This is a genomic window from Micromonospora sonchi (assembly GCF_014646235.1).
GTDB classification, from domain to species: Bacteria; Actinomycetota; Actinomycetes; order Mycobacteriales; family Micromonosporaceae; genus Micromonospora; species Micromonospora sonchi.
This window is the reverse complement of record NZ_BMNB01000015.1, coordinates 56,739-169,395: the sequence shown is the minus strand read 5'-3', so window position 1 is coordinate 169,395 and position 112,657 is coordinate 56,739. Positions and strand designations below refer to the sequence as shown.

General features: G+C 71.6%; 79 protein-coding genes and 1 pseudogene (1 of these 80 running past the window's edge). 47 read left to right on the top strand and 33 right to left on the bottom strand.

Annotated elements, in window-relative coordinates; all coding sequences use genetic code 11:
* The first annotated feature begins 223 nt into the window (after positions 1-223).
* The 5 genes and pseudogenes from IEY61_RS17680 (at position 224) to IEY61_RS17660 (ending at position 4,250) form a co-directional block, all read left to right on the top strand.
* A complete protein-coding gene (locus IEY61_RS17680; RefSeq protein WP_189045677.1) occupies positions 224-1,141 on the top strand; it encodes a hypothetical protein in 918 nt (305 codons plus the stop codon).
* Between the two features lie 83 nt (positions 1,142-1,224).
* A pseudogene (locus IEY61_RS17675) lies at positions 1,225-1,599 on the top strand (IS5 family transposase); the annotation flags it as partial.
* 129 nt (positions 1,600-1,728) lie between these two features.
* The gene (locus IEY61_RS17670; protein ID WP_229706003.1) at positions 1,729-2,421 is read left to right on the top strand and encodes a response regulator transcription factor; all 693 of its coding nucleotides are present in this window, start codon (positions 1,729-1,731) and stop codon (positions 2,419-2,421) included.
* A gap of 207 nt (positions 2,422-2,628) precedes the next feature.
* Positions 2,629-3,624, top strand: a complete 996-nt coding sequence (locus IEY61_RS17665; RefSeq protein ID WP_189045675.1) for a sigma-70 family RNA polymerase sigma factor — start codon at positions 2,629-2,631, stop codon at positions 3,622-3,624.
* 62 nt (positions 3,625-3,686) lie between these two features.
* Complete coding sequence (locus IEY61_RS17660) at positions 3,687-4,250, top strand: dihydrofolate reductase family protein (RefSeq protein WP_189045673.1); 564 nt, start codon at positions 3,687-3,689, stop codon at positions 4,248-4,250.
* 45 nt (positions 4,251-4,295) lie between these two features.
* Here the strand turns inward: IEY61_RS17660 and IEY61_RS17655 are convergent, their stop codons facing one another.
* On the bottom strand, positions 4,296-5,441 hold the full coding sequence (locus IEY61_RS17655; protein ID WP_189045671.1) for a serine hydrolase domain-containing protein: 1,146 nt from the start codon (positions 5,439-5,441) through the stop codon (positions 4,296-4,298).
* A 53-nt stretch (positions 5,442-5,494) separates the two neighbouring features.
* Between IEY61_RS17655 and IEY61_RS17650 the strand changes: the two genes are divergently transcribed.
* The 4 genes from IEY61_RS17650 to IEY61_RS17635 all read left to right on the top strand — a co-directional run bounded on the left by IEY61_RS17650 (position 5,495) and on the right by IEY61_RS17635 (position 11,567).
* Positions 5,495-6,034 carry a PadR family transcriptional regulator gene (locus IEY61_RS17650; protein WP_189045669.1) on the top strand — a complete coding sequence of 180 codons (540 nt, stop codon included), beginning with the start codon at positions 5,495-5,497 and terminating at the stop codon, positions 6,032-6,034.
* A 338-nt stretch (positions 6,035-6,372) separates the two neighbouring features.
* Positions 6,373-6,714, top strand: a complete 342-nt coding sequence (locus IEY61_RS17645) for a dihydrofolate reductase family protein (RefSeq protein ID WP_229706002.1) — start codon at positions 6,373-6,375, stop codon at positions 6,712-6,714.
* Between the two features lie 135 nt (positions 6,715-6,849).
* A complete protein-coding gene (locus IEY61_RS17640) occupies positions 6,850-9,393 on the top strand; it encodes a GmrSD restriction endonuclease domain-containing protein (protein WP_189045667.1) in 2,544 nt (847 codons plus the stop codon).
* A gap of 26 nt (positions 9,394-9,419) precedes the next feature.
* A complete protein-coding gene (locus IEY61_RS17635; protein WP_189045665.1) occupies positions 9,420-11,567 on the top strand; it encodes a UvrD-helicase domain-containing protein in 2,148 nt (715 codons plus the stop codon).
* A gap of 92 nt (positions 11,568-11,659) precedes the next feature.
* On the opposite strand, the gene IEY61_RS17630 is transcribed toward IEY61_RS17635, so the two are convergent.
* The 4 genes from IEY61_RS17630 to IEY61_RS17615 all read right to left on the bottom strand — a co-directional run bounded on the left by IEY61_RS17630 (position 11,660) and on the right by IEY61_RS17615 (position 15,334).
* A complete protein-coding gene (locus IEY61_RS17630) occupies positions 11,660-12,070 on the bottom strand; it encodes a hypothetical protein (protein ID WP_189045663.1) in 411 nt (136 codons plus the stop codon).
* Between the two features lie 425 nt (positions 12,071-12,495).
* The gene (locus IEY61_RS17625; RefSeq protein WP_189045661.1) at positions 12,496-13,692 is read right to left on the bottom strand and encodes an NAD(P)/FAD-dependent oxidoreductase; all 1,197 of its coding nucleotides are present in this window, start codon (positions 13,690-13,692) and stop codon (positions 12,496-12,498) included.
* Positions 13,693-13,786: 94 nt separating this feature from the next.
* Positions 13,787-14,731, bottom strand: a complete 945-nt coding sequence (locus tag IEY61_RS17620) for an RNA polymerase sigma-70 factor (RefSeq protein ID WP_189045658.1) — start codon at positions 14,729-14,731, stop codon at positions 13,787-13,789.
* 162 nt (positions 14,732-14,893) lie between these two features.
* The gene (locus tag IEY61_RS17615; RefSeq protein ID WP_189045656.1) at positions 14,894-15,334 is read right to left on the bottom strand and encodes a MarR family winged helix-turn-helix transcriptional regulator; all 441 of its coding nucleotides are present in this window, start codon (positions 15,332-15,334) and stop codon (positions 14,894-14,896) included.
* Between the two features lie 110 nt (positions 15,335-15,444).
* Here IEY61_RS17615 and IEY61_RS17610 point away from each other — a divergent pair, with 110 nt between their 5' ends.
* The gene (locus IEY61_RS17610) at positions 15,445-15,948 is read left to right on the top strand and encodes a MarR family winged helix-turn-helix transcriptional regulator (RefSeq protein WP_189045654.1); all 504 of its coding nucleotides are present in this window, start codon (positions 15,445-15,447) and stop codon (positions 15,946-15,948) included.
* Positions 15,949-15,979: 31 nt separating this feature from the next.
* Here IEY61_RS17610 and IEY61_RS17605 read toward each other — a convergent pair whose 3' ends face one another.
* Genes IEY61_RS17605 through IEY61_RS17580 form a run of 6 tightly spaced genes read right to left on the bottom strand, consistent with a single transcriptional unit; the run spans position 15,980 to position 20,537 of the window.
* Positions 15,980-16,708: an ABC transporter gene (locus IEY61_RS17605; RefSeq protein ID WP_189045652.1), complete on the bottom strand. Its 729-nt coding sequence runs from the start codon at positions 16,706-16,708 to the stop codon at positions 15,980-15,982.
* A complete protein-coding gene (locus IEY61_RS17600) occupies positions 16,705-17,508 on the bottom strand; it encodes an ABC transporter permease (protein WP_189045650.1) in 804 nt (267 codons plus the stop codon). Before IEY61_RS17600 ends, IEY61_RS17605 begins: the two co-directional genes overlap by 4 nt.
* Positions 17,505-18,218: an ABC transporter ATP-binding protein gene (locus IEY61_RS17595; RefSeq protein ID WP_189045648.1), complete on the bottom strand. Its 714-nt coding sequence runs from the start codon at positions 18,216-18,218 to the stop codon at positions 17,505-17,507. Before IEY61_RS17595 ends, IEY61_RS17600 begins: the two co-directional genes overlap by 4 nt.
* Before the next feature lie 53 nt (positions 18,219-18,271).
* Complete coding sequence (locus IEY61_RS17590) at positions 18,272-18,931, bottom strand: response regulator (protein ID WP_189045645.1); 660 nt, start codon at positions 18,929-18,931, stop codon at positions 18,272-18,274.
* Positions 18,928-20,055, bottom strand: coding sequence for a sensor histidine kinase (locus IEY61_RS17585; RefSeq protein ID WP_189045643.1), 1,128 nt, complete (start codon positions 20,053-20,055; stop codon positions 18,928-18,930). The genes IEY61_RS17590 and IEY61_RS17585 overlap by 4 nt, the downstream gene beginning before the upstream one ends.
* Positions 20,056-20,084: 29 nt before the next feature.
* A complete protein-coding gene (locus IEY61_RS17580) occupies positions 20,085-20,537 on the bottom strand; it encodes a hypothetical protein (RefSeq protein WP_189045641.1) in 453 nt (150 codons plus the stop codon).
* A 790-nt stretch (positions 20,538-21,327) separates the two neighbouring features.
* On the opposite strand from IEY61_RS17580, the gene IEY61_RS17575 reads away from it, so the two are divergent.
* The 6 genes from IEY61_RS17575 to IEY61_RS17550 all read left to right on the top strand — a co-directional run bounded on the left by IEY61_RS17575 (position 21,328) and on the right by IEY61_RS17550 (position 29,004).
* Positions 21,328-23,562: an MMPL family transporter gene (locus IEY61_RS17575; protein WP_189045639.1), complete on the top strand. Its 2,235-nt coding sequence runs from the start codon at positions 21,328-21,330 to the stop codon at positions 23,560-23,562.
* Between the two features lie 388 nt (positions 23,563-23,950).
* On the top strand, positions 23,951-25,003 hold the full coding sequence (gene hppD / locus IEY61_RS17570; RefSeq protein WP_189045637.1) for a 4-hydroxyphenylpyruvate dioxygenase: 1,053 nt from the start codon (positions 23,951-23,953) through the stop codon (positions 25,001-25,003).
* 8 nt (positions 25,004-25,011) lie between these two features.
* Complete coding sequence (locus IEY61_RS17565; RefSeq protein ID WP_373293169.1) at positions 25,012-26,106, top strand: alpha-hydroxy acid oxidase; 1,095 nt, start codon at positions 25,012-25,014, stop codon at positions 26,104-26,106.
* 1 nt (position 26,107) lies between these two features.
* Positions 26,108-27,430: an aminotransferase-like domain-containing protein gene (locus IEY61_RS17560; RefSeq protein WP_189045633.1), complete on the top strand. Its 1,323-nt coding sequence runs from the start codon at positions 26,108-26,110 to the stop codon at positions 27,428-27,430.
* Between the two features lie 39 nt (positions 27,431-27,469).
* A complete protein-coding gene (locus tag IEY61_RS17555) occupies positions 27,470-28,360 on the top strand; it encodes an ATP-binding cassette domain-containing protein (RefSeq protein WP_308424578.1) in 891 nt (296 codons plus the stop codon).
* A complete protein-coding gene (locus IEY61_RS17550) occupies positions 28,348-29,004 on the top strand; it encodes a hypothetical protein (protein WP_189045628.1) in 657 nt (218 codons plus the stop codon). The genes IEY61_RS17555 and IEY61_RS17550 overlap by 13 nt, the downstream gene beginning before the upstream one ends.
* Positions 29,005-29,023: 19 nt before the next feature.
* On the opposite strand, the gene IEY61_RS17545 is transcribed toward IEY61_RS17550, so the two are convergent.
* The 4 genes from IEY61_RS17545 to IEY61_RS17530 all read right to left on the bottom strand — a co-directional run bounded on the left by IEY61_RS17545 (position 29,024) and on the right by IEY61_RS17530 (position 43,055).
* The gene (locus tag IEY61_RS17545) at positions 29,024-29,626 is read right to left on the bottom strand and encodes a hypothetical protein (protein ID WP_189045626.1); all 603 of its coding nucleotides are present in this window, start codon (positions 29,624-29,626) and stop codon (positions 29,024-29,026) included.
* 123 nt (positions 29,627-29,749) lie between these two features.
* Positions 29,750-31,036 (bottom strand): MFS transporter, encoded by a 1,287-nt coding sequence (locus IEY61_RS17540; RefSeq protein WP_189045625.1) that lies wholly within the window; start codon positions 31,034-31,036, stop codon positions 29,750-29,752.
* Positions 31,033-32,793: a condensation domain-containing protein gene (locus tag IEY61_RS17535; protein ID WP_189045623.1), complete on the bottom strand. Its 1,761-nt coding sequence runs from the start codon at positions 32,791-32,793 to the stop codon at positions 31,033-31,035. Before IEY61_RS17535 ends, IEY61_RS17540 begins: the two co-directional genes overlap by 4 nt.
* Entirely contained in the window at positions 32,793-43,055 is a 10,263-nt protein-coding gene (locus IEY61_RS17530) for a non-ribosomal peptide synthetase (protein ID WP_189045621.1), read from the bottom strand. Before IEY61_RS17530 ends, IEY61_RS17535 begins: the two co-directional genes overlap by 1 nt.
* A gap of 216 nt (positions 43,056-43,271) precedes the next feature.
* On the opposite strand from IEY61_RS17530, the gene IEY61_RS17525 reads away from it, so the two are divergent.
* From IEY61_RS17525 to IEY61_RS17510, 4 genes are read left to right on the top strand one after another with little or no spacing between them, the layout of a single operon-like run.
* A complete protein-coding gene (locus IEY61_RS17525) occupies positions 43,272-44,495 on the top strand; it encodes a cytochrome P450 (protein ID WP_229706001.1) in 1,224 nt (407 codons plus the stop codon).
* The gene (locus tag IEY61_RS17520; RefSeq protein WP_189045619.1) at positions 44,492-57,103 is read left to right on the top strand and encodes a non-ribosomal peptide synthetase; all 12,612 of its coding nucleotides are present in this window, start codon (positions 44,492-44,494) and stop codon (positions 57,101-57,103) included. The genes IEY61_RS17525 and IEY61_RS17520 overlap by 4 nt, the downstream gene beginning before the upstream one ends.
* Positions 57,100-57,324, top strand: coding sequence for an MbtH family protein (locus IEY61_RS17515; protein WP_189045617.1), 225 nt, complete (start codon positions 57,100-57,102; stop codon positions 57,322-57,324). Before IEY61_RS17520 ends, IEY61_RS17515 begins: the two co-directional genes overlap by 4 nt.
* Complete coding sequence (locus IEY61_RS17510) at positions 57,321-58,460, top strand: nucleotide disphospho-sugar-binding domain-containing protein (protein WP_189045615.1); 1,140 nt, start codon at positions 57,321-57,323, stop codon at positions 58,458-58,460. The genes IEY61_RS17515 and IEY61_RS17510 overlap by 4 nt, the downstream gene beginning before the upstream one ends.
* Positions 58,461-58,516: 56 nt before the next feature.
* Here the strand turns inward: IEY61_RS17510 and IEY61_RS17505 are convergent, their stop codons facing one another.
* The 5 genes from IEY61_RS17505 to IEY61_RS17480 all read right to left on the bottom strand — a co-directional run bounded on the left by IEY61_RS17505 (position 58,517) and on the right by IEY61_RS17480 (position 63,982).
* The gene (locus IEY61_RS17505) at positions 58,517-60,325 is read right to left on the bottom strand and encodes an ABC transporter ATP-binding protein (protein WP_189045613.1); all 1,809 of its coding nucleotides are present in this window, start codon (positions 60,323-60,325) and stop codon (positions 58,517-58,519) included.
* A gap of 19 nt (positions 60,326-60,344) precedes the next feature.
* Complete coding sequence (locus IEY61_RS17500) at positions 60,345-60,761, bottom strand: lasso peptide biosynthesis B2 protein (protein WP_229706000.1); 417 nt, start codon at positions 60,759-60,761, stop codon at positions 60,345-60,347.
* On the bottom strand, positions 60,758-61,021 hold the full coding sequence (locus tag IEY61_RS17495) for a lasso peptide biosynthesis PqqD family chaperone (protein ID WP_189045611.1): 264 nt from the start codon (positions 61,019-61,021) through the stop codon (positions 60,758-60,760). The genes IEY61_RS17500 and IEY61_RS17495 overlap by 4 nt, the downstream gene beginning before the upstream one ends.
* Before the next feature lie 19 nt (positions 61,022-61,040).
* Positions 61,041-62,849 (bottom strand): asparagine synthase-related protein, encoded by a 1,809-nt coding sequence (locus IEY61_RS17490; RefSeq protein WP_189045609.1) that lies wholly within the window; start codon positions 62,847-62,849, stop codon positions 61,041-61,043.
* 866 nt (positions 62,850-63,715) lie between these two features.
* Complete coding sequence (locus tag IEY61_RS17480) at positions 63,716-63,982, bottom strand: hypothetical protein (protein ID WP_189045605.1); 267 nt, start codon at positions 63,980-63,982, stop codon at positions 63,716-63,718.
* Positions 63,983-64,420: 438 nt separating this feature from the next.
* Between IEY61_RS17480 and IEY61_RS17475 the strand changes: the two genes are divergently transcribed.
* Positions 64,421-65,629: an RNA polymerase sigma factor gene (locus IEY61_RS17475; RefSeq protein WP_229705999.1), complete on the top strand. Its 1,209-nt coding sequence runs from the start codon at positions 64,421-64,423 to the stop codon at positions 65,627-65,629.
* A gap of 22 nt (positions 65,630-65,651) precedes the next feature.
* Here the strand turns inward: IEY61_RS17475 and IEY61_RS17470 are convergent, their stop codons facing one another.
* Positions 65,652-66,011, bottom strand: coding sequence for a YciI family protein (locus tag IEY61_RS17470; RefSeq protein WP_189045601.1), 360 nt, complete (start codon positions 66,009-66,011; stop codon positions 65,652-65,654).
* Positions 66,012-66,283: 272 nt separating this feature from the next.
* Between IEY61_RS17470 and IEY61_RS17465 the strand changes: the two genes are divergently transcribed.
* The 5 genes from IEY61_RS17465 (at position 66,284) to IEY61_RS17445 (ending at position 72,284) form a co-directional block, all read left to right on the top strand.
* A complete protein-coding gene (locus tag IEY61_RS17465) occupies positions 66,284-67,309 on the top strand; it encodes an ETX/MTX2 family pore-forming toxin (protein WP_229705998.1) in 1,026 nt (341 codons plus the stop codon).
* 152 nt (positions 67,310-67,461) lie between these two features.
* Positions 67,462-67,920 (top strand): hypothetical protein, encoded by a 459-nt coding sequence (locus IEY61_RS17460; RefSeq protein WP_189045597.1) that lies wholly within the window; start codon positions 67,462-67,464, stop codon positions 67,918-67,920.
* A 27-nt stretch (positions 67,921-67,947) separates the two neighbouring features.
* Positions 67,948-69,930, top strand: coding sequence for a sensor histidine kinase (locus tag IEY61_RS17455; RefSeq protein WP_229705997.1), 1,983 nt, complete (start codon positions 67,948-67,950; stop codon positions 69,928-69,930).
* Positions 69,931-69,965: 35 nt separating this feature from the next.
* A complete protein-coding gene (locus tag IEY61_RS17450; RefSeq protein WP_189045595.1) occupies positions 69,966-70,637 on the top strand; it encodes a response regulator in 672 nt (223 codons plus the stop codon).
* 93 nt (positions 70,638-70,730) lie between these two features.
* Positions 70,731-72,284: an arabinofuranosidase catalytic domain-containing protein gene (locus IEY61_RS17445; protein ID WP_229705996.1), complete on the top strand. Its 1,554-nt coding sequence runs from the start codon at positions 70,731-70,733 to the stop codon at positions 72,282-72,284.
* Positions 72,285-72,435: 151 nt separating this feature from the next.
* On the opposite strand, the gene IEY61_RS17440 is transcribed toward IEY61_RS17445, so the two are convergent.
* Entirely contained in the window at positions 72,436-73,269 is an 834-nt protein-coding gene (locus IEY61_RS17440) for an NmrA family NAD(P)-binding protein (protein ID WP_189045592.1), read from the bottom strand.
* Between the two features lie 88 nt (positions 73,270-73,357).
* On the opposite strand from IEY61_RS17440, the gene IEY61_RS17435 reads away from it, so the two are divergent.
* The 3 genes from IEY61_RS17435 to IEY61_RS17425 all read left to right on the top strand — a co-directional run bounded on the left by IEY61_RS17435 (position 73,358) and on the right by IEY61_RS17425 (position 75,701).
* On the top strand, positions 73,358-74,287 hold the full coding sequence (locus tag IEY61_RS17435) for an AraC family transcriptional regulator (protein WP_189045590.1): 930 nt from the start codon (positions 73,358-73,360) through the stop codon (positions 74,285-74,287).
* 113 nt (positions 74,288-74,400) lie between these two features.
* A complete protein-coding gene (locus IEY61_RS17430; RefSeq protein WP_189045588.1) occupies positions 74,401-74,739 on the top strand; it encodes a PadR family transcriptional regulator in 339 nt (112 codons plus the stop codon).
* Positions 74,736-75,701 carry an HAAS signaling domain-containing protein gene (locus IEY61_RS17425; RefSeq protein WP_189045586.1) on the top strand — a complete coding sequence of 322 codons (966 nt, stop codon included), beginning with the start codon at positions 74,736-74,738 and terminating at the stop codon, positions 75,699-75,701. Before IEY61_RS17430 ends, IEY61_RS17425 begins: the two co-directional genes overlap by 4 nt.
* Here the strand turns inward: IEY61_RS17425 and IEY61_RS17420 are convergent.
* On the bottom strand, positions 75,677-76,882 hold the full coding sequence (locus tag IEY61_RS17420) for a hypothetical protein (protein ID WP_229705995.1): 1,206 nt from the start codon (positions 76,880-76,882) through the stop codon (positions 75,677-75,679). The genes IEY61_RS17425 and IEY61_RS17420 overlap by 25 nt on opposite strands.
* A 167-nt stretch (positions 76,883-77,049) precedes the next feature.
* On the opposite strand from IEY61_RS17420, the gene IEY61_RS17415 reads away from it, so the two are divergent.
* The 6 genes from IEY61_RS17415 (at position 77,050) to IEY61_RS17390 (ending at position 87,705) form a co-directional block, all read left to right on the top strand.
* Entirely contained in the window at positions 77,050-78,570 is a 1,521-nt protein-coding gene (locus IEY61_RS17415) for an NAD(P)/FAD-dependent oxidoreductase (protein ID WP_189045582.1), read from the top strand.
* Positions 78,571-78,616: 46 nt separating this feature from the next.
* The gene (locus IEY61_RS17410; protein ID WP_189045580.1) at positions 78,617-79,237 is read left to right on the top strand and encodes an L-threonylcarbamoyladenylate synthase; all 621 of its coding nucleotides are present in this window, start codon (positions 78,617-78,619) and stop codon (positions 79,235-79,237) included.
* Positions 79,238-79,373: 136 nt separating this feature from the next.
* Entirely contained in the window at positions 79,374-80,942 is a 1,569-nt protein-coding gene (locus IEY61_RS17405) for a TIGR02677 family protein (RefSeq protein WP_189045578.1), read from the top strand.
* A complete protein-coding gene (locus IEY61_RS17400; RefSeq protein ID WP_189045575.1) occupies positions 80,939-82,306 on the top strand; it encodes a TIGR02678 family protein in 1,368 nt (455 codons plus the stop codon). The genes IEY61_RS17405 and IEY61_RS17400 overlap by 4 nt, the downstream gene beginning before the upstream one ends.
* Before the next feature lie 15 nt (positions 82,307-82,321).
* Positions 82,322-86,473, top strand: coding sequence for a TIGR02680 family protein (locus tag IEY61_RS17395; protein WP_189045573.1), 4,152 nt, complete (start codon positions 82,322-82,324; stop codon positions 86,471-86,473).
* Positions 86,470-87,705 (top strand): TIGR02679 family protein, encoded by a 1,236-nt coding sequence (locus tag IEY61_RS17390; RefSeq protein ID WP_189045571.1) that lies wholly within the window; start codon positions 86,470-86,472, stop codon positions 87,703-87,705. The genes IEY61_RS17395 and IEY61_RS17390 overlap by 4 nt, the downstream gene beginning before the upstream one ends.
* A gap of 3 nt (positions 87,706-87,708) precedes the next feature.
* Here the strand turns inward: IEY61_RS17390 and IEY61_RS17385 are convergent, their stop codons facing one another.
* From IEY61_RS17385 to IEY61_RS17375, 3 genes are read right to left on the bottom strand one after another with little or no spacing between them, the layout of a single operon-like run.
* Entirely contained in the window at positions 87,709-88,509 is an 801-nt protein-coding gene (locus tag IEY61_RS17385; RefSeq protein WP_189045569.1) for a hypothetical protein, read from the bottom strand.
* Positions 88,510-88,532: 23 nt separating this feature from the next.
* On the bottom strand, positions 88,533-89,879 hold the full coding sequence (locus IEY61_RS17380) for an HEXXH motif domain-containing protein (protein WP_189045567.1): 1,347 nt from the start codon (positions 89,877-89,879) through the stop codon (positions 88,533-88,535).
* Positions 89,858-91,063 (bottom strand): FxsB family cyclophane-forming radical SAM/SPASM peptide maturase, encoded by a 1,206-nt coding sequence (locus IEY61_RS17375; RefSeq protein ID WP_189045565.1) that lies wholly within the window; start codon positions 91,061-91,063, stop codon positions 89,858-89,860. The genes IEY61_RS17380 and IEY61_RS17375 overlap by 22 nt, the downstream gene beginning before the upstream one ends.
* A gap of 293 nt (positions 91,064-91,356) precedes the next feature.
* Between IEY61_RS17375 and fxsA the strand changes: the two genes are divergently transcribed.
* From fxsA to IEY61_RS17360, 3 genes are read left to right on the top strand one after another with little or no spacing between them, the layout of a single operon-like run.
* On the top strand, positions 91,357-91,539 hold the full coding sequence (gene fxsA, locus IEY61_RS17370) for an FxSxx-COOH cyclophane-containing RiPP peptide (RefSeq protein WP_189045563.1): 183 nt from the start codon (positions 91,357-91,359) through the stop codon (positions 91,537-91,539).
* Positions 91,526-95,437, top strand: a complete 3,912-nt coding sequence (gene fxsT, locus IEY61_RS17365; protein WP_189045561.1) for an FxSxx-COOH system tetratricopeptide repeat protein — start codon at positions 91,526-91,528, stop codon at positions 95,435-95,437. The genes fxsA and fxsT overlap by 14 nt, the downstream gene beginning before the upstream one ends.
* Before the next feature lie 10 nt (positions 95,438-95,447).
* A complete protein-coding gene (locus IEY61_RS17360; protein WP_189045559.1) occupies positions 95,448-96,449 on the top strand; it encodes a hypothetical protein in 1,002 nt (333 codons plus the stop codon).
* A 12-nt stretch (positions 96,450-96,461) separates the two neighbouring features.
* Here IEY61_RS17360 and IEY61_RS17355 read toward each other — a convergent pair whose 3' ends face one another.
* Positions 96,462-98,642, bottom strand: coding sequence for an AAA family ATPase (locus IEY61_RS17355; RefSeq protein ID WP_189045557.1), 2,181 nt, complete (start codon positions 98,640-98,642; stop codon positions 96,462-96,464).
* 302 nt (positions 98,643-98,944) lie between these two features.
* Between IEY61_RS17355 and IEY61_RS17350 the strand changes: the two genes are divergently transcribed.
* The 4 genes from IEY61_RS17350 (at position 98,945) to IEY61_RS17335 (ending at position 102,927) form a co-directional block, all read left to right on the top strand.
* Positions 98,945-100,747: a RyR domain-containing protein gene (locus tag IEY61_RS17350; RefSeq protein WP_189045555.1), complete on the top strand. Its 1,803-nt coding sequence runs from the start codon at positions 98,945-98,947 to the stop codon at positions 100,745-100,747.
* The gene (locus IEY61_RS17345) at positions 100,737-101,246 is read left to right on the top strand and encodes a hypothetical protein (protein ID WP_189045553.1); all 510 of its coding nucleotides are present in this window, start codon (positions 100,737-100,739) and stop codon (positions 101,244-101,246) included. Before IEY61_RS17350 ends, IEY61_RS17345 begins: the two co-directional genes overlap by 11 nt.
* A 266-nt stretch (positions 101,247-101,512) precedes the next feature.
* On the top strand, positions 101,513-102,628 hold the full coding sequence (locus tag IEY61_RS17340; RefSeq protein ID WP_189045551.1) for a WD40/YVTN/BNR-like repeat-containing protein: 1,116 nt from the start codon (positions 101,513-101,515) through the stop codon (positions 102,626-102,628).
* A complete protein-coding gene (locus IEY61_RS17335) occupies positions 102,625-102,927 on the top strand; it encodes a MoaD/ThiS family protein (protein WP_189045549.1) in 303 nt (100 codons plus the stop codon). The genes IEY61_RS17340 and IEY61_RS17335 overlap by 4 nt, the downstream gene beginning before the upstream one ends.
* A 17-nt stretch (positions 102,928-102,944) precedes the next feature.
* Here the strand turns inward: IEY61_RS17335 and IEY61_RS17330 are convergent, their stop codons facing one another.
* From IEY61_RS17330 to IEY61_RS17315, 4 genes are read right to left on the bottom strand one after another with little or no spacing between them, the layout of a single operon-like run.
* Complete coding sequence (locus IEY61_RS17330; protein WP_189045547.1) at positions 102,945-103,571, bottom strand: response regulator transcription factor; 627 nt, start codon at positions 103,569-103,571, stop codon at positions 102,945-102,947.
* Positions 103,568-104,761 (bottom strand): sensor histidine kinase, encoded by a 1,194-nt coding sequence (locus IEY61_RS17325; RefSeq protein WP_189045545.1) that lies wholly within the window; start codon positions 104,759-104,761, stop codon positions 103,568-103,570. Before IEY61_RS17325 ends, IEY61_RS17330 begins: the two co-directional genes overlap by 4 nt.
* A gap of 10 nt (positions 104,762-104,771) precedes the next feature.
* On the bottom strand, positions 104,772-105,218 hold the full coding sequence (locus IEY61_RS17320; protein ID WP_189045543.1) for an ABA4-like family protein: 447 nt from the start codon (positions 105,216-105,218) through the stop codon (positions 104,772-104,774).
* A 31-nt stretch (positions 105,219-105,249) separates the two neighbouring features.
* Positions 105,250-106,179, bottom strand: coding sequence for a hypothetical protein (locus tag IEY61_RS17315; RefSeq protein ID WP_189045541.1), 930 nt, complete (start codon positions 106,177-106,179; stop codon positions 105,250-105,252).
* Between the two features lie 387 nt (positions 106,180-106,566).
* Here IEY61_RS17315 and IEY61_RS17310 point away from each other — a divergent pair, with 387 nt between their 5' ends.
* Positions 106,567-106,944, top strand: a complete 378-nt coding sequence (locus IEY61_RS17310; protein ID WP_229705994.1) for a hypothetical protein — start codon at positions 106,567-106,569, stop codon at positions 106,942-106,944.
* 560 nt (positions 106,945-107,504) lie between these two features.
* On the opposite strand, the gene IEY61_RS17305 is transcribed toward IEY61_RS17310, so the two are convergent.
* Together IEY61_RS17305 and IEY61_RS17300 are read right to left on the bottom strand one after the other, a co-directional pair.
* Positions 107,505-108,134, bottom strand: coding sequence for a CG0192-related protein (locus tag IEY61_RS17305; protein WP_189045537.1), 630 nt, complete (start codon positions 108,132-108,134; stop codon positions 107,505-107,507).
* Positions 108,135-108,180: 46 nt separating this feature from the next.
* Positions 108,181-108,945: a FadR/GntR family transcriptional regulator gene (locus IEY61_RS17300; protein WP_229705993.1), complete on the bottom strand. Its 765-nt coding sequence runs from the start codon at positions 108,943-108,945 to the stop codon at positions 108,181-108,183.
* A 188-nt stretch (positions 108,946-109,133) separates the two neighbouring features.
* Between IEY61_RS17300 and IEY61_RS17295 the strand changes: the two genes are divergently transcribed.
* From IEY61_RS17295 to dgoD, 4 genes are all read left to right on the top strand, one after another.
* Positions 109,134-110,375: an ABC transporter substrate-binding protein gene (locus IEY61_RS17295; RefSeq protein ID WP_189045533.1), complete on the top strand. Its 1,242-nt coding sequence runs from the start codon at positions 109,134-109,136 to the stop codon at positions 110,373-110,375.
* Between the two features lie 70 nt (positions 110,376-110,445).
* Entirely contained in the window at positions 110,446-111,393 is a 948-nt protein-coding gene (locus IEY61_RS17290) for a carbohydrate ABC transporter permease (protein WP_229705992.1), read from the top strand.
* On the top strand, positions 111,390-112,205 hold the full coding sequence (locus tag IEY61_RS17285; protein ID WP_189045531.1) for a carbohydrate ABC transporter permease: 816 nt from the start codon (positions 111,390-111,392) through the stop codon (positions 112,203-112,205). The genes IEY61_RS17290 and IEY61_RS17285 overlap by 4 nt, the downstream gene beginning before the upstream one ends.
* A gap of 6 nt (positions 112,206-112,211) precedes the next feature.
* Positions 112,212-112,657 carry the 5' end (the start) of a galactonate dehydratase gene (dgoD, locus tag IEY61_RS17280; protein ID WP_189045529.1) on the top strand. 703 nt of this gene lie beyond the right edge of the window, so 446 of the gene's 1,149 nt are visible here — the first part of the coding sequence; the start codon lies at positions 112,212-112,214; the stop codon falls past the right edge of the window.

Here is a 112,657-nt window from a genome sequence, read left to right as displayed (position 1 = left end):
ACAGCCCCGGACGCGGAGAACCGGCGCACCCGCAGCGACACGCGACCAACCCACACCCACCACAGGCAGACAAAACGGTCAAGCCGAAACCGTCAAGCAGGGATCAAAACTCTCTGACGAATCGAGGTCAGCCGAAGGACACGATGTCGAGACCGCGCGCGCCAAATGCGGGTTCATCGACTTCGCCAGCCCTGCCATACCTGGGATGCACACAATGCTCCCGTTGGGACTATCCGTCGCCGGAAACGACTACTTTGGCACGGTCACCTGTGGATCGAACGTCGGCGACCCCCGCATCGCCGGCGGCCACGGCGGTCACTACACCTATGGCCAGGGCGGCTACTACGACCGGAACGAGGCACCGGGGCGCGATGCGGCCCGCGAGGGTGACGCGAGGTATCGGGATCTCGCCGATAAGGCCGATCAAAAGTGGAAGGAGTACGTCGACGCCATCGAGGAGGGAGCGAGAAACCACACGTTCGGCGACGACCCGGAGAAAGACGCGGAGTTGGACCGGAACTGGAAGAGAAAAGAGTTTGAGGCGAACGACGCGATCAAGGAGCGGGACGCTGAGGGTCCCCCGTTGGTGGCCGATGGCGGCGGCGGTGGTGATGCTGGTACCGCCCGGCCCAGCGGCGAGGACGCGTGCGCCGAGGCCATGGCGCTTGTGGCGCAGTGCAACGCGATCAACTGGCTGGCGCCGAACTGCCAGGAGGTGCTGGCCAAGATGAGGAACTGTGACGCCTCCATCATCACGCCGCACCCCGACGACAACGAGCCCTGCGCGAAATCCGAGGAGCCCAACCTCGAGACGGTGAAGAAGATCCAGACGCTGGTCTGCAGCATGCGGATCAAGCCTGCGCCCGACCAGGACCCGTGCGCCGGGGCCACTGTGGAAGCCCACCAGTTCCGCGGCTACGTGCCGACCAACAAGGGCGGCCCGGCCTGCGGCAGCGAAATTGCGCTGACCACGCCCGACGCTTGCCAGCCTACGATCACCGTGCTCAGCCCGCAGCAGCAGTGGCTCAATTCCGTCGCCGAAAAGTCCAAGCGCGTCGGGAACAGGGTATTCATCATTCCCTTGCCCGAGCCGTTCCCTAACGACCCGAACGGTCCCCGGACCTGCCACCCGCACTGCTGATCGTGTGCAGAAGGCCACCCGCGATCGGGTGGCCTTCTGCGTAAAGCGAATACGCCCTGGTCAACTAGTTTTTTGTCTCGCAAATAGGTCAGCGTCGCTACCCCTCGGACCTGACCGATGCCCAGTGGGCGCTGGTCGAGCCGCTGCTGCCACCGCTGAGGACCGGCGGCAGGCCGGAGAAGCATCCACGCCGTGACGTGGTGGACGCGATCTTGTACGTGGTGCGGACCGGTTGCTCGTGGCGGCAACTGCCGGTCGACTTCCCGCCGTGGCAGACGGTGTACTGGTACTTCATCCGCTGGGAGGAAGACCAGGTCACCGAGCGGATCCTCGTCGTGTTGCGCCGCAGGGTCCGCGCCGCCCAGGGCCGCGCCGCGGAGCCCACAGCCGGGATCATCGACTCCCAGAGCGTCAAGGGCGCTGAGACGGTCGGTCAGGACGGCCGAGGGTGGTCGGCACGTGTCAACTCTGGGCTGATGTCTTCGGCTTTCCCGTCCCCTACGGTTGACCCCCATGGACGTGTGGTGGCGCCGGACCGTTGATGCCGGCCTGTGTCTGGCCGTGCTGGTCACGGGCCTCGCCGAGGTGTGATCGTCGACGACCAGGCGCTGCTGCGGGAGGGCTTCCGCCTCATCCTCGAGCGGGCCGGCATGGAGGTGGTCGCCGAGGCCAGAGACGGGATCGAAGCCGTCGCCGTCTGCGCTGAGCACCGGCCCGACGTCGTCCTCATGGACGTACGGATGCCTCGGCTGGACGGCATCGAAGCGACCCGTCGGATCGTGGTGCAGCAGCCCGGCGTCCGCGTGATGGCGCTGACCACCTTCGATCTCGACGAGTATGTGTACGGCGCGGTGCTGGCTGGCGCCAGCGGCTTCCTCCTCAAAGACGCTCCTCCCGATGACCTGGTGCACGCGGTGCGCGTCGTGGCCCGGGGCGAGGCGATGCTCGCTCCCGAACTCACCCGCCGGCTACTCGACCGGTTCGCCACCGCGCCTTCCACCAGCCCAGCTCCGCTGCCCAACGTGACCGAACGAGAAGCGGCCGTGCTGCGACAGGTCGCACGAGGCCGATCGAACACCGAGATCGCCAGCGCACTGTTCCTCAGCGAGGCCACGGTCAAGACCTGTGTCTCCCGTCTGCTCACCAAGCTGAACCTCCGCGACCGGGTGCAACTCGCGGTCCTCGCCTACGAGTCAGGCCTCGTCCAAGCCGGCGATGAGGCCTGGGGGCATAATCCGCCGGAATGGACCACTCATCCGGGACCCCGCCTGTCGAGCTGAACCGTTGGTGCTATCACGCCGTTGGGGCCTCGCTTCCACGAAGAGCTGCCAGTCGCCCGATTCGTTTGTGCTGTCAGATCGACAGGACCAGCGCGCCTTCGGCGGCAGCGGTCACCGGCGTACCGCTGTTCCTCGGCCGGGTCCACGACCCGCTGGTCACCGGGCCGTAGCAGTTCCTGGCTGCCACCGGCTCGGTACGGTCGCCGGATGAGCGACGACGACTTCGCCCGGCGGATCGAGCAGCACCGGCGTGAGCTGCGCGTCCACTGCTACCGGATGCTCGGCTCCTATGACGAGGCGGAAGACCTCGTGCAGGAGGTCTTCCTGAAAGCATGGCGGGCGCGGGCCGGGTTCGAGGGTCGGTCGTCCCTGCGCAGCTGGCTCTACCGCATCGCCACCAACGTCTGCCTCGACGCGCTCGACGGGCGCAAGCGGCGGCTGCTGCCCGATCAGGCCAACCCGAACTACGTACCCGGGCAGTCGGCGACGGCGCTGTACACCGGCCCGTGGCTGCAGCCGTTCCCCGACGTGCTGCGGGAGCCGGTCGCGCCGCGCACGGACGAGCCGGAGGCGGCGGTCGTGGCGCGGGAAACCCTGGAACTGGCGTTCCTGGCGGCGATGCAGCACCTGCCGCCCCGGCAGCGCGCCGCGGTGATCCTGTGCGACGTGCTCGGCTGGCCGGCACGGCAGACGGCCGAAGTGCTCGACGGCAGCGTCGCGTCCGTCAACAGCGCCCTGCAGCGGGCCCGCGCGACGTTGCGGGAGCACCTCCCGCCGGGCCGGTCGGACTGGGCGCCGGCCGCGCCGCCGACCGAGGAGGACCGGAAGGTGCTGCGGCTCTACCTGGACGCGGTGGAGCGCGGCGACCTCGACGCGGTGGCCAGACTGCTGGCGAAGGACGTGCGGTCGACGATGCCGCCGTTCCCGGAGTGGTTCGCCGACCGCGAGTCGGTCCTCGCGGCGCTGGCGGCGACCTGGGACGCGAGCTCCCCCGAGTACATCGGCGCGTTGCGCATGATTCCCACGAGCGCCAACGGGCAGCTCGCCGCGGCGAGCTACCGGCGGCCGCCGGGGCAGCAGATCTTCGAGCCGTTCGGGATCGGGGTGCTTCGGGTGCGCGACGGCCTGATCATCGAGGTCGTCGCGTTCCACGAGCCGGCGCTCTTTCCGGCGTTCGGGCTCCCGCCGATCCTCGACCGATGAGTTTTCGTCGCGGTCGCCGTCTTTTCTTCGGTACGAGCAAATCAGCGCACCGGGAGGACGGCATGAGCGACATCGAACCACACACCGCGAACGGGAAGGTCCTGTGGCACTTCACCATGTCACTGGACGGGTTCGTGGCGGGGCCGGACCACGACATGGCGTGGATGGAGACCGGCATCTCCGAGCGTCCCGGCTTCATCCAGCAGTACGTCGAGACGACCGGTGCCATCCTCGGCGGCCGGCGCGGCTGGGACCAGTTCCCCGACGCCGGCAATATCTACGGCGGCGCCTGGACCGGGCCGGTCTTCGTGCTGACCCACCACCCCGAGGACGCGAAGCCCGCCGATCGGGTGACATTCCTCGACTGCGACGTGGCGGAGGCGGTGCGGATCGCGCTGGCGGCAGCCGACGGCAAGAACGTGGAGGTGCTGTCGGCGGACATTGGCCGTCAACTTCTCGAACGTGGTCTGATCGACGAGATCGACCTGCACATCGCGCCGGTGTTGCTGGGTGACGGCATCCGGCTCTACGAGCACCTCGGCGGCCGCCCGATCTACCTCCACCGCGTCGGCGCCGACGATCCGACGGCCGAGTTGGACGTACGCTACCGACCTGCGGCCGCGTAGGGCAGCGTTCTCCGGTCTGAACCGGACGGTCGCGGACCGTCCGGTTCAGCCGGCCCAGATCCGCAGGCAGGCGGCCATGATGCGGAACGGCAGGCTCCGAGCCTCGGTCTGGTCGACGGTGCCGGTCAGGTGCAGGTCGAGTTCCGGGCAGGTGAACAGCCAGGTGCCGGTCGACCCCGAGTGCCCCACCAGGGTTACCGGCCCGCGCAGTGGCGACATCAGCCGGTTGACCTTGAAGAACATGGTGCCGAGGCCGTAGCTGAGGACCGGGGCGTTGCGCAGCCGGTTGCGGCGCTCGGTCAGCAGGTGCCGGGTGTTCGGGTCCTCGAAGGGCTGACCGGCCACGAGCGCCCGCTCGAAAGCGAGGAGATCATCGGTGGTGCTGAACAGGTCGTTGGTCGATGCGATGACCCGGCCAACGTCCACGCGCCGCCGCCGGGCGTGCAGGGGTAGGGGTGCGGGCAGATCAGGCTCGGCGGGCTCGGCGGCGGGGTGCCAGGTGTGGGTGAGGCCGAGCGGGCCGGTGATGCGTCCGGTGAGGAGCTCGGGGAACGTACTGGAGGTGGCGTTCTCCAGGATCCGGATCAGCAACTGGAACCCGGTGTCGGAGTAGCGTGCCCGCTGCGTCGCGGCGGTGAGGTCCTGCGGGGCGAAGTGGGGGCGTTGCTGCTCGCGGGTGATGGTGAGGACGTCCTCGAAGGTCCAGGATGTGTCGTGCCCGGCACGCAACTGCCGGTACAGGCTGGCGGCGCCGCGGCGTCGTTCGAAGAAGTCCGGCAGGCCGGAGGTGTGGCTGGCCAGGTGGCGTACGGTGATCTGCGGTGTCCGGTCCAGCCCGCGCCGCACGTGCAGCCCGGTGGTGACGGACGCGGGCAGGTAGGTGGAGATCGGGGCGTCGAGGTCGAGTTCGCCGCGCTCATGGGCCTGCAGGACGAGCGTGATGATGAACCGCTTCGTGATCGAGGCGATGAAGAAGGGTGCTTCGGGGCGTACCTCCGGCTCGTCGGTGCCCTCCGGCCCGGACCCGCCCGCCCAGTGGCGCTGCCCGTCGGCGCTGGACAGGGCGAGGCTGACGTGGTGCAGACCGGGTTTGGCGCTCAAGCTCTGCACGAGTTTGCTCAGGCCGGCGTTGACCTCGTCGGTCACGCGATTGCCGGGTGTCGCGAACGTACGCACGGGTCTTTCTCGCATGACAACATACCTACTAGACATGTCTAAGAGAGTCAACCGAGTAGGATCAAGATGTGGCACACGTGATCCTGGGCCTGCTGCTGCTCGCCCCGCAGAGCCTGTACGGCCTGATCAAAAGCTTCGAGGCGGGCGTCGCGCTGTTCTACAGCGCCAGCTCAGGCAGCATCAAACGAGCCCTCGACACGCTGCTCGACAAGAATCTGATCGAGGTGGCGAGCACCGAACCGGGCGGACGCGGCAAGAAGGTCTACCGCACCACGGAGGCGGGCCGACAGGAGTTCCACCGTTGGATGACGGGCGAACTCAGCGGGGCGGACCTGGAGACAGCGGCGCTTGCCCGACTGTTCTTCCTGGGCCTGCTCGACCCCGCGGATCGCCCACCGGTGCTGCGACGAATCCAGGAGCGGGCCGCAGCCGACCTCGCCCAGCTCACCGCCCTCAAGAAGCACCTCGACACGATGGAGGTGCCGGCCGAGTTCCGCGATGTGGCCGCGTACCAGCGAGCGACTCTGGACTACGGCATCGCCTCCGGACGGCACGCCCTCACCTGGTTCGGCAACCTCGCCGATCGCGGTGGACCGCAGACCGGGTGACGCCTGCGGCCGCGAGGCCGAGCCAGCCAGGCACCTCCGCAGAGGAGTTCGGAGAGAGACCGACAACAGGGCAGTGGCGGGGAGGCGGGCCCTGGCCCGTGCTGCATGTCGAAGTCGGGCGGCTGGCTCCGTCCTAGCCGGTGACAGAGCTGCTCCGCCCTGCAGGTGGAGCGGCGGACGACGACCGGTAGGAGGCTGCGGGTGCGGAAGGTGATCGCAAACGAGTTCGTGACCCTGGACGGGGTGGTGCAGGCGCCGAGTTATGCCGATGAGGATTCATCCGGTGGCTTCCGGCACGGTGGTTGGCATACCGGCTACCTCGATGACCTGTCAACACGTTGCCCAAGTTTGTCGCCTCGGCGACCCTCGCCGAGCCGCTGGGCTGGCCGAACTCGACGCTGCTGGCAGGCGACATCGGTGCGGCGGTGCGCAGGCTGAAGGCGGAGCCGGGGCGGGACCTGCATGTCATTGGCAGCCCCGGGCTCGTCCAGACCCTGCTGGGTCTGGATCTGGTGGACGAGCTCCGGCTGATGATCGACCCGGTGCTGGTGGGAGGCGGCAAGCGCCTCTTCCGCGAGGACAACGCACACCGACCGCTGCGGCTGGTCGACAGCAAGGTGACCAGCACGGGCGCGATCATTGCGACGTACGCCGCCGATGGGGCATTGAAGTCGGCCTGACCGCCGTTTGTCGGGAAGCCGACACGCGGTCAGGTCGACATCTTACCGTTTACCCCTTTCGTGGGTTGCCCTGCCCGCTGTTGCTCTGGTTGTCTTGCCGGACTCAAGGTCAGATCACAGCGAGGAGTCGACTGCATGGTTGCGGCGCGCGAGACGATTCTGCGGGAGCTGCTGGAAGGCGCGAAGCAGTATCAGGTGCCGCTCTACCAGCGCACGTACTCGTGGTCGAAGACCCAGCTCACGCGGCTGTGGGACGACATCCGCAAGCTTGCCGACGACCAGATCGAGGATCCGACGGCGACGCACTTCATCGGCTCGCTCGTGCTGGCGCCCAGCCCGAACATCGGACCCGCCGGGGTCGCGGAGTACCTGGTGGTGGACGGGCAGCAGCGGCTCACCACCCTGACCATCCTGCTCTGCGCGATCCGCGATCACCGTGCCAGGCACGAGGGCCCCGAGCACCACCAGCGCATCCACATGCAGTATCTGGTCAACCCGTTCAAGGCGGAGCCGCAGCGGCTGAAGCTCGTCCCGACCCAGGCCAACCGGGCCGCCTATCTGGCGTGTGTGGACTCGACGCCGCAGGCCGGCGGCGCCGACCCGATCGGCGAGGCGTACCGCTTCTTCGGCGCGCAACTGGCCGCCGCCGATGACCCCGACGACCCGCTCGACATCGAGCGCATCGAGAACGCCGTCATCTCCGGCCTGGCACTGGTGTCGGTCACCGCGCAGGCCGGCGACAACGTCTACCGGATCTTCGAGTCGCTCAACAACACCGGCCTGCGCCTGTCCCAGGCCGACCTGCTGCGCAACTACCTCTTCATGCGCCTGCCGACCCGGGGCGAGGCCGTCTACCAGACCCTCTGGCTGCCATTGCAGGAGCATCTGGCGCCCGACGACCTGGTGCTGCTGTTCTGGCTCGATCTGGTACACCGTGACCCGCGTGTCAAGCAGACCGACGTCTACGCCGCCCAGCAAACCCGGCTGAACCGGCTGCGCTCCGAAGAGGAGATCGAGGCGGAGGTCCGACGGTTCAGCCAGCTCGGTGCGCTACTACGGATCATCCTCAACCCCGCCGAGGAGAAGGACGCGGGTGTACGGCAGCGGCTGGAGCGGCTGCGCGCCTGGGGCACGACCACCGTCTACCCGCTGCTGCTGCACCTGCTCGACCGCCGTGAGCAGGGCACGGCGACCTCGGAGCAGGTCGCCTCGGCCATGCGGTATGTGGAGAGCTTCTTCGTCCGGCGCCTGCTGATCGGCCGCGCCACCGCCAACATCAACCGGATTCTGCTCAGCATCGTCACCGAGATGAGCCCCGAGGTGCCGGTGGACGAGGCGGTTCGGGCGTACCTGTCGACCGGCCGCAAGCACTATGCCAGCGACGCCAGTGTTGGGGCTGCGGTGCGATCGATTCCGTTCTACCTCAACGGACGGGCGCACCAGCGCAAGCTGATCCTCCAGTGGCTGGAGGAGTCGTTTGGCAGCAAGGAGCCGGTGCAGCCGGATGCCCTGGCCATCGAGCATGTCCTGCCGCAAACCCCGACGGCCGAGTGGCGGCAGATGCTGGCCGCCGACCTCGGCCCGGACGAGAACTTCGCCGAGGCGCACGAAGCCCTGGTGCACACGCTGGGGAATCTGACCCTCACCGGCTACAACTCGGAACTCGGCAACAAGTCGTTCGCGCTCAAGCAGGCGGACCTGGCGAGGAGCGGCATCAAGCTGAACCAGAAGATCGCCCGACAGGAAAACTGGGGTCGTACCGAGATCCACGCCAGGGCCGACGCCCTCGCCGCACGCATCGTCACCCTCTGGCCTGGCCCCACCGAGCAGGCGGCCGAGCAGTCGGATGCCCTGTGGGGCCTGATGAACAAGGCGCTTGCCGAGCTGCCCGCCGGGTCCTGGACGACGTACGGCGACATCGCCGCACTCATCGGCACGGCACCGCTACCGGTGGGCACCCGGCTGGCCAAACACCCGGCCCCGAACGCTCACCGGGTTCTGCAGGCCGATGGCCTCGTGGCGGCCAACTTCCGTTGGCCTGATCCGGGCCGTACCGACGACCCGCGTGAGCTGCTGGGCGCGGAGGGCGTCAAGTTCGACGAACATGGCCGGGCCGACCAGTCCCAGCGCATCGGCACCGAGGAACTGGCGCAACTGGCTGGCGTGACGCCGGACGACCTGCCCGAGCGGCTGCCGCGACAGCGGCCGGTCGGAAACGTCGACTACCCAGCCCGGTTCATCGAGCAGTTGACCAGCCTGCAAGGCCCCTCGGTCGCCACCGCCATCCACGTCGTACTCGACGCATGGACCACGCTGGGCGGCACCCTGCTCTACGGCAGCGGCGGGGAAACGTCCTGCTTCCTCATGGCGCGCGGCAAGGAACACGAACTCGGCAACATCTGGCCGGCGACGATCTACCCGAGCGGCAAGTTCGAGATCGTGTTTCAGCACTTGAACGTGCGTACGCCGTTCGACGACATCACCCTGCGGGAAGAGCTGCGCCAGCGGCTGAACGACCTACCGGGTGTGGACATCCCCGCCGCGAAGATCGCTCTGCGCCCGGGCTTTCCCCTCACCGTCCTCACCGACGCCGGTGCCCGCGAGGCGCTGCTCGATCACCTGAGCTGGTTCTACGACCAGGCGCAAACGCCCACCCCGGCCTCGCTCTTCACCGAGTAGGTTCCCACCACCCGGAGGGTTCGCCCGTGCCGCAGCTCGCCTTCGCCAACAGTTTCTGGCAGAGCTATGACGTGCTGGAGAAGCCGGTCAAGGCCGGCGTACGCAAGGCGATGGAGAAGTTCCAACGGCTCACCGTCGCCGAGCTGCACGCCGACAAGGGACTGCACCTGGAGTCGGTGAACAACGCGCGGGACCCGCGGATGCGGACCATCCGGATCACCGACTTCTGGCGTGGCGTGGTGCTCGCGCCCGACGACGGCAGCGACACGTTCCTGCTGCTCAACGTGGTGCCGCACGATGACGCGTACGGGTGGGCCGCGAAGCGGCTCTACACGGTGAACAGCGCGACCCGGGCCCTGGAGGTCCGCAACGTCGTCGCCATCGAGCAGCTCACCCCGGCGCTGGAGAAGGCCGCCGCGCAGGCGCCGCGCCTGCTGTTCGCCAAACACTCCGACACCGTGCTGCGCGACCTCGGCATCGACGACCAGGTGCTGCGGGCGGTACGCACGATCGTCGACAAACCACAGCTGGAGGCGTTCGGCACGCTGCTGCCGGAGGACCAGTTCGAGGTGTTGCAGTACCTCGCCGAGGGCTTCACCCCGGACGAGGTCCACCGCGACGTGGTGACCGTGCGTCGGCCGGCCGCCGCGACGCCGGAGGCGAGCGACAGCCTGGAGATCGCGATCGCGAACACAACCAGCCGGATCACCCTGGTCACCAGCCCAGACGAACTGGCCGAGGTCCTCGACAAACCGTTCGCCGCCTGGCGGGTGTTCCTGCACCCGTCGCAGCGGCGGGTCGCGTACCGGATCTCGTACCACGGTCCGGCGCAGGTGACCGGCGGGCCGGGCACCGGGAAGACGGTGGCGGCGCTGCACCGGGTCAAGCACCTGCTTTCCCGTACGCCGAACAGTCGGGTGCTGCTCACCACGTACACCAACGCCCTGGCCGCCAGCCTGCAGGAGAACCTGGCGCTGCTGCTCGCCGACGAGAAACAGTTGGCGCGGGTGGAGGTGACCACGGTGAACGCCTTCGCCAACCGCACCATGCGGGCCCTCGCCGGCCGGGTGCCGAGCCCGATCGGGGACGTCGACGAGCGGCAGGTCTGGCGCCGGGTGTGCCGCAGGCTAACGCTGCCCTGGACCGAGCAGTTCCTGGCCCAGGAGTTCCGGCACGTCATCCTCGGCCACGACGTACGCGACCGCGAGGCGTACCGTGCCGCGAGTCGGCGTGGCCGCGGCTCCGCGCTGGGCCCCCGGCAGCGCGACCGGGTGTGGGAGGCCGTGGAGATGTTCACCGCCGAGCTGTCGGCCGCCGGCACCGCCACCCACCTCCAGATCTGCGCGCGGGCGGCGGACCTGCTCGGCGACGCCGACCTCACCGAGCACGGGTACGACCACGTGGTGGTCGACGAGGCGCAGGACCTGCATCCGGCACAGTGGCGGGTGCTGCGCGCCGCTGTGCCACCCGGCCCCGACGACCTGTTCATCACCGGCGACCCGCACCAGCGAATCTACGACTCCCGGGTTTCGCTGGCCGCGCTCGGCATCTCGGTCACCGGGCGCAGCAGCCGGCTGCGCGTCAACTACCGCAGCACCGAGGAGATCCTCTCCTGGTCCACCAGGGTGCTCGTCGGATCGCGGGTCGAGGAACTCGGCGGCGAGGGCGAGGACAGCCTCACCGGCTACCGGTCGCTGCTGCACGGCAAGCAACCCCATGCCGCCGGGTATCCGACGAGCCAGGCCGAGATCGTCGCGCTGGTGGACCGGGTGGGGGAGTGGCTCAAGCAGGGTGTGGCGGCGAGCGAGATCGCGGTGTGCGCCCGGTTCAACACCACGCTGAGCAGCGTGCAGGAGGAGTTGGCCGCCGCCGGGATCCCGGCGATCCGGGTTCGGGACCAGCCTGGAACGGATGTCGACGGGGTCCGGCTGGCCACCATGCACGCGATGAAAGGGCTGGAGTTCCGCTGTGTGGCGGTCGTCGGCGTGACGGCGCGGGCGGTGCCGTTCGCCAAGGAGGTCACGCCGGCCGACGTGGACCCGATGCAGCACGCGAGCGACCTGCTTCGGGAGCGGTGCCTGCTGTTCGTGGCGAGCACCCGGGCGCGGGAGGCGCTGCACGTGTCCTGGAGCGGGCAGCCCAGCCCGTTCCTGGCGTTCGCCGCCGCGCGTTGACGCAGGTGCCCTCAGGGCACAGTTCGCGCTCCTTCTGCCACAGCACCTCGTCGTGGAAGAGCCCGTCTCGCAGGTGCTCGCGTTGCCGACGGTCAAACGGTCCGATCTGGCCGGAAACGTCCCGGCCGATGCAGCCAGGGCGAAGCCCTCGGCGCCGCCGCGATAAGGGCGACCGCGAGAGCCGTGATGATCGCTTGCCCGATCCGGCCGAGCGTGACCCCCGGAGCGCTGTCCAGCACGTAGTTGGCATACCCGTTCGCCACCGCGTCGCTGGCGAGCACGACACAGCCGAGCAGCAGCCCTTCGATCCGACGCAGCGCCAGCAACAGCGCCGCGAGCGGATCGAAGACGGTCAGCGAGGCGAAATACCACATCAGCCAGATGGGCATGGACAGGTTAGGACCACCCGGCCGGACCCCGAGCAGGTCGCCCAGGTGAACGATCCCGCCGTACGCGAAGACACCGACAGCGGCGAACACCACAACCCGAACCCATCTGGGCACGCCGGCCCACCGCCGGAGCGATATCCGTGTCGCCGCCACTGGCCTCCCCTTCAGGCGGGCAGTGGCCCGCTCGCGCCGCATCGATGCTAACGCGGCGTCCAAGGAAGTTTGCCTCGCCGGGTGGCCACGAGCCGGATGAGCAGAGCGCTGAAAATGGACTCACGGTTGAGGTCCATCGCAGCGCTCTGGAACGGGTCGGTCTCGGTGTCCTGCCTACACCGGCCCCGGTCCAGCGTGACTCTTCCGCTTCGCCTCTTGACGAGGGACTTGACGACTCCGAGGACTGACCCTCGATGAGGTGGCTTCCGGTCAGTCGAGGTTCTGCTCCGTTGGGCTGGTGTTGAGGAGCCAGGCGAGCGGCATGGTCGCGCGGGCGGTGCACCCCGGCAACGGCAGCATCGAGGGCGCCCGCTCCGCTTTGTGCGCTACGCCAGCGTCTTGACGGCTGAGCCCGCCGCAGCCCGTTTCTGCATAATGTGGCGGCGCCGGGTCGGCAGCCCGACCGTCGGGTGGGCGACTGCCCAGGCGGCGCCCTTGCAGACCAGTTCCTTGTAGATGGCGGCGAGGCGTCCGGTCAGGACCGACCGCACGGCGCGATCGTCGGCGGTGACGTACTGGATCAGACCTTCCTTGCGGCCCAGTGAGATGCACTGATTGAAGTAGCGGATCGGCACGTTCGGGAGCTTCCCGCCGGTCAGGCGCGCTGCGATTCCGTCGGCGGCCTGCCACGCGGTCGGACCTCCTGAGGCACACGCCATCCGCAGCGGCTTGTCCCCGGGGCCCATCACCATGGCGGCGTCGCCGACGGCGTACACCTCCGGGTGGGAGACCGAGCGCATGGTCCCGTCGACGACGATCTGGCCGTTGTCGCTGACCTCCAGGGCGGTCGCCTTCGCGATCGGGTGGACCGCGAAGCCGGTGGTCCACACGGTGACCGCGGCCGGGATGGCCTTGCCGTCGGCGGTGGTGACGCGATCGGCCTCGACACCGGTGACGGCGGCCCGCTCGTGCACGGTGATCCCGAGCTTGTCGAAGACCTTCCGCAGGTGCTCGCGGCCCTTGGGCGAGAGCCAATCGCCGAGGCCGCCGCGGGCGGCGAGGGCGACGTCGAGGTCCGGGCGGGCCTCGGCGATCTCGGTCGCGGCCTCCAGGCCGGTGAGACCGCCGCCGACGACGAGCACGGTCTGCCCGGCGTCGAGGCGGGCCAGGCGTTCCTGCAGCCGGAGTGCTCCGGGACGGCTGGCGATCTCGTAGGCGTGCTCGGCGGCCCCGGGGACGCCTCTGGTGTTCCAACCACTGCCGAGGGCGTAGACGAGCGTGTCATAGGCGAGTTCTCGGGCACCGATCGCGTCGATGATGGCGACGGTCTTGCGGTCGACGTCAACGCCGGTGGCCTTTGCGAGCCTCAGTTCGACGCCGGTGCCCGCGAACATTTCGCTGAGTGGCCGGGCCTCGAGGTCCTGGCCGGCCGCCAGCTGGTGCATGCGGACGCGTTCGACGAAGTCGGGCTCGGCGTTGACGAGGGTGATGGCGACGTCCTTGCGGTGGAGCCGCTTGGCGAGGCGACCGGCGGCGATGGCTCCGGCGTATCCGGCTCCGAGGACGATGATGCGGTGCTGCATTTCTTTGCTCCTGTCATGCCGCGGGTTTGCCACCTGAACCGGACGGCCCGCCGTTTCCTGACAGGAACGCGATATGAAGCACCTCACATAGCGATCAGAAGGCGTTGATCAGGGGCTTTCCGTGGTCGGCGGCCGCCCAGCGCGCGGTCGCGCGTTCGAGTTTGTCGGGGTTGACCTGGTTGCGGATCGCGGCGATGCCCTCGGCGGTGACCTGCAGGCACATGACGCTGATGACCCGGCCGCCCACGACGGCCACGACAGCGGGTTCCCCGTTGGCGGTCCAGGCGTAGACCTCGACCGCGCCGCCGAGGAGGGCGCGCTTGGCCTCGCTCGGATTGAACAGCCCTCGCAGGAACTTCGCGACCGCGACGGCGCCCTCGAACGCCTTGGCGCGGGCCGGGACCTTCCCGCCGCCGTCGCCGACCGAGATGGCGTCCTCGGTGAGCAGACGCACGAGCCGCTCGATCTTGCCGCCGGTGGCGGCCGCCAGGAACTCCTCGACGATCCGCCGGGCGGCCGTTTCGTCGATTTCGGTACGGGCCTTGCCGTCTGCGACGTGCTTCTTGGCGCGGTGGAAGATCTGCTGGCTGGCGGACTCGGTGATGTCGAGGATCTCGGCGATCTCGCGGTGCTGGTAGTCGAAGGCCTCCCGCAACACGTACACCGCCCGCTCGTTGGGAGACAGGCGCTCCAGGAGGGTGAGGACCGCGTACGAGACCGATTCGCGCTGCTCGGCGGTGTCCGCCGGGTCGAGCATCGGGTCCCCGGAGAGCAGCGGCTCGGGAAGCCATTGGCCCACATAGGTCTCGCGGCGGGCCCGCGCGGAGGTGAGCTGGTTGAGGCACAGATTGGTGAGGACCTTCGTCAGCCAGGCCTCGGGGACTTCGATCCGGTCGACGTCGGCGGCCTGCCAGCGCAGGAACGTTTCCTGCACGGCATCCTCGGCCTCGCCGGCGGAACCGAGGAGGCGGTAGGCGATGGCCTCCAGGCGCGGTCTGGAGGCCTCGAATCGGTCGAGGTCGCTCGCGGTCCAGGGCATGGCCCGATCCTAGGCCGCGCGGCGTTCTTCGATGCCTTTCTCACCACGCCGGGGAGTTCGGCGATCTCGCCGATCGCGGCGGCCCGCAGACCGGGTGAGGCCTGCGGGCCGCGAGGTCACGGACGCGATGGTTCCTTCCGGGCGCCCTGCCTACGTGGGGGTTCAGGGGGCGACCAGCACCGCGTTCGCCCTGTCCAGGACGATGCCCAGGACACGGCCCGCAGTGGCCAGATCCTCGGCCGGCAGGTCGCCCCACAGCCGCTGGGTGATCGGGCGGATCGCGGTGCGGACGTGCGTCCAGCGCTCCTGCCCTTCGTCGGTGACCTGGACGCGGCCGTCGCCTCCGTCGCGCAGGAACCCTGCGGCGGTCAACTCGGTGATGCGTTCGGCCACCGCCGCCGGGCTGAACTGGGTGGCAGCGCCGACGCGGCGGATGAGCTCGGCCCGGTCGATGTTTTCGCCGCTGACCACGGTCAGCGTGAGGGTCACCCACTGGGGTTCGGTGAGGCCGGTCCCGGCGAGCTGCCGGTCCAGGATCGCGTTGAGCGCCTTCTCGGTCTGGCCGATGAGGGCGGCACCGAAGGCAGGGGTCGCGGTCGTCACGATGATCTCCAAATCCGTTCACTAGCCTAACGTTCGTGCCTCTAACGTTTATGGCAAGAACGAACGTATGTCGTTAGTCCGACTAACGCAACGGGGGTATGATCAGCGTCATGACCGGCAGGGACGAAGCCGCGCACATGCCCGACCATGGCGGGATGAAGACGCCGGACAGGCTGCGTCGACGCGCCAGCCGCCTGCTGTCACATTTGACGGCCCAGTCGGACCGGCTGGTGACCGAAGGGCTGGCCAAGGCCGACGCCCGCAGGTGGCACTACGCCGTGCTCGCCTCGTTGCAGGCGTACGGCCCGGGCAGCCAGGCGACGTTGAGCCGACGCGCCGGCATCTACCGCAGCGACATGGTCGGCGTCCTCAACGAACTGGCGGAGCGCGGCCTCGTCGAGCGGGCGCCGGATCCCGGCGACCGCCGCCGCAACGTCATCACGATCACCACCCAGGGCCGCCGGCATCTGCGCCGCCTCGACAAGGTCCTGGACGACCTCCACGAAGAGCTGCTCGCCCCGCTGCTCCCCGCCGAACGCGACCAGTTCGTGCAACTACTCACCCGCCTGCTGGACCACCACTCGCAGCAGGCACGCCAGCCGCCGGCCCCCTGACCCGGCACCACGCGGGCCATCGGTCACTGGGTCAGACGTCGCGCCGGATCACCAGAATCCAGGCGGCCGCCACGGACCCGGCCGCCCACGCCGCGAGGACCAGCAGGCCAGCGCCCGGGCTGAGCGTGGTGGCCGGGTCCGCCGGCATGCCCAGCAGGCTCAGCGCCGCCTCGTGTGGCAGCAGCCGGACGGCCTCCGGCCAGAGACCGCCCAGGGTGGTCGAGATCAGGATCGGAAAGGCGGAGAGGACCGCGATCGGAGTGACCACTGTGCGGACGGTGAACGCGAGGCCGTACCCGATCAGCGCCAGCAGCAGGTACGCCACCAGGTAGCGACCCAGGTCGCCGAGCGCTTCCCGCAGCACCAGGCTCGGAAGCACCACCAGAACCGCCGCGACCAGGCTCGCCGCCAGGGTGGCCAGCAGTTTCGCGGTGAGGAAGCGGCCGCGGCCGGGTACGGCGGCGAGGCTCAGGCGCAACTGCCCGCCCCGGTACTCGGTGCCGGCCGCGAACACCGCGATCGCCAGGAACGCGTAGACCGGCGCCAGCATCAGGGTGCCGATCTGGGCGATGCTGGTCGGGCCGCTGTCACCGGCGAGACGGACAACGTCGGTGGCCGCGATGAAGCCGAGCGCGCCGTTGGCGACCACCGCGACGGCCAGGGCGATCCACGTCGCTGGCAGACTGCGGATCTTGGTGAGTTCCGCCGCCACGAGATCGGTCATCCGGATCGCCGGCCGGGCGGTGTCCGCGGCGGTCATCGGGCGTCCCGGCGGCTGAGGAGGAGACCGGCGGCCAGGGTGGACAGCAGCGCCCACGCCACCAGGACGATGGCGGCGTACCCCGCGCTCGACGACAGGTCGGCATCGGCGGGTTCGAGCAGCAGGTTGCGCCCGGCGCTGACCGGCAGCAGGGCGTCCACCGCCGGAACCGTCCGCGCCAGCACCTGTGTCATCGCCAGTGCCATCAGCAGCACCGATACCACGATTCCGATCAGGGTGCTGCGCGCCAGCGTGGTGATCGCGAAGCTGACCAGCGAGACCAGCACCGCGAGGGCGAGCAGCTTGCCGTGATCGGCGAGAGTGTCAGTGCCGAGCAGCAGACCAGGATCCCAGTCCTTGACGGCCAGGAACATGTAAGCGTTGCTGATCAGCTCGACCAGGATCGCGACCCCCGCCATGAACACCACCAGCGCGATCGCCTTCGCGGCCATCAGCAGGCCCCGCCGCGGCACCGCAAGGACGGACTGGGCCAGGTGCCCTTCCCGGAACTCCTGGCCGGCGATCACCGCCGCGATGATCGGCAGGAACATCACCACGATCTGCAGCGAGAAGGAGACGAGCAGGTCGATCAGCGCCTCTCCGGCGGGCTGGTGTTCACCGGCGAAGATCTCGATCAGACCGTCCGGGGTGATGCCCTCGACAGCGGTCGAGGTGTTGCGCAGGTTCGCCAGGCCGATCAGCAGGTGCAGCGCGATGACCGCGCCGGTGATCAGCCAGACGATCCGCGATGATCTGATTTTGGAGAGCTCCGCCCCGGCGGCGGCGAACAGCACGCTCATGCCCACACCTGCTTCTGCTCGCCGGTGAGGGCGAAGAACGCCGCCTCCAGGGACGCATGGCCCCGGGTGATCTCCGGCAGCGAGCCGTCCGCGACGATCCGGCCGTTCGCGATCACCACCACGTCGTCGGCGGTGCCGGCCATCTCGGTCATCAGGTGGCTGGAGAGCAGCACGGTCCGGCCCTGGGTGGCGTAATCGCGCAGGAAGTTGCGGATCCAGCGGATGCCGTCCGGGTCCAGGCCGTTCACCGGTTCGTCGAGGATCAGCACGGCAGGGTCACCGAGCAGGGCGGCGGCGATGCCGAGCCGCTGCCGCATACCCAGCGAGTACTTGCTCACTCGCTGCTTGGCGGCGTCGGTGAGACCGACCGCGTCGAGAACCTCCCCGACCCGGGAGCGCGGGATCCGGTTGGACCGGGCGATCCAGATCAGGTGATCGACGCCACGGCGGTCCGGGGCCGGCTGGGCGCCGTCGAGCAGCGCCCCAACCGTACGCAGCGGGTATCGCAGATCCCGGTAGCGTTTGCCGTCGATCAGTGCGGTGCCGGACGTCGCGTGGTCCAGGCCCAGCAACACGCGCAGTGAGGTGGATTTGCCGGCGCCGTTGGGCCCGAGGAACCCGGTGACCTTACCGGGCCGCACCGAGAAGGTGACCTCGGCGACGGCGACCTTCCTCCCGTACCGCTTGGTTACGCCTTTGAATTCGATCACGACGAAAGCATGCGACATCGCGGCCGCCGCCCGCGTCACCCGGAAGTAGACACCTACCGCGGATCGCGCAGCAGGCCCGCCTCATAGGCGAGCACGGCCAGGTGGGTCCGGTCGTTGACGCCCAGCTTGGCGAACATCCGCCGCAGGTAGGTCCGCACCGTCTCCAGGCTCAGGAACAGCTCGTCAGCGATCTGCTGATTGGAGTAGCCTCGCGCCACGCAACGGACCACCTGCAGTTCACGTTCGGAAAGCACCTGCCCAGCGAAGGCGTGGGCGCGTTCCGGCGGGGGCGGGGCCAGTCGTTCCAGCAGCCGTCCGGTCACCTCCGGCGCGAGCATGGCGTGACCGGCGTGCACCGTACGCACCGCCTGCAACATTTCCTGCGGCGCCGCGTTCTTCAGCAGGAATCCAGAGACACCCAGCGACAGCGCCGTGTGCACGTACTCATCCAGGTCGAAGGTGGTCAGCATGATCACCTTCGTGGACGTGGTAGCCAGGACGTCCCGCGCCACCTCGAGACCGTCCATTCCCGGCATCTGTACGTCGAGCAGCGCCACGGCCGGCCGCCGGGCCGCGATCAGCCGGGCCGCCTCGGCACCGTCGGCGGCCTCCCCGGCGACCCGGAAGCCGTCGGTCCGGTCGAACAGCCTCCGGTACGCCTGCCGGAACCCCGCGTCGTCGTCGGCGAGGAAGACGGTGACCTCGGTCGTCATCGTCGCCCCGCCACCGGCAGCCGGGCGCTGACCTCGAAGCCGCCGCCCGGCGGCCGCCGCCAGGACGCGGTCCCACCCGCCAGCGCCGCACGCTCACGCATACCCTGCAGCCCGAGCCCGGACCCGGTGCCCGCGCCGGGGACGGACGAGCCGTGGTCGCGGACCCACACCTGGATCTCCTCGTCGGCGTGGCTGACCCGGACCGAGCATCGGGCACCGGGGGCATGACGGATAACGTTGTTCAGAGCCTCCTGGACGATGCGGAACACCACCAACCGGGTGCCGTCGCCCGCGTCCGGGACGGCGTCGAGGTGGGCGTCGATGGTGAGCCCGGCCGCACGGGCGTCGTCGATCATCGGCGAGAGTTCGGCGATGCTCGGGACGCGACCGGTCGGGCCGGGCCCGCCCTGGGTGGTCCCGGAATTCCGCAGGCCCCGCACCAGGGCCTGTATCTCGTGCAGTGCCTCCCGGGCGTGGGTCTCGATGTCCCCCAGCGTGCCGCGCAGTTCCCGTTCGTCGGCGTCGGGCAGGCTGCGGGTGACACTGGCCTGCGCGGAGATCACCCCGAGGGCGTGGCCGACCACGTCGTGCACCTCCCGCGCCACGTCCAGCTGTACCCGGGCGCGCTCGGCCTCCCGCGCGGACTCCATCTCTCGGCCGACCGCCGTGCCGAGCAGCCAGGCGGCGGTCAGCGCGGCGGCGGCGAGCACCACCCGGCTGCCGGGGTGGTCCGGACTGCCGGTGTCCACCCCGGTCACCGCCAGCAGCAGTGCGAACAGACAGACCAGGGCGACGACGCTGTTTCGGATTCGCGCGGACCGCTTGCGCGCCAGGGCGTAGAGGCACCAGGCGGTGGCGAGCATCGGATCCGCACAGACGCCGAGCAGGCCGGCGGCGACGGTGGCGGCTCCCGCTCCCGCGGTCGCCGCCGCAGGGGACCGGTGCCGGAGCATCACGCACGCGGCGGTGACCAGCGCCAGTGCGGCGCCGAGGGCGGCTCGCCACCAGGTGTCCGCCGCGAACAGCGGGGACAGCCAGAACACCGCGATCACCACCAGGGCTGCCGCACCGTCAGCCAGCGGCCATCGGGGCCCTGCACGGCCGGGTGGGAAGCGCCGTTGCATCACCACACCGTACTCGGCGGACTGTGGCGTCAGGAGTGCAGACTCACCAGGCTGGACCGAATCGCGAACGCGACCAGGGCGTCCCGGTTGGCGCCCCTGGGGAGGCGCAGCTTGTCGCTCACATATTTGATGTGCGCGTCGACGGCCCGGCTGGTCATGCTGCCGTGGGTGGGGCTGAGTCGTTCGGCGATCTCGGCGGACGTGGGCAGGCTGGTCTCCATGATGCCGTTCAGCCGGTCCTTGCTGAGCTCCTTGAGCACGGTGTAGTAAGTGGCCTCCCGGTCCAGCAGCGGGCGCCGGGTCGTGGTCGCGCAGGTGGTCGGCGGGCGGACCTGGGCCGCGTAGTACTGCGGTTCGTGACCGAAGACGGCCAGTTTCGGCCCGTCGGGCAGCGCCGTCAGCTCGATCTGCGCCACCTCGAACGGCACCGGCATGGACATCCGCCGCGGCTCGACCAGCACGTACTGATACCAGTCGTCCATGTTCATGACGGTGATCGATGCGGCGGAGCTGAGATTGCTCAGCGTCCAAAAATCCGGGTTCGCGGAGATCCGTGCGTTGAAAGAGGTTGCCCCGCCGATTTTGATACGAAGGTCTACTTCGCAACGACCGCAGTCGCACGCGCCGATGGTCGCCGATTGTCCGGATTCGACGGTGAGTTGCCGCGGCGTCTCGCCGACGGTGGCTGGAGCCTGGATGATGATTGAATTGTTCACACTTCCCCCGTTGTCACTGTCCGTTTCGTGTTGCACGAGCAGTGCCCGGCCCGGGGTGCACCCGCGGGTCGGACGGCCCCACCATAATGAGGTACCGAGGTCAATATAGCGCTAGATGATTGCCGCGGGAGCCTCGCGGTTGATTTCGGGCATATTTCCGGGCCGTCCAGGACTCGCCGATCGGGCGCAGAATTGTCGTGCTTGACCGTCGCCCGCCAATGAAGTATGTCCCACGTGGAGAGAAGCTCTGCGAGTGCGGTGTCCACGCGTCCAGGCCCGCAGGGCCCTCGTGTTGCCGGTAGTCGCTGGTCATCGCGGCGATCAGATGGTGGCTGCCGCGCCACGGAACCCCCGACCGGATCACCCGCGGCCATCGATCTCTCGGATCGGCTCCCACGCCCAGCGGGAAACGCAATATGCGTACCAATGGTAGTCCGACATTTCGGATGTGGCTGCGGTACTGTGTCGGCGCAAGCCGGTCCGGGGGTGATTGCGGTCGTGAATGAATCTGTGCCCGTGGCGCCGCAGGACCCGTGAGTAGAAGGAGATCGCGGGCATGGCATCTGGCTTCGTGGCGGCGGTGGGAAGTTGGTGTTTCCGGCATCGCTGGCTGGTGGTGAGCCTGTGGCTCGTGGCGGTGCTGGGCGGCGCCCTGGCTTCCGGGCCGGTGTTCAGCCGGCTCGCGGACGCCACCGCCTCCGGCTCGACCGAATCGGCCGAGGGGTTGCGGCGGATCGCCGCCGGCACGGCTGATGGTGGCCAGATCCTCGCCCTGGTCGACGGTGTCGACGTCCCGTCCAGCGGGGTGCGCGACGTGGTGAACCGGCTGGTGGACGACCTCGGGCAGAACCCGGCGGTGCTGCGGGTGGACCCGCCGTACGCCCAGACGCCGCAGGCCGCCCGCCAGATCGCCGCCGACCGGCGGGCGCTGATCGTGACGATCGTCCTGAAATCCGCCGATCCGGCGGCGAAGAGCGCCGTGATCGACGACCTGACTGTGCAATTGCACAGTGTCGAGCAGAAGTTGCGCGCTGCCGGTCAGCAGTCGGCCGTCGTCAAGGTAGGTGGCAACGCCGCGCTCAACCGGGAGACGAACCGGGCCGTCCAGTCCGACGTGCAGCGGGCTGAGCTCATCTCGCTGCCGATCACCCTGCTGGTGCTGATCGTGGTCTTCGGCGGCATCGTCGCCGCGTCAATGCCGGTGCTCGCGGCAGTGGTCTCGATGGCCGGGTCGATGCTGCTCCTGCTCGGGTTCAGCACTTTCGTCGACCTCGACCAGAACGTGGTCACGGTGACCACCCTGCTCGGCCTGGGCCTCTCCATCGACTACGGGCTGCTGCTGGTGGCGCGAGTCCGCGAGGAACTGTTGTCCGGGGTGCCGGTGGAGAGTGCGGTCTCGCGCGCCTGGGCCACCGCCGGGCGGACCATCATGTTCAGTGCGCTGACCGTCGCCGGAGCGCTGACCGGGCTGCTCGCGTTCGAGGTGACCCAGTTGCGGGCGCTCGCCGCCGCCGGCATCTCGATCGCGGTCGTCGCCATGCTGACGGCGCTGACGTTCACCGCCGCCTTGCTGGGGCTGGTCGGCCGGTGGATCAAGCCGTCGCGCCACAGGCAGCGCCGGGTTGCGGCCGGTGCGGCGTCCGACGAACGCGGGTTCTTCGCCGCGCTGTCCCGGTTGGTACAGCGGCGTGCCGGTGTGGTGGCGGCGCTGACCGTTGCGTTGCTGCTGCTCGCCGGCTCGCCCCTGCTCGGTGCGGTGATCAAGTTCCCGCAGCTCGAGAACCTGCCGGACAGCATCGAGGCCAAGCAGGTCGCCACCGCGCTGCAGGACCGCTTCAACGTCGCGCAGCGGCCCGCCGTGCGGGTAGTGGCCACGGGTGATGCCGCCGGCCTGCAGCGATGGGCGACCGGCTGGGCCGCGGATCCGGCCGTCGCCGCGGTCGGCGTCGCCCAGCCCATCAGCGACACGCTGGCCAGCGTCCAGTTCGAGGTTAAGGGCGAGCCGCAGGGGGCCGAGGCGCAGGGCCTGGTGCACCGGCTGCGGTCCGACCGGCCGGACAGCGGCCAGTCCTGGGTCATCGGGGATACCGCGGTGCTGGTCGACACGCTGTCGGTGATCCGCAAGGCGCTCCCGCTCGGCATCGCCATCACGGTGCTGGCCATGCTCGTCCTGCTGTTCGCGATGACCGGCTCGGTGATCGTGCCGATCAAGGCGGTGCTCGCAAACGCGGTCTCGCTGGGCGCCACCTTCGGCGTCATGGTGGCGGTATTCGAGCACGGATACCTGGCCGGACCGTTGAACATGCTGGTGGTAGGCGGTCTCGACCCGTTCGTCATCGTCATCGTGGTGGCGTTCGCCTTCGGCCTGTCGATGGACTACGAGGTGTTTCTGCTCGGCCGAATCAAGGAGTACGTGGAAGCTGGGCATGACAGTGACACCGCCGTGCGCCGTGGGCTACAGCAGACCGGCCGGATCATCACCTCGGCCGCGCTGCTGATGGTCATCGTGTTCGTGTGCTTCGCGAGTGGGCGGACCGGCAGTGTGCAGCAACTCGGCCTGGGCCTGACCCTGTCGGTGCTGGTCGACGCCACGATCGTGCGTTGCCTGCTGGTCCCCGCGACGATGACGCTGCTGGGCGGCGCCAACTGGTGGGCGCCGCAGCCGCTGCGCCGGCTGCACGAGCGGTTCGGCCTGCGCGAGCGCACCCTGCCGCCAGTGTCGCCGGCGGCGTCGCAGACCATTGAGAATCGGGCGCCCGCGGACGCGGTGCGCCGCCACGGGGACGGCTGACCCCGGGCTCCGGACCCTGGGGAGCCCCCCTTGTCGACGCCGGGATTCTGTGTCTATGGTTGGCCCCGAAGGCGAGAAAGGTCAATGTGATATCGCGGGTTTGACATTCCGGTGATTGGCGACTGATCGGGCCGTTCGCCGCGTTTCAACATGGGGTGCGCTCACGCGATTTATGAGGTGCCTTGTATTGGCGCGGCACATTTTTCAGAACATGCCTGGGCGTGGGGAAGTCGGCGCTGAACAGCCGCATTTCCATTCCTCCGCGGTCCGGCAACCGAATTCGTAATGCCCAGTGTGTCGACAGCCGTTCAGCGTGGCGCGGCGGGTCAGCCACGTATCGATTCACCGGCCGTGTCCGGCCGTCTCCGGCTGAGGAGGAGATCCGACCATGAGCTCGTTCCAAAACCTCACTGTCGATCATGTCCGGTTCTACACTCCGGACATAGACTCGATGATCAACGAGTTCCGTGGTTACGGGTTCGGCGTGTCCGCCGAATACGACTGCCCGGGGACGGAGTACTCGATCCTGCTCGGGTCCGGCACGGTCCGGCTCGTGCTGACCCGGCCCGACGCCAGCGACCACCCCGGCAGCATGTACGTCAGCCAGCACGGGTTCGGTGTCGCCGACATCGCGCTGGAAACGCCGGACGCGGCGGCCGCCTTTTTCGAGGCTGTGCGTCGGGGCGCGCGGCCGGTGGTCGAGCCGGTGGCCACCCACGGCGTGGTCACCGCCTCGATCGCGGCCTTCGGCGACGTGCTGCACACGTTCGTCCAGCGTGTAGCAGGCGCGGACGAGTTCCTGCCCGGTTTCACGCCTGCGGTCGGCGAGGCGGCCGGCGGTATCGGGCTGCGCTCAGTGGACCACTTCGCGATCTGCGTCGAGCCCGACGAGTTCGACCATGTCATCGAGTTCTACGAGCGGGTGCTCGACTTCGAGACGATCTTCACGGAGCGGATCGTCGTCGGTAACCAGGCGATGAACTCCCGGGTCGTGCAGAGCCGGTCCGGTGCGGTCACCTTCACCGTGATCACGCCGGACACCAGCAGGGACCCGGGCCAGATCGACACGTTCCTGAAGAGCCACGGCGGCGCGGGCGTGCAGCACGTTGCGTTCGACACCGATGACGTGGTCCGCTCGGTCGGCGGGATGCAGGCGGCGGGTGTCGAGTTCCTGCGCGCGCCCGGCGCCTACTACACGCTGATGCGTAAGCGGCTGGAGCCGGCCGGTTACTCGGTCGCTGACCTGCGCGCCCTGAACGTGCTCGCCGACGAGGATCACGACGGCCAGCTCTACCAGATCTTCACGAGGTCCACCCACCCGCGTGGCACGCTCTTCTTCGAGGTGATCGAACGGGTCGGGGCGACGACGTTCGGCAGCGGCAACATCAAATCACTCTACGAGGCCGTCGAGGTCGAGCAGAAGACGTCCGGGCTCGCCTAGTGTCCGGCGTGCTGAGCACGGTGGCGGAGGCGCACTCGGTCGACGATCTCCGCCGGTGGGCCGAGACCGTGCTGCCGTCGGAGTTGAGTGACTTCATCGCCGGCGGCAGCGGCACCGAGTCCACGATGGCGGCGAATCGGGCGGCGCTGGATCGCCTGACGGTCGTCCCGCGGGTGCTGCGCGGTGGGCCGGACGCCGACCCGGCAACGACGCTGTTCGGCTCACGGTCACGGCTGCCGTTCGCCGTGGCGCCGATGGCCTACCAGCGGCTGTTCCATCCCGACGGGGAACTGGCGACAGCCCGTGCCGCCGCGGCCGCTGGCGTCCCGTTCGTCATCAGCACGCTGAGCAGCGTCACTCTGGAGGAACTGGCGGAGATCGGCGGCGAGCGGTGGTTCCAACTCTACTGGCTGCGCGACGACGCCGAGACGCTGGACCTGGTCCGCCGGGCCGAGCAGTCCGGCTGCAGGGCGCTGATGGTGACGGCCGACGTGCCGGTGATGGGGCGGCGGCTGCGGGACGTACGCAACGGATTCGCACTTCCGCCGCACGTCCGGGCGGCCAACCTGCGTTTCGGGGCGCGTAGCTCGGCCCATGAGACGACCGGGGCCGGCTCGGCGGTGGCGGCGCACACTCGGGCCGAGTTCCACCCGGCGCTCACCTGGGACCACCTGGACCGGCTGCGCTCGTGTACCGGCCTGCCGATCGTCGTGAAGGGTGTCCTGGACCCGGCCGACGCCCAGGAGGCGGCTGCCCGCGGCATGGACGGCGTGGTGGTCTCCAACCATGGCGGTCGGCAACTGGACGGCGCGGTTGCGAGCCTGACCGTCCTGCCGCAGATCGTGGAAGCGGTCGGGGGTCGCTGCCGGGTGTTGATGGACAGCGGCATCCGCAGCGGCGCCGACGTGCTGCGGGCGGTCGCCGTGGGCGCGGCCGGTGTCCTGGTGGGCCGCCCGATGCTCTGGGGCCTCGCGGCGGATGGTGAGGCGGGCGCGGCGCTGGTGCTGTCGCTGCTCGGCGACGAGTTGCGGGAGGCGATGCGCCTCTCGGGCTGCGCGGACCTCGCCGCAGTGCGGGACCTGACCACGAGGGTGGTGTGCTGACATGCCAGACAGCAGTGCGCCGATGATCGAACTGGACCCGGCGTCGCTGCATCCGGCGCTGACCGATCCGGCCCTGACCGCGATGAACTTCCTGAACGAGGTGGCGTCGTGTTACCCGGACGCGGTCTCGTTCGCGCCGGGCCGACCCTTCGAGGAGTTCTGGGACGTCGCGCAGATCCCACGCTACCTGGAGCGGTTCTGCGAACACCTGCGCAAGGACCGGGGGATGGACGAGGCCGCGGTCGTGCGGACCCTGCATCAGTACGGCCGGACCAAGGGCGTGATCGCTGACATCGTGGCCCGGCATCTGGGCGCCGACGAGGGCATCACCGCCGCCCCGGACGCCGTCGTCGTCACCGTCGGCTGCCAGGAGGCGATGGTGCTGGTGCTGCGGGCGCTGCGGGCGACCGACCGGGACGTGGTGCTGGCGGTGGATCCGACGTACGTCGGCCTGACCGGCGCGGCGCGGCTGGTGGACATGCCGGTGTTGCCGGTCGCGAGCGGCGCGGAAGGGGTGGACCGGGAAGACCTGGCCAGGTGCGTCGCCGAGGCGCGCGCGGCCGGCCTGCGACCCCGCGCGCTCTACGTGATGCCGGACTTCGCCAACCCGACCGGCCTGAGCATGCCGGAGGAGGGCCGGCGCGCCCTGCTGGAGACGGCCGAGCGGGAGGACATCCTGTTGCTGGAGGACAACCCGTACGGGCTGTTCTGCGGTGCCGCGGAGCGGCCGCCGACGCTGAAGGCGCTGGACACCACCGGTCGGGTCGTCTACCTCGGATCGTTCGCCAAGACCGTCCTGCCGGGCGCCCGGGTCGGCTACGTCGTGGCAGACCAGCGGGTACGCGGATCGGCCGGCATCTTCGCCGACGAGCTCGCGAAGATCAAGAGCATGATAACGGTGAACACGTCACCGATCTCCCAAGCGATCGTGGCCGGCCGGCTGCTCGAGAACGACGGCAGCCTGGATCTGGCCAACACCGCGGAGCGCCACCAGTACCAGCGCAATCTGAGCCAGCTCATCGATGGCCTTGGGCGCAGGCTGGGGTCGGTGCCGGGCGTGAGCTGGAACCAGCCTCGGGGCGGATTCTTCGTCGTGGTCACGGTTCCGGTCGCTGTCGGGGACGCCGAGCTCGAGTACTCTGGGCGGGCGCACGGCGTCTTGTGGACACCCATGCGGCACTTCTACGGTGGGGCGGGCGGCGAGCATCAGCTTCGGCTGTCGTGCAGTTCGCTGGACGGTGACCGGATCGAGCAGGGTCTCGACCGGCTCGCGGCGTTCCTGATCGAGGCGATCACTTCGGCGGGCGGCATATGCGAGCGGTAGCGGTATGGGGTATTTTATGGTGATCGCTGTCCTCGTGGAGTGGTTTTGCTTCGGTTAGCAGACGTCAGCAAGCGATACGGGCCCGGTCACTGGGTGCTCGACCGTGTCGACATGCAGATCCCGCCCGCCCAGTCGGTCGCCGTCCTGGGCACCAACGGGTCGGGCAAATCCACACTGCTCAGGATTCTCGCCGGAGTCACCCGACCAACCCGGGGTCGAGTCAGCGGCGCACCACCGGTCATCGGGTACGTGCCGGACCGGTTTCCCGCCTTCGACGCGATGGGCTCGCTGGCCTACCTCGTCCACATCGGCCGGATGCGTGGCCTCCGCACCGCCGAGGCCCGGCGGCGCGGCCAGCAGTTGCTGGAGCGACTGCAATTGGTCGGCGGGATCCGCACCCCGATCCGGGCGCTCTCCAAAGGGAACGCGCAGAAGGTCGCCCTTTCCCAGGCGATCATGGTGCTGCCGCAGTTGCTGATTCTGGACGAGCCGTGGTCCGGCTTGGACGCCAATGCCCACGACGTGCTGGCCGAGATCCTGGACGAGGTGGTCCGCGTCGGCGGCAGCGTGGTCTTCACCGATCACCGCGAGTCGATCAGCGGCGCCTACTCCACCCTGGCCTACCGAATCGAGGAGGGTCGAGTCCTAGCAGTGGAACGGGTGGCGCCCCGGCCCCGGGGGGTGCCGATGGCGCACGTGGTGCTGGCCGACCCCGGTGCCGAGTGCCCCCCTCCGAGCCGCATCGACTGGCGGGAGGTGGCCGGGGTGGCCGGGGTTCGGAGCATCGACGAGGCCATTCACGTACAGGTGCATCCGGCGGCGTGCGACGGCCTGCTCATGACCGCTCTGCGCGGCGGCTGGTCGGTCGCCGAAGTCCGCCGTGACCGGGAGGCCGGCCGGCTCGGGGGAGGAGACTCATGGGCGCACTGATCAGGTACAATCTCGCCGCCGTCGTGCACGGCCAGCGGTATGTGGCACCCCTGCTGTTCTTCGGCATCGTGCTCACCGTCTTCACCGTCAACGACAGCGGCCCGCTTGCCAACATCTATGTGGTGTCGGCGAGCACCCTGCTCGTCTCGATGTGCTGGCTCACCGTGACGATCCTGAACCACGAGGACCCGGTCCGCCGGTCGATCCAGAGCGTGACCGCCGGCGGTTCAAGCCGGGTGCTGGTCGCCGAGGTGGTGCTCGCGCTGCTGATCGGCGTGGGCCTCACCGTGGTGGGCCTGATCTTCCCGATCCTGTCCGGCAGTCACCATTGGGACGGCTCCGGCCTCGCGGCCGGCGTACTGGCTCTGGCGACCTGCCTCTTCACCGGCATCGCGATCGGGGTCCTCTGCTCCCGGCTGGTGGTGCCGCGCACCGGGTACAGCCTCCTGCTGGCACTCGTGGTGGTCATCGCCGTGCCGCTCACGCCGGGGCTGCCGCCCGTCAACCCGGCTCTGAGGTTGATGTCCGGCAACCGGCCGGCCGGGGAGCTGCTCTATCCGCTGAGCGGCTACCTCGTCGTGTCGATCGTCGTGGCCGCCGGCTGTATCGCGCTGACCAGGTACATCTCCGTTCGCCGCGAGTGATGCCGGGCACCTGCGGCGCTCATCCAAGCTGGTCGCGGGTGCGTGGCGGCCAGGCGCCGGACACCAGGATGCCGGCGGCGTAGGTCGACGCCACCAAGCCGGTGAGCGTGAGTGACGACTCGCCGAGGTTGCGGCGCAGGCGGGCGACCCGATGGTCGAGACCCCGCCGTGTCAGTCGCAGCGAACTGGCAATGCTCAACTGGGTCTTGCCCGCCGCGAGTTCGGTGAGGACCTCGCGGTCGCCATCGTCGAGGTGGGCGCCACGGTCGCGGACCGGCCCGTGGCCACTGTCGGCGGTGGAATCCTCGTGCACCATGACGAGTAGGTGTGTCGCCGTGCTGCCGGTGACGGACATCGGCTCGGCCATGCAACGCACCCGACGGCCGTTCAACACGGTGCTGAAGGTGACCCGGATGCCGCGCAGCGCCTTGCCGATCTCGCGCCGCCGATGCTGTGCGTCCGGCCCGCTCGCGTTGACGAGCCGCTCCGCGGTGTCGCGGTCGTGGGCGGGCTCCGGCATTTGATCCGGCCGGCCCACCGCCGCGACGACTTTCAGATGCTCGTCGAGCACGACCGCCAGGACTGCGGGCGCGCGCGTTTCCGCGTGACCAAACATAGTCATCCCCCGATTTCCGACCGTTGATCCGCCTTATCGTTGCCGACCCCGCGACGGGCTCGCAAGGCTCAGGATCTCTAGGGAGCCACGGTTGACAACGTGATCGATAGGTGGGTGACCGTGGTGGTCTCAGTCGGTGGCCGGGACCACCACGCCGGGACGGTCCGGCATCAGCCGCAACGTGCGGACCGGCGACGCGGCCACCACAGCAGCGGCGGCCAGGGCCACCGCGCCGCCGGTGCAGAGGGCGACGGTCAGCCCGAGATCGGTGCCCAGTGCCCGGGTCAGTGCCTCCGAGCCGGTGCCACCGACGAGAGCGCCGAGCGGAACGGCGGAGAAGGTGAAGGTACGCGCTGTCGCGTGCACCCGGCCCAACAGCGCCTCCGGTGTGACGGCCTGGCGCAGGGAGGTGATCGCGGTGTTCCAGACCGGGACGAAGGCCGAGACCGTGAGGGCCACGGCGAGATACACCGGGATCGCGGGGAGCCGGAGGGCCAACGGCAGCAGGGCCCACACCACCCCGGAGAGGCAGCAGGCGATGACCGTACGCCCGACGCCGTAGCGAACGGTGAGCCGGGGAGCGAACCAGGCCCCCAGCACGCCCGCCGCCCCGCCGAGGGTGGTGAGCAGTCCGACGGTCGCGGCGTCGAGTCGCAGCGCCCGCAGCGCGAAGACCAGCGCGATCGTCGCGGTGGCCGCGCTGGCGAAGCTCCGCAGCGTGCCGGCGATCAGGGTGGGCCGCAGCAGTGGATGCCGCAACAGCGTGCGGACGCCCTCCCGGATCTCCGCGCCGACACCAGCCGGCCGCAGCCGTTCGCCGGTCCGCCGCGGCGCACCGTGGGGGATGCGCAGGACCGCCAGCACCGACGCGGCGAGCAGGGCGGCGGCGACGCCCGGAGCCTCGTCACCGCCGAGCCATGCGATGAGCACCCCGCCGATGGCCGGTCCGGCCAGGGCGGCCAACGCCGTGGATGTCTCCAACCGCCCGTTCGCCACCGGTAACCGGTCGGGCGACGCCACCAGGGCCGGCAGGTGAGACTGCGCGGCCACGTCGAAGACCAGCCCGGCCGCCCCGACCACGAGGGCCACCCCGATCAGGTCGGCGATGTCGAGCACACCGAGCCAGGCGGCGACCGGCAGCCAGGCGAATGCCGCAGCCCGGACCGCCTCGCCGAACAGCATCAGGTGGCGACGCGGAACCCGATCGGCGAGCACCCCGGCGAAGAGGCCGAGCGCCGGGTACGCGGCGGTGGCCGCCGCGTTCACCGCGCCGACCTGCCCGGCCGAGGCCCCGAACAGCAGGACCGCCGCGGTGGGCAGGACGAAGGCGCCGATCTGTGCGGCCACCGAGCCGGCGGTCAGGCTGATCCAGAGCCATCCGAAGCCACGGTCGCGGCCCGCCCCGCGCGGCGTCACGCCCCCGCGGTGGCCAGGGCGGGAAGTGGAACGCGCGGAGTCCCGTCCTCCGGCAGCCGTCCCCGGGCGGCATCGGTGGTCAGGATCATCACCGGCCGGCCGTCAGCCAGCAGATAGCCGAGCCGATCCTCCGGATACCTGGGGTCCAGCGGCAGATACGCGGCCCCCACCTGGAGAACGGCCAGCATCGCCGCCACCACCTCCGGCCCGCGTTCGGCGCAGATCGCCACCAGGTCCTCCGGGCCCACGCCGTGCTCCCGCAGCGTGCCGGCCACCTCGTCGACGAGCGACCCGAACTCGGCGTAGGTGAGGTGGACGTCGCCGCTGACCACGGCGATCTCGCCGGGCCGGATCGCGACCTGGTGAGCGAACGCCTCCGGGACCGGCCGGGACCCGGCGGTGACCACCTGGCCCGAGGCCACGGCGAGGGCCCGGTCGCGTTCCTCCGGGCCGAGTAGATCGAGGCGTCCGAGCGGGGCTGCGGGGTTCGCCCCGGCGAGGACGCTGAGCAGGTGGGTCAGGCGGTCGGCAAGCCGTGTCACCCGCTCCTGCCCGAACAGGCCGGGCCGGTAACCGAGCCGTAGCGTGAGTTCCCGGCCGGGTTCGGCGATGAGGCTGAGTGGATAGTGCATCGGACTGCGACCGGAAACGTCCGCGACGCGCAGGCCGTCCGGCAGGTCCAGCGTGGCCGCGTCGACCGGGTAGTTCTCGAACACCACGACGGTGTCGAAGAGGTCACCGTCGACCCGGGCCAGCTGGCGGATGTCGGTCAGTCCGAGGTGTTGGTGCGCAGTGAGCCGGGACTGTCGTTCCTGTAGGCCGGCGAGCAGGTCACCGACCGTCTGGGCCGGGGGCAGAGTGAGGCGTACGGGCAACGTGTTCACGAACAACCCGAGCTGGGCGCCGATGCCGGGAACCTCCGGCGGGCGGCCCGCGACGACGGCGCCGAACACCACGTCGTCCCGTCCGGTCCACTCCGCCAGCAGCAGCGCCCAAGCGGCCTGCACCGCGGTGTTCAAGGTCACGCCAAGCTGCCGGCAGCCGGCCGCGAGCGCCGCGGTCGCGGGCTCCGGCAGCCGGGTGACCACCTCGCCCGGCACGCCACCGTGTTCCAGCCTGGCGTGCTCGGCCACCATGGTCCCGCTCTCCAGGCCGGCCAGCTCGTCCCGCCAGGCGGCCCTGGCCTGGTCCCCGTCGCGGGACGCCAGCCAGGCGAAATAGTTCTTCGGGGACGTGCCCGGTGGCAGCGACACACCGTCCGCGGCGTAGTGCCGGAACAGCTCGTGCATCAACAGCGGCATGGACCAGCCGTCGAGCAGGATGTGATGGTGGATGACCAGCAGGCGCCAGCGTGCCTCGGCGAGCCGCAGCAGCGTGAACCGGATCAGCGGCGCCCGGTCGAGCGCGAACCGCCGGGCTCGTTCGGCGGTGGCCACCTCCGTGGCCGCCACGCTGACCCGGTCCGGCGGCTCGGCGGTCAGGTCCACCTCCTGCCATGGGGTGCGGACCGCGGACTGGACGACCTGGACCGCGCCGCGCCGTTCCAGGACACGGAAACTCGCCCGCAGGGCCGGCTGCCCGGCGAGCAGGCGCGCGACGGCGTCGCGCAGCCGCTCCGGGCGTACCGGGCCCTCCAGATCGACCGTGGTCTGCACGACGTAGACGTCCGGTCCGTCGTCGTAGTTCGCGTGGAAGAGCAGACCCTCCTGCAAGGGGGTCATCGGCAGGATGTCCTCGACGGTCGGCCGCTCTTTCATTACGCCTCCCACTCCATGGCGAGCTCGTCCTGGAGAAGGTCCAGGTCCTCCTGGAACAACCCGGCGATCGACAGGTCGGAGAGCCGGGCCTGGGCCGCGCTCGGGCCGGAACCGTGCTGCCCGAGCGCCTCCAGCGCGGCCGTCCACCGTCCGGCCAGATCGCGCACCTCGTGTTCGCCGAGTACGCCCGCGGCCCACGACCAGCGGGCCACCAGAGACGGGCCGTCGGTGCCGTCGCTCACGTACACGTCGAGTTCGAGCGCGTGGATCAGGGGTAGCTCGGGGTCCGCGCCACCGTCGATGCCGCCGGTCAGAGTCCAGTCGCCGGTACCGTCCGCGGCGAACCGGCCCAGATAGTTCAGGCCGACCGCCGGCCGGTGCGCGGGCGCGGGCAGCGGCCGGCCAGGGTCGAGGAAGTGCAGCACGCCGTGGCCCGACCCGTCGCCGGGTACTGCCGCGAGCTGGTCGCGGATCCGGTCGAGGGCCGTGCCAGCGGCCGGGCCGCCCTCCCACAGGTCCGCCCAGTCAGCGACAGCGGGGTCGAGCAGCACCGGGTGGATGCTGGTGAACCAGCCGACCGTACGGGACGTGTCGAGGTCGTCCACCGCGTCCCGGCCCTGCGACTCGACGTCGATGGCGACCGGCGCGACCACGCCGTGCCGATCCCGGTGCCGGTCCTGGACGGCGAGCGCCAGCGCGGTGAGCAGCACGTCCTCGACCGGCGCGCGGAGACCGCGGGTGATCGCGCTGAGCAGCGGCTCCGCCCGCTCCGGCTCGAGCCGGGTGGTGACGGTGCGCCGGCTCTCCACCCGGTCCCGTTCCGGATCGAGCGGGCGGCTGCCGACCGGGAGGCCGGCGGTGGCGTCCACCGCGGACCAGTGCGCGGTCTCTCCGGCGTGCGCGGTCGCGGTCGCCGCGAGCCTCGCCGACCAGGTGCGGAACGAGGTGCGGACCGGCGCAAGCGGCGCGTTGGTCCCGCGCAGGGCCGCCGCGCAGGCGATCGCCAGGTCCGGGACCAGGATCCGCCACGAGACACCGTCCACCGCGAGATGGTGGACGACCAGGCTGAGCAGCCCTTGACCGGGCGGACTGGCCTCGAACCAGACGGCCTGGACGACCTCGCCGGACACTGGGTCCAGCCGGTCCCGGGCGGCGCCGGTGTGCTCGGCGACGCTCGCGTCGTCGCCAAGGGGGACCCGGCGCACCAGATCGGCGGCCCGCACCGAGCCCACCGCCCGGGTGTACGGGTTTCCCGACCCGTCGAGCTGCAGGCGCAGCACGTCGTGGTGGTCGATGACCGCCTGCACCCCGTGGACCAGCGCGTCCAGCGTGAGCGACGCCGGCACCCGGACCAGGATCGACTGATGGAACCGCCGGACCGGACCGCCCAGCTCGCGAAGCCGGTGCATGACGGGGGTGGGCACGATCTCGCCGACCCCGGCGCCGTCCGGCTCAGCTGCGGTCTCCCGCGCGGCTCGGGCGACCATCGCCAGCCGGGCCGGAGTTCGGTGCTGGAAGACGTCGCGCGGGGAGAGCTCCCACCCGTGCGCCCGGACAAGGGCGGCGAGCTGCATCGAGGAGATGCTGTCGCCGCCGAGCTGGAAGAAGTCGTCGTCCGCGCCGGCCGGCTCCGGCAGCCCGACGATGGTGGCGAACAGCTCGGCCAGCGTGTGTTCGATCGAGTCCGCCGCAGGCCGGTGGCCGGGAGGCGCCGCCTGCGGGGGAGGCGGCAGGGCGGCCCGGTCGAGTTTGCCGTTGGCGGTCACCGGCAGCCGGTCCAGCAGCACCAGCACGGCGGGGACCATGTGCTCCGGAAGCCGGCCGCCGAGGTGCGCCCGCAGTTCGTCGATGTCCGGGCGGGCATCCGGGCCGGCCGGCACCACGTAACCCACGAGCCGCCGGGTGCCGGCGGGGCCGGCGGCGTCGACGACCACCGCCTCGTCCACCAGCGGATGCTCCGTGAGCACGCAGGCGATCTCGCCCGGTTCGATCCGCAGGCCACGGATCTTGATCTGGTCGTCGCCGCGGCCGAGGTAGACGACGCCGCCCACGTCCTCGCGGACCACGTCGCCGGTCCGGTACATCCGGGCGCCTGGCGGGGCGAACGGGTCCGCCACGAACCGGGCCGCGGACAGCCCCGGCTGGTTCAGGTAGCCGCGGGTGAGACCGTCACCGGACAGGTAGAGCTCCCCGGCCGAACCCGGCGGCACCGGTCGCAGCCGGTGGTCGAGCACGTACACGTCGGTGTGTTCCAGCGGGCGGCCGATCGGCGGGACGGCGGGCAGCGGGGCGCCGTCGTCGTACCAGCCGGTGGCGTAGACGGTGGCCTCGGTCGGCCCGTAGAGGTTGGCGAGCCGGGCGGCTGGCAGCGCCGCCCGCAGCCGTTCGGCCAGGTGACGCGGGAGCGCCTCGCCGGCCGACAGGACCCAGCGGGTGTCCAGCCGCAGTCCAGGGGCGGTGACCAGCGCCGACAACACCGACGGCACGCCGGAGACGAGAGTACCGGCGAAGGGGCGGTCGAGCAGGTCGAGCAGGTTCGGCACCAGCTCCACATGACCGCCCGTGACCAGGGCGGGGAAGAGCTCGACGACCGACACGTCGAACGACAGCGACGTCGACGCCAGCACGTGCGCGAGACCGTCGGCGCCGAACGTCCGGACCGCCCAGCAGACGAAGGTGGCGAGATTGCCGCGGGAGACGACGACGCCCTTGGGGCGTCCCGTCGATCCGGATGTGTAGATGACGTAGGCGGCCGTCTCCGTGGCGACCGGGACGACGTCGGGCTCGGCGTCGCCAGCCGGGTCATCGACGCAGGTCAGCACCGTTGTGCCGGGCAGCGGGCCCAGGGCGGACGTCTCGCCGGCAACGACGACCACCGGCCGGGCGTCGGCGATGGTGTAGGCGATCCGGTCGGCCGGATGAGCGGGGTCGAGCGGCAGGTACGCCGCGCCCGTGCGCAGCACCGCGAGCAAGGTCACCAGCAGTTCCGTGGATCGCGGCACGGCGACGCCGACGATCCGCTCCGGGCCGGCCCCGTGGCGGGCGAGCCGGGCGGCCAGGCGGGCCGAGCGCAACTCCAGTTCCCGGTAGGTGAGCCGCTGGTCACCGGCGCTGACGGCGATCGCGTCCGGCGTACGCCAGACTTGGCTTTGAAAGGCGCTGAGCAGGTCGCCGGCCGTCGCGCCGCGCCCACCGCCGCGCCCGCGCCGCACCGCCTCCTCACGCTGGGCCGCGGACAGCAGCTCGATGTCGCCGACCCGGCTCTTCAGGGCCGCATCGGCGGCCATGGCCCGGAGCACGTGGAGGAACGCCTGCCCGGCGGCCCGGACCGTGGCGGCCCGCAGAGCGTCCGGACGGTACCCGAGCTCGACGGCGAGCGTGTCCCCGGGAACCACGATCAGTGCGAGCGGGTAGTGCACGTCGTTCAGCGCCCGATACCCGCTGACCCGCAGCCCGTCGCCGGCCGACCGCTCGCCGAGCGGATAGTTCTCGAAGACGAGCAGCGTGTCGAACAGGTCGGTCTCGAATCCGGCCGCCTCCTGCACGGCGGCCATACAGAGGTGGTGATGGCCGGTCAGCGAGGTCTGGGCGGCCTGCAGCCCACGCAGCAGGTCGGCCAGGACCAGTCGGTCGTCGACGGTGACCCGGACCGGCACGGTGTTGACGAACATGCCGAGCATCCGGTCGGCCTCCGGTAGATCGGCCGGGCGTCCCGAGACGGTCGTGCCGAAGACGACGTCGTGGTGGCCGGTGAACCGGGACAGCACGATGCCCCAGGCCGCCTGGACGATCGTGTTGAGAGTGACACCGGCCCGGCGGGCCTGGGCGCGCAGCGCGCGGAGCGCCTCGAAGGGCAGCTCGGCCCGCTCGTGTTCGGGTCGGACCGACCGGTGCAGGTCAACGTCGGCGGCGGTGATCCGGGACGGCCCCGGCAGGCCGGCGAGGGCGTCACCCCACGCCTGCCGGGCCGCGGCCCGGTCCTGGCGGGCCAGCCACGCCGCGTAGTCGACCGGGCCGGTGACCGGCGCCGGCGAGGCCGCCGCGGCGCCGTGCCGGTAGAGGTCGAAGAGGTCGTTGAGCAGCAGCGGCGCCGACCAGCCGTCCAGCACCAGGTGATGGTGGGTGACCAGCAGCCGGTACCGGTCGCCGCCGAGCCTGAGCAGGGTCATCCGCAGCAGCGGAGCGTCACCCAGGCTGAAGCGGCGCCAGCGGTCGTCCGTTGCCAGGGCCCCGGCGCGATCGTTCTGTTCGGATCCGGCGAGCCCGCGCAGGTCGATCTCCTGCCACGCGGCCTCCGCGCTGCGCCGCACCACCTGCACCGGGGCGCCGGAGGAACGGGCCGGGAACTCGGTCCGCAGGCTCGGATGGCGGTCCAGCAGGGCCCGGGCGGCGGACCGCAGCCGGGTGCCGTCGAGATGACCTTCGAGGTCGACCTGGATCTGCACGGTGTAGACGTCGGAGGCGGTGCCGTCGTAGCTGGCGTGGAACAGCAGCCCACCCTGCAGGGGGGTGACCGGGAGCAGGGCGTCGATCGCCGGGCGGTCCCGCTCGAACTCGTCGATCTCGACCTGCGCGATCTCGACCAGCGGAAAGTCGGAGGGTGTGTGCCCGCCGGCGATCGGATCGCGGCCCACAGCGGCGATGGCCGAGAGCACGTCGCCCACCGCGTCGGCGACGGTGCGGACCTCCTCGGCGCTCAGTAGGCGGCCCGCCCACGACCAGCGCATGACCAGCCGTGGGCCACCGTCGCCGGGCTCCACCGCGGCGTCGATCTGCAGAGCGTGCGTGAGCGGCTGACCCGGCCCGGCGTGGTCGGTCAGCGCGCCGGGGCTCAGCCGCCAGCCCTCCACCTCGGCGGCGGCGAACCGGCCCAGGTAGTTGACGAGAATCGACGGCGCGGCCACCGGTCCGAGCACGTCCGGGGCCAGCTGGCGCAGTACCCCGTACCCCGCTCCGTTCCCGGGGATCGCGGCGAGCCGCTCCTTCACCTGTTTGACCGCGGTGGCGACCTCGTCGTGCAGCCGGTGGCGGGGGATTGGGGTGGGGTCGAGCCGCACCGGGAAGAGACTGGTGAACCAGCCGACCGTACGGGACAGGTCCAGGTCCTCGCCGGTGTCGCGGCCGTGCCGTTCCACATCGATCAGCGCCTCTCCAGGCGGCAGGGCGAGTGCGACGGCGGTGAGCAGCAACACCTCCGGCCCAGTGTGGAACGCGGCGGCGGCCTGCTCGACCAGGGCGGCGGTGGTCTCGGGGGGCAGGCCGGTGCGGAGTTCGGCGCGGGTGGCGTGGACGTCGAGGGCAGGATCGAGCTGGTACCGGCCGGTGCGGGAATCCGGACCGCCGATCAGGCTCTGCCAGGCGGGCGCTTCCGCACGCCGCAGGTCCACCGCGGCCTGGCCGGTGACGGCCTCGGCCCAGGTGCGGTAGCTGTCGCCAACCGATCCGAGCCGGTGTTCGCTTCCGGCGGCGAGGGCGGCGTACGCCCGGGGCAGGTCCTCGGCCAGGATCCGCCACGACACCCCGTCGACGGCGAGGTGATGCACGATCAGGACGAGCCGCCCGTTGCGTCCCGGTCCGGCGTCGACGTGCAGGACGCGCAGCACACCGCCGGAGGGATCGAGTTCGCTGGCCGCCTCTCCGGTCACGCGGCCGAGGTCGGTGGGCGCCTCGATCCGCCGTACCTCGGCCTGGACGGCACCGCGCGGCGCCACGTGCAGCGACCAGCCGGCACGGTCGCGGCGCACTCGCAACCGCAGCGCGTCGTGGTGGTCGACAACCGCCTGGACCGCCGCCGTGAGCAGGTCGCCGTCGAGGTCGGCGGGGGTGTCGAGGACCAACGACTGAGCGTGCCCGGCCGGCGGCCCGGCCGGACCGGCGAAGTGGTGGACGATCGGCGTGGGCGGGACCTCCCCGATACCGGCGTCCGGGTCGCGGCCCGGCGCGGTGGCGGCCGCTCCGGCGACCAGCGCGAGCTGGGCCGGGGTGCGGCGGTCGAACACCTCCCGGGGGGTGAACACCAGACCGGTCGCCCGGGCCCGGCCGGCGAGCTGGATGGCGGTGATGCTGTCGCCACCCAGATCGAGGAAGCTGTCGTCCGGGCCGGCGGCCGGGACGCCCAGCACCTCGATGAAGAGCGCGCACAGCAGTTCCTCGCGCTTCGACGCGGGGGCCCGGCCGTGGCTCAGGGGCCCGCGGACCGGGGCGGGCAGCGCGGCGCGGTCCAGTTTGCCGTTGGCCGTGACCGGGAGCTCGCCGATCACCACGAAGGCGGTCGGGACAAGGTATTCGGGAAGGCGTTCGCGCAGGTAGGAGCGTACTTCCCGGATCAGTTCGCCGGACCGCGCGGTCAGCAGCGGGTCGGATGCCGTCCGACCGGGACGGGGTTGCTCACCGGGGTGGCGCAGTACACCGGTGAGCCGTTCGTCGCCCGGCGCCAGGAACAGTGCGTCGATCTCGCCCCGGTCGCCGCCGCTCCAGGTGACGACGGCCCCGTGCTCGGCCAGGTCGGTCGGATCGGCGGCTGCGGTCGCCGACCTCGGGGTCCGCAGGCCGGCCGCCTCGGCCAGCGCCACGTCGGTGAGTAGCCGCGCGTGCGGGATGCCGGTGACCCGCAGCTCGGTCCCCGGCTTCGTCAACAACGCGGCTACACCATCCATGCCGCCAGCGTCCGCCCAGCTCATGGCGGGTAGCTCAGCGACCAGCCGGATCGGAGGGCCACCCGCGGCATGCAGCACCACGTCGTAGCGGTAGCGGCTCAGCTCGTTGTCGTAGCGGGCGGTCCGGATGCGGATGTCGGCGCCCACGAACGACGGTTCCGCCGCGGCGAAGTCATCGAACCAGAGCGGGTCGAGGAGCAGCTCGTTCTGCTGGGAGGCGGACAGTTCGACGAGGCGGCGTACGTTCTCGGGTGTGACGCCCGTCCTCCGGCCGTGCGCGCCCGCGTCCAGGATCTCCTGAATGCGCAGGTTGCGTACGTCGCCGAGGAAGACTGCGCCGCCCGGTGCCAGCAGCTCGGCGGCTCCCCGCAGAACCGCGGCCAGATAGTCGGCGTCGGGGAAATACTGCACCACCGAGTTGATGACGATCACGTCGAAGAACGCCTCGGGCAGCCCGGAGACGTCGTCGGCGGCCTGCTGGCGCACGTGCACCCGGTCGGCGAGACCGGCGTCCGCGGCGTGCAGGCGGAGGGCTTCGACAGCGGCGGCAGAGATGTCGGTGGCCCAGTAAGTCTCGGACTCCGGAGCGAGGCGGGCGAGGATCAGGCCGGTGCCGGCGCCGATCTCCAGCACCCGGCGTGGGCGCAGCGCCCGGATCCGGTCGACCGTGGCCGACCGCCACTGCTCCATCTCGTCGTGCGGCAGTGGCTCCCCGTCGTAGCTGGAGGACCAGCCGCTGAAGTCGTCGCCGAAGGGCCGATCCGCGGTGCCGGTGTAGAGGTCCTCGTACAGTTCCTGCCATTGTTCGGTATGAATCTGTGGGTTCACCGCGGACCGGGCGTTGAGCGCCTCCCGGTCCGGCACCAGGTAACCGACCAGGCGACGGGGTCCCGGACCGTCCGCGTGGGGGACGACCTCGGCCTGGGCGACCGCCGGATGGCTGCGCAGCGTCGCCACGATCTCCGCCGGCTCCACCCGGACCCCGTTCACCTTGACCTGCTCGTCGTCTCGGCCCAGGTACTCCAGCTCCCCGTCGGAGCGGCGCCGGCCGAGGTCGCCGGTCCGGTACATCCGGGTGCCGGGCGGACCATACGGGCAGGCGACGAACCGGACGGCGGTGAGATCCGGACGGCGTAGGTAGCCGCGGGCCAGCCCGGTGCCGGCCAGGTACAGCTCACCGGCGACACCGGTGGGAACCGGCTGCAGCGCCCGGTTCAGCACGTGTACCCGGACGTTGCTGATCGGGGCGCCGATCGGCGGTGTCCGAGCCGGGTCACCGTCGGGATCACTGGTCCACGCGGTGACGTCGATGGCGGCCTCGGTCGGCCCGAAGAGGTTGTGCAGGTCGCAGCCCGGCAGTGTGGTGTGGAGCCGGACCCGCTGATCAGCGGTGAGTGCCTCGCCGCTGGCGACGACACGGCGCAACGAGTCGCAGCCGCTCGCACCCGGCGCGGCCAGGAACGCGGTGAGCATGGTCGGCACGAAGTGCACGGTGGTGATCCGGTGCTCGCGGATCGTCGCGATCAACCGTTGCGGGTCCTTGTGGGCGCCGGGCGCGGCCAGGACCAGGCCAGCTCCGCTGATCAGCGGCCAGAAGAACTCCCAGCCGGCGACGTCGAAGCCGCACGAGGTCTTCTGCAGCACCCGGTCGTGTGCGCCGAGACGGTACGCCTCCTGCATCCACAGCAGCCGGTTGACGATGCCCTCATGCGTGTTGATGACGCCCTTGGGCATACCGGTCGAGCCGGAGGTGTAGACCACCGACAGTGGATGGTGCGGCCGCAGCGGCGCGGTCCGGTCCGCATCGCTGAGCGGCTGCTCCGGCAACTTCCGCAGCAGTGCGGCGACCCGCGGATCGCCGAGGTCCAGGACCGGGGCGGGGCCGCCCGGCGGCGAGCCGCCGCCGGTGATCACGAGCTTCGGGCGGGCGTCGCCGAGCAGCCTGCGGACACCGGAGGGCGGCAGGTCCGGATCGATCGGGAGGTACGCCGCGCCGGCGGTGACGACCCCGACGAGCGCGACCATCAGGTCGAGTCCGCGCGGCACCGATACGGCCACCACGTCCTCCGGGCCGATGCCCTGGGCAGCGAGGTGCCGGGCGAGACGGTTGCCGCGGCGGGCGAGTTCGGCATGGCTGATGGTCGCGCCGCCGGCCGCTGCGACCACGGGCGCGTCCTCGTTGCCGGTGGCCGCCTCGTGGACGAGGTCGGTGAGCGTGGCGGACGGCCGGGGGACCGCCGTGTCGTGATGGCGGTCGAGCGCCGCCCGCTGGACCCGGCCGAGGATGTCCAGCCTGCGCATCGGCGTGGCCGGCCCCCCGGCGGCCAGGCCGTCCAGGACCCGTAGCATGACCTGCCGGTGTACGCCGACGTCCTCGTGGTCGTAGCGGCTGTCGTCGGCGTCGACATCCAGCCGCCAGCCCCGGTGGCCGGTGCCGCCGGAGACGGCGAACGCCAGGTCGTCGACCGGGCCGTTGGTCACGTTGCGCTGAACCGCGGTGGCCTCGCCGAAGATCAGGTCCTCGTCGAAGAGCATCAGATTGACGTGCGGGCCGGTCAGCGGCCTTTCCTGGTCGTCTCCGCGCACGTCACGGCGCAGGTCCTCAATGCGGTAGCGCTGGCGGCGCAGCGCTCCCTGCAACTGCCCGGCCACCACGGTCAACACCTCGCCGACGGAGGCGTCCGGTGCCAGGCGGATCCGCAGCGGGACGACGTTGGAGAGCATCCCGGGCACGTTGCGGACGCCGGTGCCGAGCCGGGCGGTCACCGGCAGGCCGAGCACCAGGTCGTGGTCGCCGGTCAGCCGGGCCACATGCAGCGCCGCTGCGGCGACGAAGACGGCGGGGAGCGTGACGCCCGCCGCGCTGGCGAGGCCGGCGAGCCCTCCGACCAGGGCCTCGCTGAGGTCGGCGCCAGTGCGGAGCCGGCAGTCCGCGCGTGCGCTCGCCCGGGGACCGGGGCGGGCCCGGCCGAAACTCACCGGCGCGGGCGCTCCGGCGAGCTGGTCGGCCCAGTACTCCCGGTCGCGGGCGAGTGCGCCCGAGTCGCGGTAGGCCCGGTCGGCGTCGAGCAGCGCCGTCAGCCGCCCGAACGGAGTGGCCGCGGGTGCGCCGGGGACGGTCAGGTGGCGGTACTCGGCGGCGACCCGGCGGGCCCAGAGGGCGGCGGAGAACCCGTCCACGAAGGCGTGGTGGCAACGGATGAAGATGCGGTGCAGACGGGGGGCGAGTCGCAGGATCATGATCTCGCTGACCGGCCCGAGCGCGAGGTCGGAGTGGCGGCGCAGGCAGTCGTCGATCCAGGTGTCTGCGGCCGCCGCCGCGTCGGGCCGATCGCTCAGGTCGATCATGGCCGGGGCGCCCATCGGCTCGGGGTCGAGGTGCTGCACCGGGCCGCTGCGGGTCCGGAGGATGCGTCCCCGGCCGGTGTCGCTGTCGTCGACGGCCCGGCGAATCGCCTCGGTCAACGCCGCGAGGTCGACCGGCCCGTCGATCTCCACGTACTGCGCCAGCGTGTAGTCGGCCCGGTCCTCGGCGAAACCCTGGGCCAACCACATGCCCGCCTGGGCCGCGGTCAAGGGCAGTCCCGCGGCCGGTGACTGGTACATCACGCGTGCTCCTTAACGCCGGCAATGCATTCCGGCCCATTTCCGTCGGCTGATTCCGCACCCGTTGCCGAACCCTAGCGGCGGTGACGCCGGGCGGCACGGTGCAAGTGCACGGTGCGTTCCGGTTGATCGGCGGACGACGAAGTCAATATCTTTAATTGGGCGGGTGGGCAAACCCGATCCGGGAGAATTCTGTCCACCGGAAGCGGAGAGAACGTGGAACTCGAATCGTTCAGCACCATGCCGTACGACAAACGCGTCGTCGCCTTCTACGACTACCTCCGCCGCCGACGGGCCGAGGGTGCGGCCGGGCCGAGCTCGCGGCCCGCGGCGTTCGAGGTGTTCCGGTACGCCGAAGGGGTGCAGGTCCTCACCGACCACGCCACCTTCTCCAGCGACATGACCGGCGCGATCTCTGCCGACCAGGAGCAGCTTGCCCAGGCCGCCTCCGGTCACCTGGCCGGGGTGGACCCGCCGCGGCACACCCTGCTGCGGTCGATGGTCAGCTCGGTCTTCACCCCGCGCGTCATCGCCGACATGGAGCCCCGGATCACCCTGCTCGCTGAGCAGTTGCTCGACCGCGCCGCGGCAGGGGCGCCGGACGGTCGGATCGACATCGTGCACGACTACGCCGCACCGCTGACCGCCACGGTGATCGCCGAGCTGTTCGGTATCCCCGACGCCGACCACGAGAAGTTCGCCGGCTGGGCGGACATGCTGCTCGGCGCCAAGCCACCGGAGGAGGTGGTGGCGGACGCGGCGGCGCAGGAGCGGATCGGGGAGCTGCTGAACCAGGTCCTCGGCTACTTCCTCGCGCTGATCGACGACCGCCGCCGCAACCCGGGAGACGACCTCATCACCGGCCTGACCAGGGCGGAGATCGACGACCGGCCGCTCAGCGCGGAGGAGATCATCGGTGTGGTGTCCATGTTCCTGCTGGCAGGTTACCTACCGTCGTCGGTACTGATCGGCAATGTACTGATGGCCCTGGACGGGCATCCTGCCGCGTTCGCCGCGCTGCGTGAGCGCCCGGAGCGGTTGCCCGCGGTGGTGGAGGAGGTGCTGCGCTGGCGGCCCCCGCTGGCGCGTGACGTGCGGGTGGCCACCCGTGACGTCGAGCTGGACGGCGTGTTGATCCCGGCCGGCTCGACCGTGTGCGTGTGGCTGGCCTCGGTCAACCGGGACGAGCGGCGCTGGCCCGACCCGGAGACCTTCGACATCGACCGTCCGCACGCCTCCAACCTGGCCTGGGGCCGGGGCATCCACCACTGCCTCGGCTCGGCGCTGGCCCGGCTGGAGGTGACCGTCGCGCTGCAGACGCTGCTCCGGCGGTACCCCGATCTGCGCGTGGACCGGGAGCGCGAGGTGCGGTTCCACCCATCGCTGGGGATCCTCGGCCCGGCCCGGCTGCCGATCCTCACCTCCCGGGCCACGCAGTGAACGAAAAGAACGCCGCATATGTCATTCACACGTCGGGATCGTCCGGGAAGCCGAAAGGAATCGTAATCTCCCGGGCGGCACTCGGTAACCTCCTCGACGATTTTCGGGATCGCCTTTCATTTGATTCGACAGGTGTTTTCGCGGCGGTCACCACGGTGGCGTTCGACATTTCCGGCCTGGAATTGCTGCTGCCGCTGACCAGCGGCGGGCGGCTGGTGATCGCCACCGAGGAGGAACGCGTCGATCCGCGTCTTCTCGGCGATCTGCTGATCTCGTCCGGGGCCACCGTGGCGCAGGCGACGCCGGTGACCTGGGAGGCGCTGATCTCGGCCGGCGGCCACGGGCTGGACGGTCTGGAGGTCATGGTCGGCGGCGAGGCTCTACCGGCGGCGACGGCGGCGGCCCTGCACGGCCGCGCCCGGCGGGTGACCAACGTCTATGGGCCGACCGAGACGACGATCTGGTCCACCGCGGCGACGGTGGACGACGTCCCGGGCGCGCCGCCGATCGGCCGCCCGCTGCGCAACACCCGCATCTACGTGCTCGACGGCGCGCTACGGCTGGTGCCCACCGGCGCGCCCGGCGAGCTCTACATCGCCGGGGACGGTCTGGCCCGCGGCTACCACGGCCGCCCGGGGCTGACTTCCGGCCGTTTCGTCGCCGACCCGTACGGCCCGGCCGGCAGCCGGATGTACCGCACCGGTGACTTGGTACGCCTAGGTGGCGACGGCTCCCTGGAATATCTGGGCCGCAACGACGCGCAGGTCAAGATCCGCGGATTCCGGATCGAGCCGGGTGAGGTCGAGGCGGTGCTGGCCGGGCATCCCGGCGTGCAGCAGGCGGTCGTGACCGTCGCCATGGACGACCGTGGTGAGCGGCGCCTGGTGGCCCATGTCGTGCCACGTCCGGGGACAACGGTGGAAACCGCCGACTTGATCGAGTACGCGGCACGCGTGCTGCCCGGACACATGGTCCCCGCCGCGATCGGGGTGCTGGAGCGGTTGCCGTACACCCCCAACGGCAAGATCGACCGCGCCGCCCTGCCCGCGCCCGGTTTCGCCACGGCCGCCACCGGCCGCGGTCCGCGAAACCCACGCGAGGAGATCCTCTGCGAACTGGTCGGTGACGTCCTGGGCCTGCCCGGTGTCGGTATCGACGACAACTTCTTCCAGCTCGGCGGGCATTCGCTGCTGGCCACCCGGCTGGTCAACCGGATCCGGACCCGGTTCGGCGTCGACCTGCCGGTGCGGGCGGTCTTCGACGGGCCCACCGTCGCCGAGTTGGCCGGCCGCCTCGACCAGCACCGCCCAGCCCGTACGCCGCTGCGTCGCGCGGTGCGTCCGGAACGCCCGCCGATGTCGTTCGGCCAGCGTCGGATGTGGTTCCTCGACCGGCTCGGGGCGCGTGGCGCCTACAACATCCCGCTGACCCTGCGGCTCACCGGGGCCCTCGACGCGCGGCTGCTGGAGGCCGCGATCAACGACGTGGTGGCCCGACACGAGACGCTGCGGACGGTCTTCCCGCAGGACGGCGGCGAGCCGTGGCAGCGGGTCCTCGAAACGGCCACCTGCGGGCTGCCGGTGACCGCCACCGGACCATCCGACCTGGCCGGGCTGCTCGAGGCGGCCGCGGCCCGCCCGTTCGACCTGGAGCGGGAGATCCCGCTGCGGGCACACCTCTACCGGCTCTCGCCGGACGAGCACGTCCTGCTCATGGTGGTTCACCACATCGCCGGCGACGGCGGCTCGATGGCGCCGCTGGTGCGCGACCTCGCGGCGGCGTACGTCGCCCGGCGCGACGGGCGGAACCCGGGCCGCCCGGCCCTGCCGGTGCAGTACGCGGACGTCGCGATCTGGCAGCGTGACGTACTCGGCGACGAGGCCGACCCGGACAGCGCCATCGCGGCACAGTCGCGGTACTGGCAGCGGGAACTCGCCGGGTCGCCGCCAGAGCTGCCGTTGCCCGCTGACCGGGCCCGCCCGGAGGTCGCCCGTTTCGAGGGCGGCGCCGTCACCATCGACATGGACGCCCGCACACACGCCCGGCTGCTGGCTGTCGCCAGGGCCCACGGTGCCAGCCTGTTCATGGTGCTGCACGCGGCGCTGGCGGCGCTGCTGACCCGGCTCGGCGCCGGTCACGACATCCCGGTCGGCAGCCCGGTCTCCGGCCGCAACGACGAGGCGGTCGACGACCTGGTCGGCTTCTTCGTCAACACCCTGGTGCTGCGGACCGACACCAGCGGCGACCCCGTCTTCACCGACCTACTCGCCCGGGTCCGGAAGAAGACGCTCGCCGCCTTCGCCAACCAGGACGTCCCGCTGGAGCACCTCGTCGAACTGCTGAGCCCGGAGCGGTCCCTGGCCCGGCACCCGATCTTCCAGGTCTTCCTGGCCCTGCAGGACAGCGCCGTTCCGACCGTCGAGGTGCCCGGTATCCGGATCGTGCCGGAGCCGCCGCCGCTGCGTACGGCCAAGTTCGATCTCGCCCTTGACCTCCGGGAACGCTTCGGCGACGGCCGGGTCCCGGCCGGTCTCGGCGGAGCGCTGGAGTTCTCTGCCGACCTGTTCGAGCCGGCGACGGCGGCGGCGATCGCCCGACGGTTCGAGACGGTGCTGCGGGCGGTGGCCGCCAATCCCGGCTTGCGGGTCGGAGCGATCGACCTGTTCAGTGACGACGAGCGCGGCGCGATGCGCGGCCTTGCCGCGACACCGGCCGGGCCGAGCACCCCGCAGACGGTGCACGCCCGTTTCGCCGTGATCGCCGCCGCGGCACCGGACGCGATCGCGGTGCGGACCGAGCGGGGTGGGCTGACCCGCGGTGAGCTGGACGAGCGGGCCGGGCGGCTCGCCGGCCGGCTGGTCCGGGCCGGTGTCGGCCCGGAGACCAGGGTCGGGGTCTTCCTGGAACGCAACGCGGATCTGGCAGTCGCGCTGCTCGCGGTGCTGCGGGCCGGTGGCTGCTACGTGCCGCTGCACGAGTCGCATCCACCGCACCGCCTCGAGGAGGTCCTCGCCGACGCGGACGCGAGCGTGCTGCTGGTCGACCCGGTTACCGCGGCCGTGCCGCTGCGCACCGCGGCGACCGTCCTGGTCGTTGACGGCGACCACCCAGATTCCGGTCCGGTGGCGCCCGTGCAGCTACCGGGAACTGCGCTGGCCTGCGTCATGTTCACCTCCGGCTCGACCGGCCGGGCCAAGGGCGTCCAGGTGTCCCACGAGGACCTGCTGGCACTGGTCGACGACCCGTGCTGGAACGGCGAGGCGCACTCCCGGGTCCTGCTGCACGCCCCGTACGCGTTCGACATCTCCCACTACGAGCTGTGGGTGCCGCTGCTGCGCGGCGGTGAGGTGGTGATCGCGCCGCCCGGACGACTCGACCCGCGCACCATCGGCGACCTGGTGGAACGGTACGACGTCACGGCCGTGCACCTGACGGCCGGCCTGCTGCGGGTGGCCGCGGACGAGATCGGTGCCCGGCTGTCCGGCGTTCGTGAACTGCTCACCGGCGGCGACGTGGTGTCACCGGCCGCCGTGGCGCGGGTGCTCGCTGACGCCCCGCATCTGCGGGTCCGGCAGCTTTACGGTCCGACCGAGACGACGCTGTGCGTCACGTCCCACGAGATCTCCGCGCCGTTCACCGCCGGCGAGCGCCTGCCGTTGGGCCGCCCGCTCGCCGGGACCAGCACCCATGTCCTCAACGCGGCTCTGCAGCCGGTGCCGCCCGGCGTGCCCGGCGAGCTGTATGTCGGTGGCGCCGGCGTCACCCGCGGCTATCTCGGCCAGCCGGCCGGCACGGCGGAGCGATACGTCCCCGACCCGTGGGGGCCGCCGGGCAGCCGGATGTACCGCACGGGCGACATCGCCCGGTGGAACGACGACCTGCGGCTGGAATTCCTCGGCCGGGCCGACGACCAGGTGAAGGTGCGCGGCTTCCGGGTCGAGCTCGGTGAGGTCACGGAGCACGTCAGCCGCCATCCGCGGGTTCGTGAGGCCGAGGTCCTGGCCCGCCGCGACCACGACGGCGAGCAGCGGCTCGTCGCCTACGTCGTCCCGGAGCCCGGCGCGGACGACGAACCGGCGGCCTCGGCGCACGTCGACGAGTGGCGGCAGATCTACGAGGGCATGTACGGCGACCGGCACGAGGTTCCGTTCGGGTCGGACTTCTCGGGCTGGCAGAGCAGCTACGACGGCTGCCCCATCCCGGTCGACCAGATGCGGCGCTGGCAGCGCGAGACCGTCGAACGGATCGCGGCACTCGGCCCCGGGCGGGTGCTGGAGATCGGTGCTGGCAACGGCCTGATCCTGGCCGGCCTCGCCCCGCGCTCCACCGAGTACTGGGCCACTGACTTCTCCGCCGAGGCGATCGCACTGCTCCAGGCCGGGCTGGCGGCCCACTCCGGGCCGATGCCGCCGGTGCACCTGTCGGTGCGTCCGGCCGACGAGCTTGACGGCCTGCCCACCGGTCACTTCGACACGATCGTCCTCAACTCGGTCGTCCAGTACTTCCCGGCCGAGGACTACCTGCGGCGGGTGCTCGATGGCGTGCTCGGCCTGCTCGCACCCGGCGGAGCGGTCTTCGTCGGCGACGTGCGGAACCTGCACTTGCACCAGGCATTCCGTGCGGGCGTCGCGCTGGCTGCCGCCGAGCCGGGCGCCGACCCGGCCGGCCTGCGCACCACGGTGGACCGGGCCGTGCTGCGGGAGAAGGAACTGCTGGTGGCGCCGGAGTTCTTCGACGCACTCACCGGGGTGAGCGCCCAGGTCGCGCTCAAACAGACGGCTGCGGACAACGAGCTGAGCCGCTATCGCTACGACGTGGTGCTGCGTTCTGGCGAACCGGCGCACACCAGCGGCGATGGGGTGCGGTGGGTGTGGGGCCGCGACGCCGTCGACGCCGCTGACCTGCGCCGCCGCCTCGAGCGGGAACGGCCGGTGGCGTGCCGCCTGACTGGCGTGCCCAACGTCCGGGTCGCCGGCGACGTCAACGCGCTCCGGGTGATCCGGTCGTCCGCCCCGGCCGGTGGGGCGCCGCGAGGTGTGGAGCTCTCGGAGCTGCTCGAGGCGGGCGCCGCAGTCGGCTACCAGGGCCTTGCCACCTGGGCCGGCCATGGCGCCGCGGACGAGGTGGACGTCCTGCTGGCACTGCCGGAGCAAGGGCTTCCGGCCCGCACCGCGGACGGGCCACCGGCACCGGGCGAGTACACCAACAACCCGGTCCGGCTGCGGGAGTCGAGCCAGCTGCCCGGCGAGATCCGCGCCGCGCTGGCCGAACAGCTGCCGGTCTACATGGTCCCCGCCGTGGTGGTGGCGGTGGACCGGCTGCCGCTCACCGCGAACGGCAAGGTCGACCGCGACGCCCTACCGACGCCCGACCTGGCCGTGGCCGTGCGCGGCCGGGCGCCGTCCACCGACCGCGAGCGGCTTCTGTGCGAGCTCTTCGCCGAGGTGCTCGGCCTCGACGAGGTCGGCGTGGACGACAACTTCTTCGAGCTCGGCGGCCACTCCCTGCTCGCGGTCCGGCTGGTCAACGCGGTGCGGGTACGCACCGGCGTGGAACTGGGCGTCCGCGCCGTGTTCGAGGCGCAGACGGTGCTGGAACTGGTTCGGGCACTGGACTCCGGCGACCACGCCACCCCCGCCCTGCGCCCGGTCACCCGCCCGGACGTGCTGCCGCTGTCAGCGGCCCAGCGCCGGCTGTGGTTCCTCAACCGTCTCGGCGCCGGCGCCGGGAGCTATCTCATCCCGACGGTGGTGCGGCTGACCGGGCCGGTCGACGCGGCGGCGCTGGGCCGGGCTCTCGACGACGTGACCGACCGGCACGAGGTGCTCCGGACCACCTACCCGGAAGCCGGTCACGTGCCCCGCCAGGGGATCCTCCCCGAGGGCGCACTGCACGGCCTGCTGCGGGTGCGCGACGTGCCCCCCGGCGGGACCGACGCGGCACTGGCCGAGATCTGCGACCTGGACTTCGACCTCACCGTCGAGCCACCCCTGCGCGCCGTCCTGCTCCGCGAGGGCCCGCAGCGGCATGTGCTCGCGGTCATCCTGCACCACATTGCCGGCGACGGCTGGTCGATGGCCCCGCTGGCCCGTGACCTCGGGGTGGCCTACCGGGCCAGGGCGGTAGGGCAGGCTCCGGTCTTCACGCCACTGCCGGTGCAGTACGCCGACTACACGCTCTGGCAGCGCACCGTGCTCGGTGACGAGGACGACCCGGACAGCCGGTTCGCGCGGCAGCTGTCGTACTGGCGTACCGCCCTGGACGGCGTGCCGCACGAGCTCGCCCTGCCGGCCGACCGCCGCCGCTCGGAGGAGAGCGCGCCGGGCGGCCAGGTCCGCGTCGACCTGGGCCGGGACGTGCACGCGGCGGCGGTGCGGTTCGCCCACCGCTTCGGTGGCACGGTCTTCATGGTGCTGCACGCGGCGTTCGCGGCGCTGCTGACCAGGCTGGGCGCCGGCTCCGACATCCCGGTCGGCACCCCGGTGGCGGGGCGGTCCGACACCGCCCTGGACGACCTCGTCGGTTTCTTCGTCAACACCCTGGTGCTGCGGATCGACACCGGCGGCGACCCGTCGCTGGAGGAGCTCACGCAACGGGTCGCCCGAGTGGCGCTCGGCGCGTACGAGCATGCCGATGTGCCATTCGAGGCCGTCGTTGACGCCATGAACCCGGAGCGTTCCCTGGGCCGCCATCCGTTGTTTCAGGTGATGCTGGCGCTGCAGAACACCGCCGCACCAGCGGTCGCCATCGACGGCGTAGCGGCCGAGCCGGTCGACGCGCCGGTCACGGCTGCCAAGTTCGACCTGGACCTGCAGCTGAGCGAGCGGTTCGGGGACGGCTCTCCGGCCGGGATCAGCGGTTCTCTGAGCTACCGCGCCGACATGTTCGACGCGGAGACGGCGACGGCGATCGCGGAGCGGTTCGGGCGCCTGCTCGGCGCCGCGCTGGCAGACCCCACCACTCCGATCGGTGACCTCGACATCCTCACCGGGGACGAGCGGCGGGAGCTGGTCACCGGGCGGCGGGAGGCCGCCCGTACTCATGAACCGGCGGACTTCCCGGCCCGCTTCGCCGACGCCGCCCGGCGCTTCGCCGCAAGAACCGCGGTCAGCGACGGCGAACGGACCCTGACCTACGCCGAGCTGGACGAGCGTTCCACCCGGCTCGCCGCCGTGCTGGCCGGACAGGGCGCCCGGCCGGGGTCCGTGGTGGCGCTCCACCTGCCTCGCACAAACGGCCTCGTGGTAGCCGCGGTCGCGGTGCTCAAAGCCGGCGCCGCCTACCTTCCGCTGAATCCGCAGCAGCCGGCGCGGCGCACCGCTGGGCTGATCGCCGACGCCCGGGCCGCACTCGTGGTGACGACCGCGGACCGCCCCGTGGACGGGCCGCCGCCCGTGGTGATTGACGCGGGCGGGGAGACACGGTCCGAACCGGCCGGTGTGGTGGCGGCCGTGGTGCCGCCCGGGGCGCCCGCCTACGTGATCTACACGTCTGGGTCGACCGGCACGCCGAAGGGCGTCGTGGTCACCCGCCGCACCATGGCCGGTCTGTTGGACTGGGCCGTCGAGCGGTTCGGCCCGGACGGGCTGCGGCACGTGCTCGCCTCCACCTCGATGACCTTCGACGTGTCGGTGTTCGAGGTCTTCCCGCCGCTGCTGACCGGCGGTCACGTCGAGCTCGTCGCCGACCTGCTGGACCTGGCCGAACGGCCGTTCCGGGGCAGCCTGGTCAGCGGTGTCCCGTCGGTGTTCTCGGCACTGCTGGCCGACGGCGGGACAACCCTGGACGTGCAGCACGTGGTACTCGCCGGTGAGGGGCTGACCGGGCGAGTGCTGGGCCTGGTCCGCTCGGCGGTGCCGGGCGCAGAGATCCTCAACGCATACGGTCCGACCGAGGCCACCGTCTACGCCACCGAGTGGACCGCCGCCGGCGACGACATCGACCCGGCCCCGATCGGCCGGTCCCTGCCGGGTGGCCGCACCTACGTCCTCGACGCCCGGCTCCACCCGGTCCCGGACGGGGTCACCGGTGAGCTCTATCTCGGCGGCGACGGTGTCGCGCTGGGCTATCTGCGGCGGTCCGGGCTGACTGCGGAGCGTTTCGTCGCGGACCCGTACGTGCCCGGTGCGCGGATGTACCGGACCGGCGACCTGGTCCGCTGGAACCGTGCCGGACAGCTCATCTATCTGGGCCGCTCCGACGATCAGATCAAGCTGCGCGGTTTCCGCATCGAACCGGGCGAGGTGGAGGGCCATCTCGCCCGGCTGCCCGGCGTGCGGGAGGCGGTGGTGGCGGTTCGGCCGCTGGGCGGCGACACTCCGACGTTGGTGGGGTACGTGGTGCCCACCGCCGGGACGGTGCTCGACGGCGACGCGCTGATCCGCGACCTGGCCAGCTCCCTGCCGGGTCACCTGGTGCCGGCCGCGGTGGTGGTGCTCGACGCGCTGCCGCGCAATGCCAACGGCAAACTCGACCGGCGTGCGCTGCCGCAGCCGTCGCGCGGGCGCACGGGTCCGGCGCGGACGCCGGCCAGCCCGGCCGAGCAGGGGCTGTGCGCGGCATTCGCCACCGTGCTGGGGGTCGAGTCGGTCGGCGTCGACGACGGCTTCTTCGAGCTGGGCGGGCACAGTCTGCTCGCGGTGGAACTGGTTGCCGAGGTCCGGTCCACGATGGGTGTCGACCTGCCGTTGCGCGCGGTGTTCGCGACGCCGACCCCGGCGGGTCTGGCCGGCCGGCTGCGCAGCCCGGAGGACGGCCTGGCGGGACTGGGCCGACTGCGGCTGCCGGAGCGACGCCCGCTGTCGCCGGCTCAGCAGCGGCTGTGGCTGCTCGACCGGCTGGAGGGGCCGTCGGCGACCTACAACGTGCCGTGGGCGGTGCGGTTCACCGGCCCGGTGGACCGGGCCGCGCTCGCCGCCGCCCTCAGAGACGTGACCGAGCGGCACGAACCGTTGCGGACGCTCATCGCGGAGGACGGCGACGGCCCGTACCGGGTGATCGCCGAGGCCGGCCTCGAGGTGCCGGTGACCCAGGTGACGGAGTCCGGCTGGGAGGCCGTCCTGCACACGCTGGCAGGGGAGCCGTTCCTTCTCGCCGAGCAGCCGCCCATGCGGGCCGGGCTGCTCGCCGTCGGTCCGGACGAGCACATCCTCGTCTTGGTGTTTCACCACGTCGCCGTGGACGGGCTGTCGATGGGGCCGCTACTGCGGGACCTCGCGGTGGCGTACCGGGCCCGGGCGGCCGGTGCGGAACCGGAGTTCAGCCCGTTGTCGGTCACCTACTCCGACTACGTCGCCTGGCAGCAGGGCGCACTCGGCGCCTCCGAGGACCCACGCTCCCCGCTGGCGAAGGCCCTGGCCTACTGGGCGGACCGGCTGAACGGGCTGCAGCAGGAGACGCCGCTGCCGGCCGATCGGCCCCGCCCGGCGGTCCCGCGCCACCGCGGCGGCAACGTCGGCATCGGCCTCGACGCCGGCAGCCACCAGCGGCTCGCCGAGGTGGCCCGGGAGCACGGCGTCACCGTCTTCATGGTCTTGCAGGCGATGGTGTCCGGACTGCTCACCCGGCTCGGCGGTGGCACCGACATCGCGCTCGGCACTCCCGTCGCGGGACGGCCCGACCGCCGCCTCGAGCCGCTCGTCGGCTTCTTCGCCAACACGCTGGTGGTGCGCACCGACACGTCCGGCGACCCGGCCCTGCGGGATCTGCTCGCCCGGGTGCGGCAGACGGCGCCCGGCGACTACGCGCACGCGACCGTGCCGTTCGAACGGGTCGTGGAGACCCTCGCCCCGGTGCGTTCGGTCGCCCGGCACCGGTTGTTCCAGGTCATGCTTGCGTTGCGGCCCGAGCACCCGGCACTGGACCTGCCCGGTCTGCACGTCACCGCGGTGGAACCGGCTGTATCGGTGGCACGTTTCGACCTCGAGTTCGACCTGTGGGAAACCCGGGAGTCGTCCGGGCGGGAGGCCGGCATCGGGGGCCGGCTCCGCTACGACGTCGATCTCTTCGACGAAGCGACGGCGGCCGGCATCGCGGAACGGTTCCGGCTGCTGGTAACCGGTCTGATCAGCGATCCGGGTACGCGACTGAGCTCCCCGGACCTGCTGCTGGACGCCGAGCGGGCGGTGCTCGCGCGCTGGGCGGCCGGCCAGTGCGCACCCGAGCCCCGGACACTGCCGGAGTTGTTCCGGAGCCGGGCCGGGCTCGTACCCGATCGGATTGCCGTCCGCCAAGGGGAGCGCCGGCTGACCTACCGCCAGCTCGACCAGCGGTCGGACGCGTGGGCGAGCGTCCTCGCGGGCCGGTACGGCGTGGGCCCGGAGACCGTCGTGGCGGTGGCGCTGCCGCAGGGACCCGACCAGGCCGTCGCGCTGCTGGCGGTGACGAAGGCTGGTGGTGCTCACCTTCCGATCGATCTGGAACAGCCGGCGGATCGGGCACGGCGGATGCTGGACGATGCCGTACCGGTGCTGATTCTCACCGACCACCCGGATGCCGGAAGGTTCCCGCCCGGCGTGCCCGTCCTGCTGAGCGGCGATCTGCCGGAGGCGCTGCCGGCCGGCGTCGCCGCCTGGCCGGAGCCGCTGCCCGACCACCCCGCTTACGTGATCTTCACGTCCGGGTCGACCGGGCGCCCCCGCGGTGTGGTGGTGTCGCACCGAGGCATCGCGAACCTGGTGGAGGGCCAGCGGGAACGCTTCCGGATCGGGCCGGAGGACCGGCTGCTGCGGTTCGCGTCGCCGGGCTTCGACGCGTCGTTCGCCGAGACGGCGGTCGCCCTGCTCAGCGGCGCCGAGATCTTCTACGCCGACCCGGCCGGCCTGCTGCCCGGCCCGGCACTGGAACGCCTGGTCGCCGACGCCGGGATCACCCAGCTCACACTCCCGCCGGCGGCGCTGCCGCTGCTGTCGCCCGATCGGCTCGCGTCGGTGCGCACACTGGTCCTCGCCGGTGAGGCGGTGCCGGTCGAGGCGGTACGGCAGTGGGCGGGTGGTCGCCGTCTGATCAACGCCTACGGCCCGACGGAGGTCACCGTCTGCGCCACGATGAGTGAGCCGCTGACACCCGGCGACCCGCCGGCCATCGGCGGCCCGTTCGGCGGGGTCCGCGCCAAGGTGCTGGACGAACGGCTGCGCCCGGTGCCGCCGGGGGTGCCGGGTGAACTCTACGTCGGCGGCCCCGGTCTGGCCCGCGGCTATCTCGGCGACCCGGCCCAGACCGCGAGCCGTTTCGTCGCCGACCCGGACGGCTCCGGTGATCGGCTCTACCGCACCGGCGACGTGGTTCGCTGGGACGGCGCGGGGTCGATGCACTTCCTCGGTCGCGCCGACGACCAGCTGTCGGTGCGCGGGTTCCGGGTGGAGCCGAGGGAGGTCGAGAACGCCTTGCTCGGCGAGCCTTCCGTCGCCCAGGCCACGGTGATCGGGGTGCCCGGGGTGGACGGTGCGCTCGCCCTGGCCGCCTACGTCACGTTGGCCGCGGGAACCCGCGCCGACGCTGCCCAGCTGCGACGTGACCTTGGCGCCCGGCTGCCCGCCTACCTGGTCCCCGCGACGGTGACGGTGCTGGACCGGCTGCCGACGACCGCCAGCGGCAAATTGGACCGGCGGGCCCTGCCCGCGCCCCGAGCCACCGTCACCGGGGCGGCCGCGCCGGGCGATCCGCGTGAGCAGATCCTGGTCGGGCTCTTCGCTGAGGTGCTGGGCCGGCCGGTCGGTGTGCATGACGACTTCTTCGACCTGGGCGGACACTCGCTGGCGGCGGCCCGACTGGTGGCGCGCATCCACGCGGTGTTGGGCATCGACGTACCGCTGCGGGCGCTGTTCACCGCGCCGACGGTGGCCTCGCTGTCCTGCGCGCTGCACGACGGAACGGAGGGGGAGGATCTTCAGCCCCTGCTGCCGCTGCGGCCGGCCGGCAGCGGCGTGCCGATGTTCTGCGTGTCTCCGGCCGGTGGGCTGGCCTGGTCCTACGTGGGACTCGCCCGGCATCTGCCCGCCGACGTCCCGCTCTTCGGGTTGCAGGATCCGGGCCTGACCGGGGCGGACGCCCTGGCCGGACTGGACGTCCCGGCGCTCGCCGCGCATCACCTGGAACTGCTGCGCCGAGTCCGCCCGGGCGGGCCTTACCACCTGCTCGGTTGGTCGGTCGGCGGCCTGGTCGCGCACGAGATGGCGGTGCGGTTGCAGGAGCTCGGGGAGCCCTGCGGCGTCCTCGCCGTGCTGGACGCCTATCCGCTGACCGACCCGGCCGTCCCGCTGCCCCGCGACGAGCAGGTGCGGGCCGCGGTCCGGGCACAGACCGCCGCGTTCGCGTTGCCGCCAGAGTTGACCGGACGGATGGCGGAGATCTACGCGCGGTCCGCGCGTGCCGCCGTCGGCTTCACCCCGGGCCGTTTCCACGGCGACCTGTTGCATTTCCGGGCCGCCGGCGAACCCGAGTCCCGCGGCCTGCACGCTGCGGCGTGGCGCGAGCACGTCAGCGGCACGGTCCACGAACACGCCCTCCCCGGCACCCATGACGCGATGACCGCACCCGCGGCGCTGGCGGAGATCGGCCGCGTCGTGGCCGGCGCCCTCGCCCCGGACGACAGGAAGGACACCCGGTGACCAACCCCTTCGACGACGAGAACGGCGTATTCCTAGTTCTGCGCAACGACGAGGGTCAGCACTCGCTCTGGCCGGAGTTCGCCCCGGTGCCCCAGGGCTGGCAGACAGTGTTCGGCCCAGACAGCCGGCCGGCCGCCCTCGACTACGTGGAGCGAACCTGGACCGACATGCGCCCGGCGAGCCTGGCAGCCGTCATGGACGGTGCGAGCACCGCTTCATGAAGGTTCTCATGATCGGCGTACCCGGGTCGGGCCTGTTCCTCCCCACGATCCCGCTCGGGTGGGCGCTGCGCACAGCGGGCCACGAGGTGGTGGTGGCCAACAACGGTGCCGCGGCCGCGGCGGTCACCCGGGCCGGGCTCTGCGCCGTCGACCCGTGCCCGGACGTCGACGTGTTCGCCGAGTTCATGGCGGCCAGCTACCTGATCAACACGACTGCGGCGGGGCAGCCTCGCCCGCGCCGGGGTGGCCTCGGCCTGTTCGGCGAGGAGATGGCCGAGGGGCTGCTGGCGGTCGGCCGGGACTACCGACCCGACCTGGTCGTGTCGACCCTCGAACAGGGGGCCGGTCCGTTGGTCGCAGCCGCGCTCGGGGTACCGCACGTCGAACAGAGCGTCCGGCTTGCCTGGGCCGGTGACGACGAGGTGGCCGAGGGGCACCGGCGCCGGATCGCGGACTATCTGGAACCGACCCGGCAACGCCTCGGCATCCCGGAGCCGCCCGCCCGCGGCGCTACGATCGACCCGCGGCCGCCGTCACTGGGCGGGGGTGAACGGCCGGGGCGGTGGCCGGCGCGGTATGTGCCGTACAACGAGGCGCGGACGCTGCCGGACTGGCTGCTGCGGCCGTGCGAGAAGCCGCGGGTGTGCGTCACGCTGGGCACGGTGCTGTCATCTGGCAGCGTTGACGGCGTCGGCGCGCTGCTGGCGGCGCTGGCGCGGACCGGGGCGGAGATCGTCGTGACCCTGGAACCGGGGCTGCTCGATCCGCAGGAACTGCCCGGCAATGTGCGCCTGGCCGGGTGGGTGCCGCTGCACGCCCTGCTGCCCTCCTGCACCGCGATCGTGCACCACGGCGGGGCCGGCACTGCGCTGACCGCGCTCGCGGCCGGTGTGCCGCACCTGGTGCTGCCGCACAACGCCGACCAGCCGGCGAACGCCGAGGTCCTGGTCCGGCGTGGGGTGGGGGTGTCCCTCGACCCGGCCGCGGCGCGCCCGGACGAGGCCGAGGGCGCTCTGGTGCGGTTGCTGACCGACGGGGCGATTCGCGCTGCGGCGGAGGAGGTACGGGCGGAGGTCGCCGCTCAGCCGCCCCTGCATACGGTGGTGGACCGTCTGGAAGCGTTCGCCGCGCGATAAGAGCCAACGTCGCCCCGGCCGTATTCGTGCGGCCGGGGCGACGTCGGTTGCAGCGGTCAGTCCAGCAGTTGGTTGTGGGCCAGTTCCCGGTAGAGCGGTGACGCGGTCAGCAATTCGGTGTGGGTGCCCTGGGCCACCACCCGGCCGCCGTCCAGCACGACGATCGAATCGGCGGCGACCACCGTGGAGAGCCGGTGGGCGATCACGATGATCGACTGGGCGCCGCTCTTGGCGTGGATGATGTCCTGCACGACCTTCTCGTTGTTGCTGTCCAGGTTCGAGGTGACCTCGTCGAGCAGCAGGACCGGTGACTCGGCGAGCAGTGCCCGGGCGATCGCGAGGCGCTGTCGTTCCCCGCCGCTGAGCAGGGTGCCGTCCTCGCCGACCTGGGTGTCGAGGAACATTTCCGCCGCAGCGGCGGTGGGCGCCAGGTTGACCCGCAGCAGGGCAGCAGCGCACTCCTGGTCCGAGGCGGCCCGCGCGCCGAGCAGCAGATTGTCGCGGATCGTGCCAGGAAGGGCCGGCGCGTCCTGCTCGACGTAGGCGATCTGCCCCCGCAGGTAGTCGCGCGGCAGCCGGCGTACGTCGTCACCGCGGAAACGGATGGTCCCGCTGGTCGGCTCGTAGAAGCGTTCCAGCAGCCCGAACAGCGTCGACTTGCCCGCGCCGGACGGGCCCACGACAGCTGTCGTCCGGCCCTCGGCAAAGGCGACGGTGACGTCCCGCAGGGCCGGCGCGCCCTCTGCCGGGTCGGCGTCGGTACGCCCGGGATAGCGGAACGACACCTCGTCCAGGGCAAAGGTCGGCGTGCCCGGGATGCCCGATGTCACGGCCACGTCCGCGTCGTCGGTCTCGGCGGGCATGTTCTCGACCGCGAGGATGCGGGTGAGCGACCCGAAGGCGGTGGCCATCATCGACAGCAGGCTGCCGAACTGGGCGATCGGCGCGGCTATCAGGAGCAGGTACATGAGAAAGGCGCTGAGCTGCCCGACGGTGAGCGACCCGGCGGCCACCCGGATCGCGCCGACCGCGACGACCGAGATGAGCAGCAGTTGCAGCGCGACCCCGGTGAAGGTCTGCAGCACGGCGCGCAGCCCGGCGATGGCGTAACCCGCCTCCAGCACGGTGGCGGCCTTGCCGGTCGCCCGGTCCGCCTCGTGGGCGGTGGACACCGTGGCGCGGATGGTCCGCATCGAGCCGAGGGCCTTGGTGAAGGTGCCGCCCAGGTCACCGAGCGCGTTCTGGGAGCGCAGCCCGGCCGGCCGGGTCCGCCGCCCGATCGCGTAAAGGGCCGCCACGACCACGCAGATCACCGAGACGGCGAGCGCGAGCAGCACCCCGTCGATGAGCGCCATCAGGACCACCGAGGCGACCACCATGACCAGGCTGGTTGCCAGTTCCACCAGGCCCGAGCTGAGGATCGACTGGGTGTGCGAGACGTCGCCGGTGAGACGGGCGGCGAGGTCACCGCGGTCGTTGCGGTCCAGCACGCCGATCCGTACCCGATAGATGTGCCGGATCAGGCGTGCGCGGGTGTCGAAGGCGAACCGTTCGCCGGTGCGCTGCAGAACGAGTTGTTGCAGAGCGGTGAGTACCGCGCCGCCGATCAGCAGGGCCAGTAGCGCGGTGACCGAGGCGGCTGAGACGCTGCCGGCGAAGGAGTCGACGGCGTTCGCCACGATCAGCGGCTGGACGGCGGTGAGCGCGGTCGCCGTGAGGCCGAGGGCCCCGGCAAGCAACATGCGTGACCGGTAGGGCCGCAGCAGCCGGAAGGCATCCGGGAAACCGGCGGGCGGGGGCGGCGGGGCGGGTTCTACGGCCGGTGCCGGCGGGGCGGCGGCAGGCTGCACAGCGGTGGTGGTCAAGAGCCGGACCTCGATTCCGTCATGGGGTGGGCGCCACTTCGAGGACGATGTGGAAGTGCGTCACCACGGGCGGCTCGTCGACCGGCGCTCCGTCGGCCTCCACCCAGGCGTGGGCGACGAACGGGTCGGGCCGGAAGCCGGTCCGCCAGGTGGGTGCCGTGCCGAAGACACGGCAGGCCAGTACCACCGCGACGGACCGTTGCAGGCAGCCGTTGCCGGCGCAGCGGACGCTGACCGTGTTGGCCGCGCCGCGCCAGTAGGACACCTGTTGCGGGTCGGCCGCCTTGGCGCCCTTGACCACGACGGTCAGCACCCGGCAGATGGCCGTCGGTGGCAGCCGGGTCAGGAACCAGGCGGTACTCGTGGCCATCCGGGCCAGCAGCCCGTGTCGGAGGCCGAGCCTCAGCCCGGACTGGGCGATGATGGGCGCGCTCACGGCCGGATCCGGTCGACGATCTTCGCCTCGCGCAGTTCCTCGATCAGGGCAAGGTGGTCGTTCCTGATCTGCTGCTCGTCTACTCCGACGGTGGTGGCGATCTCCTTCATCAGGTCGTCGAAGTCCCGCCCGCGCTCCAGTTCCTCGAGCATGGTGATCGCCGTGCCGTTGAGATGCCAGTAGACGCCCCGCCTGGTGTCGAGAAGCACCTTGCCGTCCTCGACCTCGACTATCGAGAGTCCCTGCTTGAGCCTGATCACAGCGTTGCCTCCTTGTCGGTCACGTTCCGTGCACCGACCGGAGCCAGCGCTCGGCGAAGACGATGTTGTCCAGGTCGGCGTAGCTGGTGCCGCTCACGGTGAACTCGCTGGCGGCGCGCACGATGCGCTCGGCCGAGACCAGACCCATCTCCTCCAAGGCGGAGCCGTTGGCGAACAGGTCGTGCAGCAGTGGCTTCAGCGCCTTGTGCTGGTGGAAGGTCTCGGCGGTGTAGTCGCCCTTGTCCGTGCGGGTGAAGTAATCCAGCGACATCGCGGCCGGCCGGGCCGCTGCCAGCAACGGCTTCGGCGGGCGCTGGTGCGCCCGGTCGCCGATGCGCAGGGCGAGGCTGGTCTCGACGATGCGCCGGTCGAGGTACGGGCTGTCGAAGAGCACTCCCGCGCCCGGCGTGGCGGCCTGGTTCATCCGACGGACGGCGTTGCCGTGCGCGACCAGGTACTGAAGGATCTGATGGCTGGTCCGGTCGGCGGCGAGCGGGGCTGGCTCGTCCCGGGCGGCGTCGGCGGCCGCCCGGCGCAGGTGTTCCCGTGCGGTCTCGGTCAGCGCGGGGTGCGCGTTTGGCAGGGTGACCCATCGGGCCCAACTGGTGATGTCTTCGTCGCGCCCGTCGAAGGTGTGCCCGGCGATCCGGAGTAGGTCCTCGCGGTAGGAGTTGTTGCTCGCCAGCATCCGCACGGTCGTCCCGAGCCGGTACCGGTTGAGCAGCCGCAGCCGCCAGGTGCGGCGCAGCCGTCCCCTTTCCCCGGAGCGCATCAGCGACCACAGCATGGTCGACACCGGCCCGAAGAGCGCGTCGCCGGCGTGCCCGTTGAGGTGCAGGCTGGTGTCGGTGTCGGCCATCGCCCGGAGCACCAGGGGGACCGCCCCGACCGCGGTGTTGGCCATGCTCGGCCCCTCGGGACAGGTCTCGACCGTGCAGGTGCGTTCGTCGAGCAGGTAGGGCACGAGGTCGGCATAGGGTACGACGCGATGCTCGGTGTCCAGCTCGGAGGCGGCCCGCCCGGCCCAGATGTGATCGTTGTTGGCCATGTCAGCGGTCTCGAGGAAGAGCGTGTGCGCCTTGCGGCCGATGCCGGCCAGGAAGAAGTTGAGCGTCGTGGAGTCGAGCCCACCGGACAGGTCCGCGCTGACGGTCTGGTGTGCCCAGGTGCGCAGGCGCAGCGCGGCCGCGATGTCGTCGTGCAGCCGGCCGACGAGATCTTCCAGCGAGCCGTCCGGCTCCGGTGGCCGCCACCACGTCACCGGGACGGGCGGCCGGTCCTGTCGGGAGTCGAGCCACTGGCCGGGGCCTGCGGGCCGCACACCGGCCCAGATGCTGTTCAGGCCGAACGGATGGGAGATTTCGGCGTTGGTCAGCCGGCTCGCGACGACCGCGGGGTCAGGTCGCAGCCCGGCCAGGTCGCGCAGCGTCGCCTGCTCGTCGGCGACGAGGTGCACCCCGTCGACGACAGCCCAGCACAGCGACTTGGTGAGCAGCGGCGGGGCCTGCGAGCGCAGCCGCCCATGCTGGCGGGCGAAGACGAGCACGTCGCCCTCGGCCAGGCCGGCGGCGAGTGTGTCGAGTTCCACGACCGAGCTGTGCCCAGCGGCGAGCCGGGCGAGATCATCGTCGTCGACCGTCATAGTGGTGCCGATGGCGACGATGTCGAGGTCGCCGGTGCGCGCGCTCACGACTCGGCGGCCGTCCGCGGTGCCGGCGATCCAGGGACGGCCGGACGGGTGGCGGAAGAGGACCGTGCCAACCAGCTGGGCGATCCGGGCGGTGAGCGCCGGCGGCACCGGGACGTCTGGCAGTACGACCACTGGCATGCTGGCTCCCGATCAATGGACGGTGGAGTCGCGTTTGGTGCCGGGCGGGCACGGACCGGAGGACCCGGTCCGTGCCCGCCCGCGGTGTATTACCAGTGGATGACGATCAGGGCCGGCGAGTTGAAGATGTCCCGCTCACGGGCGCTGCCCAGGCTCTTGGTGACGGTCTCGAACTTGCCGACGAGGGTGAGCTTCGGGGCGGTGTACATGCTGTACTCCGATCTGTTAGAGCGGTTCCCAGTGAGCGCTGATCTGCGCCACGGGTGAAAGTTACGGCGATCGAACTGCATCTCGGTAGCTGGGTTAGCCGAGAATCGGGTTGGTTGACGTGGCGCCGGAGGGGCTGATATTTCGCGCGCCCGGACGTGGACACCCTCTGCTCCGTGAGATTCCCACGGGTTCGCAGCGCCGCCGGGAAGCAAGCCGTCGCCCGCGCCGGCAAGCTGACGCGGCCTGTCCCGAGGCTGCCTGTGCACGGCTCGGCATGCCTTGGGGTTCGCGCCATTCATATTTATGTCCTTGATTGCCAAAGTGGTAACGAAACGGTCCGCACAACCCTACGGCGAAGTTCGACTCTCCGTCCGGCCTCAACAGTTTCCACGGGCGTGGAAAAGTCGGACAGTGTTTGTGCGGGGCCTGTGCGTGATGGTCCGTGTGGATTTTACGAGACGGGCACGGTTGGGGTGATCAAGAGATTCGTGACGCCTTCAGATCACACGGTGGAGTACCGTGCTCGCGCTGTAACGGGCAGGAAGGTCTGCTCACCGTGTTGGCATAGGTGCCCGATCCGCGAGACGCCCGGGCAACTATTCAGGTCGCTTGAGTTCGGTGTGAGCCTCCGGGTTCGGGGCGTGACTGAAGTAATCTCAGCGACTTCGCGGTAGGTGCTTGTACTCGAAATGGCGCGTGCCACGGGCACGACGCTCGGCGGCGAGCAGCCGACCGAGATGCTGCACGAGTTCCCTGGGGCTGGTCGGAGGTGCTTGTCTGGCTGAGCGTGATGTCACCGTGTTCGCCTGCAGGCCAACACGCCTTCCGAGCGGGCCGTAGCCGATGAGGCCCTCTGCGACGGCAACCCCGTAGAGGATGTCGGCGATCCGGTCGACGCGATCCATCTGAAAGATCTCAGGCATGGGCGAAGGCTAGTGATGACGGTCCGGTGCGGGCAATGGGTCAGGGCTGGGCATCCTGCCAAGAATGCTGTCCGTGACGCTGTGGATAGCGACAGGGCTGCCGGACCCGGTCCTCACCTGCGTTGTGGCCCATTTGCTCTGCTTCAACCTATGCAACGGTCTGCCGCCGAACCCGTTGCCTAGGTTGAAGCAGAGCAAAGGACGCACTGGGGGGTGAGGGCGGGCCGACCCATCCACTCCATTGCGGGTTGCGGCGTGTCGGGGTCTGGTGCTTGCCCTCGCGAAGGTCTCTCACCCACGGCCGCCAGATCGGCGCAGGGTCACCGTAGAGATCCTGCGCGACGGCCCACTTCGACTCCGGAAATCCGATAGCCACGACCCGGGCCGACCGGCCAGGAAGCGGACGCCTCGGTCCCGCGAGTGGTGCACCCTGGTGCGGTGGGCGACGTGGCAGAGCTGTTGGACCGGATCTGGCGGACGGACGCGGCCGGCATGCTCGGCGCGCTCAGCCGGCGCCTCGGCGACCTCGACCGGGCCGAAGAGGCGTTGTCGGACGCGCTGGCCGAGGCGCTCAAGCGCTGGCCGGACGAGGGTGTGCCGGAGCGGCCCACGGGCTGGCTGGTCACCACGGGCTGGCGCAAGGCGCTGGACCGGCTGCGCCGCGACGCCGTCGGCCGCGAGAAGGTGGCGCAGGTGGCCGCGGAACCGCCGCCGGAACCGGGCGTGGACGATCGGCTGGCCATGATCTTCGGGTGCTGCCATCCGGACCTCGCCGAGCCGGCCCGGGTCGCGCTGACGCTGTACGCCGCCAGCGGCCTGAGCACCGCCGAGATCGCCAACGCATTCCTGGTGCCGGTGCCGACCATGGCGCAGCGGCTGTCCCGGGCCAAGCGTCAGTTGCGGGAGCGCGGTGTCCGGTTCGAGGTGCCGCAGACGCACGAGTACGCCGACCGGCTACCGACCGTGCTCGCGGTGATCTACCTCGTGTTCAACGAGGGATATCTGTCCAGTGGCCGGTCCGCCCAGCGGCGCGAGTTGGCCCGCGAGGGGGTCGACCTGGCGCGCCAACTCGCCGAGCTGCTGCCCCGTGAACCGGAGGCCGCCGGCCTGGCCGCGTTGCTGGAACTGCATCATGCCCGCGCCGACGCGCGGTTCGACTCGTGGGGCCGTATCGTGCTGCTCGACCAGCAGGACCGGCGGCTGTGGGACGGGCCGGCGATCGAACGGGCGGCGCTGCGGCTACGCGCGGCGGTGCGCCAGGGCCGACCCGGGCCGTACCAGCTACAGGCCGGCATCGCCGCGCTACACGCCCTGGCCGCCTCGTGGGAGGCCACCGACTGGGCCGCCGTGCGGGCACTGTACGACCGGCTGTACGCGTTGGACCCGTCGCCGATCGTGCTGCTGAACCGGGCAGTGGCCACGCGGTTCGTGGTGGGCCTGGCGCCGGCGCTGGACGAGGTCGACGCGCTCGGGGACCGCCTTGCCGACTACCATCTGTGGCACGCCGCCCGGGCCGACCTGCTGGCCACGCTCGAGCGTACGGCCGAGGCGCTGACAGCGGCGGAGCGCGCCCTGGAGTTGGCGACGAACCCGGCCGAACGGGAGCTGATGGCGCGCCGGGTGGGTGAGCTGAGGCGCCGGCGGTGAGACCGGCGCCCCCACGTCACCGCTACTCGCGGCTCATCACCGGACGGACCTCCAGCGCGCTCATCCCGGCAGCGAGTGGCCAGGTGGCCGCGATCCGCGCGGCCTCGTCGATGTCGTCGCACTCCAGCATGACCACCCCGCCGATGACCTCCTTGAGTTCCAGGTACGGCCCGTCGGTGATCATCGGCTGGCCGGTCGCACCGGCACGTACCGTCTTCGCCGTCTCCCGGGGCTGGAGCTCGACGCTGCCGGCGACGATCTTGCCGGTCGGCTGCCACCGTTCGAACCACCCGTAGACCTGCTTCATCACGTCCTGCTCGTCGGCCGGGGACAGCGTGCTCCACTCGCGGTCGTCGCCGAAGATCAGCATTGCGTACTTCACGGTTGCTCCTCGTGGTGGGAAAGCCTTGTCGTCCGTGTGACGAACGGCCGGCACCGCTCCTCGACACGTTCCGCCGAAATTTTTCTGCCGGGACAACATCCCGGGCAGCCGGGACAGCCGTCCCTGGTGCCCGGGTCCGCCGCCCGAACAGACTTCCGAGGCGAAACGGCCGCTGCCGGCCCGCCGGCGCACGGCACGCCTTTCGACGAAGCGCGACGAAGAATCGAGGTTCGATGCGAGTACGAAGAAGTGCGGCGCTCCTGAGCGCCGTCGTGACCGGATGGGCCCTGGCCCTGGTGATGGCGCAGCCGGCGTCGTCCGCGGCAATCAACTGTCACGTGCCGGTTCCGCCGCCGAAGTGCGATTTCGAGCCGCCGGAGGATCCGCTGCCGGTGACGTACGCTCCGGTTCTCGCCTTCGACGGCGCACGGCAGACGGTGTCCCCCTCCGGGGTGCACGTCTGGGGCTGGACGGCGGACGACGACGCGCCGACCACGCCGCTGACCGTGAACATCACCATCGACGGCGTTCTGGCCCGGTCCATGGTCGCCAACCTGCACCGGGCTGACGTCGCCGCCGCCTATCCGAAGTACGGTGCGGCGCACGGCTTCGACGTGGTGCTGCCCGCATCGGCCGCCGCACACAACGTCTGCGTGACGGCGATCAGTGTCGGCGGTGGACCGAACAAGTCGAGCTGCCGTCAGATGGACGACATCGTCGAGTTCGTGGCGTACCACGTCAGCTACGACCTGGCGCGGGCGGAGCTGGTCGGGACGACGCTGCAGCAACTGGACAAGGTGACGAACAAGAACGACACGGCGGTGACGCAGACGACCGAGATCAGCGGTACGAAGACGGTGACGGACACCGAGGGATGGTCGGACACCACCGGCGTCCGGGTCTCGGTGTCGACCAGCATCAGGGCCGGAGTTCCGATCTTCGCCGACGGCAAGGTGACGGTCTCGGCCGAGGGGTCGTTCAGCTGGACGCAGAACGGTTCCACCTCCCGCAGCCGCACGGTCTCCTGGCGGCAGCCTGTGGTGGTGCCCTCACGGTCGATCGTGGAGGCGACGGTCACGGTCACGCACGCGACCATCAGGGTGCCGTACTCGCTGAGCGGCGAGTTCGTCTACCGCAGCGGCGCCCGGCTCTGGGGAACGGTCGGTGGCTCGTTCGCCGGCGGCAACAGTGAGAACGTCCAGGTCAACCTGAAGCAGTACAACCTGGACGGTACGCCGGCCGCCGCACCGGTGGTGCAACCGCAGGCCAAGCTGCTCAAGATCACGCAACCGCAGTAGGAGAGCAGTAGCCGGCTGCCGTGGCATCGAATCCACCGCCACGGCAGCCGGACGGCGGCGGATCGGGGCGACCGGGGGGCCTCCCGAGCCGCCCCGACCAACGTTTGGACTGGTGCCCTACGGTCGGTCCGATTCATCGAAAGGAGAGCGAGATGAGCCTGGTCCCGGCGGAAACGGACGACCGTGTTTTGCTGATCGCCAACGACGACACCTTCGCGCACACCTACCTGGACTTCCACCAGATGCTGGCGGAGCAGTCCGAGGGCGACGAGTTGCGCGGCGCGGTGGAGTTCTTCGACACCGCGGGGCGGCGGCTGGTGCCCAAGTTCGACCCGCAGTGGCGCCTGACCGACCTGCGGCCGAGCAGCGAACCCGCCGATCCGGCGGCGGTGCGGCGCCGGCTGGAGGCGGTGCGTGACCACCTCGAACGGTTCCTGCGGGCAAACCCGGAGCTGCTGGCTTCCTACCGGCTCGACGTCGCCGAGGCGGTGGGCGCCCTGCCGGTGCTGGACGGCACGCTGACCGACGCCATCAACGAGATGCCGTGGCACGAGCGCTCGCACCGGGGAAACTTCCTGCACAACGCCATGCACGCCGCCGGTTGGGCCTGACCGGCATCAGCGACCAGGAGGCCCACCGTGGCGCCGGGTGAGGGATTCACATCGAGTCGGCGTGGCATGCTGGCCGGCGCGGCGGTGGCGGTGGCGCTACTCGTCCTGGCCGGCCAGCTCCACCAGCGGGACCCGCTGCTGTTCGGTCCCAGTACGCTGACCGCGGTCTTCGCCGCCGCGTTCACCGCGCTCGGTGCCCTGGTACTCGCCGGGGTGCCCGCCCACCCGGTGGGTCGGCTGATGCTCGCCGCCGGCCTGGTCGCAGGAGTCGCGGTGCTCGCGCTGAGCTGGTCGTCGTGGCTGCCGCTGGCCTGGCTGGGTCAGTGGCTGTGGTGGCCGCCGTACACCCTGGTCTTCCTGGCGCTGTTGGTCTTCCCGGACGGGAAGCTACCCGGCCCGCGGTGGCGCGTCGTCGCCGCCGGCCTCGTCGGCTGCGCCGGGCTGACCACGGGCGCCTTCGCCGTCGCCGCGCTCGACGACCCGCGCGGTCTGCTCTTCTCCGGCGAGCTCGCGGCGACCGGGCGGGCGCAGGTGCTGGTACGCATCGCCCTGTTGGCGATCGCCGCGCAGGCGCTGCTGGTGGTGGCGGTCCTGGTGTCGCTGGCGCGACGGTGGCACCGGGCGGCGGGCCAGACCCGCCAGCAGTTGGCCTGCCTGCTGGTGGCGGGTGCCCTGTTCCTGCTCGGTGGCGTGCTCGACATGCTCAACCTGGCCGGGGCGTGGGTGCTGATGGTGGTCGCCATCCCGGGCGCGCTCACCCTCGCCGTGCTGCGTTACCGGCTCTACCAGCTGGAACAGGTGATCAATCGGACGCTGGTCTGGTTGGTGATGAGCCTGCTGGTGATCGCCGGCTTCGTGGCCATCGTCGCGCTGCTGCGGGACCTGGTCGTCGGCGCGGACACTTCGAACGTCTCCCTGGCCGCCACCGGCCTGATCGCGATCACCTTCGAGCCACTGCGCGGCCGGGTGCAGCGGGGCGTCAACCGGTTGCTCTACGGATACCGGGACGATCCGTACGGAATGTTGACCCGGCTCGGCGGCCTGCTGGAACGGACCGGGCAGCCGCACGCGGTGCCGGCGCTCCTGACCGACACCATCGCCCGGTCCCTGCGGGTGCCGTACGTGGCGGTCGAGGTGGACGACCCCGAGGCAGGCGAGCCGCCCGACGGCGGCGTCGCGCCCCGCCCGCAGGCGGTGCACGGCACGCCGACCGCCTCGATGGAGCGGTTCGACATGCTCATCCACGGTGAGCGGGTCGGCCGGTTGGTGGTGGCCCACCGGCGTACCGGTGACCGGTTCACCCCGAGAGAGCGCCGGATCCTCACCGACGTGGCCCGGCAGGCCACGGTCGCGGTGGCGACCGCCCGGCTGATCCGCCAGCTGCGCGAGTCGCGGGAGGCACTGGTGCTGGCCCGGGAGGAGGAGCGCCGCCGGCTGCGCCGGGACCTGCACGACGGGCTGGGGCCGACGTTCGCCGGGATGTCGATGCAGGTCCGCGCGGCGAGCAAACTTCCCGCCGGGTCGCCACGGCTCGGGCTGATCCTCGACGGGCTCGCGGACGACCTGCGCACCTGCACCGCCGAGGTGCGCCGGCTGGTGGACCAGTTGCGGCCGGCCGCGCTGGACCAGGGTCTGGAGTCGGCGCTGCGGGCGGAATGTCAACGCTTCGACGGCCCGCAGCTGGCAATGGACCTACGGGTCGACGGTGACCTGCGGACGCTGCCCGCCGCAGTGGAGGTGGCGGCGTACCGGATCGTGGCCGAGGCGCTGTCCAACGTGGCGCGCCACGCTCGCGCCAGCCGATGTGAGGTCCGGGTTCGCCGCGACGGCGGGCTGCTGGTGGAGGTGGCCGACGACGGGATCGGAGTGGCCGGCCCGCGACCCGGCGGGGTGGGTCTGGACTCGATCCGGCACCGGGCGGCCGAACTCGGCGGCAGTTGCGAGATCACCGCCGGGGTGTGGGGTGGGACCCTGGTGCGGGTCCGGCTGCCCTGGGTCGAGGATGCGTAGCCGGCGACGGCGGGGACGACCGTGAGGGGACGAGCATGTCGGAACGGGCCCGGGTGCTGATCGTGGACGACCATCCGGTGGTGCGCCGGGGCCTGCGCACCATGCTGGAGGGTGAGTCGTGGGTGGCGGAGGTGACGGAGGCGGCCTCCTGCGCCGAGGCGGTCGCCGCGGTCGCGCACGGCCAGGTCACCGTCGTGGCGATGGACATCGCGCTGCCGGACGGCGACGGGGTGCAGGCGACCGGCCAGATCCTGCGGCACCGGCCGGAGATCAGGGTGTTGATGCTGACCATGGCCGACGAGGAGGAACTGGTCGCCCGTGCCCTGCGGGTCGGTGCCCGGGGCTATCTGCTCAAGGACACCGACCCCGACCTGGTGGTGGATGCGCTGCGGACGGTGGCCGGCGGGGGTCTGGTGCTGGGGCCGGGGATCGCCGTCGCCGGGCTGGGCTCGGCGCAGCCGGCGGCGGCCGCCAGCCTGCCGCCGCCGTTCGACCGGCTCACCCCGCGCGAGCGGGACATCCTGGGGCACCTGGCCGCCGGTGAGGACAATGCACAGATCGCCCGCCGGTTCGGCCTGAGCACGAAGACCATCCGCAATCAGGTCTCGGCGATCCTCGGGAAGCTGGGGGTCTCCGACCGGGTGCAGGCGGCGCTGCTCGCCCGGAACGCCGGCATCTGTGCCGAGACAAAGACGTCATACCAATGACGTTTAAGTTGCTCTATGCTTTCTCTGGGCCGCGAGCAGGCCGGTCGCTCACGCAGCTGACCCAGCCCTTTACCTTCACCCCGAGGAAGCATCATGCTCGTTGCGAAACTTCGACGCCATCGCTCCCGGCGGCTGGCGATGATCGGCGCGTCAGTGCTCGTGCTGGTCGGCAGCGCAATCCTGGTTCCCCAGCTCCAGGTCGCGATGGCCGCACCCGCAGCCGCCGCGGCCATCGTTCCGGGTCAGCGCACCGTGATCACCGGTGTGGCGTCCGGGCGGTGCCTGGAGGTGCCGAACTCGAGCACCACCAACGGCACCCAGACCCAGTTGTGGGACTGCACCGGCGGCGCCAACCAGACCTGGACCTACACCGCCGGTAGACAACTTCAGGTGTACGGCAACAAGTGCCTGGACGCCAACGGCGCCGGCACCAGCAACGGCACCCAGGTCATCATCTGGGACTGCCACGGCAACACCAACCAGCAGTGGAACGTCAACGCCAACGGCACCATCAGCGGCGTGCAGTCCGGGCTCTGCCTGGACGCCAACGGCGCCGGCACCGGCAACGGCACGAAGATCATCCTCTGGTCCTGCCACGGCAACACCAACCAGCAGTGGACCTCGCCGGCACCCCCGCCGACGAGCCCACCACCGACGAGCCCGCCGCCCTCGCCGCCGGCCGGGTCCCTGCCGTGTGACATCTACGCGGCCGGCGGGACGCCGTGCGTGGCGGCGCACAGCACGACCCGAGCGCTGTACGCCGCCTACCGCGGCAACCTGTACCAGGTCCGCCGCTCGTCGGACAACACGACCCGCGACGTCGGCCTGTTGACCACCGGCGGTACGTCCAACGCGGCGACGCAGGACTCGTTCTGTGCCGGCACGCAGTGTGTGATCACCGTGATCTACGACCAGTCCGGCCGCGGCAACGACCTGTGGTACCAGGGCTCCAGCGTCGTCCCCGGCTCACCGCAGAGCCGGCCGGCGATCGCCACGTCCGAGTCCCTGACCGTCGGAGGCGGCAAGGCGTACTCGCTCTACATCAACCCGGGCAACAGCTACTGGCGCGACGGTCACCTCACCGGCGTGCCGACCGGCAGCGCCCCCGAGGGCATGTACATGGTGACCAGTGGCACGCACGTCAACAACGGCTGCTGCTTCGACTACGGAAACAGCGAGACGACCCGCAAAGCCGACGCGGCCGGCGCGATGGACGCGATCAACTTCAGCACCCAGTGCTGGTTCGGCGGCTGCTCCGGTTCGGGTCCCTGGGTGCAGGCGGACCTGGAATGGGGCCTCTACCCCGGCGGCAGCCAGTCCTGGAACCCGAACCAGCGGGCCTTCCCCCACAAGTTCGTCACCGCCACCCTGAAGAACAACGGCACCACCCGCTTCGCCATCAAGGGCAGCAACGCCCAGTCCGGCAGCCTCTACACGCTCTACGAAGGACCACTGCCACCCGGATACAGCCCGATGAAGAAGCAGGGCGCGATCATCCTGGGCAGCGGTGGGGACTGCTGCAAACCCGACGGCGGGGCCAACCTCAGCGCCGGCACCTTCTACGAGGGCGCCATGGTCGCCGGCTACCCCTCCGACGCCACCGAGAACGCCGTGCACGCCAACATCATCGCCGCCGGCTACCGCTAGCGGTCTTGTTCCGACGCCTGTGGGCGCCCTATGGCACACCCATGCCGTAGGGCGCCCTGGTCGGAGGTGCTTGTCTGGTTGAGCGAACGGCAGCTCGCTCACTATGACTTCCGGTTCCCGCGAGCGAGCTGACCAGCGGGCAGCGCCGCCGTCACTGCCATGCGCCGGCCGTGGCGGCCCGGGCGACATAGGTGTCGAAGTCGATCGGGTCGCGTCCGAGGATCCGCCGCACCGCGTCGGTCGGCTGGGCGAGATACCCGGCCCGCATCCCGGCGAACATGGCGTTGAGCGCGGTCGCGTCGTCGGCAGAGTAACCCTCGGCGAGCAACTCGGTCCGGTACTGCTCCGGCGTCAACTCGACGTACTGGACGGATCGGCCGGCCGCCTTGGCGATCGTCGTCACCGCCTCGGCGAAGGTGAGCGCGTGGGGGCCCGACAGGTCGTACACCTGCCCGTGATGGCCGTTCTCGGTCAGCAGGGCCGCGGCGACGTCGGCGATGTCCTGGGCGTCGACGAAGGGCTCCGGCGTGGCACCCATCGGCAGGGCCAGGCGGCCGTCGATCAGCGGTTGGTGCCACAGATCCTCGTCGAAGTTCTGGTTGAAGTTGTTCGCGCGGATGATCGTCCACTCCACGCCGGAGTCCCGCACGGCCTGCTCCGCGCCGACCATGCTCGGCGAGAAATCCTGGTCGATCTTGTCGATTCCGCGCCCGGAGAGCGCAACGAATCGGCCGACGCCCGACTGCACCGCCTGCGACACGAAGTCGTTGGCGGCTGCGGGGTCCGCCGGAGCGATGAGATAGACCGCGGATGCGCCCGCTACGGCCCGTAGCCAGGTGGTCGGTTGCGTCCAGTCGAATCGCACCTCGCCGGAGCGGGACGCCGCCCGTACGCGCTCGCCCGCCCCCCGCAGCCTGCGTACGAGCCGGCGTCCGGTCTTTCCGCTTGCGCCGATGACGAGGATCTCCTTCGTTTCGTTCAGCATGGACACGAGTCAACCGGCCCGACCGCCACCAGGACATGGCTGGTAGTACGCCGGGCATGTGTGATCGTCCGCGCCCTATGGTGCAGCGATGGATCCGTTCGACAGTCTGCTGCGCGACGTACGCGCTGAAGGTGCCGCTTTCGGCCGGTCGGTGCTGGCGCCGTCGTGGGCGCTGCGGTTCCCCGACGGCGCACCCCTGACACTCTGCGTGCCGCTGCGCGGCGAGGGTTGGATCGTCCACCCCGAGAACGACAAGCCACTTCTGGTACGGGTCGGCGAGGCCGTCGTGGTGCGGGGACCGGAACCGTTCGTCTTCTCCGCGGAGCCACGGTCGAGCTTCTCGCCCGACGAGGTGCGCGACGTCACCTTCGGCCGGTCGCTGGTGGCGCCGCCACCGGAGCCGGGCCCGGCCGAGCAGATGGTGCTGCTGGCTGGGGCGTACCACGTCCAGGGCCAGGCGCCGCAGCGGCTGCTCGGAGCACTCCCACCGGTGCTGGTCGTACCCGACGAGCACGACTGTTCGTCGCTTCGCGACTACCTGGACTTCCAGCTCGGCGGGTGCCGCCCCGGTCGGCAGATCGTGTTGGATCGTCTGCTGGACTGGCTGCTGGTCTGCACGATCCGGGACTGGTTCGACCAGCCGGGTGCCCAGGCTCCCCGCTGGTACCGGGCGCTGAGCGACGGCACGGTGGGCCCGGCGCTGCGCGCCATGCACGACGCCCCGGGTGAGCCGTGGACCCTTGCCTCCCTGGCCGCCCGCGCCGGAGTGTCCCGCACAACGCTGGCCAAACGGTTCACCGAACTGATGGGTGAGCCACCGCTGACCTACCTGACCGACTGGCGGATGGCGCTCGCCGTCGACATGCTGGCCGAGACCACCGCGACGGTCGCCGCCGTGGCGCGCCGACTCGGGTACGCGGACGCCTTCGGCTTCAGCACGGCGTTCAAACGGGTCCACGGGGTGAGCCCCAGCGAACACCGCAAGCTGGCACGATCCCCAGAACAGACGCGGTCGTGATCGTTGGCAGCTGAGCGGTTCGACACGCCGGGGCGGTGACCGCTGAGCCGCCAACGATCACGGGCTGGATGAGGGCTTGACAGTTGTCTTGTTACGCAAGGTATCTTGCTTGCATGGACGGTACGCGTGAGCGGATCACCACCAACATTCGCAAGGGCGTACTCGAGTTCTGCGTCCTCGCGCTGCTCTCCCGGCGCGACATGTACGGCCTGGAGTTGGCCGACAGCCTCGTCGCTCGCGGTCTGACCGCGAGCGAGGGCAGCCTCTACCCGCTGCTTGCCCGCATGCGGCAGGCGGGCAGCGTCGAGACCCGCTGGCTGACCCCGGAGCAGGGGCATGCCCGGCGGTACTACGCGATCACGGACCAGGGGCGGGCGCAGTTGCGCGTGTTCGCGGCGGTGTGGCGCGACATCCAGCCGCACGTGGACGAACTGATGACGGAGGAAACATGACCAGCCACGCCCTACCCGAGGCGGCGGAGACCTACCTGCGGGCGCTCGGCGCCGAGCTGTCGGACGCGCCACCGGACACCGTGCGGGAGATCGTCGAGGACGTCCGCGCGCACATCACCGACGCGCTGGGCAGCGGGCGGACCATGGACCAGGCGCTGGCCGGTCTCGGCAGCCCGCAGGCGGTGGCGGGGCAGGCGCGCGACGAACTCGCACTCGCGGACCGGGCCCCTGACCACGCCGAGCGGGCCGGCCGGACCCTGCGCGCGGTCGCCGTGGCGGTTGGCGTGCTGACCGCCGTGTGCGTGAGCTTCCTGCTGCCGTTCGCGGCACTGCCACTCGGCCTAGGGCAGGCCGGTCCCGACGGGCAGAGCATCGTGCAGCGCTACGGCGCCGGGTTCGCGATGCTCACCCTGCTGCCGGCGCTCATCGCGGTCGCGCCGTTCGTGCTGCCCGCCCGGACGCGGCGGGTGGCCGGGGTGGTCGGCGCGCTGGTTCTCACCGCGTTCACGGTCGTCTCCGGCGAGATCGGTCTGTACTACTTCCCGCTCGTGCTCCTGCTCTGGGCGGCGGTGATCGTGCCGTCGGCGATGCGGCGCGGGATCGGCCGGGTCGCCGTCCGCGTGTGGCGCCTCGTCGCCGCGGCGTTCGTGGCCCTGCCCGCGATCCTGATCGCGTCCTCGGTCGCCACCGGAACGGTCGGTGTCGACTGGCTCGGCGTGGCGCTGTGGGGCGTCGGGCCGCTGGTCCTCGGCGCGCTGTGCGGGTTCGGAATCCGGGCCGGGTACGCGGTCACCGCGCTGGCCGGTGCGCTGGTCATGATCCTCGCGATGGTCCAGCCCGGCCTCCTCTTCGCGGCCTTCTGGCTGTTCGGAGGGGTGTACCTGATGATCGGCGCCAGCGGGTTCGCTGCGATGCGGGCGCGTCACCGGACGCCGCTTCAGACGATGAAGCCGGTCCAGTAGGCGAGCCAGACGACGAACAGGGCACCCTGCAGCAGCGCGAGCGCGGCAGCCAACCAGAGGTCGACCGCCGGCCGCCGCGCCCAGCGGGCCAGCACGAGCGCAACCGGAAACACGGCGAGCAGGTAGCGCAGCAGGCTCCGGTAGACGGGCGGACCCATCGACAGCGGCACCAGCACCATCATCACCCCGTACACCAGGTAGGGCGGGCCCAGGCGGCGGGCGCCGGCGACGAGGACGGCCAGGACCCCGACGGCGATCCAGACCCTGATCGCGTCCGGCGCCGCCCCGGTCAGCCCGCCCCAGAGCACGCCGAGCGGATTCTGCACGCGGACGCCCCAGCCCTGCTCCTGGGCGTGCTTGTAGGCGAACCAGTCCCCGCCCCGCCAACGGCAGAACGCCATGAAGGTGAGCCAGCCGGCGGGCAGCAGCAGCAGCGGCCAGCCCGTGCGCAGATACCCCCACAGGGCGCGCGGGGCCAACCGGTAGCCGCCCTGTCCGAGTAACACCAGGGCCAGCGGAACGGCCACGAAGAACCCGACCGACCGGCTCAGCGCGAGAAAGAAGCCGACCACGCCGACCAGCAGCCATCGCCGCTTCTCCGCGTAGTAGAAGGTCGCCAGCGTCAGGCAGAGGAAGAGCGACTCGGTGAGCGCCGCGTGGAACAGGAAGGCGGTGGGCAGCAGCACCAGGTACCGCACGAACCGCCGAGCCGCCCGGTCGAGACCGGTGGTGTCCCGGCCGGCGGGGGTGCCGCGATCGGTGGCGGTGGTCAGCAGGCGCTCGCCGAGCCGGTAGGCGTAGTAGAGCACGCCGATGAAGGCCGCGTTGGCGACGACCAGCAGCGCCAGCGCGGTGTCGCCGCCCAGCAGCGGGGCGAGCAGCCGGGCGAGGAACGGGTACAGCAGGGGAAAGCCGAAATCCCGCCACGGCTCGTCGAGCGGCAGCCGGGCCAGGCGGTCGTAGAGGAACGAGTCCCAGACGAACCAGAGCGAGAGCCACCGGTGCGGCGAGACGTCCCGCTGCTGCTGGCGCATCAGCACGTCGTCCGGCGACGCCCAGTAGCTCGCGTCGAGGGCGGCGAGCGCGAGCACCCCGACCAGACTGAGGACGATCTTCGTCCCGACGAAAACGGTGAGCAGGTACGGCCAGGGCGCGGGCACCCGCGCGAACAGTCGGCGCACCCGGCCCGTCCCGACCATCCGTCCCCCGAACCGTGCCGCCGGCCGAATCGGCGCCGCGTACCCGCTGCCGCGCCGACCATGCCCACCTTCGCCGGGTGACATCTCCGGCACGTGGGGTAAACGGTCGGCCGTCTGGAGCGGTTTGGGCGTACGGAGGCGGCGGGGGCATGGGCGACGAGCACGGCACCGTGGTGATCGGTGCGGGTCCGGCGGGACTGACCGCGGCGTACGAACTGCTCCGCCGCGGCGCCCCGGTGCGGGTCTTCGAGGCCGACGAGGTGGTCGGCGGCATCAGCCGGACCGTGGAGCGCGACGGGTGGCGCTTCGACATCGGCGGGCACCGGTTCTTCACGAAGGTGTCCCGGGTCGAGGACTTCTGGCACGAGATCCTGCCCGACGAGGACTTCCTGCTCCGGCCCAGGATGAGTCGGATCTACTACCGGGGGGCGCTCTACGACTACCCGCTCAACGCCGGCAACGCGTTGCGCAACCTGGGGCTCTGGGAGGCCGCCCGGTGCATGGGCTCGTACGCGCGGGCCCGGCTGCGGCCACCGGCGGACCAGTCGCACTTCGAGGGGTGGGTCTCCGCCCGGTTCGGTTGGCGGCTGTACTCGATCTTCTTCAAGACGTACACGGAGAAGGTGTGGGGCATCCCGGCCGACCAACTACAGGCGGACTGGGCGGCGCAGCGGATCAAGAACCTGTCGCTGGCCAAGGCGGTCCGCAACGCGGTGCTGCCGAAACGTAACCGCAAGGACGTGGCGAGCCTGATCCAGGAGTTCCAGTACCCCAAGCTGGGACCCGGGATGATGTGGGAACGCTGCGCCGAACAGGTGCGCCGGGGTGGCGGGGCGGTGCAGACCGGCACCTGGGTGACCGCCGTGCACCACGACCCGGAGCGGCGTCGCGCGATCGCCGTCAGCGTCGACGGCGCCAGCGGGCCGCGCACCGAGCCGGCCGACCACGTCGTCTCCTCGATGCCCATCTCCGAACTGGTGGCGGCGCTGCGTCCGGCCCCGCCGCCGCAGGTCCGGGCCGCCGCCGAGGACCTGCGCTACCGGGACTTCCTCACCGTGGCGCTGGTGGTGCCCGCCGAGTTCTCCTTCCCCGACAACTGGATCTACGTCCACGACCCCGGCGTACGGGTGGGCCGCATCCAGAACTTCGGTTCCTGGTCGCCGTACCTGGTCAAGGACGGCCGCACCTGCCTCGGTCTGGAGTACTTCGTGTCGGTGGGCGACGAGACCTGGCGGACGCCCGACGCCGACCTGATCGCCGCCGCGACCACCGAGCTGGAGCAACTGGGGTTGATCCGGCCCGGCGCCGTCGAGGCCGGCTACGTGGTGCGGATGCCGAAGGCGTACCCGGTCTACGACGAGCGTTACCAGCACAACGTCGACGTGATCCGGGACTGGCTGGCGCGCGAGGTGCCGAACGTGCACCCGGTCGGGCGCAACGGCATGCACCGCTACAACAACCAGGACCACTCGATGCTGACGGCGATGCTGACCGCCGAGAACATCGCCGAGGGCACCGGCCACGACGTCTGGTCGGTCAACGTGGAGCAGGACTACCACGAGGAGACGGCCCGCCGCGACGGGCGCCGCGGCACCGGCCGCGACGCCCCGCTGATGCCGGCCCCGCCGCCGTCCGCGACCACCGTGTCAGCCGCCCGCGGCCGACCGTGACCGGCGTGGTGTTGCCGCATCGGACCGGGCCTCTAGGGTGGTGGGCATGGCGAGGTACCACGACGTACATCCGGACAATCCCCAGCCCCGGATCATCCGGCAGGTCGTCGACCTCGTTCGGGACGGCGGCCTGATCGCCTATCCCACGGATTCCTGCTTCGCCCTGGGCTGTCGACTGGACAACCCGGACGGGCTGAACCGCATCCGCGAGATCCGGCAACTGGACGACCGGCACCACTTCACGCTGGTGTGCCGGGACTTCGCCCAGCTCGGCCAGTTCGTGCAGGTCAGCAACGCGATCTTCCGCCTGGTGAAGGCATGCACCCCGGGCAGCTACACGTTCATCCTGCCCGCCACCCGGGATGTGCCGCGCCGGATGCTGCACCCGCGCAAGCGCACCGTCGGCGTCCGCGTACCCGCGCACACCGTCACCCAGGCGCTGCTGGCCGAGTTGGGTGAGCCGCTGGTGTCGAGCACGCTGATCCTGCCCGGGGAGGAGGAGCCGCTGATCCAGGGCTGGGAGATCAAGGAACGGCTGGACCACCAGCTCGACGCGGTGGTCGACGCGGGGGAGTGCGGCAAGGAGCCGACCACCGTGGTGGACCTCTCCGCAGACGAGCCGGAGATCCTGCGCCGGGGCGCCGGCGACCCGTCCCGGTTCGAGTGACCGGCTGCCCGGCCAGCCGAGCCGGCGTGCGGCCCGGGCCGCACGCCACGGCGACACGCCTGGCGGGTGCGGCGGGCGGGCGCTGGAGCTCTCGGTAGGCTGTGCCGCCGGAAGGACCGCCGCCGAAAGGACGACGATGACCGGACAACCGTCGAGACCCACCTTCGGGCTGGACGAGTTCGGGCTGGACGACCGGATGCGGCTGTTCGGCTACGTCACGGCCGAGCACCGGTTCACCTACCGCTGGCTGCTGCGCGCCTTCGAGGCGGCGCGCTCCAGCTACCACGTCATGCTGCACACCGCCGACGTGGCCGCGACGCTGGGGGCGCTGCACGAGGCGAACCCGGACTGCCCCGACCCCGCCGAGCTGGAACTGCCCCGGCTGCTCGACGCGCTGGTCGAGTGGGGGGTGCTCGACCGGGGCCAGGACGGCACCCGGGCCAACACCCTCGCCGAGTACCGCAACCGGCACTCGGTCTACCAGTTCACCGAGGCCGGTTACCGGGCCCACCGGGCGGTGGAGGCGGTGCTCACCGCGACGATGGACGACAGCACGCTGTCCCGGCTGGTCTTCGCCGACCTGCTCGCCGACCTGGCCGCGCTCGCCGCCGCCAACGAGACCGGCGACGCCGAGGAGGTCTACCGCAAGCTAAACCGCCTGGACCGGGCGCTGGCCGACATCGCCGAGCGGGCGGCCCGCTTCTACCACATGCTGGGTGACCTGAGCCGCACCAACGACGTACGCCCGGAGGCGTTCCTCGCCCACAAGGATGCCCTGCTGGCCCACCTGCGCGACTTCCACGACGAGTTGCAGCGCTACACGCCGCGGCTGCGCGCGGCGGTGCACGAGGTGGAGGCGACCGGCCTGGACCGCCTGATCGAGGCGGCGGCCGAGGCGGACGAGCGGCTCTTCCAGACCCCGGCGCAGCGACTGGAGGACTGGCGGCGCCGGTGGCAGGGGCTGCGCTCCTGGCTGGCCCCGCCGGGCGCCGAGGAGACCAGCGAGGCCGACCGGCTCGCCGACGCCACCGTCGCGGCGATCGGCGACGTGCTGGCCCTGCTCCGCCGGGTCACCGAGGCCCGGCGCGGCGGGGTCAGCCGCGAGTCGCAACTGCGTCACCTCGCCGCGTGGTTCACCCGGGTGCCCTCGCAGGACGCCGCCGACGCGCTCTTCGACGCCGCGTTCGGGTTGGGCGCGCCCCGGCACGTGGCGGTGACCCACGCCGACCCGGAAGCGATCCCGACCCGGCTGTCCTGGTGGGACGCGCCAGCGGTGGAGCTGTCCCGGACCCTGGTCGCGACCGGCCGGGAGCCCGGGCAGGGGCGGGGCCGACCGGCCCGGATCGACCGGAGCGACGACCGCCGGCACCGGCTGCGCGCCGACCAGTTGGCCCGCGAGCGCCGGCTCGCCGACGCGGCGGCGGTGCTGGCCGAGGAGGATCTCGACGTACATCGGCTGGACGCGGAGCAGACCGCGGTGCTGCTGCGGCTGCTCGACCTCGCCCTCGCCGCGCGGACCGGAGCCGCCGCGGCGGTGCCGCTCGCCGCGGCGGCGCACGGTGTGCGGCTCACCCTCACGCCCGCACCGGGCCGCTTCAGCACCGTGCGCACCGCCGCCGGTCGGCTGCATCTCGACGGGTACGCGCTGGCCGTGACCGCCGCGAGCCACACCGCGGTGCAACGCCGGGAGCTGGTCGCGGTATGACCGAGCCGATCCGGCACCGGTTCGCCGCCGACGTCACCGACCTGGAACTCGCCGACTACCAGCGCGCCGTCCGCCTGGTGCTGCGCCATCCGCTGATCACCGCGACCTGGCCGGACGAGCGGGCGCTGCCCCGGGTGCGGCGGTTCGCCACGACCCTGCGGCGGGACCTCTCCGAGGCGTTCGGCTACCGGCTGGAGCTGCACGGCGGGACGGCCCGGCTGGTCCGGGCGAAGGACCGGTTGGACCCCACCCAGCCGGCCCGGTCGCGGACCGGCCGACCGTTCGACCGCCGACGCTACGCGTACCTCGCGCTCTGCCTGGCGGTGCTGGGCAGAGCCGGCGTACAGATCACACTGAGCGAGCTGGCGGACTCGGTGGCCGCCGACGCGAGCCGGATCAGCGGGCTCGGCCTGGATCCGGATCAGGGTGCCGACCGCCGGGCGTTCGTGGACGCGGTGGGCTGGCTCGAGGAGCGGGGCGCGCTCCGCCTGGCCGACGGCTCCACCTCCGCCTGGGCCAGCGACCCGGGCGCCGGCGAGGCGCTGTACGACGTGGCCCGCGACGTGGTCGTCGCACTGTTCCGCCCGACCCGGGTGCTGCAACACGTCGGCTCGGTGGAGGCGCTGCTGGACCGGTCGTTGGCCAGCAGCGGCAACGCCGAGCGCCGACGCAGCGCCCAGGTGGCCCGCCGTACGGTGGTGGAGTCGCCGGTCGTCTACCTCGGCGACGTCGATCCCCCGGTCGCCAACCACCTGCGCGGTACCGCCCTCGCCGCCGACCTGGCCCGGCTGACCGGGCTGCGCCTGGAACGACGGGCCGAGGGGGTGCTGCTGGTGGACACCGCCGGCTTCACCGTGGAGCGCTTCCCCGGCACCGGTTCGGTGGCGCAGGCCGCCGTCCTGCTCGCCGTCGAGCTGGCCGACCGTGCCCTCGATCCGGACGGTCGCCGGGTCCGGCGGCTGGCCCCGCCCGACGAGTCGGCCCGGCAGCGCGCCCTGGTCGAGCAGGTCGACGCGGGCCTGCCGACCGCCACGCTGGTCGAACTCAACGACGAGACACCGCCGCCGGTCGCCCCCGAGCCGGACGCGCCGCAGGGCCCGCCCGACGAGACCCGGCTGCCCCTGGTCACCGACAGCTTTCTGCGCGAGGCGGTGGCGGAGATCCTGCGCCGGTACGCCTCCGCGTTCGGCGCCCAGTGGCACGCCGACCCGCACCGGCTGGCCGGCGAGGCGATCGCGCTGCTGGAACGCTTCGGCGCGGTCATCCGTGTGCCCGGCGGCGTGCTGGTCCGACCGCTGGTCGGCCGCTACCGCCACACCGTGGCGGCGCTCCGGCAACGGGCCGCCGCCGAAACCCTCTTCTGACCCCTGGATACCGCCGTGATCGAACAACGTGCCGTCCGCCGCTTCGCGCCCACCCGGGCGGGCATCATCAACCTCTGGGACTACCGCGACGAGGAGTTCCTCTTCGTCGACGGGTGGCTGGTGCTGCGCGGGCCGAACGGCTCCGGCAAAACCAAGGCCCTGGAGGTCCTCTTCCCGTACGTGCTGGACGGGCGGATCGAGCCGCGCCGGCTCAACCCGTTCGCCAGCGAGGACCGGACCATGAAGTCGAACCTGCTCTACCGGGGGCAGGAGGTCGCCCACTCCTACGTGTGGCTGGAGTTCGGCGACGGCGAGACGTACGTGACGGTCGGGATCGGGTTGCGCGCGCACCGGCACGTCGACCGGGTGACCCGCTGGCACTTCGTCACCGACGGTCGGGTCGGAATCGACTTCTCGCTGCTGGACGCCGACGACCGGCCGCTGACCCGGCGCGACCTGATCGACGCACTCGGCGCCGAGGCGGTGCGCGACTCGCCGGAGGAGCACAGGCACCTGATCGACGCCCGGCTGTTCGGTCTCGGCCCGGCCCGCTACGAGCAACTGCTCGACCTGGTGCTGACGCTGCGCAAGCCGCAACTGGCCAAGGACCTCAACCCGATCGAGCTGTCCCGGACCCTGCAACGGGGACTGCGTCCCATCGAGGACCACCTGCTCGTCGAGGCGGCCCGTTCCTTCGACGACATGGAGGCGGTCGCCCGTACGCTGGAGGGGCTGGCGGCGGCGGACGGCGCGACCGCCGCCTTCCTCACCGTCTACTCCACCTACCTGCGGACCCACGCGCGGGCCGTGGCCGACCAGCTGGCCGCCCGCCGGGAGGCGATCGCCGACCACGCCCGGGCGTTGGCCGAGGCACGCCGGGAGGCCACGGCAGCGGGCGAGGCGGAGACGGCGGCCGGCACCGCCCTGCGGACCGTCGAGGGGGAGCCCGGCCGCCTGCGGGCGCATCTGGACCGGCTGCGCAGTTCCGCGGCGTACCAGTCCCACGAGCAGCTCGCCGACCTGGAACGGCACGTGCACGACCTGGCCGAGGCGGCGCAGCGCGCCGGGCACGCGGTCGGCACCGAGCAGACCGCCACCACCCGGCGGCGCGGCGAGTGGGAGCAGGCGTCGCGGGCGGCCCGCGACGCCCGCTCGACGGCCGACCGGCTCGCCGCCGAACTGCTGCTCGACGCCGAGGCGGCCGGGATCCCCTGGACCGCCGAGGACAACACGGCCGAGGGCCTGACCACCCGCCTCGCCGCGCGGGCCGGCGCCCGGCGCGACGACGTGCGCGCCGTCCGGGAACAGGCGTCCCGACACGCCCAGGCCGAGCGTGACCAGATCCGGGCCGCCGCCGACGCGACCGCCGCGACCGACGCGCTCACCGAGGCCGAACAGGCCGAGCAGCACGCGGAGCGGGCCGCCGCGGACGCCCGCGACCAGGTACGCGCCGACCTCGAAGGCTGGGCACGCCAGCACGACGACCTGCTGCCCGACCTGGACCAACCGGACCTCGCGGTGATGCTCGCCGCCGCCGTCGACGCCGCCGGCGAACCCGGCGCGCCGACCCTGCGCGAGCTCTACGCGGACGCGACCGCGCCGGCGGTCCACCGGCACCGCGACCGGCTCGCCGAACTGAACGCCCAGCGGACGGCGCTGACCGGCCGCCGGGCCGAGCTGGTGGCCGAGCGGGACCGGATCGGCGCCGAACAGGACGACGCCCCACCGGCCCCGGCGACCCGCACCGCCGCGCGCACCGACCGGGCGGGTGCCCCGCTGTGGCGGCTGGTCCGGTACCGCGACCCGGTGCCCGCCGCCGAGGCCGCCGCGGTCGAGGCGGCCCTGCACGCCGCCGGACTGCTGGACGCCTGGGTGCACCCGGACGCGGGCACCGCCGCGCACGCGGTGGCCGGCGACGACCTGGACGGCTACCTGCTGCCGCTGCCGCCGCACCACCGTCCGGCCGGTGCCACCCTCGCCGACGTGCTGGTCGCCGAGGAACAGGACGAGGTGCCCGCCGAGCGGATCCACGACGTGCTCGCCTCGGTGGCGCTGGCCGACGTGGTCGACGCGCCGCACGCCGCCCCGGTGACCATCGGCGTCGACGGCCGCTACGCCCAGGGCGTCACCGCCGGGCGGTTCGCCAAGCAGCGGTGCGAGTTCATCGGGGCCACCGCCCGCGCGGCCCGACGCGCCGCCCGGCTGGCCGAGTGCGACCGGCAGCTCGCCGCGCTCGACACCGGGATGCGCACCCTCGACGAGGCTCGGGCGGCGATCGACCGGCTGTTGGTCGCCGTGGCCGGCGCCGCCGGCGAGCTGCCGCCGCTGGCCCCGATCCACAGCGCGCTGCGGAACCTGGAGCGGGCGGCGACCACGCTGCGCGGCCGGCAGGAGGCGGCGGCCGCGGCCAACGCCCGCCTGGACCGGGCGCTGGCCGAGCGGGCGAGCACGGACGCGGCGCTGCGCCGGGTCACGGCCCAGCGGTCGCTGCCGCCCGAGCGCCTGGACGCCACCGCCGACGCGGTGGACCGGTTCGAACGCCGTGGCGTACGCCTCGACAGCGCCTACCCGGCCGTCGGCCGCGCCGCCGAGCAGGAGGAACAGGCGCAGCACCGCCACGACGAGGCCGTCGACCGGCTGCTCGCCGCCGAACAGGCGGCCCACGTCGCCGCCGAGCGGCACCGGGAGAAGGCCGAGGCGCACCGTACGCTGCGGGCCAGCATCGGCGCCGAGGCGGAGCGGGTACTCGCCGACGTGGCCCGGACCACCGACGAGATCGAACGGGCCGAGGCCGCCGTCGACCGGGTCCGGGCCGACCTGAGCGTCGCCCAGCAGCGGCGGGCCGCCGCGGCGACCCGGGTCGAGCTGGGGGAGCAGGCGGTCGCCGCAGCGGTGACCGAGGCGCACCAGGACGCGCTGCGGCTGCGCCCGTACGCCCGGCCCGACCTGCTGGGGCTGCTCCGCTGCCCGACCGAGCTGCGGTGGCCGGCGCGGGTGACCGACGAGACGCCCGGCGGCCAGTTGGCGCCGGAGGTGGTCGCCCTGCACGAGGCGATCCTCGCCGCGACCCGGGAGCTGAGCCCGACCGAGACGTCGCTCAAGCAGAGCGCCACCCGGCTGACCACCGCCCTGACCGAGTTGCAGGCGCAGCTGCCGGCGGCCGGTCTGGACCAGCGTCCGGAGTGGGACACCGACGACGGGGTGATCCTCGTCCGGGTCGCCGACGAGCAGGGGCTCACCCCGGTCGCGCACTTCGCCGAGCGGATCGCCCGCGAGCGTCGGGACCAGGAGCAGCTGCTCACCGACGCCGAGCAGCGGGTCCTGGAGGACGCGCTGCTCGGTCAACTGGCCCGGCAGATCCACCACCGCACCATCGAGGCCCGCGACCTGGTGGCGGCGATGGACACCCAGATGCGGGCCCGCCGGATGTCCAGCGGGCTCACCGTCGGCGTGGGTTGGCGGCTCGCCGACGACCTCGACGACGAGCAGCGCGAGGTCTGCAAGCTGTTGGAGCGGGACCCGGCCCGGTTGGGGCCGGCTCCGCTGACCACCATGCGCCGGCACTTCGCCGCCCGGATCAAGGCGGCGCGGGCGCTGCATCCCGAGCGGCCGTACCGGGAACTGCTCGGCGAGGTGCTCGACTATCGGCAGTGGCGGACGTTCGCGTTCACCCTGCACCGACCGGGCGGGGGCACCGAGGCCCTGACCCGGGCCCGGCACAGCCAGCTCTCCGGCGGTGAGCAGTCGGTCTCCCTGCACCTGCCGCTCTTCGCCGCCGCCAACGCGCTCTTCGGCTCGGCCCGCCCGGACGCGCCCCGGCTGCTCGGCCTGGACGAGGCGTTCGCCGGGGTGGACGACACCGGCCGGGGCGAGCTGATGGCGCTGGCGAAGCAGTTCGACCTGGACCTGTTCATGACCGGGTACGACCTGTGGGCCACCCATCCCAGCGTCAGCGGCGCGGCCCATTACGACCTGTCCCACTCGGCCACCGAGCACACCGTCTCCAGCCTGCTGCTGGTCTGGGACGGATCGGTCAACATCGCCGACTTCGACGGGACGCTGGCCCGCGCGCTCGGCTCGCCGGAGACCCGCCGGGCACCGGCCGCCACTCGCCCCGACGGCGATGCCGATGCGCCGCTCGTCCTCGACCTCGCCCCCGGCCAGTGACTAGCGGGCCGCAGCCGGGCGGCGACGCCCCCACACCGCCGCCCTTTGCGGATCCGGGCTGGCGGCGGCTGCTGGCCGCGGCCCGGCGCAGCCTCGAACGCAGCGGTGGACGACTCGACGGCACGGTGAGCCTCCAGTCGCCCAGCGACGACGAGCGGATCGCCATCATCGGGATCACCGGTGCCCACCGGTCCGCCGGGTCGACCCGACTCACCGTGCGGCTGGCCGACGTGGACGACCAGCTTCGCGCGGTCCACGGGGTCGGGCTGCGCGATCTGCTTACCGCCTCGGCGCCGTTGCGCAGCCGGGCGGCCGAGGCGAAGCGGGAAGCGGTGGCCCGGGACGTCCTGCTGGACCTGGCCAGCGCGGGCCGACACGCCGCCGCCGGCTGGTACGAGCAGTGGCTCGACGGGCTGCGCCGTGACGGCACTCTGACCCGGGTCGTGCGTGCCGGGCTGCCCTTCGGTGACGTGGTGCGGGTATTGGACGCCCTGCCGGCGGCGGACGAGCCGATCCCGGTCTTCGCCGACCGGCTGCTCGACGACACCAAGGCGCTCAGCGAGGGACCCCTGCGCGGCCTGGTGCTCCGGGCCCTCGCCGCCTGGCAGGAGGTGCCGGTGCCGAGCGGCGGCGAGCCCGAACGGGCGCTGTGGGAATCCGTCGGGCTCGTTCCGGACGATCTCGCCAGCCAGGTGCTGGTGCTCAACCTACCGGCCGGCGGCGGCCCGCTCGGCCGGTGGCTGACCGAGGCCGCCGCCGTGGGTGAGCCGCTCCGGGTCACGTTGCACCAGCTGCGCCGCTTCCCGCCGGCGGTGACCGCCGACGAGATCTTCGTCTGCGAGAATCCGGCCGTGCTCCGGGCGGCGGCCGCCGCGCTCGGGGCGCAGTCGCCGCCACTGGTCTGCACCGAGGGGGTGCCCTCGGTGGCGGTGCACACCCTGCTGCGCGCCGCCGGACGCGCGGTGCTCAGGTGGCGCAACGACTTCGACTGGACGGGCGTACGGCTCACCGCCGCCGCCCTCGACCGCTACCCGACGGCGGTGCCGTGGCGGATGAGCACCGCCGAGTACGCCTCGGCGGCCGGCTCGGGCCCGGCGCTGCTCGGTGTGCCCACCGACACCGGTTGGGACCCGACGCTGTCGCCGGCCATGCGGCAGGCGGGTCGGGCCGTGATGGAGGAGCGCCTGATCACCCTTCTCCTCGACGATCTGCGCGACGCCGCCCGGCCCTAGACGTCACGCCGGTGGCTGGTCGTTGGCCGGGCCCGTCGCCTCGGGCCCGGCAACCTGGATCAGATGCGCCACCCAGCGTTCGAACTTGCTGCTGCCCCCACCGAGCAGCCCGGACAGCTCGTACGCGTTCACCCCGCCCCGGGCCACCAGCGTCTCGACCAGGGTCCGCAACCGCCGGTGGTCGTCCTCGGCCGACCCGTCGCGGTAGCCGCCCGTGCCCAGGTGGCGCTGCACGTCCTGGAGGATGTCCATCATCTGCGGCAGCGTCTCGATGATCTGCGACAGGCCCGCCTCGTGCGGGCTGGAGGACCCGCGCAGGTCCTGGAGGGTGAGGGCGACCGACATCGGGGTGACGATGTCGGCCTCCCGGCCGATCGCGTCGATGGCCCGGCCCAACTGCTTCTTGGCGTCGTGCACGCTGTCGAGATCGGTGTGGTCGACGAGGATGGTGCGCATCCCCTGCACGTCGAAGGGAAGGTGCTGGTCCTTCGCCATCAACTGCACGAACGGCTTGCGGAGCGCGTGGCGGACCGCCAGCTCGTAGAAGACGTTGGCGTTCTGGTCGGTCAGGTCGGCGATGACCAGGTCGTTGCGGATGATGTGGTCCAGCACCTGCGAGGTGATCAGACCGGCGCGTTCGATCTCGTCGCCCCGCACGGCGACGAAACCCCGTTCCTCCACCACCGGGCGGATGACGTGCTTGAGGATCTGGTCGCTGCGTTTGCGTATCTCCGAGCCCTCCGGGCCGATCGGTGCGATCACGAAACATTCACGACGCGCGGACTCACCGTTACCCTCCCCCATGGACACAGCGTAAGGGAGACTGGTCAACCTCGTGTCGGCCCGGTCGGTGCCCGGGTCCGCTCCCAGCGCGCTCGGTGTGCGTCCAGCAACCGGCCGGCCTCGGTCGCCGCCTGTCGCGACACCGGTTCGCCGGCCCACCGGTCGAGCATCCCGGCCATGCCGTGGACCAGTCGTCGACCCACCGGGGTCAACCGGCGCTGCGCGGCCAGCACCCGGACCGTCTCGTCGGCCGCCCGGTGCCAGCGGGCGAACTCGACCTCGGCGTGGTGCCGGGGCGCGCCGGCCCGGGCCACCCGGGTCTGCCGTCGCCAGAAGCCCGCCACGCCCAGATGGGCGTACGCGCCCTGCAGCAGGGCGTCCAGCGGTCGCGGATCGCGGCGCCACGGCGCGTAGAACAGCTCCCGGGGGCCCGGCTCGATCAGCGCGAACATGTCCGTCAACGCGGCCAGCTTGAGATGTTGGATCTCGTGGGCCAGGGTGACGGCCGCCGACCGGGCGTCCGGCGGCATCGACATGGTCACCGAGCCGAAGGCGTGGTGGAAGGTGCCGCTGCGGGTACCGGCGCGGGGCGCGGGTAACGGGGCCAGCACGCGCAGCGCGGCGGAGATCTCCCCGGCGACCGGCCGGTGGTGCTCGACCAGGAGCCGCCACCCCCCGGCCAGGCGGGACCGCCAGGCGCCGGTGACCGTGCCGCCGATCCGGTGGCCGGTGCCGGCGGCCGGGACGTGCCGCCAGGCCGGCGTGTCCAGCAGCAGGGACAGCGGCAACCCGCGGTGCGCGACCTCCAGCCGGGGCACCGGCCGCCATCGCGGGTCGGTCGGCGGGCCGGTGCCGATGTCGATCCGTTCGCCCGCGCCGTACGCTCGCGCCCGCCCGTCGCTGACCCGGACCCGGGCCCGTCTGGTCGACGGGGGCAGCAGCACCGTGCCGAGGCCGGGCAGGTCCAGCCGGCCGGCCGCACCGGGGTCGAGCGGGACGTCGAGGTCGGCGTCGGTGCCGGCGCGCACGGCCGCGGCCGCCGCCACCGCCGCGAGCAACCCCGGATGGGTCGCCCCGGGTTCGCCCCGCCGTAGCAGGGACGCGGTGCCGAACGCCCACGCGGCGACCGGCGGATGCCCGAGCGCGGCCGTGCGCTCCGCCGGCGGCAGTGCCGTCAGCAGACGGTACGCCGAGCAGACCGCCGCCTCGTCCGGATGTCGGGTCTCGCGGACGAGCAGCACGAGCGCGCGTACCGCCAGCAGCGTCTTGCTGCGTTGCGCGGCCCGCAGCCGCTCGACGGCGGCCACCCCGCCCCGGCCGGCGGCGAGTTCGTCCAGCACCCGGGCCGGGAGCCGGTGTTCGGCCAGGATCACCACGCCGCTCCTCGCCATGCCGCCACGTCCCGGTCGACGGTGCGTCGGATGTGGCTGATGAGGGCGTACAGGTCGGGGCAGTAGACCGACGGGTTGTCGAAGCCGTTGCCGGCGCGGTAGCGGTGGGTGCGTAGCCCACCACCACACACCCGGCCCAGGTCACAGGCGCGGCAGGTGGCGTTGAGCGCGGCCGGACCGGCCTGCTGGGCCCGCACCGCCGGCAGTGCGAGCGCGGCGTCGAACGGGTCCCGGGTCACGTGCCGGCCGGTCCGGGCCGCGCCGGCGTACGCGGCGCCGAGCGTGTCGTCCAACTCGATCGCGCCGTCGGTCTGCACCACCACCACCGCGACGGGGCTGGTGCCCACCCCGCTCAGCCGGGAGGCGCCACCGAGCAGCAGCTGGATGATCTCGTCGAAGATCCGGATCCGCACCGGCGGGCCCGGCTCGCGGTACCACCGGTCGAAGACCGCGGCCAGCCATCGCGCGTACGGCACCTGTCGGGTGTCGGGGGGACGGCCCGGCGGCGGCGTGCTCCAGGTGCCGTGCGGCAGCAGGAAGTCGATCGCCGGCGGGCGGTGCGCCAGCAGTGCGTGGTACGTGCTGACCGGGTCGTTGCGCAGGTCGACCGTGCACAGCAGACCGTTGAACAGGTGGCCGGGGCCCGCGACCAACCGCCGCAGGGCCGCCTCGACCCGCTCGTGGCTGCCCTGCCCGTCCGGCCCGCGCCGGTGCCGGTCGTGGGCGGCGCGGTCACCGTCGAGGCTGACGCTGATTCGCACGTCGAGCCGGTCGAACAGGCGCAGGTACGCCTCGTCCAGGCGGATGCCGTTGGTCTGCACCGTCACCCGGACCGGCACCGGTGCCGTCTCCCGGCGCAGCGTGGCCACGGCGTGCTCGATCATCGCCGGCCCGGCCAGCAGCGGCTCGCCGCCGTGCAGGATGACCTCCGCCCGGCGCAGCCCGTGCGCGCGGGCGTGTTCGCCGATCCGCCGGGCGGTCGCGTCGAGCACCGGCCGCGGCATGACCCGGGGCAGGGCCTGCCAGCGCTGGTCGGCCATCGTGTACACGTAGCAGTGGTCGCAGGCCAGGTCGCACCGGCTGTGCAGCTTGAGCACGAACTGCCGGAACGCGACGGGCGGGGTGTGCCGGGCCGCCGAACCGGGACCAGCGGCGCGACGGCGGCGGTCGTCGGATCCGGGCATCAGGGGCTCCGCCCTTCTGGCGGCGGCCGCTTCGGCCACCGTCGAAGATGACCAGCATACATCGACGTGGACCGCTCGACTGGCCGTCCGCGATCGAGCCGGCCGGGCCGGGGATGCCGGGTGCGTCCGTCCGGCGTGTCCTGCGCGCCACGTGGTCGCGCCCGTAAGGTACGGGCGATGGCCGCTGCGGCGCACCGTTATCATGGGCATACGCAGCGGATCTGGCCAACGGTCGATGTCCGGCTTTGTGGCGACGCGATCGGTGCGAGACGCAGACGGGCGGTGATCGCCGGATGGAAACCGGGGAGGACATGGTGCGCTCCGATCTGATCGATCTGACCGAGGTGGATCCGACCGCGCTCGACGCCGTACCGAGCGCGGTCCTGCTGGCCGCGCTGCGCCGGCTGGAGCGACGCAGCGCCGATCCCGGCGACCAGTACGCCGGTTTCCAGAGTGCGCTCGATGGCGAAGACTGAGCCGCGCAGCGGTCCGGCCACCCGGGCCGGCGTACCGCAGCGCCGTCCCGCGCCCGGCCGGGCCGGGCCGGCCGGCGGCGACGAACCAGCGGGCAGCTGCACCATCGTCTCGTTCGTCTCACCGGCCAGCGGCACCGGGCGCAGCAGCGCGCTGGCCAACATCGCCTGGATCCTCGCCTCCAACGGCAAGCGGGTGCTCGCCGTGGACTGGTGCACCCGGACCCCCCGGATCTACGACTACCTCCGTCCGTTCCGGGTGGACGCCGTCTCGGTGGCCGAGGTGCTCGGTGTCGACCTCGGTGCCGTGATCAACCCCAATTCGGACGGCCCGTCGCACCGGAGCGCCCCGGTGATCGCCCCGCCCGCGCCGGAGCAGGGCATCCTCTACCGCTACGCGATCCCCGGGTCGGGCTTCACCTTCGACATGGTCGGTGTCGGCCTGGACAGCGACGGCGTGCCGGCCGGTGACCCGGCGCGGATCCGCCAGCTGTTGCAGCGGTACGCCTCCTACGACTACGTCCTGATCGACACCCCGGTGGACCTCAGCCTGCCGGGCATCACCTACACCGCGTTGCTCAGCGACGTCGCGGTGGTCTGCATGCCGCCCCGACGTCAGGCGATGCTGCAGGCCGCCGAGCTCGCCGGTCAGCTTCAGCGGCAGGCCACCGGCGGCATCCGGGTGCTCGCGGCGCCGACCCTGCGCGACGTGAGCCAACCGTGGTACGGCGAGGTCCGCGACTCGGCCCGCAAGGCGTTCGCCAAGCTGCTCGACGAGGCCGCCCACGGCACGTCGTCCTCGCCCGCCGTGGAGATCGTCGAGGTGCCCGAGCAGGCGTACGACACCTACGACGACGTGCTGGCGGTGCTGGCCGATCCGCCCGGCGCGGAGACCAGCCTGCTGGCGGCCTACGAACAGATGACCTCCTGGATCAGCGGCGGCGCGGTGGCCCGCGCCGCCGCCGTGCCGGAGCGGATCCGCCGCCGCTACCGCCGCGGCGTGCTGCTGGAGCGCGCCGAGAGCGCCGACGAGATCGTGGTGTTGTACGAGCCGGTGGACCGGCCGTGGGCCGACTGGATCGGCGGGCAGCTGCGGCGGGCCAACGTCCGGGTCCACCGCCAGGTCGTCCGGTCCGGCGTCGAGCCGGCATACCCGGCGGACGCCACCGTGCTGGCCATCCTGTCCGAACGCGTGCTCCGGCTGGTCGGCGCCGATCTCTCCGCCGCGCCGGATCCCGACGACGCCGAGTTGCTCGGCGTGCTCACCTCGCGGCACCAGCCGGAGCAGCACCTCGATCCGAGCCGGGTGATCGACCTGCGGCAGGCCGATCCGGGCCGGGCCCAGCCGTTGCTGCTGAGCCGGCTCGGACTCATCGCGCCGGTGCAGCCCGCCGACGACTCGCGGACCGCGCCCCGGTACCCGGCCGAGATGGACCGGCGCCTGCGCAGCAACCTGCCGCCCCGCAACGAGGCGTTCGTCGGGCGCGGCGCGTACCTGGAACGGCTGCGGGACCGGCTCACCGACGGCGGCGGCCCGGTCACCCTCGCCGGCGGTGCGGGCGTCGGCAAGAGCGAGCTCGCCCGCGAGTTCGCCCACCGCTTCGCCTACGACTACGACGTGGTCTGGTGGATCCCGGCGCAGGACCGGGAGACGGTGCAGGCGGCGCTCGGCGAGCTGGCCGAGGAGATCAACGCGGTCGACGGTGCCGGCGCGGCGGAGGCGGCCCTGGCGGCGCTCTCCGCGTCGCGTGGTGCCGTGGCCCGCTGGCTGCTGATCTACGACAACGCCGACGACGCGGACGTGCTGACCGGGCTGCAACCCCGCCCCGGCAGCGGCCACGTGTTGATCACCTCGCGGGACGACGGCTCCTCCAACCTGCCCGCGCCGCTGGAGGTCGCGGCGTTCAGCGGCGACGAGAGCGTCGCCATGCTCCGGCGGGTGCTGGGCATCCGAGCCGACGACGCGCGGGCCATCGCGGGCGCGCTGGAGCACCTGCCGTTGGCCCTACGGCTGGCCACCGCCTGGATGCGCGAGCGCATCCGGTCGCTGGAGCACGACGGCGTACCCAACCTGGAGGCGGTCAACCGGTGCGTGGCGGAGCTGCTGGAGCGACTGCGCGGCGACGCCGACGGTGAACCGGCCGAGCGGATACCGGGTTCGCGGACCACCACCGTCGCCCGGGTCCTGGACATCACCCTGGACACGCTGCGGGACACCGAGTTCGGGCCGCTGGCGATCCGGGTGGCCGAAGTCGGCGCGTTCCTCTCGCCCGAGGGGATCGGGCTGCCCCTGCTGCGGTCGGTGTCGATGCTCACCCAACTCGCCGCCGCGGCCGGCCTGGATGCCGAGGAGCTGCTGCTCACCGCCGGCGAGATCGACCTGGTGCTGACCGTGGGCGCCCGGTTCGCGCTCTTCGACGTCGACTGGGGACGCGGCGCCGCGCTGCGGATGCACCGGGCCGTCCAGGTCCTGCTGCGCGAGACGATCCCGGAACCGCAGCGGCACGAGCGGCACCGGCAGGTGCTGTACGGCCTGGCCGGGTACGCGCCGACCGACCCGGAGGCCGACGACCCCCGCTACGCCGCCGTCTTCGACGAGCTGCAACGGCATCTGGTGCCCTCCGACGCGTTGACGGCCGACGAGCGACCCATCCGGCACTGGGTGGTCAAGCAGATCCGCTACCTCTATCTGCTCAACGACAGCGACGCCTGGCAGTCCGCGGTGCAGTTGGCGCAGCCGGCCTGCGAGCGGTGGACGGCCAACGGTGAGTTCGACCAGCTGACCATGCGGTTGTTCGTCCAGACCGCGAACCTACACCGGGCGCTGGGCCGCTACCAGGAGGCCCTGCGCCTCGACGAGCAGGTGCTCGGCGAGCAGCGCCGCCGTTACGGGCTGCGGCACTTCCGGACGCTGATCGCCGGCCGGGGTCGGGGCGGTGACCTGCGCGGCCTGGGCCGCTTCGAGGACGCCCTCGTCGAGGACCAGGCCACCCTCGTCGGCTTCCAGACAGTGCTCGGCGACGATCACCAGAACACCCGGATGGCGGTCAACAACCTCGCCATCTCGTTCCTGTTGACCGGCGACGCGCGGGAGGCGCTGCGGCTCGCCCACGAGTTGCGGGGCCGGTTGATGGCGCTGTACGGGCCGGAGGATCCGTGGACGTGGCGGGCGTTGTGCCTGGTGGGCACCTTCGAGCGGGAGGCCGGTGAGTACGATCTGTCGCTGGCCACGCTGCGTGAGGCGCTGGAGCGGGTGCACGAGCTGCGTTCCGCCGGCCACCTCGACGAGTTGCACGTCAACCGCAGCCTCGCGGTGACCGAGCGGCGGCTGGGCCACATCATCGCCGCCAAGAAGCGCAGCGCGGAGGCATTCCGCGGCTACCGGGACCAGCTCGGCGAGGACCACCCCCTCACCCGGGCGAGCCTGCTCAGCCTGGCGGTGGACTACTACCGCACGGGCGACGCCGGGGTCGCCGTCCAGCACGCCCTCCGCTGCCTGCGCGGCTACGAGCGGACGCTGGAGTCCGGCCACCCGTTCACCGCGGTCTGCTCGGTCAACCTCGGGCTGTTCCAGCGCGGTGCCGGCGAGTACGACCAGGCGGTGCGCGACGGCGAACGGGGCCTGCGTACGCTGCGCGTCCGGCTGGGTGACGCCCACCCGTGGACGTTGACCGCGACGACGGCCCAGGCCGGCCACCTCGCCGCCCGGGGCGATCTGGACGATGCCGCCCGGATCCAGGACGAGGCGCGGCGGACCTGCCTGCGTTACCTCGGTCGGCAGCATCCGTGCAGCATCGACGCGGTCGCCAACCTCGCCGCCGTCCACGCGCTTCGCGACGGCACCACCGAGGCCGGCCCGGCCGCCCTGACCGACACCGACATCGACGTGCCGAGAAGCTGAGGAGCACGACGTGACCGATCCGCAGCTGCTCGACGCCCTGGCGGAGGAGACGGCCGAACAGGCGATACCCGGCCTCGCCCGGAAGCGGGACCTGTGCCGCCAGCTGCTGCTCAGCGGGTGCGGCGTCTACCACGTCGCGCACTACACCGGCGGGGTGCTCGACTTCGCGTTGGACCTGCTGGCGCACGCCTGCGCGCCGCCCGCCGTCGACGGGGCCGACCCGGCGCAGCGCCGGGACGCCCACCGCCGGGTGGGCGCCCAGCTGGCCTACCGGGCGGCCGAACTCAGCCGACGGGTGTGGGAGCTGCAGTGCGGCGGGTTGGTCCGGTTGGCCGTCCAGACCCGGACGGGCTATGTCTTCTGCAACACCGTGGTCGGTGGCGAATACGTGGTGGGCTTCGCGGCGCTGCCATCGGCTGCCGTCGACGAGGTGGCTGATCCGGCCCGGGCGAGCGAGGTCGACCGGGCCGCGTCCCGACTCGCCACCGACCTGCGTCAGCTGGTCCGGCTGCCCTCGCAGAATCCGGGCGGCTGGTCGACCGCCGACGGCGAACGGATCTCCTCGGCGTCGACCGGCGAGGACGTGGCGCCGTACGTGAACGGGGTCGAGGAGGTGGCCGCGCCGCTCGCCGCGTCGTTGCGACCCGCCGGGCTGCACTACCTGAGCCACCACCGGCTGGGCGAGCAGACGGCGGCGGTCGACATCCTGCACCACCCGGAGCTGGAACCCTTCTTCAGCCGCGGCAGCACCGTGGCCGACCGGCGGGCCGGCTACGAGCGCCTCGGCGAGGACCTGTCGCTGCTGGCGTTGCAGGTCAGTCGGGACCTGCGCCGCGCCGTCCCGGGCGACGTCGAGCGGTTGGTGCTCGATCTGGAGATCGGCGCGCTCTTCTACTACCTGCTCGCCCCGGACAACTATCTCTTCGGGGTGGTCCTCGACCAGGACTGGGTCAGCCAGGCCGATCAGGACATGTCGACCCTGGGGCGCCGGTTGGCCGCTGCGGCGGGCTGAGACCGCGGTCGCTCAGCCGTCCATCATCACCAGTTGCCGCACCCGGCCGCTCAACCCGTTGAACACCGAGCGCGCCTCCGACCAGCTGCGTGATCGGTCCACCGGCTCGGCCGCGCCGTCGTGGCCGGGCACGGCCAGGTCACCCAGCACGTCCAGCTGGAACAGCGGCAGGTATTCGGCGATGCCGTCGTAGGTCTCGCAGAGCCGGTCCAGCCGTTCCAGGTCGCCGGGATGGGGGGTGTGGCGGTGGCTCTCGTGCCACTGTTGGACGCCGTCCCGGAACGCCTCGATCAGCCGGCGCAGCACCAGCGACGTGCCCAACGCCCGCTGCACGTCCCGGGAGCGCAGCCCCGAGCGCAGCGGTGTCCCGCCGCCGGCCCGACCGCCGACCTCGGGCCCCGGTGGCGCGAACGCGTCCCGCAGGTGACGTTCGAAGCCGGTGAGCTGGTCCAGCGCCTGGATGGCCTCGACGAAGACCCGGGCCACCCGGCCCGGTAGCGGGACTGTTGCGCCCGTCGGCACCGGTGGCCGCCGCGCCGCGTCGCCGTCGCGGTGCGCCGAGGCCCGGGGGTCGTGGCGCAGATCGCCCCGGATCTCGTCGAGCTGGTACGACAGTCGTTCGATGGAGCGTTGGGTGTTGGTCTGCTGGCGCTGGATCCGCTCGACCCGTTGCCGTACGGAGGTCAGCGCGTCCGCGCCCAGGGCCTGCTCCAGCCGGCGCATGGAGGCCTTGACGCTGCCCGAGAGATCCTCGGCGAAGGTCTGCGGATCGTAGACGATCGGCTCGACGCTGAACGTCTCGGCGAGGTCCGCGGCGAACTCCGCCGGCAGGTGCCCGACGACGACCAGGATCACCTCGCTGTCCGGCATCGCGGCCCGGATCGTCACCACCCGGCGGTTGAGCTCGTCGACCTCCTCGGATTTGAGCACCGACTCGGAGAGCAGCACGCAGCAGCCGGCGCCCGACTCGTCCAGCGGCACCCAGAAGTCGACCGGCAGGTCGCGCAGCGAACCGAGCAGATGATCCCGCTGGTACGACCAGCCGTCCTGGGTGAGCATCCGCCGGACGTCGGCGGCGACGTCCTGCCGGCTGGCCAGGTCGAACTGGATGCGTACCGCCTCACGCACCATCAGGTGGGTGACCGGCCCGCCGGCCTGCACGGCCCGCTGGTAGAGGTGGTAGCAGAGCCGGATCAACCGGCGTGGCACCCCGTCGGTCAGGTTCGTGAGGTACTCGGTGGTCTCCACCGTGAACGGCGTCAGCCGCGCCTGGCCGAACGCCCGCGCCTGGCTCTGCCGGATGAAGTCCCGCACGTCCGCCGCGGTCAGCGCGGACATCCGCACGATCGGCCCGATCCGCTGGCGCACCTCGGGGCTGAGCAGGTGCAGCATGTCCGGCAGCCCGGCGATCACCAGGAACGCGCCGGCCGAGGCGAAGACGCCGATCATCCGCGAGAACCGGGCCATCGTCTCCTCGGCGGGTCGCCCCGCCGCAGAAAGGATCTTGTCCAGCTCGTCGAGCACCAGCACGAAACGCTCGTGCCGGCGCCCGTACAGCAGGGCGAGGACACCCATCGTCTCCACGGCGGCCGACTCCACGTCCGGTCGGGTGGTGATGCCCCGGGCGGCCAGGGCCGGACCCGGCGGATAGCCCATCAGCCAGTCCCACGCCATCGCCTCGGTGGCGGGATCGACCAGCAACGCCAGCACCGTGCCGACGGACGGGTCGGTGGTGACCTCGGTCAGTTCCCCGCGCAGCCGTTCGGCGAGCAGTTCGGTGGCGGGGCGCCGCTCGTCGGTCGCCGGGGCGGCGGGCGGATCTGTCAGATACTCGTCGAGCAGGGCCCGCACCGCGTCGCGGGACAGCCGGTTCAGGAAGCGGCGGCTCAGCGACAGGAACGTGTCGGCCGGGGCGTCGAGGTAGACGGCCTGGTCGGCCGTGCCCGTGACCCGGCGGGCTTGCGCCAGCAACTCGGCCGCGAGGTGGGTCTTGCCGGTGCCGTAGTCGCCCACCACGGCGACCGCCCCGCCGGCGCCGGTGTGCAGGTAGTTGTCGAGGTGGGCGAGGGCGTCGCGGATGGCCACGGTGACCACCGTGGTCGCCGGCGTGTCACCTTCGGAAATCCGGGCGACCGCTGTGGGGGAGAACGGATTGACCGGGCCGACGGCTGGCGGAACTTCCATTGCGTCCATTGCCCCTGATCCTCCGGTAGCTCTGCTCTGGGCACCAGGCAGTCCCACGTCGCAGGCCGGCCCCTCGTCACCGCCTCCGGAACGTCCTCAAATCGTAGCCTTCGGTAGCCATTTCGGCCTCCCCCGCCGGTGGGCGGCTCGGTCTCACCTGCGAAAAAGGGCGGGATGTCGAAGCTTCTCTTGATCGATTACGTCAAATACCATGGGCCAATGGTCGCGATCCGGTGGCCGCACAGCCGGCGTCGGCCGTCCGACCTGGACGGCCCGTTTTGCCCCGGCCCGTCGGCCGAGGGCGCCGTTCGATGACGCATCCGGCAGCCGGCCTCGCCCGTCCGGCCGTGTGGTGGCTGCGAGTGGCCTTCGCGATCGTCGGACTGGCCGCCCTGGTCCTCGGTCACCTCGGCTTCCAGCGGTTCGGGCAGCTGCGGCCGGACACCATCCACGACCAGTACGACGTCCACTACTACAGCCTCCAGCTCTTCCTCTTCAGCGCCGAACCCTTCGAGGAGCCGGGACCCCTGCCGTGGCAGCTACAGGTGGCCCGGTTCCTCGCCCCGCTGTTCACCCTGCTCGCGGTGGCCGAGGCCGGCCGGCTGCTGCTGGCCGCCGAGATCCGCCGCCTGCGCGCCCGGCGGGCCAGCGGCCACGCGCTGGTCTGCGGCGACTCCCAGTTCGCCCAGATGCTCGCCGACCGGCTCTTCGCCGACGGCGGGCGGGTGGTCGTGGTGCGCTCCGAGCCGTTCGGGCCGCTGGAGTACCGCCGGCGTCGCTACCTCGGTGTGATCGGCGACCCGACCAACGCCGAGGTGCTGCGCGGCGCCGGCCTGCCGCACGCCCACACCATCTACGCCTGCACCCCCGACGACGACCTGAACCACGCGATCGCCAACACCGCCAGCCGGCTGATCGCCGACGGACGCCGATCACCTCGGGTCTACGTCCAGGTCCACGATCCCGAGATGTGCCTGTCGTTGCAGGCCCGGCGGCTGGGCGCCGCCGGGTCCAGCCGGCTGCGGCTGGACTACTTCCACGTCGACGACATCGCCGCCCGGGCCCTGCACCGGCACCACCCGTTGCTGCCCGCCGCCGGCCGGCCGACCCGGGTGCTCATCGCCGGCAGCGGCAGCTTCCGGCGGGCGCTGCTGGTGGAGACGGCCCGGCACTGGCGTGCGCGCCGGACCGGGCCCGCCAGCCCTGCGCCGCCGCTGCGGGTCGAACTCGTGGCTCCGGACGCCAGCGCCGAACTGGCCCTCGCCGCCTCGCGCTACCCGTTCCTGAACACCGTCTGCCAGGTGTCGGCGTACGACCGGGACATCGACGGGCTGACCGGGCTGGACCAGTTCGGCGCGGGTGGCTACGACCGGATCTACGTCTGCGCCCCGAGGGAGAGCAGCGGCCTCCAGTTCGTGCTGGACACCCCCGCGCTGTGGCAGGGAGCGCGCAGCGCGGTGTTCGTACCGGTCTACCGGCAGGCCGCGCTCGCCGCCGCCTTTCACGGCGATCCCCGCCACGACCTGCTCGACGAGGTGCACGGGAAACTGCGTCTGTATCCGGTGCTGACCCACGCCTGCGACGCCCGGCTGATCGCCGAGGACCTCACCGAGCGGCTGGCCGAACAGATCCACGAACGCTACCTGCACGCCAGGCTGCGCTCCGGGGTACGCCTCGGTGCGGCGCCCGCGATGGTCGGCTGGGCCGGGCTGCCCGAGTCGCTGCGGCAGGCCAACCGCAGCTACGTCCAGGACATCGCGGCCAAGCTGCTGGACCTCGGCTGCGTGGTGGCTCCCCGGCACGGCAGCAGCGGCGACGCCTCGGCGGCCGGGCAGGCCATCGCCGACCGGATCGACCAGTTGGCCCGACTCGAACACGAGCGGTGGTGCCGGGAACGGCGTGGCGAGGGCTGGAGCTACGGCGAGCCGCGCGACGACGCCCGGCAGCGGCACCCCGAACTGCGGCCGTGGGACGAGTTGAGCCACGCCGTGCAGGAGCAGAACCGGGAGGAGATCCGTACGCTGCCGGACGTGCTGTCCGACAGCGGGTTCGAGTTGATCCGGCTGACCTCCACCGTGCCCGGGCAGCGGGGAGGATCGGCCGATGGCGAATGATCCCCCGCCGGTGCGCGTCGGCGTCGCCGGGCACATCAACCTGACCCCGGCCACCGAACGGCTCGTGGCCGACGCCCTCCGCGTCGAGCTGCGCCGGATCAGCGTCCGGCCGGTGCACGGCGTCACCTGCCTGGCGGCCGGCACCGACCAGGTCTTCGCGCGGGTGGTCCTGGGCACCGGCGGCAGCTACGAGGTGGTCCTGCCCGCCCTGGACTACCGGGACAGCATCGACCCGGCGCACCGGGCCGCCTTCGACGAGTTGCTGGACCGGGCGACGCTGGTCGTGCACACCGGCCACCGCAGCTCCGGCACCGCCGCCTACGTGGCCGCCAACCGGGAACTGCTCAGCCGGGTGGAGCGGTTGGTGGCGGTCTGGGACGGCGAGCCGGGCTGCCACGCGGCGTCGACGGACCGGACCGTACGGATGGCCCGCCAGCGGGCCATCCCGACCACGATCATCTGGCCCGCCGCCGCCCGCCGGCTGCCCCGCGACCACTGACCGCCTCGATCGTCGATCAACCTGGCTGACGTACCCCGGTAGCGAGGACCGCTCGTTGTCCAGATCGGGGGCGGGAAATCGTCGTACCCGGAGAGTGGGACGAACACGCATGAGCTTCGGCATGCCGGGCGGTCCGCCGGGCGGTCCGCCGGGCAGTTCGCCGAACCGGACGAGAGGACGCACCGAGTGAGCGAGCAGCAGCAAACGATTCCGCCAGGCCGCACGACGACCGGCCGCCGCGACGCCGAGCGACGCGAGGTGGCGACATGAGCGGGGTACGGGTGCTGGTCGGCACCCGCAAGGGCGCGTTCATCCTGACCTCGGACGGCCGGCGCGGCGACTGGACGGTCGACGGCCCACACTTCGGCGGCTGGGAGATCTTCCACCTGACCGGGGCGCCGGCCGACCCCGACCGCCTCTACGTCTCGCAGTCCGGTGGCTGGTTCGGGCAGCTGATCCAGCGCTCGGACGACGGCGGCCGGAGCTGGCGCACGGTCGGCAACGACTTCGCCTACGCCGGTGACGTGGGGGAGCACCTGTGGTACGACGGCACGCCACGTCCGTGGGAGTTCAAGCGCATCTGGCACCTGGAACCGTCGCGCGACGACCCCGACACCGTGTACGCGGGCGCGGAGGACGCGGCCCTCTACCTCTCCAGCGACGGCGGCCAGCAGTGGACCGAGCTGACCGCCCTGCGTACCCACCCGACCGGCCCGTCGTGGCAGCCCGGCGCCGGTGGCCTCTGCCTGCACACGATCATCCTGGACCCGGTGCACCGGGGCCGGATCTACACCGCGATCTCGGCGGCGGGCGCGTTCCGCAGCGACGACGCCGGCGCCAGCTGGGTGCCGATCAACAAGGGGCTGTCGTCGGGGGAGATCCCCGACGACGACGCCGAGGTCGGCCACTGCGTGCACCACATCACCCAGCACCCGTCCCGGCCGGACACGCTGTTCATGCAGAAGCACTGGGACGTGATGCGCAGCGACGACGCCGGGGGGAGCTGGCGCGAGATCAGCGGCAACCTGCCGTCGGACTTCGGGTTCCCCATCGCCGTGGACGCGAACGACCCCGAGACGATCTACGTCGTACCGATCAAGAGCGACTCCGAGCACTACCCGCCGGAGGGCAAGCTGCGCGTCTACCGCAGCCGCACCGGCGGCGACGAGTGGGAGCCGCTGACCGCGGGCCTGCCGCAGTCGCACTGCTACGTCAACGTGCTGCGCGACGCGATGGCGGTCGACACGCTGGACCCGTGCGGGATCTACTTCGGCACCACCGGCGGACAGGTCTACCACTCGGCCGACGGTGGCGACAGCTGGGCGCCGATCGTCCGGGACCTGCCGCCCGTACTCTCCGTCGAAGCCCAGGTGCTGGCGTGATCCGAGTGGTCCTCCCGGCGCACCTGAAGAACCTGGCGAACGTCACCGGCGAGGTACGCGTCGAGGTGGCCGGCCCCGAGCCGGCCACCCAGGGCCGGGTGCTGGACGCCCTGGAGGCGCGCTACCCGATGCTGCTCGGCACCATCCGTGACCGGCACAGCGGCCAGCGCCGCGCGTTCGTCCGCTTCTACGCCTGCGAGGAGGACCTCTCCAACTCCCCACCGGACGCCCCCCTGCCCGAGCGGGTCGTCGCCGGCGAGGAACCGCTGATCATCCTCGGTGCGATGGCCGGGGGATAGGCCGCCGGCGAGGTTGCTCAGACGCCGCGGGCGACCAGGGCCAGGCGTACCCGGTTCGGGCTGCCGGTCTTGCTCATCAGGCTGGTGATGTGGGTCTTCACCGTGGTGACACCGATGTGCAGCCGCTCGGCGATCTCCGCGTTGGAGAGTCCCTCGGCGACCAGGTCCAGCACCTCCTGTTCGCGGGTGGTCAGCCCGTCGACCGGCGGAGGCGCCTCGGCGCGGGCGTGCACCGCGCGCTGCACCAGGCGCCGCAGTACCTCCTGGCTGAACGGGCTGTCGCCGGCGGCGGCACGGCGGATGCCGTCCAGCAGATCGGTGGGCGGTGCGTCCTTGAGCAGGAACCCGCAGGCACCGGCGGTCAGCGCGGGATAGAGGTGGTCGTCGTCGCCGAACGTGGTCAGCACCAGCACGCGGGTGCCGGGTCGGTCGGCGAGGATCCGGCTGGTCGCGGTGATCCCGTCGACGCCCGGCATGCGCAGGTCCATGACCACGACGTCGGGCCGGAGTCGGGCGGCGCGGGCGATCGCCTCGCGGCCGTTGTCGGCCTCGCCGACGACCTCGATGTCCGGCTGGGCGTCGCAGAGCATGCGCAGCCCCGCGCGGATGAGATGCTGGTCGTCGACGAGCAGGACGCGGATCATGCCGGCTCCGTTCGGGCGAGGGAGGGGATCGGTGCGGCGGGCAGGACGGTACGCACCCGCCAGCCCGTACCCGTCGGACCCACCTCGAGCCGGCCGCCGAGGACCTCGACGCGTTCCCGCATGCCGGTGATGCCGTGACCGCCACCGGGCGGCACCGCGGTGGGCACCCGACCCCGCCCGTCGTCCACGACCTCCCAGTGCACGGCCCGCTCGACCAGCTGGACCGACAGCCGCGCCAACGCGGACGTCCCGGCGTGCTTGGCCACGTTGGTCAGCGACTCCTGGGTCAGGCGCAGCACCGCCAGACCCCGTACCGCGTCGATCGAACCGATCGCCGGGTCGATGTCGGCCTCCACGGTGATCCCGGCCTGCCGGGCCCGGTCGACCGCCGCGCCGAGAGCGGCCGGCAGCGCCGACGGCTCGATCGCGGTCAGCGCCGCGTCGCCGCGTACGCCGTCGGGGTCGCGCAGCACCGTGACCAGCCGGCGCAGGTCGGCCAGGGCCGCGCTGCCGGTGCCGTGCACGTCGTCGAAGACCGCACCCACCCTCGGGTCCAGATCGGTCAGCACGTGCCGGGCCACACCGACCCGCAGCACCATCGAGGCCACGTGATGCGCGACCACGTCGTGCAGCTCGCGGGCGATGGCGCTGCGCTCGTCGGCCCGGGCGGCCCGAGCCTCCGACTCGCGCCGGAGCTGCTTCTCCGCCGTCCGCTGCTGCGCCTGCTCCGCCAGTTCCCGGGTGGTCCGGATGACCAGGCCGAGCAGCAGCGGGACACCCACCTCCGCCAGCAGCCCGAACACGCCGGAGAGAAAGCGGGGGAGCGGGTCGCCGATCGAGTCGGTCAGGTCGACCGCGGCCAGCAGGCCGGCGGCCAGCCAGATGATCCGGGTCCGGTCGGCCCGCATGGTCAGTTCCAGCAGCGCCCAGCTGGCGCCGACCTGGTTGATCGTGCAGTCGTCCAACAGGACGATCGCGACGGCCAGCAACGCGGTCTGCCCGAGCAGGTTGACCAGCGGTCGACGGTGCAGCACCAGCCCGGCGGCGAACGCGATCACGGCGAGGATCCACTGGGTGGCCGTCGGCGTGCCCTGGACTCGGACGACCAGATACCCGATGCCGGCGAGAATGAGCAGCACCATCCGCACGAGAGGATCCCGCACGTCGAACAGTCGTCCCGCCCAGCTCACGGTGATCACCCTAGGTCGGGTTCGGCGCGGTGGCGACCACCCGCCGCGGCCATCGCGGCCGGATCGCCAGATACCCGGCCAGACCGAGCGGGCCGAGCAGGATCGTCAGCACCAGCACCGGTGCCATGGCCAGCGACGGTACCGCCCGTTCCCGGCTGTCGAGCCACGCCCAGCGACCGACGAACAGGTCGAAGGCGATCATGTGCGCCCAGGCCGCTGCCGCGCCGTTCGTCGTGCCCAGCAGGTCGCGGACCCCGTCCAGGGTCGGGGCCAGTACGGCCGGCAGCACCTCGCCGAGCGCCGGGATCACCAGGAGCGCGTAGATCACCAGGCCGGGAGCCACGATCAGCGGCGACCTGATGACTCGTGCGGTCACCGCCCATTTCGGCAGCAGGATCATCAGCGCCCAGAAGGGCGCGGCCACCGCGAACGTCAGCGTGAACAACAATCCGTTCATTCCTGCTCCTCTCCTCGCCGCCTGCGCTTGCTCATGCCGCCAGCGCCACTTCGGTTCGGCGGCCACGGGCCAGCACCAGCCCGGTGGCGGCCACCGTGGCGGCCACCAGCGCCGCACCGACGGCCAGGGTGAGCGCGTCCGGCCGCAGCAGCGGCTGCCCGCGCAGCGCCTGCCAGGTCAACAGGATGGTCAGCGCCCCGTACGCGACGCCAGCGACCAGCATCAGCCGTGCTCGGGTACGGCCGTCCAGGCGGTCACCGCGGAACCGCCCCAGCAGGATCGCCAGGATCGGCAGCACCTGCAACGCGTGCATCCCCACGAAGTGACCGATCCGCAGGTCGCCGCCGATGGTGCTCCACCCCACCAGCGGCAGCCCGGGACCGCCGTCGGCCACACCCACGCTGTGCGCCCCGGCGATCCCCTCGACGGCCGAGGCCTGGCCGGGCAGCACCATCGGCATCGCCACCAGCATCCCGAGCGCCGCCAGACCCAGCCCGAGCCCGATCGCGTACCGGCCGGCCCGGTCCGCGACCGGCTGCCGCAGCACCACGACGCCGAGCACGAGGTGCGCCGCGAACAACACCATGATCGCGATGCCCATCAGCAGGAACAGGACGCCGTTCAGCGGACTGGTCGCGTTGTAGTGGCTGGTCGTACCGCGCACCACCTGCCCGACGACGATCACCATCTCCACCACCCCCATCGCCACGATGAGGGTGCCCGCCCACTCGGCGACCCGGCTGCGCCGCCGCAGCAGGGAGAGCAGCCAGGCCAGCGTGATGCCGTACAGCACGAACGACACCGAGAACTTGAACGGCTTGAGCCAGATCGGCACGCCGGTCAGCACCCGATCGTCGGCGACGATACCGACGGCGGAGACGACGGCGAGCCCCGCCATCGCCCAGACGAACACCATCAACGGACGGTGCCAGGCCCCTGCCTGGCGTAGGTAACTACTCATGTCAGTAGATGCTGGTCGGCGCGTACGCCCACCGCGCCCGACCTCAAGCCTCAGATCCGACCAACCGTCCTACGGCGCCTCCTACCCCGGTAGGAGACGAAAGGAAGGGCCCCCTTTCAACGCCGTCCCCATGGCCTCATCGCCGCCGTGACCAGCAGTTATCCCACTACGCAATGACTCTGCGCGGGCGCCGATTGCTCAAATTTTCCTCAAGGTGCCCGTGAATCTGGCGCGCCGATCCACGGGCACGTAGATTCAAACAACTGAGAGTTGCCTGGCCAGCGGCACTCGGAAGGTCCGTGGCATGCGGGGTCGGGCCCACATCGACCATTCAAGAGAGCAAAGAATGGAGCAGGTATGCGCTGGTTGCGGAGATCAAGTGTGTTGATGGCGGCGATCGCGACAATCATCCTCGGGATGGCCACACAAGCGCAGGCGGCAGTGCCGCCTGCGAACGTGGGCTGGCTCTATACCACGAGCGGAAGCGGTGCAGTATTCTTCGACGCCGATTTGTCCGGGTATCCGTCGTACGAAAAAATCACGGTTTGCGACAACCGCTCCGATGGCCGCGGGATCGTGGCGGTCCTGGCCGGTGATTATGGAGGGCAAGGGGTGGTGGTCAAGGATCCATCCAACAATGGCAACTGTGTTTCGGTGCAGGGTAACTATTTCTCGGATGGTTACGGCGTCCACGTCCAGGTTTGCGAATATTGGAGTTCTCCTACCCAGTACGCCAATTGTAACCATGGATGGGGCGTAGCGTAACGCCGCGGTAACTGGTTATTGTGGCGTCCGTCGCGTCGCTCGGGCGGCGCGGAGGGCGTCATTCCAGTTATTCCCTGCAGGGTGCCGAAATTGGATTCCAGCTGCTGACCTGCGGCTTCAAGGATTTGTTCAGGCGCCGGGTGGTATTCGTTTGATGACTCCTCCCAGCCGTTGTCGGCGTTGATCGACAGGGCTATTGCCTGGTCGGCCGCGTTGCCGAGGTCGAGAGGCGGATCGGCCACTACCGCGCGAAGGTGAAGCAAGCGTCCAGTCAGTACACCCGCCACATCGGCCGGCGGGTGAGCCAGCGCACGAGACCATGCTGTGGATGAACAGTACGGCCCGGTCGGTCCGCTGGGCACCTACCAGATCCGGGCCACCGTAACGGGGCACACCTGGGACGCACCACCAACTCGTTCTCCGTCAACGGCTGAGAAGCGCCAGCCGGACCGTCTCACCCGCTCGGCGAGAAATCCTCCCAGGTCAAAGTGCCCGTCGTCGCGCCGTCGCGTGCCAGATTGACGCCGAGGCCGGTACGCGCGGCCTGCCCGGTCGGGCCGTCAGCGCACCGAGGCGTACGCCAGTGGGGCGCTGGTGCCGTCCCAGGTGCCGGTCAGCGTGGCCCCGGCCAGGGCGGCGCCGATGCTGCCGGGACGCCGGACCACGGCCAGCTCGACGGTGTCGGTGACGATCAGCGTCGGGTCGCCCTGCTCCACTCGTCGCACCGCCCCCACGGCCGGGACCTCGGTCTCGCCGGCGGCGTCGGTGGCGATGTCCATGTTGGGCGGGCGTACCTTGCGCTCGCCGTCGACCTCGAAGTACTCCTCCGCCTGGCCGCTACCGGCGAGGACGGCGTTGGCCAGCGCGGCGGCGTAGACCGGGTCGCCGCAGGCGTCATAGATCCAGCGGGTGCCCAGCACCGAGTGCTCCATGGTGCCCACCAGCCACTCCTCGGCACCGGGCAGCGGTGCCCCACGGTAGGTCAGCGGCACCTGGTGGACCGGGCCGGCGCCGGCGCGGACGAGCAGCGTCTCGATGCCGACCTCTCCGGCCGGGTCGTCGAACCGGTACGCGGCCACACGCGCCACCTCGGCGTCGGTGTCGCCCTGGTACCAGTCACGGCCGGGCAGCCAGGTCGCCAACAGTTCCAGTTTGGTGGGACGGATGTCCGCGCGGTGCAGCAAGGCCATGCGCCGCATCGTACGCGGCAAGATCAGGGCGCTGTTGGCCCCGGGATCAGGCCGGGTGCGGGTTGAGGTTCTGCTCCCAGATCGAGGACATCTCGTCGAAGGCGTGTTCCATGATCTGCACCATGGCGCGGCGGGCCCCGTCGCCGTCGCCGCGTTGGATCGCCTGGGCGACGGCGGCGTGCCGCTGGAGTGCTTCCTCGTGCGGATGGCGCGGCATCAGGTGGTAGTGGTGGCGGCCGGTTAGCACCTCGGCGACCAGGTCCTGGAGCTTGACGAACATCTCGTTGCCGGAGGCGCGCAGCACCCCACAGTGGAACTCGATGTCCAGGCTGAGGAAGCGCTGATCATCGCCGGCCTTGCCGGCGGCCCACATCTTGGCGGCGAGGCCGACCAGGTCGCTGGCGTCGTCGTGGCTGATCCGGTGGGCGGCGAGCCAGGCGGCGTGCGGCTCCACTGCGGTACGCAGCTCGGTGATCGAGCGCAGTTGGGCGATGCGCCCGGCCGAGGCCAGCCGCCACCGGATGACCTGGGGATCGAAGACGTTCCAGTCGCGGGCCGGGCGGATCAGGACGCCGACCCGCCGGCGGGTCTCGATGAAGCCCATCGACGCGAGCACCCGCAGCACCTCGCGGATCACCGAGCGGGACACCGCGTAGCGGTCGACCAGTTCGTCGATGTTGAGCACGGCTCCCGCGGCCAGTTCACCACCGCAGATGGCGGTGCCGAGGTGGTCGAGGACGCGTCCGTGCAGCCCGGCCTCGGCAGGGGCGGCCTGGACGGGTGCTGCCACCCCTGGTGAGGTCAGATCCACAGGCTGGATCATATCAGTTGGGTCTACCTCTTGTATAAGTCTGCTTTATCGGCCTAGCATCCGGACGATAAGCGGATGTAACCGGCCGACTTGCGCCCCGTCCCCCCGAGGCGCTGGCCAGAACAGAAGGAGAGACGGACGTGGGACGTCGATCGAAAATTGGGACATCTCTGGCGGTTGTGGCCGCCATGACGCTGTCCGCCTGTGGCGGCGGTGGTGACGACAGCGGTGCCTCGGACACCGTTCGGGTGACGTTGGTGAACCACGTCTGGACCGAGAACATCCGCAAGGCGCTGCCGGAGTTCGAGAAGCAGAGCGGCCTCAAGGTCGAGGTGACCCAGCTCGGCGAGGACCAGCTCTCGGACCAGTACAACGTCAAGCTCAACGCCGGCTCCAGCGACATCGACGTGATGATGTACCGGCCGCTGCAGGAAGGCCGGCTGTTCGCCAAGAACAAGTACCTCGCCGACCTGACCGACAAGGCGAAGGAGAGCGGCGACTTCGACCTCGGGGACTTCCAGGCGGCGCCGCTGGGCTCCACCACCTACGAGGAGAAGGTGGTCGGTATCCCGATCATCACCGAGCAGCAGGTGCTCTACTACCGCAAGGACCTGCTGGAGAAGTCCGGCTTCACCGCCCCGCCGCAGACGCTCGACGAGCTGAAGACCCAGGCCGCGAAGATCCAGGCGGACAACCCGGGCGTGGCTGGCTTCGTCGCCCGCACCGGTAAGGCCGCGGCCGTCACCCAGTTCTCCAGCTTCCTGTTCAGCTTCGGCGGCGACTTCGTCGACGAATCGGGCAAGTCCGCCGTCAACAGCGACGCCGCCAAGCAGGCGTACGCCTACTACGGCGGCATGCTGCGCGAGCACGGGCCGGCCAACATCAGCACCGACATGAGCTGGTCGGAGGCGATGGCGATCTTCACCCAGGGCCAGGCCGCCTTCTACCCGGAGGCCAACTCGCTCTACAAGAACGCCACCGACCCTGCCAAGTCGAAGGTCTCCGAGACCGTCGGGTTCGCGCCGTTCCCGACCGGACCGGCCGGCTCGAAGCCGTACAACGTCCCCTCCTGGGGCCTTGCCGTCAACGACGCCTCGAAGAACCAGACCAACGCCTGGAAGTTCATCGAGTGGGCGGCCGGCAAGGAGCAGACGCTGACGCAGCAGAAGGCCGGCGTGCCCGGTGCGCGTACCTCCGTCTGGGAGAACCCGGAGGGCATCGCCACCTACCCGAAGGACATGGCCGACGCGATCACGGTGAGCCTCGCCAACGGCGTGGGCCACGACCGGCCGCTGGTCGAGCGGGTGGCGCAGGCCCGGGAGATCGTCGGACAGCCGATCGTCGACGCCATCACCGGCAAGGACGCCGCGGCCTCGGCCGACACCGCGCACGAGGCGTTCCAGAAGTTCCTGGACGACGAGGCCCGCTAAACCCGATCGCGGGGGTGGTGCGGGTTGCCGCCCCGCCACCCCCGCCCGGCCTCCCCACCACGGAGATCTGATGCCAGCAGTCACCGCACCCAGCAGGGCCGCCCGCGGCGCCGCCGCCATGCCCGACACGCCCGGTTGGGCGCGTTGGGTCAACCACCATCGCAAGTGGCTCTTCGCGGCCCCGGCCATGGCCTTCGTCGCCGCCCTGATCATCTTTCCGCTCGCCTGGACGCTCTACCTCAGCCTCACCGACTCCTCGGGATCGGTCCGCGCCGAGTCGGAGTTCATCGGCTTCCGCAACTACCTCGACGTGCTCAGCGACACCGCCCGGTTCTGGCCCGCCGTGGGGCGGACCGCCGCGTTCACCGGCGTCGCGCTCTTCTTCGAGGTCGTCCTCGGCATGGCGATCGCCCTGCTGCTGTGGCGACCGTTCCGGGGCGAGAAATGGGTCCGGGTCGCCATCCTGCTGCCGCTGGTCGCCACCCCGGTGGCCGTCGGCATGATGTGGCGGCTCATCTTCGACCCCAACATCGGTATGGCCAACCAGGTGCTGGGTTGGGTCGGTATCGGCCCGCAGCCGTGGCTGGCCGGTCAGCACACCGCGCTGCCCACCACCATCTTCATCGACATCTGGCAGTGGACGCCGATGGTGGTGCTGATCCTGCTCGCCGGGCTGACCTCGCTCTCCGACGAGCCGCAGGAAGCGGCGATGATCGACGGCGCCAGCGCCTGGCAGCGTTTCCGGCACGTCACCCTGCCGCTGCTGATGCCCACGGTGATCGTCGCGGTCCTGCTGCGCGGCATCGACGCGCTGAAGACCTTCGACATCCTCTACGCCACCAAGGGCCGCGGCGGCGGTTCCTTCCACGAGGTGGAGACCCTCAACGTGTACGCCTACGGCCTGAGCTTCGACTACAACGAGTACGGCCTCTCCTCAACGGTGCTGATCCTGTTCTTCCTGATCATCATCGGTTCGATGTGGGCGCTCACCGCCCGACGTAAGGGGGCCGGCCGATGAAGCCACGCACCGGGTTCCGGGTGTTCCGCGCGGTGGCACTGGTGATCGTGGTGCTCTCGCTGGTGGCACCGCTGCTCTGGATGGTCGCCGCGTCGTTCAAGACCAACGTCGACATCTACGACTCCGCCAAGGCGCTGGTCTTCACGCCCACCCTGACCAACTACGAGACGGTCCTGCAACAGGCCAACTACGTCCAGTTCATCGGCAACAGCCTCTGGGTGGCCTTCGCGGCGACCATGCTGTCGCTGCTGCTCGGCGTGCCGGCCGCATACTCGATGAGCCGGTTCAACATGCGCAAGTCGGCGCTGGTGGTGCTGATGGCCCGGGTCATCCCCGGCGTCTCGCTGCTGGTGCCCTGGTACTACGTCTTCTCGAACCTGCGCATGGTCGGCGGCTTCAGCGTGCTGATCCTGAGCCACATGTTCGTCTCGCTGCCGCTGATCGTCTACATCATGATGGGCTACTTCGACGGCCTGCCGGAGGAGTTGGAGGAGGCGGCGCTCGTCGACGGCCTCACCCACATCGGCGCGTTCCGCCGGATCACGTTGCCGCTGTCCCTGCCGGGCATCGCCACCGCCGGCATCCTGTCCTTCATCTTCTCCTGGAACAACTTCATGTTCGCCCTGGTGCTCTCCGGCGCGGACACGAAGACCCTGCCCGTGGCGATCTTCGACTTCGTCGGTTACGCCAGCATCGACTGGGGCGGCCTGATGGCGGCGACCACCGTGGTCACCCTGCCGATCATGCTCATCGCCCTGTTCGTGCAGAAGTACATCGTCTCCGGACTCACCGCGGGCGCGACGAAGGGCTGATCGATCATGACCATCATTTCCCGCGTCGAGACCTTCCTCGTCGCACCCCGCTGGCTCTTCGTCCGGGTGGAGACCACCGACGGGCTGGTCGGCTGGGGCGAGGCGACCTGCGAGGGCCGCTCCGAGACCGTACGCACCGCCGTCGAGCAGCTCAGCGAGCTGCTCGTCGGCCGGGACGCGCTGCGCATCGAGGACCACTGGCAGGTGCTGACCAAGGGCTCCTTCTACCGGGGCGGCCCGATCCTGGCCAGCGCCGTCGCCGGCCTCGACCAGGCGCTGTGGGACATCGCCGGCAAGCGGTACGGCGCCCCGGTGCACCAACTGCTCGGCGGTCCCGTCCGGGACCGGATCCGCGTCTACGGCTGGGTCGGCGGTGACGAGCCCGGCGAGGTGCGCGACCAGATCGCCGCACGGGTGGAGGCGGGGCTGACCGCCGTGAAGATGAACGCCTC

Bases quoted from the DNA above. Each gene is read 5' to 3' on its own strand.
- IEY61_RS17665 (WP_189045675.1), top strand. From the start codon at position 2,629: ATGAGCGACGACGACTTCGCCCGGCGGATCGAGCAGCACCGGCGTGAG.
- IEY61_RS17660 (WP_189045673.1), top strand. From the start codon at position 3,687: ATGAGCGACATCGAACCACACACCGCGAACGGGAAGGTCCTGTGGCAC.
- IEY61_RS17655 (WP_189045671.1), bottom strand. From the start codon at position 5,441: ATGCGAGAAAGACCCGTGCGTACGTTCGCGACACCCGGCAATCGCGTG.
- IEY61_RS17640 (WP_189045667.1), top strand. From the start codon at position 6,850: ATGGTTGCGGCGCGCGAGACGATTCTGCGGGAGCTGCTGGAAGGCGCG.
- IEY61_RS17625 (WP_189045661.1), bottom strand. From the start codon at position 13,692: ATGCAGCACCGCATCATCGTCCTCGGAGCCGGATACGCCGGAGCCATC.
- IEY61_RS17620 (WP_189045658.1), bottom strand. From the start codon at position 14,731: ATGCCCTGGACCGCGAGCGACCTCGACCGATTCGAGGCCTCCAGACCG.
- IEY61_RS17610 (WP_189045654.1), top strand. From the start codon at position 15,445: ATGACCGGCAGGGACGAAGCCGCGCACATGCCCGACCATGGCGGGATG.
- IEY61_RS17605 (WP_189045652.1), bottom strand. From the start codon at position 16,708: ATGACCGCCGCGGACACCGCCCGGCCGGCGATCCGGATGACCGATCTC.
- IEY61_RS17600 (WP_189045650.1), bottom strand. From the start codon at position 17,508: ATGAGCGTGCTGTTCGCCGCCGCCGGGGCGGAGCTCTCCAAAATCAGA.
- IEY61_RS17590 (WP_189045645.1), bottom strand. From the start codon at position 18,931: ATGACGACCGAGGTCACCGTCTTCCTCGCCGACGACGACGCGGGGTTC.
- IEY61_RS17585 (WP_189045643.1), bottom strand. From the start codon at position 20,055: ATGCAACGGCGCTTCCCACCCGGCCGTGCAGGGCCCCGATGGCCGCTG.
- IEY61_RS17580 (WP_189045641.1), bottom strand. From the start codon at position 20,537: ATGGACGACTGGTATCAGTACGTGCTGGTCGAGCCGCGGCGGATGTCC.
- IEY61_RS17575 (WP_189045639.1), top strand. From the start codon at position 21,328: ATGGCATCTGGCTTCGTGGCGGCGGTGGGAAGTTGGTGTTTCCGGCAT.
- hppD (WP_189045637.1), top strand. From the start codon at position 23,951: ATGAGCTCGTTCCAAAACCTCACTGTCGATCATGTCCGGTTCTACACT.
- IEY61_RS17560 (WP_189045633.1), top strand. From the start codon at position 26,108: ATGCCAGACAGCAGTGCGCCGATGATCGAACTGGACCCGGCGTCGCTG.
- IEY61_RS17550 (WP_189045628.1), top strand. From the start codon at position 28,348: ATGGGCGCACTGATCAGGTACAATCTCGCCGCCGTCGTGCACGGCCAG.
- IEY61_RS17545 (WP_189045626.1), bottom strand. From the start codon at position 29,626: ATGACTATGTTTGGTCACGCGGAAACGCGCGCGCCCGCAGTCCTGGCG.
- IEY61_RS17535 (WP_189045623.1), bottom strand. From the start codon at position 32,793: ATGAAAGAGCGGCCGACCGTCGAGGACATCCTGCCGATGACCCCCTTG.
- IEY61_RS17530 (WP_189045621.1), bottom strand. From the start codon at position 43,055: ATGTACCAGTCACCGGCCGCGGGACTGCCCTTGACCGCGGCCCAGGCG.
- IEY61_RS17510 (WP_189045615.1), top strand. From the start codon at position 57,321: ATGAAGGTTCTCATGATCGGCGTACCCGGGTCGGGCCTGTTCCTCCCC.
- IEY61_RS17490 (WP_189045609.1), bottom strand. From the start codon at position 62,849: ATGCCAGTGGTCGTACTGCCAGACGTCCCGGTGCCGCCGGCGCTCACC.
- IEY61_RS17480 (WP_189045605.1), bottom strand. From the start codon at position 63,982: ATGCCTGAGATCTTTCAGATGGATCGCGTCGACCGGATCGCCGACATC.
- IEY61_RS17460 (WP_189045597.1), top strand. From the start codon at position 67,462: ATGAGCCTGGTCCCGGCGGAAACGGACGACCGTGTTTTGCTGATCGCC.
- IEY61_RS17450 (WP_189045595.1), top strand. From the start codon at position 69,966: ATGTCGGAACGGGCCCGGGTGCTGATCGTGGACGACCATCCGGTGGTG.
- IEY61_RS17445 (WP_229705996.1), top strand. From the start codon at position 70,731: ATGCTCGTTGCGAAACTTCGACGCCATCGCTCCCGGCGGCTGGCGATG.
- IEY61_RS17440 (WP_189045592.1), bottom strand. From the start codon at position 73,269: ATGCTGAACGAAACGAAGGAGATCCTCGTCATCGGCGCAAGCGGAAAG.
- IEY61_RS17435 (WP_189045590.1), top strand. From the start codon at position 73,358: ATGGATCCGTTCGACAGTCTGCTGCGCGACGTACGCGCTGAAGGTGCC.
- IEY61_RS17430 (WP_189045588.1), top strand. From the start codon at position 74,401: ATGGACGGTACGCGTGAGCGGATCACCACCAACATTCGCAAGGGCGTA.
- IEY61_RS17425 (WP_189045586.1), top strand. From the start codon at position 74,736: ATGACCAGCCACGCCCTACCCGAGGCGGCGGAGACCTACCTGCGGGCG.
- IEY61_RS17415 (WP_189045582.1), top strand. From the start codon at position 77,050: ATGGGCGACGAGCACGGCACCGTGGTGATCGGTGCGGGTCCGGCGGGA.
- IEY61_RS17410 (WP_189045580.1), top strand. From the start codon at position 78,617: ATGGCGAGGTACCACGACGTACATCCGGACAATCCCCAGCCCCGGATC.
- IEY61_RS17405 (WP_189045578.1), top strand. From the start codon at position 79,374: ATGACCGGACAACCGTCGAGACCCACCTTCGGGCTGGACGAGTTCGGG.
- IEY61_RS17400 (WP_189045575.1), top strand. From the start codon at position 80,939: ATGACCGAGCCGATCCGGCACCGGTTCGCCGCCGACGTCACCGACCTG.
- IEY61_RS17385 (WP_189045569.1), bottom strand. From the start codon at position 88,509: ATGGGGGAGGGTAACGGTGAGTCCGCGCGTCGTGAATGTTTCGTGATC.
- IEY61_RS17380 (WP_189045567.1), bottom strand. From the start codon at position 89,879: ATGGCGAGGAGCGGCGTGGTGATCCTGGCCGAACACCGGCTCCCGGCC.
- IEY61_RS17375 (WP_189045565.1), bottom strand. From the start codon at position 91,063: ATGCCCGGATCCGACGACCGCCGCCGTCGCGCCGCTGGTCCCGGTTCG.
- fxsA (WP_189045563.1), top strand. From the start codon at position 91,357: ATGGAAACCGGGGAGGACATGGTGCGCTCCGATCTGATCGATCTGACC.
- fxsT (WP_189045561.1), top strand. From the start codon at position 91,526: ATGGCGAAGACTGAGCCGCGCAGCGGTCCGGCCACCCGGGCCGGCGTA.
- IEY61_RS17355 (WP_189045557.1), bottom strand. From the start codon at position 98,642: ATGGACGCAATGGAAGTTCCGCCAGCCGTCGGCCCGGTCAATCCGTTC.
- IEY61_RS17350 (WP_189045555.1), top strand. From the start codon at position 98,945: ATGACGCATCCGGCAGCCGGCCTCGCCCGTCCGGCCGTGTGGTGGCTG.
- IEY61_RS17345 (WP_189045553.1), top strand. From the start codon at position 100,737: ATGGCGAATGATCCCCCGCCGGTGCGCGTCGGCGTCGCCGGGCACATC.
- IEY61_RS17340 (WP_189045551.1), top strand. From the start codon at position 101,513: ATGAGCGGGGTACGGGTGCTGGTCGGCACCCGCAAGGGCGCGTTCATC.
- IEY61_RS17330 (WP_189045547.1), bottom strand. From the start codon at position 103,571: ATGATCCGCGTCCTGCTCGTCGACGACCAGCATCTCATCCGCGCGGGG.
- IEY61_RS17320 (WP_189045543.1), bottom strand. From the start codon at position 105,218: ATGAACGGATTGTTGTTCACGCTGACGTTCGCGGTGGCCGCGCCCTTC.
- IEY61_RS17315 (WP_189045541.1), bottom strand. From the start codon at position 106,179: ATGAGTAGTTACCTACGCCAGGCAGGGGCCTGGCACCGTCCGTTGATG.
- IEY61_RS17310 (WP_229705994.1), top strand. From the start codon at position 106,567: ATGGCGGCGATCGCGACAATCATCCTCGGGATGGCCACACAAGCGCAG.
- IEY61_RS17305 (WP_189045537.1), bottom strand. From the start codon at position 108,134: ATGGCCTTGCTGCACCGCGCGGACATCCGTCCCACCAAACTGGAACTG.
- IEY61_RS17295 (WP_189045533.1), top strand. From the start codon at position 109,134: ATGACGCTGTCCGCCTGTGGCGGCGGTGGTGACGACAGCGGTGCCTCG.
- IEY61_RS17290 (WP_229705992.1), top strand. From the start codon at position 110,446: ATGCCAGCAGTCACCGCACCCAGCAGGGCCGCCCGCGGCGCCGCCGCC.
- IEY61_RS17285 (WP_189045531.1), top strand. From the start codon at position 111,390: ATGAAGCCACGCACCGGGTTCCGGGTGTTCCGCGCGGTGGCACTGGTG.